This window comes from Lysinibacillus sp. NPDC097287 (genome assembly GCF_044761695.1).
GTDB lineage: Bacteria > Bacillota > Bacilli > Bacillales_A > Planococcaceae > Lysinibacillus.
Genome location: NZ_JBIWCX010000007.1, coordinates 115,344 through 230,686, shown reverse-complemented (window position 1 = coordinate 230,686; position 115,343 = coordinate 115,344). Strand labels below are relative to the sequence as shown.

General features: G+C 37.3%; 106 protein-coding genes, 2 pseudogenes and 1 riboswitch (1 of these 109 only partly in view). Of the genes and pseudogenes, 20 read left to right on the top strand and 88 right to left on the bottom strand.

Going from position 1 to position 115,343, the window contains the following annotated elements; translation table 11 throughout:
* The 8 genes from ACIQ2D_RS12410 to ACIQ2D_RS12375 form a co-directional block, all read right to left on the bottom strand.
* On the bottom strand, positions 1–377 hold the 5' portion of the coding sequence (locus tag ACIQ2D_RS12410) for a GNAT family N-acetyltransferase (protein WP_402864433.1). Its footprint begins 199 nt before the window's first position; 377 of the gene's 576 nt are visible here — the first part of the coding sequence; it begins with the start codon at positions 375–377; its stop codon lies beyond the left edge, outside the window.
* 108 nt (positions 378–485) lie between these two features.
* Positions 486–1,958 (bottom strand): PH domain-containing protein, encoded by a 1,473-nt coding sequence (locus ACIQ2D_RS12405; RefSeq protein ID WP_402864431.1) that lies wholly within the window; start codon positions 1,956–1,958, stop codon positions 486–488.
* Positions 1,951–2,430 (bottom strand): PH domain-containing protein, encoded by a 480-nt coding sequence (locus ACIQ2D_RS12400; RefSeq protein WP_402864429.1) that lies wholly within the window; start codon positions 2,428–2,430, stop codon positions 1,951–1,953. Before ACIQ2D_RS12400 ends, ACIQ2D_RS12405 begins: the two co-directional genes overlap by 8 nt.
* A 123-nt stretch (positions 2,431–2,553) precedes the next feature.
* Positions 2,554–4,128 (bottom strand): degradosome RNA helicase CshA, encoded by a 1,575-nt coding sequence (cshA, locus tag ACIQ2D_RS12395; protein ID WP_402864427.1) that lies wholly within the window; start codon positions 4,126–4,128, stop codon positions 2,554–2,556.
* A gap of 350 nt (positions 4,129–4,478) precedes the next feature.
* Complete coding sequence (locus ACIQ2D_RS12390; RefSeq protein ID WP_402864425.1) at positions 4,479–5,171, bottom strand: alpha/beta hydrolase; 693 nt, start codon at positions 5,169–5,171, stop codon at positions 4,479–4,481.
* A 59-nt stretch (positions 5,172–5,230) separates the two neighbouring features.
* The gene (locus ACIQ2D_RS12385) at positions 5,231–6,598 is read right to left on the bottom strand and encodes a UDP-N-acetylmuramoyl-tripeptide--D-alanyl-D-alanine ligase (protein WP_402864423.1); all 1,368 of its coding nucleotides are present in this window, start codon (positions 6,596–6,598) and stop codon (positions 5,231–5,233) included.
* Positions 6,599–6,609: 11 nt separating this feature from the next.
* A complete protein-coding gene (locus ACIQ2D_RS12380; RefSeq protein WP_402864421.1) occupies positions 6,610–7,689 on the bottom strand; it encodes a D-alanine--D-alanine ligase in 1,080 nt (359 codons plus the stop codon).
* Positions 7,690–7,858: 169 nt separating this feature from the next.
* Positions 7,859–8,611 carry a hypothetical protein gene (locus ACIQ2D_RS12375; protein ID WP_402864419.1) on the bottom strand — a complete coding sequence of 251 codons (753 nt, stop codon included), beginning with the start codon at positions 8,609–8,611 and terminating at the stop codon, positions 7,859–7,861.
* A 172-nt stretch (positions 8,612–8,783) separates the two neighbouring features.
* On the opposite strand from ACIQ2D_RS12375, the gene ACIQ2D_RS12370 reads away from it, so the two are divergent.
* Positions 8,784–9,971 (top strand): FtsW/RodA/SpoVE family cell cycle protein, encoded by a 1,188-nt coding sequence (locus tag ACIQ2D_RS12370; protein WP_402864417.1) that lies wholly within the window; start codon positions 8,784–8,786, stop codon positions 9,969–9,971.
* Positions 9,972–10,057: 86 nt separating this feature from the next.
* Here ACIQ2D_RS12370 and ACIQ2D_RS12365 read toward each other — a convergent pair whose 3' ends face one another.
* Entirely contained in the window at positions 10,058–10,195 is a 138-nt protein-coding gene (locus ACIQ2D_RS12365) for an Lmo0850 family protein (protein ID WP_402864415.1), read from the bottom strand.
* Between the two features lie 710 nt (positions 10,196–10,905).
* Here ACIQ2D_RS12365 and ACIQ2D_RS12360 point away from each other — a divergent pair.
* Positions 10,906–12,066 carry an MFS transporter gene (locus ACIQ2D_RS12360; protein ID WP_402864414.1) on the top strand — a complete coding sequence of 387 codons (1,161 nt, stop codon included), beginning with the start codon at positions 10,906–10,908 and terminating at the stop codon, positions 12,064–12,066.
* Between the two features lie 480 nt (positions 12,067–12,546).
* Positions 12,547–14,004 (top strand): cardiolipin synthase, encoded by a 1,458-nt coding sequence (gene cls / locus ACIQ2D_RS12355; RefSeq protein ID WP_402864412.1) that lies wholly within the window; start codon positions 12,547–12,549, stop codon positions 14,002–14,004.
* A 28-nt stretch (positions 14,005–14,032) separates the two neighbouring features.
* Here cls and ACIQ2D_RS12350 read toward each other — a convergent pair whose 3' ends face one another.
* The 4 genes from ACIQ2D_RS12350 to ACIQ2D_RS12335 all read right to left on the bottom strand — a co-directional run bounded on the left by ACIQ2D_RS12350 (position 14,033) and on the right by ACIQ2D_RS12335 (position 17,087).
* Positions 14,033–14,803, bottom strand: a complete 771-nt coding sequence (locus tag ACIQ2D_RS12350) for a M15 family metallopeptidase (protein ID WP_402864410.1) — start codon at positions 14,801–14,803, stop codon at positions 14,033–14,035.
* 215 nt (positions 14,804–15,018) lie between these two features.
* On the bottom strand, positions 15,019–15,267 hold the full coding sequence (locus ACIQ2D_RS12345) for a hypothetical protein (protein ID WP_402864408.1): 249 nt from the start codon (positions 15,265–15,267) through the stop codon (positions 15,019–15,021).
* A 53-nt stretch (positions 15,268–15,320) separates the two neighbouring features.
* Complete coding sequence (yidC, locus tag ACIQ2D_RS12340; RefSeq protein ID WP_402864406.1) at positions 15,321–16,082, bottom strand: membrane protein insertase YidC; 762 nt, start codon at positions 16,080–16,082, stop codon at positions 15,321–15,323.
* A gap of 210 nt (positions 16,083–16,292) precedes the next feature.
* On the bottom strand, positions 16,293–17,087 hold the full coding sequence (locus ACIQ2D_RS12335) for a helix-turn-helix transcriptional regulator (protein ID WP_402864404.1): 795 nt from the start codon (positions 17,085–17,087) through the stop codon (positions 16,293–16,295).
* Between the two features lie 486 nt (positions 17,088–17,573).
* On the opposite strand from ACIQ2D_RS12335, the gene ACIQ2D_RS12330 reads away from it, so the two are divergent.
* From ACIQ2D_RS12330 to ACIQ2D_RS12320, 3 genes are all read left to right on the top strand, one after another.
* Positions 17,574–18,224, top strand: a complete 651-nt coding sequence (locus ACIQ2D_RS12330) for a LytTR family DNA-binding domain-containing protein (protein WP_402864402.1) — start codon at positions 17,574–17,576, stop codon at positions 18,222–18,224.
* Positions 18,225–18,708: 484 nt separating this feature from the next.
* Positions 18,709–20,229 carry a succinyl-CoA:acetate CoA-transferase ScpC gene (scpC, locus tag ACIQ2D_RS12325; RefSeq protein ID WP_402864400.1) on the top strand — a complete coding sequence of 507 codons (1,521 nt, stop codon included), beginning with the start codon at positions 18,709–18,711 and terminating at the stop codon, positions 20,227–20,229.
* 108 nt (positions 20,230–20,337) lie between these two features.
* On the top strand, positions 20,338–21,486 hold the full coding sequence (locus ACIQ2D_RS12320; protein ID WP_402864398.1) for an MFS transporter: 1,149 nt from the start codon (positions 20,338–20,340) through the stop codon (positions 21,484–21,486).
* 68 nt (positions 21,487–21,554) lie between these two features.
* On the opposite strand, the gene ACIQ2D_RS12315 is transcribed toward ACIQ2D_RS12320, so the two are convergent.
* From ACIQ2D_RS12315 to ACIQ2D_RS12255, 13 genes are all read right to left on the bottom strand, one after another.
* Positions 21,555–21,860 (bottom strand): hypothetical protein, encoded by a 306-nt coding sequence (locus tag ACIQ2D_RS12315; protein WP_402864396.1) that lies wholly within the window; start codon positions 21,858–21,860, stop codon positions 21,555–21,557.
* Between the two features lie 73 nt (positions 21,861–21,933).
* Positions 21,934–22,383 (bottom strand): GNAT family N-acetyltransferase, encoded by a 450-nt coding sequence (locus ACIQ2D_RS12310; protein ID WP_402864394.1) that lies wholly within the window; start codon positions 22,381–22,383, stop codon positions 21,934–21,936.
* Between the two features lie 328 nt (positions 22,384–22,711).
* A complete protein-coding gene (locus ACIQ2D_RS12305; protein ID WP_402864392.1) occupies positions 22,712–22,993 on the bottom strand; it encodes a GNAT family N-acetyltransferase in 282 nt (93 codons plus the stop codon).
* A 175-nt stretch (positions 22,994–23,168) separates the two neighbouring features.
* On the bottom strand, positions 23,169–24,080 hold the full coding sequence (locus ACIQ2D_RS12300) for a DUF1002 domain-containing protein (RefSeq protein ID WP_402864390.1): 912 nt from the start codon (positions 24,078–24,080) through the stop codon (positions 23,169–23,171).
* A gap of 154 nt (positions 24,081–24,234) precedes the next feature.
* A complete protein-coding gene (locus tag ACIQ2D_RS12295) occupies positions 24,235–25,089 on the bottom strand; it encodes a CvfB family protein (RefSeq protein ID WP_402864388.1) in 855 nt (284 codons plus the stop codon).
* A 37-nt stretch (positions 25,090–25,126) separates the two neighbouring features.
* Positions 25,127–25,540: a transcriptional regulator MntR gene (gene mntR, locus ACIQ2D_RS12290; protein WP_402864386.1), complete on the bottom strand. Its 414-nt coding sequence runs from the start codon at positions 25,538–25,540 to the stop codon at positions 25,127–25,129.
* A 147-nt stretch (positions 25,541–25,687) separates the two neighbouring features.
* Positions 25,688–25,987, bottom strand: a complete 300-nt coding sequence (locus ACIQ2D_RS12285) for a late competence development ComFB family protein (RefSeq protein ID WP_402864384.1) — start codon at positions 25,985–25,987, stop codon at positions 25,688–25,690.
* Between the two features lie 624 nt (positions 25,988–26,611).
* Positions 26,612–28,735, bottom strand: coding sequence for a heavy metal translocating P-type ATPase (locus ACIQ2D_RS12280; protein WP_402864383.1), 2,124 nt, complete (start codon positions 28,733–28,735; stop codon positions 26,612–26,614).
* Positions 28,719–29,087, bottom strand: coding sequence for an ArsR/SmtB family transcription factor (locus tag ACIQ2D_RS12275; RefSeq protein WP_402864381.1), 369 nt, complete (start codon positions 29,085–29,087; stop codon positions 28,719–28,721). Before ACIQ2D_RS12275 ends, ACIQ2D_RS12280 begins: the two co-directional genes overlap by 17 nt.
* 190 nt (positions 29,088–29,277) lie before the next feature.
* The gene (locus ACIQ2D_RS12270) at positions 29,278–31,641 is read right to left on the bottom strand and encodes a penicillin acylase family protein (RefSeq protein ID WP_402864379.1); all 2,364 of its coding nucleotides are present in this window, start codon (positions 31,639–31,641) and stop codon (positions 29,278–29,280) included.
* 114 nt (positions 31,642–31,755) lie between these two features.
* Positions 31,756–32,508 (bottom strand): exodeoxyribonuclease III, encoded by a 753-nt coding sequence (locus tag ACIQ2D_RS12265; RefSeq protein WP_402864378.1) that lies wholly within the window; start codon positions 32,506–32,508, stop codon positions 31,756–31,758.
* Positions 32,509–32,576: 68 nt separating this feature from the next.
* Complete coding sequence (gene murB / locus ACIQ2D_RS12260) at positions 32,577–33,497, bottom strand: UDP-N-acetylmuramate dehydrogenase (RefSeq protein ID WP_402864376.1); 921 nt, start codon at positions 33,495–33,497, stop codon at positions 32,577–32,579.
* A gap of 85 nt (positions 33,498–33,582) precedes the next feature.
* Positions 33,583–33,888: a winged helix-turn-helix transcriptional regulator gene (locus tag ACIQ2D_RS12255; RefSeq protein ID WP_402864374.1), complete on the bottom strand. Its 306-nt coding sequence runs from the start codon at positions 33,886–33,888 to the stop codon at positions 33,583–33,585.
* 733 nt (positions 33,889–34,621) lie between these two features.
* On the opposite strand from ACIQ2D_RS12255, the gene ACIQ2D_RS12250 reads away from it, so the two are divergent.
* Positions 34,622–35,149: a YceI family protein gene (locus ACIQ2D_RS12250; RefSeq protein ID WP_402864373.1), complete on the top strand. Its 528-nt coding sequence runs from the start codon at positions 34,622–34,624 to the stop codon at positions 35,147–35,149.
* A gap of 82 nt (positions 35,150–35,231) precedes the next feature.
* Positions 35,232–35,615: a DUF2500 domain-containing protein gene (locus tag ACIQ2D_RS12245; RefSeq protein WP_402864472.1), complete on the top strand. Its 384-nt coding sequence runs from the start codon at positions 35,232–35,234 to the stop codon at positions 35,613–35,615.
* On the opposite strand, the gene ACIQ2D_RS12240 is transcribed toward ACIQ2D_RS12245, so the two are convergent.
* Positions 35,551–36,177: an FMN-dependent NADH-azoreductase gene (locus ACIQ2D_RS12240; protein WP_402864371.1), complete on the bottom strand. Its 627-nt coding sequence runs from the start codon at positions 36,175–36,177 to the stop codon at positions 35,551–35,553. The two genes, ACIQ2D_RS12245 and ACIQ2D_RS12240, sit on opposite strands and share 65 nt — an antisense overlap.
* Before the next feature lie 229 nt (positions 36,178–36,406).
* The gene (locus tag ACIQ2D_RS12235) at positions 36,407–37,111 is read right to left on the bottom strand and encodes a DsbA family oxidoreductase (RefSeq protein ID WP_402864369.1); all 705 of its coding nucleotides are present in this window, start codon (positions 37,109–37,111) and stop codon (positions 36,407–36,409) included.
* Positions 37,112–37,238: 127 nt separating this feature from the next.
* Between ACIQ2D_RS12235 and ACIQ2D_RS12230 the strand changes: the two genes are divergently transcribed.
* A complete protein-coding gene (locus ACIQ2D_RS12230) occupies positions 37,239–38,627 on the top strand; it encodes an FAD-dependent oxidoreductase (protein ID WP_402864367.1) in 1,389 nt (462 codons plus the stop codon).
* 68 nt (positions 38,628–38,695) lie between these two features.
* Here the strand turns inward: ACIQ2D_RS12230 and ACIQ2D_RS12225 are convergent, their stop codons facing one another.
* On the bottom strand, positions 38,696–39,622 hold the full coding sequence (locus ACIQ2D_RS12225; RefSeq protein ID WP_402864365.1) for a manganese-dependent inorganic pyrophosphatase: 927 nt from the start codon (positions 39,620–39,622) through the stop codon (positions 38,696–38,698).
* A gap of 295 nt (positions 39,623–39,917) precedes the next feature.
* On the opposite strand from ACIQ2D_RS12225, the gene ACIQ2D_RS12220 reads away from it, so the two are divergent.
* Entirely contained in the window at positions 39,918–40,721 is an 804-nt protein-coding gene (locus tag ACIQ2D_RS12220; RefSeq protein WP_402864363.1) for a GNAT family N-acetyltransferase, read from the top strand.
* A gap of 112 nt (positions 40,722–40,833) precedes the next feature.
* On the opposite strand, the gene ACIQ2D_RS12215 is transcribed toward ACIQ2D_RS12220, so the two are convergent.
* Entirely contained in the window at positions 40,834–41,703 is an 870-nt protein-coding gene (locus tag ACIQ2D_RS12215; protein WP_402864361.1) for a MurR/RpiR family transcriptional regulator, read from the bottom strand.
* A gap of 370 nt (positions 41,704–42,073) precedes the next feature.
* Positions 42,074–43,300 (bottom strand): MFS transporter, encoded by a 1,227-nt coding sequence (locus tag ACIQ2D_RS12210; protein ID WP_402864359.1) that lies wholly within the window; start codon positions 43,298–43,300, stop codon positions 42,074–42,076.
* Between the two features lie 205 nt (positions 43,301–43,505).
* Between ACIQ2D_RS12210 and thrC the strand changes: the two genes are divergently transcribed.
* From thrC to ACIQ2D_RS12195, 3 genes are all read left to right on the top strand, one after another.
* The gene (gene thrC / locus ACIQ2D_RS12205) at positions 43,506–44,558 is read left to right on the top strand and encodes a threonine synthase (protein ID WP_402864357.1); all 1,053 of its coding nucleotides are present in this window, start codon (positions 43,506–43,508) and stop codon (positions 44,556–44,558) included.
* Positions 44,555–45,454 (top strand): homoserine kinase, encoded by a 900-nt coding sequence (thrB, locus tag ACIQ2D_RS12200; protein WP_402864355.1) that lies wholly within the window; start codon positions 44,555–44,557, stop codon positions 45,452–45,454. Before thrC ends, thrB begins: the two co-directional genes overlap by 4 nt.
* 169 nt (positions 45,455–45,623) lie before the next feature.
* Positions 45,624–46,289: a 2-hydroxy-3-keto-5-methylthiopentenyl-1-phosphate phosphatase gene (locus ACIQ2D_RS12195; RefSeq protein ID WP_402864353.1), complete on the top strand. Its 666-nt coding sequence runs from the start codon at positions 45,624–45,626 to the stop codon at positions 46,287–46,289.
* A gap of 47 nt (positions 46,290–46,336) precedes the next feature.
* Here the strand turns inward: ACIQ2D_RS12195 and zupT are convergent, their stop codons facing one another.
* The 22 genes and pseudogenes from zupT to putP all read right to left on the bottom strand — a co-directional run bounded on the left by zupT (position 46,337) and on the right by putP (position 71,969).
* Positions 46,337–47,146 (bottom strand): zinc transporter ZupT, encoded by an 810-nt coding sequence (gene zupT, locus ACIQ2D_RS12190; protein ID WP_402864351.1) that lies wholly within the window; start codon positions 47,144–47,146, stop codon positions 46,337–46,339.
* Positions 47,147–47,308: 162 nt separating this feature from the next.
* On the bottom strand, positions 47,309–47,926 hold the full coding sequence (locus ACIQ2D_RS12185; protein WP_402864349.1) for a phosphatase PAP2 family protein: 618 nt from the start codon (positions 47,924–47,926) through the stop codon (positions 47,309–47,311).
* Between the two features lie 457 nt (positions 47,927–48,383).
* Positions 48,384–49,283, bottom strand: coding sequence for a hypothetical protein (locus ACIQ2D_RS12180; protein WP_402864347.1), 900 nt, complete (start codon positions 49,281–49,283; stop codon positions 48,384–48,386).
* A 541-nt stretch (positions 49,284–49,824) separates the two neighbouring features.
* Positions 49,825–50,448 (bottom strand): response regulator, encoded by a 624-nt coding sequence (locus ACIQ2D_RS12175; protein WP_483869748.1) that lies wholly within the window; start codon positions 50,446–50,448, stop codon positions 49,825–49,827.
* Positions 50,423–52,738 carry a sensor histidine kinase gene (locus ACIQ2D_RS12170; RefSeq protein ID WP_402864345.1) on the bottom strand — a complete coding sequence of 772 codons (2,316 nt, stop codon included), beginning with the start codon at positions 52,736–52,738 and terminating at the stop codon, positions 50,423–50,425. The genes ACIQ2D_RS12175 and ACIQ2D_RS12170 overlap by 26 nt, the downstream gene beginning before the upstream one ends.
* Positions 52,729–52,887, bottom strand: coding sequence for a competence pheromone ComX (comX, locus tag ACIQ2D_RS12165; RefSeq protein WP_402864344.1), 159 nt, complete (start codon positions 52,885–52,887; stop codon positions 52,729–52,731). Before comX ends, ACIQ2D_RS12170 begins: the two co-directional genes overlap by 10 nt.
* A gap of 9 nt (positions 52,888–52,896) precedes the next feature.
* Entirely contained in the window at positions 52,897–53,799 is a 903-nt protein-coding gene (locus ACIQ2D_RS12160) for a polyprenyl synthetase family protein (protein ID WP_402864342.1), read from the bottom strand.
* Between the two features lie 289 nt (positions 53,800–54,088).
* On the bottom strand, positions 54,089–56,074 hold the full coding sequence (locus tag ACIQ2D_RS12155; RefSeq protein ID WP_402864340.1) for a methyl-accepting chemotaxis protein: 1,986 nt from the start codon (positions 56,072–56,074) through the stop codon (positions 54,089–54,091).
* 363 nt (positions 56,075–56,437) lie between these two features.
* A pseudogene (locus ACIQ2D_RS12150) lies at positions 56,438–56,706 on the bottom strand (antibiotic biosynthesis monooxygenase family protein).
* Between the two features lie 22 nt (positions 56,707–56,728).
* Positions 56,729–57,736 (bottom strand): siderophore ABC transporter substrate-binding protein, encoded by a 1,008-nt coding sequence (locus ACIQ2D_RS12145; protein ID WP_402864338.1) that lies wholly within the window; start codon positions 57,734–57,736, stop codon positions 56,729–56,731.
* A gap of 18 nt (positions 57,737–57,754) precedes the next feature.
* Positions 57,755–58,242 (bottom strand): annotated as a pseudogene (locus ACIQ2D_RS12140) (ATP-binding cassette domain-containing protein); the annotation flags it as partial.
* 171 nt (positions 58,243–58,413) lie between these two features.
* Entirely contained in the window at positions 58,414–59,460 is a 1,047-nt protein-coding gene (locus ACIQ2D_RS12135; RefSeq protein WP_402864337.1) for a YkvI family membrane protein, read from the bottom strand.
* Between the two features lie 16 nt (positions 59,461–59,476).
* Complete coding sequence (menC, locus tag ACIQ2D_RS12130; protein WP_402864335.1) at positions 59,477–60,583, bottom strand: o-succinylbenzoate synthase; 1,107 nt, start codon at positions 60,581–60,583, stop codon at positions 59,477–59,479.
* Between the two features lie 21 nt (positions 60,584–60,604).
* Entirely contained in the window at positions 60,605–61,429 is an 825-nt protein-coding gene (locus ACIQ2D_RS12125; protein ID WP_402864333.1) for a GNAT family N-acetyltransferase, read from the bottom strand.
* 328 nt (positions 61,430–61,757) lie between these two features.
* Complete coding sequence (locus ACIQ2D_RS12120; protein WP_402864332.1) at positions 61,758–63,245, bottom strand: peptide MFS transporter; 1,488 nt, start codon at positions 63,243–63,245, stop codon at positions 61,758–61,760.
* 344 nt (positions 63,246–63,589) lie between these two features.
* Complete coding sequence (gene hflX / locus ACIQ2D_RS12115) at positions 63,590–64,876, bottom strand: GTPase HflX (protein ID WP_402864330.1); 1,287 nt, start codon at positions 64,874–64,876, stop codon at positions 63,590–63,592.
* Positions 64,877–65,313: 437 nt separating this feature from the next.
* Positions 65,314–65,640, bottom strand: coding sequence for an antibiotic biosynthesis monooxygenase family protein (locus ACIQ2D_RS12110; protein ID WP_402864329.1), 327 nt, complete (start codon positions 65,638–65,640; stop codon positions 65,314–65,316).
* A gap of 175 nt (positions 65,641–65,815) precedes the next feature.
* Positions 65,816–66,862, bottom strand: coding sequence for a siderophore ABC transporter substrate-binding protein (locus tag ACIQ2D_RS12105; protein WP_402864327.1), 1,047 nt, complete (start codon positions 66,860–66,862; stop codon positions 65,816–65,818).
* 117 nt (positions 66,863–66,979) lie between these two features.
* Positions 66,980–67,744 carry an iron ABC transporter ATP-binding protein gene (locus ACIQ2D_RS12100; RefSeq protein ID WP_402864325.1) on the bottom strand — a complete coding sequence of 255 codons (765 nt, stop codon included), beginning with the start codon at positions 67,742–67,744 and terminating at the stop codon, positions 66,980–66,982.
* Positions 67,741–68,712 carry an iron chelate uptake ABC transporter family permease subunit gene (locus ACIQ2D_RS12095; protein ID WP_402864323.1) on the bottom strand — a complete coding sequence of 324 codons (972 nt, stop codon included), beginning with the start codon at positions 68,710–68,712 and terminating at the stop codon, positions 67,741–67,743. The genes ACIQ2D_RS12100 and ACIQ2D_RS12095 overlap by 4 nt, the downstream gene beginning before the upstream one ends.
* Positions 68,702–69,655: an ABC transporter permease gene (locus ACIQ2D_RS12090; RefSeq protein WP_402864321.1), complete on the bottom strand. Its 954-nt coding sequence runs from the start codon at positions 69,653–69,655 to the stop codon at positions 68,702–68,704. The genes ACIQ2D_RS12095 and ACIQ2D_RS12090 overlap by 11 nt, the downstream gene beginning before the upstream one ends.
* Before the next feature lie 829 nt (positions 69,656–70,484).
* Entirely contained in the window at positions 70,485–71,969 is a 1,485-nt protein-coding gene (gene putP / locus ACIQ2D_RS12085; protein WP_402864319.1) for a sodium/proline symporter PutP, read from the bottom strand.
* Positions 71,970–72,156: 187 nt separating this feature from the next.
* On the opposite strand from putP, the gene ACIQ2D_RS12080 reads away from it, so the two are divergent.
* A complete protein-coding gene (locus tag ACIQ2D_RS12080) occupies positions 72,157–73,317 on the top strand; it encodes a class I SAM-dependent methyltransferase (protein ID WP_402864317.1) in 1,161 nt (386 codons plus the stop codon).
* Positions 73,318–73,626: 309 nt separating this feature from the next.
* On the opposite strand, the gene ACIQ2D_RS12075 is transcribed toward ACIQ2D_RS12080, so the two are convergent.
* Entirely contained in the window at positions 73,627–74,934 is a 1,308-nt protein-coding gene (locus ACIQ2D_RS12075) for an ABC transporter permease (RefSeq protein WP_402864315.1), read from the bottom strand.
* Between the two features lies 1 nt (position 74,935).
* Positions 74,936–75,622 (bottom strand): ABC transporter ATP-binding protein, encoded by a 687-nt coding sequence (locus ACIQ2D_RS12070; protein ID WP_402864313.1) that lies wholly within the window; start codon positions 75,620–75,622, stop codon positions 74,936–74,938.
* Between the two features lie 325 nt (positions 75,623–75,947).
* On the opposite strand from ACIQ2D_RS12070, the gene ACIQ2D_RS12065 reads away from it, so the two are divergent.
* The 3 genes from ACIQ2D_RS12065 (at position 75,948) to ACIQ2D_RS12055 (ending at position 79,825) form a co-directional block, all read left to right on the top strand.
* Entirely contained in the window at positions 75,948–76,568 is a 621-nt protein-coding gene (locus ACIQ2D_RS12065; RefSeq protein ID WP_402864311.1) for a DUF47 domain-containing protein, read from the top strand.
* Between the two features lie 20 nt (positions 76,569–76,588).
* On the top strand, positions 76,589–77,605 hold the full coding sequence (locus tag ACIQ2D_RS12060; protein WP_402864309.1) for an inorganic phosphate transporter: 1,017 nt from the start codon (positions 76,589–76,591) through the stop codon (positions 77,603–77,605).
* A gap of 111 nt (positions 77,606–77,716) precedes the next feature.
* The gene (locus ACIQ2D_RS12055) at positions 77,717–79,825 is read left to right on the top strand and encodes an MMPL family transporter (protein WP_402864307.1); all 2,109 of its coding nucleotides are present in this window, start codon (positions 77,717–77,719) and stop codon (positions 79,823–79,825) included.
* Between the two features lie 102 nt (positions 79,826–79,927).
* Here ACIQ2D_RS12055 and ACIQ2D_RS12050 read toward each other — a convergent pair whose 3' ends face one another.
* The 17 genes from ACIQ2D_RS12050 to ACIQ2D_RS11970 form a co-directional block, all read right to left on the bottom strand.
* The gene (locus tag ACIQ2D_RS12050) at positions 79,928–80,533 is read right to left on the bottom strand and encodes an alpha/beta hydrolase (RefSeq protein WP_402864305.1); all 606 of its coding nucleotides are present in this window, start codon (positions 80,531–80,533) and stop codon (positions 79,928–79,930) included.
* An 18-nt stretch (positions 80,534–80,551) separates the two neighbouring features.
* On the bottom strand, positions 80,552–80,743 hold the full coding sequence (locus ACIQ2D_RS12045; RefSeq protein ID WP_402864303.1) for a hypothetical protein: 192 nt from the start codon (positions 80,741–80,743) through the stop codon (positions 80,552–80,554).
* A 20-nt stretch (positions 80,744–80,763) separates the two neighbouring features.
* Entirely contained in the window at positions 80,764–81,228 is a 465-nt protein-coding gene (locus tag ACIQ2D_RS12040) for a hypothetical protein (RefSeq protein ID WP_402864301.1), read from the bottom strand.
* Between the two features lie 155 nt (positions 81,229–81,383).
* The gene (locus ACIQ2D_RS12035; protein WP_402864299.1) at positions 81,384–81,998 is read right to left on the bottom strand and encodes an NUDIX hydrolase; all 615 of its coding nucleotides are present in this window, start codon (positions 81,996–81,998) and stop codon (positions 81,384–81,386) included.
* Between the two features lie 12 nt (positions 81,999–82,010).
* Positions 82,011–83,090 (bottom strand): AI-2E family transporter, encoded by a 1,080-nt coding sequence (locus ACIQ2D_RS12030; protein ID WP_402864297.1) that lies wholly within the window; start codon positions 83,088–83,090, stop codon positions 82,011–82,013.
* A 120-nt stretch (positions 83,091–83,210) separates the two neighbouring features.
* Positions 83,211–84,908 carry a M3 family oligoendopeptidase gene (locus ACIQ2D_RS12025; RefSeq protein WP_402864295.1) on the bottom strand — a complete coding sequence of 566 codons (1,698 nt, stop codon included), beginning with the start codon at positions 84,906–84,908 and terminating at the stop codon, positions 83,211–83,213.
* Positions 84,909–84,981: 73 nt separating this feature from the next.
* Positions 84,982–85,557, bottom strand: a complete 576-nt coding sequence (locus tag ACIQ2D_RS12020; protein WP_402864293.1) for a YdcF family protein — start codon at positions 85,555–85,557, stop codon at positions 84,982–84,984.
* Positions 85,558–85,669: 112 nt separating this feature from the next.
* Complete coding sequence (locus ACIQ2D_RS12015; protein ID WP_402864291.1) at positions 85,670–87,412, bottom strand: methyl-accepting chemotaxis protein; 1,743 nt, start codon at positions 87,410–87,412, stop codon at positions 85,670–85,672.
* Positions 87,413–87,617: 205 nt separating this feature from the next.
* Positions 87,618–88,337, bottom strand: coding sequence for a YebC/PmpR family DNA-binding transcriptional regulator (locus ACIQ2D_RS12010; RefSeq protein WP_402864289.1), 720 nt, complete (start codon positions 88,335–88,337; stop codon positions 87,618–87,620).
* A gap of 327 nt (positions 88,338–88,664) precedes the next feature.
* Positions 88,665–89,129 carry a low molecular weight protein-tyrosine-phosphatase gene (locus ACIQ2D_RS12005; protein ID WP_402864287.1) on the bottom strand — a complete coding sequence of 155 codons (465 nt, stop codon included), beginning with the start codon at positions 89,127–89,129 and terminating at the stop codon, positions 88,665–88,667.
* Positions 89,130–89,246: 117 nt separating this feature from the next.
* Entirely contained in the window at positions 89,247–89,855 is a 609-nt protein-coding gene (locus ACIQ2D_RS12000; RefSeq protein ID WP_402864469.1) for a lysophospholipid acyltransferase family protein, read from the bottom strand.
* A 79-nt stretch (positions 89,856–89,934) separates the two neighbouring features.
* Positions 89,935–90,768, bottom strand: coding sequence for a putative RNA methyltransferase (locus ACIQ2D_RS11995; RefSeq protein ID WP_402864285.1), 834 nt, complete (start codon positions 90,766–90,768; stop codon positions 89,935–89,937).
* The gene (locus tag ACIQ2D_RS11990; protein ID WP_402864467.1) at positions 90,768–92,132 is read right to left on the bottom strand and encodes an MATE family efflux transporter; all 1,365 of its coding nucleotides are present in this window, start codon (positions 92,130–92,132) and stop codon (positions 90,768–90,770) included. Before ACIQ2D_RS11990 ends, ACIQ2D_RS11995 begins: the two co-directional genes overlap by 1 nt.
* A 349-nt stretch (positions 92,133–92,481) precedes the next feature.
* On the bottom strand, positions 92,482–93,261 hold the full coding sequence (locus ACIQ2D_RS11985; RefSeq protein ID WP_402864283.1) for a tyrosine-protein phosphatase: 780 nt from the start codon (positions 93,259–93,261) through the stop codon (positions 92,482–92,484).
* A gap of 176 nt (positions 93,262–93,437) precedes the next feature.
* On the bottom strand, positions 93,438–94,385 hold the full coding sequence (locus tag ACIQ2D_RS11980; RefSeq protein WP_402864281.1) for an ABC transporter substrate-binding protein: 948 nt from the start codon (positions 94,383–94,385) through the stop codon (positions 93,438–93,440).
* A gap of 1 nt (position 94,386) precedes the next feature.
* Complete coding sequence (locus ACIQ2D_RS11975) at positions 94,387–94,929, bottom strand: hypothetical protein (RefSeq protein WP_402864279.1); 543 nt, start codon at positions 94,927–94,929, stop codon at positions 94,387–94,389.
* 238 nt (positions 94,930–95,167) lie between these two features.
* Positions 95,168–95,387, bottom strand: a riboswitch (cobalamin riboswitch).
* Positions 95,388–95,653: 266 nt separating this feature from the next.
* Positions 95,654–96,202, bottom strand: coding sequence for a hypothetical protein (locus ACIQ2D_RS11970; protein ID WP_402864277.1), 549 nt, complete (start codon positions 96,200–96,202; stop codon positions 95,654–95,656).
* Positions 96,203–96,310: 108 nt separating this feature from the next.
* On the opposite strand from ACIQ2D_RS11970, the gene ytvI reads away from it, so the two are divergent.
* Positions 96,311–97,369, top strand: coding sequence for a sporulation integral membrane protein YtvI (gene ytvI / locus ACIQ2D_RS11965; protein ID WP_402864275.1), 1,059 nt, complete (start codon positions 96,311–96,313; stop codon positions 97,367–97,369).
* 72 nt (positions 97,370–97,441) lie between these two features.
* Here the strand turns inward: ytvI and deoD are convergent, their stop codons facing one another.
* From deoD to ACIQ2D_RS11945, 4 genes are all read right to left on the bottom strand, one after another.
* The gene (gene deoD, locus ACIQ2D_RS11960) at positions 97,442–98,152 is read right to left on the bottom strand and encodes a purine-nucleoside phosphorylase (RefSeq protein ID WP_402864273.1); all 711 of its coding nucleotides are present in this window, start codon (positions 98,150–98,152) and stop codon (positions 97,442–97,444) included.
* 36 nt (positions 98,153–98,188) lie between these two features.
* The gene (locus ACIQ2D_RS11955; RefSeq protein ID WP_402864271.1) at positions 98,189–99,565 is read right to left on the bottom strand and encodes a purine-cytosine permease family protein; all 1,377 of its coding nucleotides are present in this window, start codon (positions 99,563–99,565) and stop codon (positions 98,189–98,191) included.
* Positions 99,566–99,943: 378 nt separating this feature from the next.
* Positions 99,944–101,065 (bottom strand): C40 family peptidase, encoded by a 1,122-nt coding sequence (locus tag ACIQ2D_RS11950; RefSeq protein WP_402864269.1) that lies wholly within the window; start codon positions 101,063–101,065, stop codon positions 99,944–99,946.
* Positions 101,066–101,424: 359 nt separating this feature from the next.
* Complete coding sequence (locus ACIQ2D_RS11945; protein WP_402864267.1) at positions 101,425–103,410, bottom strand: ABC1 kinase family protein; 1,986 nt, start codon at positions 103,408–103,410, stop codon at positions 101,425–101,427.
* Between the two features lie 260 nt (positions 103,411–103,670).
* On the opposite strand from ACIQ2D_RS11945, the gene ACIQ2D_RS11940 reads away from it, so the two are divergent.
* Complete coding sequence (locus ACIQ2D_RS11940; protein WP_402864265.1) at positions 103,671–105,365, top strand: FAD-dependent oxidoreductase; 1,695 nt, start codon at positions 103,671–103,673, stop codon at positions 105,363–105,365.
* Between the two features lie 39 nt (positions 105,366–105,404).
* Here the strand turns inward: ACIQ2D_RS11940 and ACIQ2D_RS11935 are convergent, their stop codons facing one another.
* From ACIQ2D_RS11935 to hmpA, 11 genes are all read right to left on the bottom strand, one after another.
* Complete coding sequence (locus tag ACIQ2D_RS11935) at positions 105,405–106,355, bottom strand: c-type cytochrome (RefSeq protein ID WP_402864263.1); 951 nt, start codon at positions 106,353–106,355, stop codon at positions 105,405–105,407.
* 237 nt (positions 106,356–106,592) lie between these two features.
* Positions 106,593–107,297, bottom strand: coding sequence for a DsbA family oxidoreductase (locus ACIQ2D_RS11930; protein ID WP_402864261.1), 705 nt, complete (start codon positions 107,295–107,297; stop codon positions 106,593–106,595).
* Positions 107,298–107,308: 11 nt separating this feature from the next.
* Positions 107,309–108,085, bottom strand: a complete 777-nt coding sequence (locus ACIQ2D_RS11925) for a sulfite exporter TauE/SafE family protein (RefSeq protein ID WP_402864259.1) — start codon at positions 108,083–108,085, stop codon at positions 107,309–107,311.
* Between the two features lie 63 nt (positions 108,086–108,148).
* Entirely contained in the window at positions 108,149–108,376 is a 228-nt protein-coding gene (locus ACIQ2D_RS11920; protein ID WP_402864257.1) for a sulfurtransferase TusA family protein, read from the bottom strand.
* A gap of 145 nt (positions 108,377–108,521) precedes the next feature.
* Positions 108,522–109,649, bottom strand: coding sequence for an MBL fold metallo-hydrolase (locus ACIQ2D_RS11915; RefSeq protein WP_402864255.1), 1,128 nt, complete (start codon positions 109,647–109,649; stop codon positions 108,522–108,524).
* A gap of 84 nt (positions 109,650–109,733) precedes the next feature.
* The gene (locus tag ACIQ2D_RS11910) at positions 109,734–110,129 is read right to left on the bottom strand and encodes a DsrE/DsrF/DrsH-like family protein (protein ID WP_402864253.1); all 396 of its coding nucleotides are present in this window, start codon (positions 110,127–110,129) and stop codon (positions 109,734–109,736) included.
* 15 nt (positions 110,130–110,144) lie between these two features.
* Complete coding sequence (locus ACIQ2D_RS11905) at positions 110,145–110,699, bottom strand: sulfurtransferase TusA family protein (RefSeq protein WP_402864251.1); 555 nt, start codon at positions 110,697–110,699, stop codon at positions 110,145–110,147.
* Positions 110,700–110,771: 72 nt separating this feature from the next.
* The gene (locus tag ACIQ2D_RS11900; protein WP_402864249.1) at positions 110,772–111,068 is read right to left on the bottom strand and encodes a rhodanese-like domain-containing protein; all 297 of its coding nucleotides are present in this window, start codon (positions 111,066–111,068) and stop codon (positions 110,772–110,774) included.
* A gap of 12 nt (positions 111,069–111,080) precedes the next feature.
* Positions 111,081–111,422 (bottom strand): rhodanese-like domain-containing protein, encoded by a 342-nt coding sequence (locus ACIQ2D_RS11895; RefSeq protein WP_402864247.1) that lies wholly within the window; start codon positions 111,420–111,422, stop codon positions 111,081–111,083.
* A gap of 42 nt (positions 111,423–111,464) precedes the next feature.
* The gene (locus ACIQ2D_RS11890) at positions 111,465–111,725 is read right to left on the bottom strand and encodes a metal-sensitive transcriptional regulator (RefSeq protein WP_402864245.1); all 261 of its coding nucleotides are present in this window, start codon (positions 111,723–111,725) and stop codon (positions 111,465–111,467) included.
* 558 nt (positions 111,726–112,283) lie between these two features.
* Positions 112,284–113,450, bottom strand: a complete 1,167-nt coding sequence (hmpA, locus tag ACIQ2D_RS11885) for an NO-inducible flavohemoprotein (RefSeq protein WP_402864243.1) — start codon at positions 113,448–113,450, stop codon at positions 112,284–112,286.
* A 192-nt stretch (positions 113,451–113,642) separates the two neighbouring features.
* Between hmpA and ACIQ2D_RS11880 the strand changes: the two genes are divergently transcribed.
* Entirely contained in the window at positions 113,643–114,080 is a 438-nt protein-coding gene (locus ACIQ2D_RS11880; RefSeq protein ID WP_402864242.1) for an Rrf2 family transcriptional regulator, read from the top strand.
* A gap of 258 nt (positions 114,081–114,338) precedes the next feature.
* On the opposite strand, the gene ACIQ2D_RS11875 is transcribed toward ACIQ2D_RS11880, so the two are convergent.
* Entirely contained in the window at positions 114,339–115,319 is a 981-nt protein-coding gene (locus ACIQ2D_RS11875) for a GNAT family N-acetyltransferase (protein WP_402864241.1), read from the bottom strand.
* Positions 115,320–115,343: the final 24 nt, after the last annotated feature.

Here is a 115,343-nt window from a genome sequence, read left to right as displayed (position 1 = left end):
ACCTTTATATAATCAAAGGCGTAGTCAATAAAGGCCCTCATCGAATTCGTTACAAGCCCTTTCCCTACAAAGTCATTTCCAAGCCAATAACCAATACTTGTCCACTTATGCTCTTTATTAATTTGGTGGTAACCAATAACCCCCGCGAGCTTCCCCTCGTAATAAATGCCTGCCTGAAGACCATTGTTTTCTGCATACTGCTGCATTGCGCCCCGGATGAATCTTTCCGTATCCTCTACCGTCTTTACATTGTCTACAAACAAAAGCCACTCACGCAACATATCTCTCGAACGGTCTGTTAGTGCAAATAACTCTTCAACATCATTTAAATCCAACAATTTTAAATACGTGTTTTCACTAATATCATACTTAAACACATTTACCACCCCTTTTTGTTCGATTTATTCTATTATATACATCATTTTTGTAAATTTGTAGATAAAAAAACTAATTCCCATTACTTAACATGGAAATTAGCTTTGATTTTAATGCTCATACCAAGCAAAAATTTCTTCAACGTCCTTTTGCTCTAAACTAGGTACATTCCCTGTAGTTCCTGCCATCCCTGACATCACAGTAGCTTTTACTGACATAACACTTTTTCTTTTTTGGAAGTATGTCTGCCTACTTTGTATCGATTGAATACGCCTTTTCTCCATGAAAAATGTGACACGACTAAAAATACGGTACTGCATGATTAGTTGTTTATCATCTAACATATACCCCGCTGTTTTGTGTTGCCATATACCAAGCAAAATCAATAACGGCACTAACAATAAGGACAATAAACCATAAGGATAGAAGAAGTAACTACTTGCACCAATAATAGGTACAAGCCATACAAAATCAATACGATAGAAAAAAGATCTCGCTCGTTTTGGTGAGCGAATCAAATTAGGTTCCCAATTCAACTCTGGGAAAAGTTCTGTTAAAGATTGAACGCAATCTTCTTTTTTTATAAGAGGAAATAATGAAATTTTTTTATCTTTTCCACTTTCACCATTGCCTCCTGCACTTTCAACGACAACCGTCGCAAAGCCAGTTAATTGTCGAAGAGGATTTTCGACGATACGAATACCTTGAATTCGATTTAACGGTAATGTAATTCGCTTTTTCTCCAACAATCCCTTTGTGATGATAAGCTTTTCATCCTCAATACGAACCGTGTACTCGTAATAATTGATAAGCGTAATCACTACAGACATTAACCAAGCGACAATCAACACAAACATCACAGTTAACGCCACTAAAAAAACACCAATTTTCACGAAACCCTCTAATTCATGGAACAAAGTTTCGTATGGAATAATATCCGAAAACTGAGAGAGAATCGCCACAAGCCCTGATAACACAACCCCAATCCCTCCTGAAGTTGTCGCTAATACAATTAAATCACGTACCGACATACGATAAATAACAGGAGCTTTCGTTTCCTCAGATGGTGCAATCAAATTTTCTGAGTCAGGTAGGTTGATTTCCTGTACTTTTGCACGTTGCATTTCAAACTCGATAGCGTCCGCCGCCACTTTATGAATCGCAGTCAATTCAGCTTCCGGCTTACCATTTTTACTGCCAGCTGTTTCAACTTGCACTTTCACTAAACCAAATATACGGTGAAAAATCCCCTCGTTATAATTCAAGCTTTGAATACGCTCAAAAGGAATATAACGCTTCTTTTTTACAAACAAACCATATCTTACACGCAATTCCCCGTCCTCAAACCAGTACATAAACGTTCGCCATCTCACTACACCACCAATCAATGCTAAAACCGCAGCGCTCCCCCACACACCAACCAACATAATTGTTTCAAAAAAATACTCACTTTGAATATTAAACGAAAAGTTAAAACCGTTCGTAATGATAATAATAGCAATCGGTAAAATCATACTTTTTAACGCTTTGACACTTGTTATAATCGCCGATACTGGATGTAAACGATATATTTCTTTAGACATCGTCTTCCGCCACCCTTGCTAATTCCGAGATACGCGCTCTTAATGCATCAGCCTCATCCATCACAAGCGCTGGAATTGTATGTACTGTTGCTGCAGACGAAATCGAAATATTACCGAGATCGTATTTTTTCAAAATTGGCCCTTGTGTCGTATCCACATGTTGTACACGTACCATTGGAATCAATGTCCGCTTCACAACAAATAAACCATGCTGTAATTCAATTTCATGCTCACGCACTTCATAGCACCAATGTTCCCAACGAATTTTTGGAAATAAATAAATTAAAAAAATGGTGCTTAGTACAACGCTCACACCTGCAATGTAATAAATAAATAAGGGCCATTCGTAATAATAGGTTCCATAACAAACTACACTTGCAATGATTGCTAATATCAGCGTCTGAAATACACCATATAAGCGCCATACCGTTAGCCCTTTACGGGAAATTTGGTGGACTGGTTGTGTTCTCAAATTCGTTTCCCCCTTTTTCTCATATATGTATACGTAAGTAATTACTTTTTAGTTTCATATTCAAACTAGAAAAAAACCTTACAGCCTTGGTTGACTGTAAGGTTTGGAATAAATATTTTACTATTAGTCTTCACGACGACGAGGTGCACGTGAGCGACCTTGTCCTTGGCTTTGGCTTTGACCTTGTCCACCTTCACGGCGACCTCCGTCACGACGACCACCAGAGCCTCCATCACGACGGCCTCCACGATCTCCACCGCCACTACGACGATCTCCACCACGACCTCCATCACGACGACCACCGCTACCGAAGCTACGACCTCCACGGCCTCCGCGATCTCCACCGCGGCCACCGCCACCAGAGCGTTCACGACGCATTGGTAATGGACGTTCTTCAGTAATTGTTACTGGTGTATCACTTGGCTCTTTCGTCATTGAACGTAGTGCAGCAGCTACTACATCAACTGCATCACGGTTTTCAAGTAATTCTGCAGCAAGTGCACGATAATCATTTAATTCATTAGCTTCAATGATACCTTCAAGCTTTTCAACCGATAGACGTTGCTGACCAACTAATGCTTCGTCAGATGTCGGTGGCTGAAGTGGTGTCATACGTTTTTTAGTAGTTTCTTCTACAATACGTAGGTAACCCATTTCACGTGGTGTTACGAAAGTAATTGCTGTACCTGATTTACCAGCACGACCAGTACGGCCAATACGGTGAACGTAAGATTCTGGATCTTGTGGGATATCAAAGTTGTAAACATGTGTTACACCTGAAATATCAAGACCACGAGCAGCAACGTCAGTAGCAATTAGGATATCAATTTTACCCTCTTTGAATTGACGTAACACAGAAATACGTTTCGCTTGGCTTAAATCACCATGAATACCTTCTGCAAGGTAACCACGTACGCTTAGCGCTTGTGATAATTCATCAACGCGGCGTTTCGTACGACCAAAGATAATCGCAAGTTCTGGTTTTTGAACATCTAATAAACGAGATAATGCATCAAACTTCTCGCGTTCAGTCGCTTTCACGAAGAATTGCTCAATGTTTTCAACTGTCATTTCTTTTGCTTTAATTTTAACTACTTCTGGGTTGTTCATGAAAGTTTCAGCAATTTTACGAATAGCTGGTGGCATAGTAGCTGAGAACAGTAATGTTTGACGGCTAGATGGCACGCTTTCTAAAATTGTATTGATGTCATCGATGAAGCCCATGTTTAGCATTTCATCCGCTTCGTCTAGTACAAGTGTTTGAACTTCGTCTAATTTAAGCGTACGACGGTTAATATGGTCTAAAATACGACCCGGTGTACCAACAATAATTTGTGGTTTATTTTTAAGTGCACGGATTTGACGACCAATTTCTTGACCACCGTAAACTGATAATAATTTAACACGTTTGTCGTAACCTAATTTATATAGTTCTTCTGAAACTTGAATCGCTAACTCACGAGTTGGAGCGATGATTAATGCTTGAATAGCAGGGTTTTTAGGATCGATTTTCTCAATAAGTGGAATACCAAATGCTGCTGTTTTACCAGTACCAGTTTGCGCTTGACCTAAAACGTCGCGGCCTTCCATTGCAAACTTGATAGTTCCTTCTTGGATTGGTGTTGCTTCTTCAAATCCCATACGCTTTAATGAACGTAATGAAGATTCGCTAATATTTAATTCTGAAAAATTTGTCAAACTTCTCAATCTCCTTTTTCCTTTTAAGTTGACAAATGGTTACATTTTCAGATGAAGTTGTCGGCAAATTCGAGCCTGTGTTGTGGAACGTTTCCGTTACTTAAACATTCTCTCTACGTGGATGTAGCATGTAGAGCTCTCTTATATGAAAAGGAAAGCCCGGTCTTTACCGAGCGGTTTAATTCTGTCTTAATTATTCATTTAGAATAAAACCGTTATGTTCAAAAAAAAGTACTCTTCAATCAAATGCTGAAGAGTCTTCGCACAAAATGTATCCATTGCTTACACTAGTCTATCACGGGAATCGTGCGTATGCAACGATAACGCATGAGTTGTAATAATCTGACTACTTAATCCCTTCGTAAAAACTCCAAAACTTGTGAAAACCAATCATCACAGTCTTCACAAAAACAGATATGGTGTTTTCCGTTGTCAGAAAAATACAAATATTTATCTTTAGATGCCAACTGATCAAACAAAAACTGTGCTGTATGATACGGTACAATTCCATCTAGCTTTCCTTGTACAATAAATATCGGATTTCGGATATCTTTATAATACGGAGCTACTGTTTGTACAAGCTTCATAAATTCTACTGTAGCCGATAATGGTACATTATTAAACTTATGCTGATAACGTAAAAAGAGTTCATTACTGTAAAGATTACGACGATACGCCTCGCTCGCCAACATTTTTATATCCTTTGCCAATTGTGTGGGGCTCACATATTTTGCCGCTGCGCTCAGCAGGACAAGTTTTTTCACCTTATAGCGCTTCGCCAAATACAGTGCGATAATACCTCCCATTGAAAAACCAACAACAATGATCTCATCAACTCTCTTCGCCATCGCACGATAAGCTAATTCTGCATCCATCAGCCAGTGCTTCGCCGTAAAACCGCGCAACTTTAGATCTTCTCCATGCCCAGATAAAGTTGGCACTGAAACCTGCCAATCCGTTTGTTCATGTATAAAATCAACAAATGGTTCGACTTCATAAGGTCCACCTGAAAAGCCATGTATACATAACACACCTGTTGCCATATGCTACACCTCTAGAAAAAAAGCGCTAGTTTTTGCAACTAGCACTTTGTTATTTTCGATTATGCTTTAAATTGGTTTAAAATATTCTCTAATTTCATACCACGTGAGCCTTTTAGTAAAACAATGGACTCATTACTAGCTTGCTGCAATTTTTCAATAATCGGTGTGTAATCGTCTTGTGTGTGCAATAAATGCTCAGCATCAAAACGGTTTTTTAACACTTCATACAAATAACCCATTCGTGGACCATACAAACAAACATAGGAAATTTCGTTAGCATGAATTTCTTGCGCTAATACTTCATGAAAGCTCTGTTCATTTGGGCCAAGTTCAAGCATGTCACCAAGCACTAACCATTTTTCCGGGCGAATCGTTGACGAAGCGATAAACTGAATCGCCGCTTTGACCGATGTTGGTGCTGCATTGTAGGCGTCATTGATAAACAATGCACCATTCGTGCCATTCACTTGCTGCATACGCATATTCGTTAACGCCACATGTTTTAAGGATTCACGAATTTGCTCATCGTTCAGGCCAAGCTTTTGTCCAATAAGCATTGCAATTAGTGTGTTTTTCACTTGATGCTTACCAAGGACCGAAATAAAGAAATTCCCTTCAATCGCACCGTGTGTCGTAAAGCTACTACCTGCTGCTGTCGCCTTAATATTTTCAGCATATAGTAAATTGCCTGTATCTAAGCCAAATGAGTGTGCATATAAGTTTTCTTCTTGTGCAACAAGCTTTTGTAAAAGAGGTTCATCGCCATCATAGAAAAGAACACCATCTTCTTGCATGCCTTGAATTATTTCGAACTTCGCCTTTGCAATACCTTCACGTGAGCCTAAGTCTTGCATATGCGCTTCCCCAATATTCGTAATAACAGTAATATGCGGACGTGCTAACTTTGTTAAAAATTCAATTTCCCCAAAACCACTCATGCCCATCTCAAGTACCGCTACATCTGCATCTTCATCAAGTTGCAGTATCGTAATTGGCAAGCCTAGCTGATTGTTAAAATTACCAATTGTTTTTTGCACTTTGAAAAATGGTGCAAGTGTACCCGCTAAAATATCCTTTGTAGACGTTTTACCATTTGATCCTGTAATACCCACAAATTTCGCTTTATGCTCATTACGATAGGCTCTGGCCATTTGTTGTAACGCTATTTCTGGATCATCGACAAATAACAACGGTACCCCTGCTGGTGGATTCGGCTCATCTTTTTGCCAAAGAGAAGCACCCGCTCCCTTTTCAAAAGCCTGTTGTACAAATTTATGGCCGTTTGCTTGCTCGCCACGAAATGGTACGAATAAATCACCTTGCTGAATAGTACGTGTATCAATCGAAATCCCTGACACAACAGTGTCTCCAAAGGCTTGCACTTCATCATTCAACCATGTTGCTAATTGCTGTAATGTCTTTTTCACAATAATCCCACTCAGTCTTTTTTATAGTGAAGCTGTTGTTTTTCTTCATGACGCTCAATAGCTAATGCAATTAAACGATTAATAAGTTCTGGATAACTTACATCCGTGTGCTGCCAAAGTAATGGATACATGCTGACAGGAGTAAAACCTGGCATTGTATTCACTTCATTGATGTAAATGTCATTGTCCGCTGTTACAAAGAAATCTGCGCGTACTAAACCACTGCCATCTAAAATTTTAAATGCTCGTTTTGCTTGTTCTTTTAAACTTGCGACTACCTCTGTCGGTAGCTCAGCAGGAATAATAAGTGCAGTCGAACCGTCCTTATATTTTGAATCGTAGTCATAGAACTCTGTCATCGGTTTAATCTCACCAGGTACTGAAACTTCTGGGAAGTCATTACCTAACACACCTAGTTCGATTTCACGTGCCACAACGCCTTGTTCTACTATAATTTTACGATCAAATTGTAACGCCACTTCAATTGCTTTTTCAAGCTCTTCGCGATTGGTTGCTTTACTAATCCCAACACTTGAACCTAAGTTTGCTGGTTTAATAAACATTGGCCATGTTAATTTTTCCTCGCATTGAGTTAAAATTGTTGCTCGTTCTTTTATCCATTCACTACGAATGAAGTACGTATATGGCACTTGGGGCAAACCTGCAATTTCAAATAATTGCTTCATAATGACTTTATCCATCCCCGCAGACGATGCAAGAACACCATTGCCGACATACGGTAGATTTAATACTTCTAATAAGCCTTGCACAGTACCATCTTCGCCATTTGTCCCGTGTAATAACGGGAAAATCACATCAAATTGCACGGCTTCTCCACTTTCATTCACTAAAAAGTTTGTAATATTATTTTCTAAAATAGTGGCATCATCACCAAATTGTAATTCTTCAATTGTACTTGCGGGTTTTTCTAAACGTTCACCACAACGCCATTCACCATCAAGTGTAATGAAAATCGGATATACTTCATACTCCTCAAAATTCAAAGCTCCAGTGACTGCACACGCCGTCGACAATGACACCTCATGCTCCGCTGACTTTCCGCCGTATAATAAGCCGATTCTTTTTTTCATTTTTGTGCCCTCCACATACTTCTTGAGTACTATTAGTTTATCACGAAACACTTCGATAAATGACTTAAAAATCTCACCGCAAATTTGACGGTGAGATTTGAGTAATTTAGGCATTTGCCAAAAGCTCTAACAGAATTTAGTTAATGTTTACACCACTGACTAAATACAGTTAAACAATATGAATCAATTCATCGTGCTCGTTTTTCAAAATTGTATTTAAATCGTCCCAAACTTCGTCCGGGAAAGAATAATCTGACAAGTTTCGAATTTCAATGCCATAAGTCGATTTTGGTTTTTCCATTCTATATAAAGATAAAAGTGCACCCTCTTTAGCAAACGAGCGATAAGCACGTAAAAACTCAGGTGTCAGAGAAGGAATATTAGATTTCACTTTACGACGCCAAAAGCCAATGCTTCGTTCCTTTTCTTGAATTAAGGAATTAAAGACATTCGCAACTAACAAATCAGAGTCGTTTAAATGACGAAAATAAATCTTCGTCATCTTTTCAATATCTGAAGAATAGTAAACAAATCGATTTTGTAATTTGTTGAAAAATGGTGACGTAACCGGTTCTTTTTTATGGCTTATGTAAAGCAATTCTGCCTGTTCCATCGGTGTTAGTTGATTTAACTTTCGTTCATCCATAAAATCAACCCAACAAAGTTCTTTTGATTCTGCTGATTTTTTTACAAAATGTGCAACTTCTTCATCCGGCACATAATCTAAATGTGTGTGCATATTAAACGCACCATCTTCATAGGAATGTTTTAATAAAAGCAAGTGATGCAGCGGTTCCACTGAAGCCGCGAATTGTGTGAGCTTTAACCCACTAAAAATAACGAATTTATCGACATCATTCATATGAACATAAATATGGTACATAAAATCTTCTGCTGACTTCAATTTCTTAGCCACACCCATCACCCCATTCTTCAATTCATTATAAGACTAAAATGTGTTTTTTTGAAACATTTTATATACAATAGCGTCACAACATTATACACAAGCAGAAATACATTTTTTGCGTTATAATGTTAGTGGTTAAAACTCACACACTATGTCTATATACAATACTAATTATTAGGTGGCTTTTATGGAAAACAAACGAAATTTTTCGAACCGTTTCGACTGGACGCTCGCTATCATACTCTTTACGTTCCTAGTGATTAGCTTACTCGCTATCGCATCGGCACAAACATCTGGTCAATACGGCATTAACTATGTGCCCTTACAGCTAAGATGGTATATCATTGGCGCAGTTATTATTAGCATTGTCATGTTCTTCGAGCCTGATCAGTATAAAAAAATGGCTTGGTACATGTACGCAGCTGGGATAGTACTATTAGTTCTCCTCATTTTCATGCCCGAAGGACAGGGTCAAATTGGTCAACCTGTTAATGGTGCTAAAAGCTGGTATCATACACCGATAGGGAATATTCAGCCTTCTGAGTTTATGAAAACATTTTACATTTTAGCACTTGCACGACTTATTAGTAAGCATCATGAGGTCTATTCTATAAAATCTATTAAATCCGATTTTATTTTGCTTGGTAAAATTGCTGCGACACTTATTGTACCGCTAGCTTTAATTATGGAACAGCCTGATCTTGGCTCGTCTCTTGTATTCCTTGCCATTACAGTAGCACTCATTATTGTCGCAGGTGTCACTTGGAAAATCATTTTACCGATGTTTGTAGGCGGTATAGCCCTCGGGGGGACGCTTCTTTGGATGGCACTTTATATGCAAGATTTCTTAGAGGACAAATTCGGCTTTAAGTCTTATCAATTTGCTCGTATTTATTCTTGGCTAGACCCATATTCGTATTCATCCAGTGATGGCTATCATTTAATTACTTCTTTGAATGCTATAGGTTCTGGCGAAATCTTCGGAAAAGGGTTCCGTGAACGAGAAGTTTACGTTGCTGAAAACCATACGGACTTCATTTTTACTGTTATCGGCGAAGAATGGGGCTTTATTGGTGCCAGTTTCGTTATTTGTGTTTTCTTCTTATTAATTTATCATTTAACGAAAACAACACTTTTATTGAAAGATCCATTTTCAACGTATGTATGTGCCGGTATAATCGCGATGATTACATTCCACGTATTTGAAAATATCGGCATGACCATCCAATTACTACCGATTACAGGCATCCCATTACCGTTTATCAGCTACGGGGGGAGTTCTCTAATGGGGAACGCATTGGCAATTGGTTTAGTCTTTAGCATGCGCTTCCATTATCGTACGTATATGTTTACCACAAATGATGATGAAGATTAAGCAAACGCTAAAACATAATGGATTATTTCTAAAAAATGGGTAGTCTCAGTTTTTCGAGACTACCCATTTTTATATTTGTAAGCGAGTTAAGTTTGAACTTGCGGTGTTTGCGTTGGAGGTGTAAGTACTTTTAACAGTTCTAGACGAGACTTTGTTACAGTAGCCGTCACACCCAACTTCGATAAATTCGAAACAATTTTTTTCAAATCTACTTCCTTCGTCATACGTTCCACCTCAATCTTTCCTCGAATTTATATAACGTTTTAATTATCAAAAAGTTTCATTTATTTACGTGTAAGATGTCTGACATGTACTTATATCATATCACTTTACTCGTTTAATAAATTTTTCAATTTTGTTACAATATTATTTTTTCTTTACATAAACTAATACCATCATCTCTAAATTACTCAAACAAATAATTTTATATACCTTTGCAAAACCACTGCGTCAATTTTAGCTAACAAAACAGCCATACTCTTCTGATTTGTAGAAAAACACACTATATATAGCCGTTGTCACAGGTAAAATTGGTATAGCTAAATTATTCACAAAACATTCCATAACTATTCAATGACTGGCTAATTAATTCTTACATTATTATCCTACTTACCATAGGATGAGAGTCTCAATATTCCCCCATAACATAATACAACTACGAAGAGTGAGTTTATCGATTAAAAGAGTAGGCAGTCTTATGTACCAATTCCTACTTCCCCTTTTCTTGTCATCGAAATACCATCAGAGGTAGAATAAACATACCAAATATCATTTAGCGTTATTTCTACCAATGCTTTTCTATTCTGTCTTAGAAAAGGCGAATTAACGTTAAATCCACTAAGTAGTTAGCCCTTCTTACAAATCGTATTCGCATGATTTGTAAGCTCAATAAGCTAATACGCCAAGGCGAATTTGATAGAAAGCAGGAAACTGAATGAAAAAAGCAATTTTATTATTAATGTCTGTACAATTTCTCGTTTATTTAGGCTTCGGGATTATTATTCCCGTATTGCCCGAAGTAATTGTTCAAAGAGGTTGGGATGATATGCATGTCGGTGGCTTATTGACTGTATACTCACTCGCAAGCTTTTTTACTGCTCCTCTTTGGGGGATGCTTTCTGATAGAGTTGGTCGAAAGCAGCTCATTTTAACAGGACTAGTCGGCTTTAGTCTCAGCTTTGTTATTTTCTCAGTATTTATCGATAATTTAGCGATCCTTTATGCTTCACGTGTTGTAGGCGGATTATTTTCTGGTGCTTTGTATACTGCTGTTACAGGCTTTATCGGAGATATGTCTAGCGAGGAAGATCGAAATAAATATATGGGCTTTATGGGCATGTCCATTGGTCTTGGATTCATCTTTGGACCAGCAATTGGTGGCGTGCTCGGACATTATAGCTTACAATTACCGTTTATCGCCTCTGCATCTCTAATTGCTCTATTATTTATTTATGCAAGTCTAGTATTAAAAGAACCAGAAAAACGTAAAGAAGCTAATAAACGCACAATTGTTCCCAAGGGTGCCGGCAAAATGCTACAATACCGTGTACGTTATTTATTTATATTCTCTTTCCTAGTAACATTTATGCTAGCAGGTGTAGAAGCGACATTCCAACTATTCCAAATTGATCGTATTCATATTACACCTCTTCAAATTGGTTACTTATTTATGTTTAGCGGCTTTGTCGACGCAGCAATTCAGGGCGGTGTCGTGCGTCGTATTAAAAATGGTGCAGAAACAAACTGGTTAATCGGTGCACAAATTATTACCGCTATCGGGATGATTTTATTTACCCTGACATCTAACCTATTCTTGGCAGGTCTTGCACTTTGTGTGTTTACAGCAGGTAACGCCCTCGCAAGAACATGTGTCGTATCACTTGCATCTAAGGAATCTGGGGGGCAGTATGGTACTGCAGCTGGACTTTCCTACTCGATGGATAACTTAGGTCGTATTCTTGGTCCACTATTTTTCACGTTGTTATTTACAGTAGAATCAAATCTTGGCTATTATATTTCAGCAGCAATTGCAGTCTTTTCGATTATGTTAATCTATATCTATAAAGCTTCTAAAAAATCTTTACGTTTCGAATAATTTCTTTGATTAAAGACGTAACGAAAATAAGTTACGTCTTTTTTATTAGTTTTATTACCCCTTTAAACTGCTAAGCATGATAAATCCGACTCTACATTTCGGACTACCTCAGCACTACATTTGAATTAGCCCTTTCGTTTAAAGAAACTGTCAGCGTAACTCCTTTCATTCATCCTCGAAAGTAAGCTATACTAAACACATAATCGAATATAATCAATTATGTCTCGACATAATTGATTCCGAATTTTAGATTGTGCTTGCACAATTCACTTATCTATAATTCGTGACAACTGCCGGAGGCTTTGGGACAACAGGATGTTGGTTACTCATGCGTTGCCGCAGGACGCGGCGTTCTTAGCCAGAGTTCCGCAATACAGTCTGCGTTTAAACGCCCACTGTATAAAGTCAAAACCCATATTCATCTCACCACCTATAAAGGCGGGAGATTTCTACTGAATAAAGTTAAAGGCAGGTTAAAAAATGAGCATTTTCACAGAACTAAATTTTCTCGCACTTTTAACTTTAGTGGTCAATCTTTTATTAGCCATGATGGTTATATTTTTAGAGCGCAAAGACCCTTCCTCTACTTGGGCATGGATACTTGTATTATTTTTCATTCCAGTAGTTGGATTCATTCTATATTTAATGTTCGGAAGAAAGTTGCGCAGAAAGCACCTTTTTCGTTGGGAAGGACGTAAGGATATCGGGATTGATAATCTGATTAGTTACCAAAAAGCAGCAATTCAAGAGGATACTTTTGAATTTCGTATCAACAATGCTGAAAACTATAAAGATTTAATCTATATGCATTTAAAAACAAATAATGCTGTGTTAACACAAGATAATCACGTCAAGATTTTCGATGATGGTGCCAATAAATTTGAAGCTTTACTAAATGATATTGAAACGGCGAAAGACCACATTCATATTCAATATTATATTTTTCGCTTTGATGATTTAGGTACTCGTATCATCAACGCCCTTATCAAAAAGGCAAAGCAAGGCGTCAAAATACGCTTTCTGTATGATGAGATGGGTTCACGCAATGTAAAAAAGCGTCATTTTAAAGAATTACTCGCAGTGGGTGGTGAAGTCGAAGTATTTTTCCCATCTATATTCCCACTTATTAACCCACGATTAAACTTCCGAAATCACCGTAAAATTGTTGTCATCGATGGTCGTATAGGCTATATTGGTGGTTTTAATATAGGTGATGAATACCTTGGTCTCTATAAGAAATTCGGCTACTGGCGAGATACGCATTTACGTATTGAAGGTAGTGCTGTGCATCCACTACAAACACGCTTTTTACTCGATTGGAATCAGGCATGTGAACAGCAGAAAATGGGGTACTCGGATAGGTATTTCCCTGCTATCCCTGAAAAAGGGGATGCTGGTTTACAAATTGTATCGAGTGGGCCCGACTCTGACTGGGAGCAAATTAAAATTGGTTATTTAAAACTTATCAATATGGCACAGAAATATATTTATATTCAAACGCCTTATTTTATACCGGACGTTAGTTTTTTAGATGCCATTAAAATTGCCGCGTTATCAGGTATTGATGTACGGATTATGATTCCAAACAAACCTGATCATATGTTTGTTTACTGGGCTACATACTCATATGTTGGACAATTACTAAGTGCCGGAGCTAAAGTTTATATATACGAAAAGGGCTTTATCCATGCTAAAACCATCGTTATTGATGATGAAGCTTCAACTGTTGGTACTGCCAACATCGATGTACGAAGCTTTAGCTTAAACTTTGAAGTTAATGCCTTTATTTACGATTGTACGATTTCACATCAACTTGCTGAAATTTTCGAGAAGGATATTTTCGACTGCACTGAACTTACATTGGAAATATATCAAAATCGATCAAACTTGATTAAGTTTAAAGAATCAATTTCACGGTTACTAACACCAATATTATAAAAAGGAGTGGGCTTTTGCCCACTCCTTTTTAATTGACACCTAAATATTCTTCTAAAGTTATATCTCGTTTTTTTATCTCTTTGGCAATGTCAGTGCCTACGTAACGATAATGCCAAGATTCATACATATAGCCAGTAATATGCTCTTTATTTTGTGGGAATCGCAAAATAAACCCGTATTCATCAGCATGAGTCAAGAGCCATTGTCCTGCTGGGGTTTCTCCGAACTCTTCTGTAAGCCATATATTTTCTTTCCCTTTTTCACCAATATCAAATGCCAAACCTGTTTGATGTTCAGAATAGCCTGGACGTGCGCTATATCGATCAGCAGCATCCGCGCCATCACGTTTGACGTAATCATTGTATAAAGTTGTTTGACGTTCAAATGAACGATAGCCGCTAAATGCGACTAGATCAAAACCTTGCTGCTTTGCTGCTGTTAGCATCGTATCAAGTGCCGCCCGCGCTGTTATATCTTCTTTCGGCGCAAAAGTCGATGGTAATGGATATCTTTTATTGGCTATTAAAATTCCATCTATATAAGTAGGTTCTGTTGGCAATGTTTGATTTGGAATATAGCCGTTTTTATCTGGCTTTACTTCTGGTTCTTCCGGTAATTCAGGTGTCTTCGGTTCTTCAGCTGTTTGTTTATCATTTGATTTTTGCTCTGTTGAAGGCTCACCACTATCTAATTTCTCGCTCACTTGATTATTTTTATAATTGAACACTACAAAAATGGAGATAATGAGAGCGACCGAAATAATGGCGCCGATAATAATTTGACTACGTCTGTTTTTCACTTTTTGTAAGCCCCTTTTCACTTATACACTTGCCACCATTTTATCACTGTTCACATTTTTAAGTATGTATTTTCACAATAATATTTCAGAAACATTTCTCTCTATAAAATTATTCCAAATGATTCTGATAGCTTAACTTAAAATCGTACTCAGGCTAAAGCCGATGGAAGATAAAAACACCAATTGTCACCATGTACAATTGATGTCTTCACTAATTATGATGTTAGAATAATTGCCAATACAGCGACGGAAGCGACACCAAAAAAGATTGCCATATACTGCATCCATTTAGCCTCTTTGACATATCCCTGCTCTTTAAAACTTTTTGCTCTAAAACCGTTTGATAGCGCAAACATAACCGTCATAGCAAGTACGGCAAGATTAAAATTACCCTTTACGACCAATATGATGGCTACAATACTAAAAAAAGCAACAAGGATGGAAGAAACCCATTTTGTATTCATTCATTTACCTCCTAAAAAAATCGAGGCTACAAATCGCCTCGATATCTGTTCATTTATGAATTTGCTTTAACCGGATGATCCGAATAATATTTTCTCCCAATATATGTTTGGAAAATTAATAACGCGCCGCTGACAGACCAATATAGTGGTAATGCTGCCATAGATGACATTGAAATAAAAACAATCATAATTGGAGAAATATAAATGAACATCTTCATTTGTGCTTTTTGTTGCTCTGGAACAGTCCATAATGATACACGTGCTTGTACTAAGTAAACAAGACCTGCAATTATTGTCATGATGACATCCGGTGATCCTAAACTAAACCACAAAAACTGATGTGTTTTCACATCGGCAGAATATAAAATTGCAAAGTAAAGCCCCATAATGATTGGCATTTGAATTAACATTGGTAAACAACCCATATTCATTGGATTGATGCCGTGTTTCTTATATAGACCAACCATTTCTTGTTGGTATTGCATTTGTTCTTCTTTTGTTTTTGCTTCTTTCATTTTCTTTTGAACTTCTTCAAGTTCTGGCTTAAATGCGTCCATTTTTGTTTTCATTGTTTGTTGCTGACGATAGTTTTTCAACATAATCGGCATTAAAATTAATCGTATTAACACTGTAATCGCAATAATCGCAAGACCATAGCTACCTGAAAAAATGTCATTCCCTAAAAACTCCAGCATAAATTCCATAGGTTTAACAAAAATACTATAGAAAAAGCCCTCTTGGTTTTCAACAGCTTGACACCCACTAAGAACGAAGACAACTAATCCAAGCATTGATAATAGCTTCAAATTCTTCATTTTTCCACCTACTATTAATTTTCAACTAATGAGAAGTATACCCTATGAAGACTTACATAATCAAATAGCAGGCGCTGTTATATATGATATTCAAATGTAATCATGTAGCTAACTAACACGATCGCATTCTGTTATCCCTTCACAAGTACTTCTAGTTGTAGTTCAAGATACATTTATACCTTTGTATTTGCTAAGCGGTGCAGATTCCATCTATACGTTTTGAAGTTCCAATTCTGCCATCTCAAAACGATAGAATTCATGATGCAATTCATCACGGAAATGCTTAGGTGTTACATTCGTATATTTTTTGAAAATACGTGTGAAATAACTTTGGTTACAGAAATGGAACTGATCTGAAATAGATGTAATGCTCTTATTAGTATGTCGTAAATAATATTGCGATTCTTCTACACGACGAACATTTAAATATTCTACAAGTGTAATGCCCACATGCTCCCTAAAAATACGCGATAAGTGGCTTGTACTTATGTGGAAATTAGTTGCAATTGTTTCCACTGTTAAGTCATTTTCTAATTCATCGTTTATGTACATTATTACTTTATTGACCGTTTGATGACGGAATGTCGGTTGTTTACGATCTGCGATAAAGTATATGAAGAAATCAATTAAGTCATCTGCAAATTGTAGAAACTCTGCGTCTTTCATTTGATTTTCAATCATATCATTACAAGCAACATTAAAGGCAAATGCCTTTTTCGAAGGTACTTGATTGTCTAGCAATTTACGCGCAACAATCGATGACAAAACTGAAAAATAGCTTCGGACTATTTTTATGACTTGCTTACCAAAGCGAATTGAAAGAATATCAATTATTTCATGCAAAGATTTCTTTGCCTTTGCTGATTCTAGATGATAAATTTCAAATATTAATTTTGACTCAATATTAAAAAATTCTTCCACACCGATGTATTGATTAATATTATCGATTTCTTGAAAGTATCTTTTTGATATCGTTTCTGACATAGAATGTTGATGTAGTTGCATAATCTTCCCCATCTTTCCTCAGAGTACCCGAATAACCTTACATGAATCGACACCAACCTAAAACTTAAAATGTTTTTTCGCTATTTTAAGGATAAATTGAGTACTTATTCTTATAATTTTGTGACCTTAAATCTAAAGAAACCTACCATTAATACTATTAATCTAAGATAAATTAGACTGTACAGTGAATTTTACCATATTCTGCGATTTTCTTTCAACCATATTTTGCCGTATATTCTAGTGCTAATTTATCATACGAGCATAGTAGAAACTAATAAAACTAATTAAATACCAAACATATTTTACCACATACAATAAAAAATATATTAGTAATTAATTAAAATTAATTACATATTATGTAACTTCTCTTGCTCTATTCAACATTTCTCTAGTTTATTCCTAAATCTTCTCTATATAATTTGTATGATTTTGTAGTAAAATAGATGATAATGTTATTTTTACAAAGTACAAGATGAGGTGTTAATAGTGGATCCGAAGCAAATAGAAGAAATTATGGATATTATTAAGGAGTTCTTTCCTGAAAATACGTCCATCGCAATTTCCGACACAAATGAATACTTGTATTACCAACCAAGCAAAAAAGTTGATTTAAAGATTAAACCAGGTGACCCTATCAAAGAAGGCTCAGCTGCATACAAGGCATTGACTTATGGTCAAAAAATCAGCACATACATCGAACCAGATGTGTTTGGGGTTGCTTATTTCGGTATGAGTATTCCTCTTATGGAAGAAGGCGAAACGAAAGGTGCCATTACTGCCATTTTCCCACAAAAGCCATCAGCATTTTTAACAAACTACATCACGATTAAAATCGATGACTGCTGGTACCCAATTAAACATGATCAAGTGATTTACCTTGAAACGCAACTTCGCAAAACATTTGTTAAAACTATGGGACGTGAAGGTTATCACCGTCTTAACTTAAGTGACCTTGAGCTATTCCTAGCACCAGACTCATTTATTCGATGCCACCGTTCTTACATCGTCAACATCGATTATATTGACGAGATTCAACCGGATTCACATTCTACATTCTTATTAATCATGAAAGATGGTACTAGAATTCCTGTTAGTCAACGTTATGCTAGTTACTTCCGTCGTTCTTTAGGCTTCTAGTTTCCAAAAAGCACAATAACCATTCGTCCCTTTTGAATGTTTGCTGTGCTTTTTCATTTGTTTTATAATATTTTATTGTCTGCTGTTGGCTTCGTTTTCGTGGAGAAAAACAATGCGTCATGGATCTTAAAATGTACTTAGGTCTGCATAATTAACCAAACATTCTTCATGTTGATTGGAAACGTGTGACATCTTCCGAAAGCTTTAACTTTATATCAATCTTCGTACACTCGTACATTAGAATAAGGTTAAATAATTACATCTGCTTTAAACCGCTTTCTCTGTCAGTTAAACGCACATTTTCTCGTTTAATCTATTTTTAGGCAATTTAATGTTGTTTATACAGTTTTTGTGACAAATTGGTGCTAGTATTAATCAAATAGTTGGAGTCATACTACAACTAAATAAACAGAAAATTCTCACAAGATTTTTCTTGTTTTGTTAACGTTTTCCATCAATAATTTTTTAGGGGAGGATTTTTTTAATGGATGCAATTATTCAAAAACGTTTAGGTATTAAAGAACTTGAAAGTAAAATCGTTACGGCTGATGTGGCTGCAGCACTTATTTCTGATGGTGATGTAGTAGGCATGAGTGGATTCACTCGTGCTGGGGATGCTAAGGTAGTTCCAATGGCATTAGTAGAACGTGCTAAAAATGAAAAATTCAAAATTGATGTATATACAGGCGCTTCTTTAGGCCCAGAAGTAGATAAACATTTAGCAGAGGCTGGCGTTATCCGTAAACGCGGACCATTCCAAGGCGATGCTGGTATCCGTAACCTTATTAACTCTGGTGATATCCAGTATGTAGATGCACATCTTTCTCACAACGCTGAATTAGTTCGTCAAGGTATTATCGGACCAATTAAATATTTAATTCTTGAAGCTGTTGCTATTACAGAAGATGGATTAATTATCCCTACAAACTCTGTAGGTAACTCACCGATTTTTGCCGAATATGCTGAAAATATTATTATCGAATTAAATATCTCTCACCCTGAAGCTCTAGTCGGCATTCATGATATTTACGTACCTGGTAATCAAGGTGAGCGTGAAGCAATCCCAATGACTGATGCTACGCAACGTATTGGCGAAATTGGTATTAAAGTGGATCCAGCTAAAATTAAAGCAATCGTTATTTCTGAAGAGCCAGATGCGCCTTCTTTAATTGTTCCTCCAGATGAAGAAACACAAACAATGGCGAACATTTTAATGGACTTCTTCCGCGATGAGATTAAAGCTGGTCGCTTAACGAACAAATTAATGCCATTACAATCTGGTGTAGGTTCTGTAGCAAACGCTGTACTTGATGGCTTCGCTGATTCAGAATTTGAAGATTTAGTTGTTGCTTCTGAAGTACTTCAAGATGCTGTATTCAACTTAATCGATGCTGGTAAAGTTAAATTCGCAGCTGCGACTTCAATTACACTTACAGAAGAATTACAGAAAAAAGTTTACGGTAATTTAGAAAAGTACGCTGATAAAATTTGCTTACGTCCACAAGAAATTTCTAACCATCCAGAGCTTATCCGTCGTTTGGGCTTAATCTCTATCAACACAGCTCTTGAGTTAGATATCTATGGTAACGTAAACTCTACACACGTTTCAGGTACAAAAATGATGAACGGTATCGGCGGTTCTGGGGACTTCGCTCGTAACGCTCGTCTTGGTATCTTCGTAACGAAATCATACGCAAAAGGCGGCGCGATTTCTTCAATCGTACCAATGGTTTCTCACGTAGACCACACTGAACACGATGTAGATGTAATCGTAACTGAACAAGGTATTGCTGACTTACGTGGACTAGCTCCAAAAGAACGTGTACCTTTAATCATCGAAAACTGTGCTCACCCAGATTACAAAGAGCAATTATGGGATTACTACAACCGTGCTGTTGAAGCAACTGGTAATCAACAAACGCCTCATATCCTAGAGGAAGCTCTTTCTTGGCATGTAAGCCTTGCTAAAAACAAAACAATGAAAAAAGAAAGCGTAAAAGCTTAGTTTCTTTAAAGACCACTTGATGAGTCCTTTATGACTTATCAAGCGGTCTTTTTTTGTCGAAAATGATATAATAAAATCATTACGGCGTAATTTGTAGTTGGAGGAAATATGAAGTCATTTATTTATGTAATAATATTCTTTTCTTTTTTTGATCTATTTACACAACTTCCTGTTATGAGTACCTATGCAGAATCTTTAGGAGCATCTGCCTTTTTAACAGGGTTAGCAGTAGGTATGTATTCCCTCTCTAACACTTTCGGTAATATTATTTCCGGTTTTTTAACCGATCGCAAAGGTCCTTTCGTTATTTTAGTCATAGGTCTACTAACAACAGGTATTTCTTTAACATTTTATAATTTAGTAGAAGATCCTATCTTTCTTCTAGTTGTGCGTTTTATACATGGTTTAGTAGCTGGTTTTATCGTCCCAGCTGCATTTACTTTTTTGGCAAACGCTACAGAACAAGAGAAGCGCGGAAAAGGGAGTGCAATTTCCGGGGCATTCGTTGGGATTGCAGCTATAATCGGTCCCGCTTTTAGTGGCATTCTTGCAAGCCGTACAAGCGTACCATTTGTATTCAACATAACTGCTAGTTTCATGCTGGTTTTAGGAATCCTTGCTTTCTTCTTCTTAAAATCAACTAGAGCAAAAAAAGTAGAAACCACATCTAGTAAATCTGTACCAATCAGTGTCTTCTTCAATAACACTGGTACACTAAAAGCATTTTCAGGAGCATTCTTCTTAATGTTTTCACAAGGGGTAATTGCCTATTTACTGCCCTTAAAAGTACAGTCTTTAGGCTTTGATTCTCGCTTGAGCGGTACATTAATGAGTGTATTTGGCATTGTGGCCGTACTTGTTTTCATCTTGCCGACAAATCGAATTTTTGATAAAGTGGCTCCCATTAAAACATTAGCACTAGGAATTGGTTTAATGGGTATTAGTCAGTTACTCATTAGTCAGGCAGACTCTAGCACATTGTTATATCTAGCAATGATTTGCTATGGTTGTGGATTTGGATTTTTATTCCCTTCAGTCAATTCCCTATTAATTGACTCTACAACAGTTGAAATTCGCGGGAAAGCATATGGTTATTTCTATGCATTCTTTTCTTTAGGTGTTGTACTTGGTTCCTCGTTACTTGGTTGGCTTTCGCTCAGCATTACTAGTGGCTTTATCTTTACAGGAATTGTGCTACTTTGCTTTGCCGGCTTAACGATCATTCCAAACAAAAACAAGGCCGCTCAAAACTTTTAAAATATCTTACTGATGGCGTCTAAAGACAACCATAAAAACCTTCTCACGGTTAAATGAGAAGGTTTTTTTTACTTTTCTTTTGCTTGAATTTCCTCATTATAGAAATGAACAGCCGTATGACCGCCGCCCTCAGCAACCATTTCATTTGATGCAAGGTTAGTTGGCGTTGTCCCCGCTTCAGTAGCAACTTCAGCTGTTACACGTTCAGCAATGTTTGAATCCATATCCACTTTTGATGTATTCAAATAGGATTCCAATTTACACTTTGCATTATTAAACATTTCAAGTGTCTTTTCGCGATTTTCCTTTTTGCTCAAATAAGAAGCAGCAAATCCTGCTAATCCTGCAAGTACAATACCTTTGCCTTTTGCCATCCTTAACCCCTCCTAAAAATATAGAAATCCGCTTTATAAAATAGCTTTTCCCTACTCTTTAAAAAGTTAAACATTACTTCTTAGGTTTGTACAGCATATCCCGGTGTGGCAAACTATCGTAAATGTAAGGTTCTGATACTGGTTCAAAACCGAATGAGCCGTAAAAACCTTTTAAGTATTCTTGCGCTTGGATAAACACTTCAGATCCTGGCCATTCTTTTTCAATTGTATCTAGTGCTAGTTGAATCATTTCTTTACCTAGACCTGTTCCACGTGTCTCTTGACTCGTAATAACACGACCTAAAGAAGCCATTTCAAATTTTTCTCCTGGCGGTAATAAACGTGTATACGCGAATATTTTTCCATCTTTTGCATATGATAAATGTATGGAGTTTTGATCGTGATCATCTAAATCCTCATAGCATGTTTGTTGTTCTACGATAAACACATTTACTCGTAATTGAATAATTTTATATAGCTCTTCTTTCGTTAATTCATCATACGTTTGAATTTTCCAAGACATTATCTATCACTCTCCTAATCGATATTATCGCACAATTCTAATATTATTTTCATTAATTATTATAAAATTGTAATTATTTTTGATTATATCTAAAGTTCAAAGGGAAATAATGAATTATTATAATTGATAGGATGGTGGATATTATGAAAGAAGTAGATGTATCATATGATTGGGTAGATATGGTTTCATTAATTGGAGGGGCGACTTTTTTAACCTTACTTGTTTATGGTGTCATTCAACTATAAGGAGCACAATAGATTATGGGCTGTAAAAAAAGAAAAAGGCAATCCACACATCAGCACAGAGCTAATGAAGGATTGCCTTATTTTTATTGTTTTACATCATCATATGCATTAGACTTTTCAAAAGCAGCAACTACATACGTACAAACTGCCTGCATTTTATACTGATTTTCGCGGGCATAATCTGCAGCACGATCCAATAATTTCTTCGCTACCCCTTGCCCACGAAGCTTATCAGATACAACCGTATGGTCCATTACCATTACTTCACCTTGCTGTACCCAAGAAATTTCTGCTAAACGCTCACCATTTTGCTCGCCTACAAATGCAAACTTATTGTCCCCTAGCTCTTGTAATTGAAATTCCATTTTCCACCACTCCTTTTTTTCATAGTAACATAGCGATTTTCTATTTTACAAAGAAAGTGGTTTCATTTTAGCTTCGACTGCCTGATGTTCTCCCGCTACAAATGGTGACAACTTCTGCTCTTCCTTTAAATAAAAGAAAAGCTTACTGCCATTGTGACAGTAAGCTTTTACACCATTAGTTAAACCATGAAGAAATCGATTCTTTTAAATTGGCAAAGAAGTTTTTTACACCCGCCCAGAATCCTTCATCCTCCATTAGTGCACCGAATTTTTCTTGTAATGTAGTACTAATATCATTTAATTGCTCAGACCATTTACTAAAATCAATATCTAGATTACTAATTTTGTCCATAAGGTCGACTAATAATTGACGGTCTTGTTCACTTAAATTAATCTCTAATTTGCTTAATTGATCCTCTACAATTTGTTGTACTTCTTCACGCGTTGCAGGGTTCAACTCGGCTATTTCTTTTTTTATCTCTGTTAATAGTTCCGCTACTTTAGCATCATCTACACCTGATGATTCCGCAATAGACGTTGCGACAGACAATTCTTCATTTGCAACGTCTGTACGTTCCATATCCAGTGTTTCACCAGTTGTTACTTCATATGCTTTATAAATACCCACAAGCGCCGAATGACCAGTTACTGCTTTAGGTGCCGCAACTTGTACGGTCGCATCTTCAATACCCGCCGTTAGCATTGCATTGGCATACATCTCAGCTGTTACCTGTGTAATATTTTCCGGTGTAACAATTTCAATAACTAAGCCTTTTCCAGCATCTTTACGCGTGATTTTCGCAGAAGAATACATGCGTGAGCTTGAATTACTGTCCTTGATGTATTTTACTAAGTCTGCACCCGACACTGTAATTTCTTCAATTTCAGGTTCATCATTTACTTTTAATGATTTTTTCACAGATTCTTTTTCGTCAGCTGATAAGTTTGCCCCGTATACAACGATTGGAACGCCAAGCTTTTCATCAATTGCTTTTTTGCTATTATCTGCAGCAAATCCTGTAGCCGGTGCCATCACACCTAACGCTAAAACGACTACTGCTAGCATCTTCATCCATTTTGCTTTCATGTTGTTACCCCTTTCGCTTTTTATGATTCCCTATATTGCAAATCACCCAGCTCCTATAGCATACGTCGCTATACAACTATTAGTACGAAAAAAATGACGAGAAGGTTTCATGTTATACTTCATGCTTCGCTCCGCGTCATTTTATTTAGGAATATTAGATTTCTTCTGTCCATCCGTCTTGTTGTTTAATCTTCCCGGCTTTCATAAGTGTACCCAAAGCACGTTTAAACGCTGCCTTACTCATATGGAACATTTCTTGTATTTCATCTGGAGAAGATTTATCACCGAATGGCATTTTACCACCGACATCTTGTAAATACTTCAAGATTTGCTCTGCATCACCTGTAATACGCTCATGTTTACGTGGCAATAGTGAACCGTTCAACGATCCATCTTCTTTTACGTCAATAATACGTACCTCTACATCTTGTCCAAGACGTGGTTCTGCTTGTCGCTCTGATTCATGAACAAAGATTCTGTACGGTGTGTCTACACCTAATAGGAATGATCCTACTGGGAGTAATCGGTATGGACGAGCTATAATATTTTTATTGTGCATATCTTCCAAAGCACCTTCATATAGCTCAGAGATTTTTTCCTCCGTTGCTAAACGTCCAAATAAATCCCCATTTCGGTCTGTACGTAATGTCATAAATAAGTGGTCGCCTATTTCTGGCCATACCTCTTCTAATGCAGGCAAGTCCTCTGCCATTACTAACACTTCACGTGATGTGCCAATATCAACAAAAGCTCCTTCACGAGTCACACGTAATACACGTGCCCAGCCGTATTCGCCTTGTGCAAATGCTGGAATAGCAGTTGTAGCTGCTAAATCACCTCGTCGGTCTGCAAATAAAAATACTTTTAAGCGATCTCCTACTGCAAGTGGCTCTGTTACTTCAGATGCATTTAGCGGCAGTTCTACTTCTCCATTTGTTAATATCCATTTAGATGTTTGTTGCTCTAATACTGTTAATGTAACAACTTCACCTGATTTTAATTCGTTCATAGTGTCTTCCTCTCTCTCGTACATCTTATATTACGCATTATGCCTGAGATCTAGATGCCTCTAATTTTTTCGCAATATCAGGGTTTTCCTCCATCACTTGCACAAGATCTGCAATACGATCAATAGAATTCCAACTCAAATGATGTTCGATACCTTCTACGTCATTATATATACGTTCTTCATCTACACCAATGATTCGTAAAAATTGCTCTAGAAGTTCATGTCGTTGAACAAGTCGCTTCCCTAGTTTTTGACCTTTAGGGGTTAACGTTAAACCACGATACTTCTCATAAACTAAATAGCCATCTTTATCTAATTTTTGAACCATTTTAGTAACAGAAGAAGGAAGAACAGATAATGCTTCCGCAATATCAGACACACGCGCATACCCTTTATTAGAGATTAATAAATAAATTTGTTCGATGTGGTCTTCCATACTGGGTGTTGGCATACCGTATTCCCTCTCTTTCCTATCTTTACTCTTTACTCTTTACTCTTTACTCTTTACTCTTTAGTTTACTACAATGATGCATTAAAAGTTAACTGAAAATACGTTCGAATACCGAAAACCCTAATATTGACATAAAAAGAGCCGACTTCATAGTGAAGTGGGCTCTACTTTATGTCGAGGATGCTTACTCACCGCATGCAGTGCATGAATAATTCCCTTGTTAATCAGCTCTATATTTTCTGGTACATTCATCATTTTAAACGCTTCATCTCGTGATTCTAGCGATGTAACATACTTACTAGGTAAAGCATTTAAAGTAAGCGCAACAGTGTCATATTCACAAGTTTGGCATTTACAAAATGTTTGATATTCTGGACCCCTTAATAGGAAGCTTACTAAACCACGCACAATCTCTTCTGTAACGTTTACTAAAATAGGTTCTGACATATGCAAAATTCGCCTCGTTTATAATTTTCGTTACATTGTTCCTATATATATAATAGCGCTAAATACCGGTTTTATCAAGATTTGCTAGTAGAACCTGCACATGAAAAATTAACACTTAGTTATGAATAGAACTAGATATTTTGAATATTTCCCAATATTTTTACTATAATTATGCAGATACAGCTCTATTTTATGTAAAATTCACGTACTACATTTGAAGTTTTATTCCTCTACTATTCTAAATGAAAATAGAGTCTTTTTAATCAACATCACTCTATAGTGAAAGGACTGATTTCATAAAGTTCGTTTTATTAACCATGTTAAGTATTTATATCTTAAACTATTGGATTTTGCCCAATTTTTCTCCAATAATTATCCCTTTGGGGAGGAGTAAAACATTCACATCTCCATCCTACTATTCAGGATTAATACTTCTAAGCGGCTAATTGTAATGTGTACTCGAATTATTTTAGAAGAAATATAAATAACTAGAGAAAAATAAATTTAGAAATTGATTTATGTGAGTATCGTAAGTAAAAGAAATATGCCGCATCTGAACAAATCTAATTTCCAATTGAAAAGACGACAACACGCTTCAAATTTCAGCCTGTTGTCGTCTTTTTATCAGTCGTTACGATTTCGAATCAATCGTAATGAGTTAAATACCACTAGTAATGTAGCACCCATATCTGCAAAAATCGCAATCCATAATGTTAGCCAACCCGGAATAACGAGTAATAGGGCAATCAATTTTAATGCAAGGGCAAAAATAATATTTTCTTTAATGATACGTAATGTTTTTCGACTTAAGCCAATTGTATATGGTAACTTCGTTAAATCATCACCCATCAAAGCAATATCAGCAGTTTCTAACGCTGCATCTGTACCTGCACCGCCCATGGCGATCCCCACATTGGCAGATGCTAAGGCTGGTGCATCATTCACACCATCCCCGACCATTGCAACAGCACCGTATTTCGTACGTAATTCTTTTATTGCTGTTAGTTTTTCAGCTGGCAGTAACCCTGCTCTTACATCACTCATCCCTAAGGAAGTCGCAATGGCTTGTGCAGTTGGTTTAGCATCGCCTGTTAGCATAACAGTATGCTTCACTTTTAAAGCACTTAGCTTTTGCAGTACATTTTTGCTTTCCTCACGTAATTGGTCAGCAATTCCGATTATGCCGATTAATTGATCGTCACTAACTGCCGCTACAACGGTTTTACCCTGAGCTTGTAGTTGCTTCGTTCGTTCTTTTGTCATTTCATCCACAGTCGTTAAAGTGGCAATCCATTTTAAACTACCGACAGACACTTTCTGCCCGTCAACTGTTGCATAAGCCCCTTTACCTGTTACCGATTGGAAATTAGTCGGTTCAAGCTCCGTTAAGCCTTTTTCATGTACTGTTGTTAAAATTGCTTTTGCCAGCGGATGTTGCGATTGCTTTTCAACCGCTGCAACAAGCTGTAGTACAGTCTCTTCAGTCATATTATTATGCGTGATAATGTCCGTTACTTCTGGTTTCCCTTTTGTTAAAGTGCCTGTTTTATCGAAAGCAACCGCTTCAATATGACCTAACTGTTCTAAATGAATACCACCTTTAATAAGCACACCCTGTCTTGCAGCATTCCCAATAGCTGTCACAATGGCAACTGGCGTTGACACAACAAGGGCACAAGGACAACCGACAACTAGTACCGCTAAACCTTGGTAAATCCAATGCTGCCAGTCTCCCATAAATAACGGTGGAATCACAGCAACAAGTAATGCCACAAGCATTATCGCAGGTGTATAGTATTTTGCAAAACGATCTACAAATTGCTGAGACGGTGCTTTTTCAGCCTGCGCCTCTTCTACCAAGTGAATAATTTTTGCAATCGTTGTATCCTCAACACGCTTTGTCACTCGTACTTCAAGTGCACCTTCTTCATTCAAGGTGCCGGCAAATACTTCATCATCTATTGTTTTATTGACAGGGATCGATTCGCCTGTAATTGCTGCTTGATTGACCGCTGATAGTCCACTTAACACAATACCGTCCATTGCAATTTTCTGACCAGGTTTTACGATTAAAATATCGCCAATTTCGATTTGCTCCGTTGGTAGTTCCATCTCATGAAAATGCTCACCATGTGCACGCTTAATCAATGCTGTTGGTGGTGCAATATCCATCAGTTGACGAATTGATTGACGTGCTTTATCCATTGAATATGCTTCAAGTGCTTCACTCACTGCGAATAAAAATACGACAACTGCAGCTTCTTCCCATTCACCAATAATGGCGGCACCGATAATTGCAATGGTCATTAACGTTTTCATATCAAACTCAAAGTGTAGTAAGTTTTTGAAACCTGTTTTAAAAATCTCGATACCACCAACAACAATTGCTATGACAAACGTTGCAATGGCTAGCGTATCTCCCTCTCCTCGTATAGAGGCTAGCACATAGCCCAACACAACAAAGATTAGTGAAAAACCTGCTAAAATATTTTCTGTTTTTCTATAAAATGGCGTCGATTTTTCTATCGTTCTTTTCGGTGATTGCGAAACTTTAATGCCATCAAATGCACCCGCTTCTTCAATCTGACTGACACTAATATCACCAACAATTGTTATTTTAGATGCACCAAAATTCACTTGTGCTTCTTTCACTTCGGGAATAGCTTTTACATTTTTCTCAAATTTCGCTGCACAACTAGCACAGGATAAATTTTGCAATCGGTATTCTTGTTTAGATGGTGTCGTCATGTACAATCCCTTCTTTCGCATGTTCATAAGCAATAGTTACAATTTGATAGACATGTGCATCTGCTAAGGAGTAATACATTTGCTTTCCTTGGCGATGCGATTTCGCTAGATTGTTTTCTTTTAAATACCGTAAATGATGTGATGCCGTCGCTACAGACGAACCGATGATTGTCGCAACATCACATACACATAATTCATCTTCTACCGTTAAAGCATAGGCAATTTTCAATCTTGTTTCATCCGATAATGCCTTTAAAAACTTTGCTACACCTGATAAGTCCGGCATTTGCTGTTGCACCTTTGTGACCGCAGCATCGTTAACATGCGAAACTTCACACAATTCCTTCTTCATTTCCTCACCTCATTCAAATGTTTGTTTGATTGTTTTTAATATAGCATATTTTAACATATTCAAACAACCATTTGAATGATACGGCTATTTATAGTTTTTATAAAAACTTTTTCAAAAAAATACGGCACCTCCAATTGTTAGACTGAATCTAACAATTGAGGTGCCGTCTAACTTGTACGGGATTGTTATTTTACTGTGCTCTTAATAACAATGTATCGCCTTTAATAGCCTCTTTCTTCACAAATGTTTCATGAAAATCACCATTAGCCCAGTCCTCCACTTGGTCTTGATACCAATCAGATTTCACATGACCACTTTGACCTGGGCCTACAATATGGAAAGCCGAGCTTAAATCGCTAACATCTGCAACGAAGCGCCATGATGCCCCGTGATCCACATTGCCATCCTTATCATCATCAGCTGCCTGTACTGTCACCTTTGAACCACCAATCGGCACTTTTTTCGCATTGAAATACTTTGCTAAAATAGGTGATGCACTCCCTAGTGAATGATCGAATGTTAACTGATGGAAATCTCCCCACTGCCACTTCGACACCTTTTCACCAAAGCGCTCTTCAATAAGTGCAACAGATCGATCTAATGCCTCATAAACTGCTGCATCCACACCACCCTGTTCCTCAATCCAAGCACTCTTCTCGCCAGAATATGCTGTTCGTAGGAGCTGGTCTGTAATATTGTATTTACCTGACATGAACTTATACATATCTTCAGGCATTGCATCTTTAAACAGAACTTCTTGCAATTGTTCCATGACCATATGGAACACAAGCGGAGCGCCAGATTCTTTGGCGTCAACCATATCCCATTCTTCTAATAAAGTAATAACCTCTTTATACTTACCATCACTATCTTTCCTCTTCATCGACGATAGTAAATCCGGTAAAAATTCACGTGCATATAAATTGTGCTGATCCATTTGTAAATTCATCATATCTTCTACTGTAAGCGAATCATTGGCTTCTAACACTTCCTTAATGCGTTCATAGCGATAAGGCTGTGCCCAAGAATTTGTAATATGGTATGGGTATTCATCACCAATGATTTGATTATTCGCTGTTGCAATAAAGCCTTCCTCTGGATTCACTACTGTTGGAAGTTCATCCCATGGAATGAAACCTTCCCAACCGTATTCACTTGAATCACCCGGCACAGGCAATTGGCCGTCTCCTTGCTTACGAATCGGAATTTGACCGTTCGCTTTATAGGCAATCGTGCCATCTGTTGATGCAAAGACAAAATTTTGCGCAGGCGCTTTAAAGTCTTCTAGTGCTAGCTCAAAGTCATCCCATGATTTTGCTTTGTTAAAGCCTAATATTGCACGTAGCTCTGCTGTTGATTGGAGAGCTGTCCACTGCATCGAAAACTGTGCTGAAGGTTCTGTCTCCTTAAACGCTAAATCTGTTATAATCGGTCCGTGACGCGTCACAACCACTTCAAAATCTACTGTTTCTCCGTCCTTTACCTTGATGGACTCATCACGTACCTCTGCTTGCTCCCACTCTCCGTCATAACGGAATTGTGTTAGATTTTCTGGGTTCGGAATTTCAATATATAAATCCTGTACATCAGGACCAACATTCGTTACCCCCCAAGCAATTTCATCGTTATGCCCTAAGATAATACCTGGAATCCCTGCAAAAATTACGCCACTGACATTTTGTTCAGGTGATTGCAAATGCATTTGATACCAAATAGACGGTGTATCTAGACCTAAATGCGGATCATCGGCTAAAATTGGTGCACCTGATTTTGTTTTATCGCCTGATACAACCCAGTTGTTACTACCATTAAATTCATTTGGCAATAAATCTGCGTCAAATTGACCTGCCACCGCTACCGGATTTTCTATATTTGCCTCGATAATAGATGAGGCATTTTCGGGATACGTTATGAATAATTCCTTTGCTTTATCCTCACTAAAATTTTGCAAAGCCCAATGACGGAAAGCAAGCTTATCCCAGTTGCCACCTAAATCATAGGCCATGTATTTACCAATTGTTAATGAGTCAACAACTGTCCATTCTTCCGGCTCATATCCTAGTAACGCAAACTCATAACTTAACTTATTTTCGTCTTTTGCCTGTGCAATAAAGGCATTTACACCTTCTGCATACCATTCTAGAACTTGTAAACTTTCTGCATCATAGGCTCCCAGTGATTTCTCTGCTGCATCTCGCAAGCTAAATGTACGGAATTTCTTATCCGTATCTACCGCCGCCTTACCTATAACTTCCGATAGTCGACCACTCGCCTGTCTTCGAGCTAAATCCATTTGGAATAAACGATCCTGCGCTTGTACATAGCCTTGTGCACGGTACAAATCCGCATCCGTTTCAGCAAATATATGCGGTACACCCTTTTCATCTCTCGTCACCGTGACATCTTGTTCGAGCACATCCACTGCCAGCTCCCCCTCAATAACCGGCTTTGATTTATTCATAAACCATGTAAAACCGACAAAGACGACAAGTAATGCGACTGCTAAAAAGCCAACAACACCAATGAGCCACTTTTTCCATTTTCCTTTTTTCATCGTATACACCCCCATGTACTTATCAATTATATTCTTGATGTTAAAGGGGAAATCCTTTTTCTAATTAAAAAATCGCATTTTCTGTCGGAAAATGCGATTTCTTATACAAAAACACTATTTAATTTGTAACTCAATCGGACAATGATCACTACCCATTATATGTGGATGAATAGTTGCTGTTGTAATTTGTTCTTTTATACGCTCCGATACAATGAAATAATCAATTCGCCAGCCAATATTTCGCTCGCGCACCTTGTTCATATACGACCACCAAGTGAAATGATCTGTCTCATTTGGATGCTTGTAGCGGAAAGAATCTACAAAACCACTTGCTAAAAGTTCACTTATTTTCGCTCGTTCTTCAAATGTAAAGCCAGAATTACCGATATTGGATTTAGCATTTTTTATATCGATTTCTTCCCTTGCGACGTTCAAATCACCGCAGTACACAACAGGCTTTTTTGCATCAAGCTCCTTTAAATACAAGGCTAAACGATCTTCCCATACTAGTCTTAATGGCAATCTTGCTAAATCACGTTGCGCATTTGGCGTATACACATTTACTAAATAGAAATCCGCATATTCAAGCGTAATAATACGTCCTTCTTCCTGCGACTCATCTTCACCTACGCCGTAGTGCACAGAAAGCGGTGTATGCTTCGTGAAAATCGCCGTCCCTGAATAACCCTTCTTTTCTGCATAATTCCAATATTGCTCGTAACCCTCTAGATCTAGCTCAACTTGTCCCGCCTGACATTTTGACTCCTGAATACAGAAAAAATCTGCATCGATATCTTGAAAGAAATCTAAAAACCCTTTCTTTAAGCAAGCACGAATGCCATTCACATTCCATGAAATAAATTTCATTACGCTTTTTTTCCTCCCTAAACGTGCTAAAGCGCTCCTCGCAACTAGCGAAGAGCGCTCAACATTCTCTATTTGTTTACCTCGTCACCGACAATTTTCACTTCAGTTTCTAAATCAACACCGAATTTTTCTTTTACTACACGCTGCACCATACGAATTGTTTCGATATAGTCAGTCGCAGTGGCATTCCCTTTATTGATGATAAAGCCCGCATGCTTTGTTGATACCTCTGCACCACCAACACCTTGCCCTTGCAAGCCACAATCTTGAATGAGCTTACCAGCAAAATGACCAGGTGGGCGTTTAAACACACTACCTGCTGATGGATATTCAAGTGGTTGTTTCGATTCTCGTTGATAAGTTAAATCAGCAATTTTCGCATCAATTTCTTCCTGTACACCTTTTGCTAACTGGAATTCAGAAGATAAAACATAATAACCTTTTTTAGCGATAATACTTTGACGATAGCCAAGCTCAAGCTCTTCTTTTGTTAACGTCATAAGTTCGCCTTCTTTTGTTAGTACTTTAGAAGAAATTATAATATCTTTAATTTCCCCGCCATATGCTCCAGCATTCATCGCCATAGCACCACCGATTGAACCAGGAATACCACACGCAAATTCAAATCCTGTAAGAGACGCCGCTGCTGCCAATTTAGATACATCTTTAATGAGTGCGCCACTTTGAGCATAAACGTGATCTCCGGTTATACGGATTTCGTCTAAATGTGTGAATGTCACTACGATACCTCGTAAACCACCATCACGTACCACCATATTAGAACCATTACCTAACATTAATAATGGAATATTATTTGTATATGCGTAGCGAATAACCGCCGCTGCTTCTTGCTCAGTTTCAGGTAGGATAAATAAATCTGCCTTACCGCCTAATTTTGTCATTGTATATGCTTGTAACGATTCATCTAACTTGATGTTGGCTGGATTAATGCTTCTCGCTAAATCCGCAGCCCATTGTTCTTTTGTCATAGAGCTAATTCCTTTCTAAAGTCCTTTTTACTCTACACTAGTATGGATTTAGAACATCATTTTGACAAGTAAAATGAAGTGAGTATTATAACCAACCTTCCGCCCAAGATTCTATGTTGCGAATAGCACCTTCCAGCGCTTGCCCTTTGTCAGTCAAAGAATATTCTACACGTACTGGCACTTCAGTATATACTTTACGTTCCACGAGCCCTTCTTTTTCAAGCTCTTTTAAACGCTCCGATAATAAACGACCACTTACTGGTAGTGAAGATTCTATTTCATTAAAACGCTGGGGACCGTCTAATAATTGATATAATATTAACCCAGTCCAACGTTTACCGATTAAATCCATTGCTTTTGCTAGACGAGGACATAAACCTGTCTCATTCATATATTTCACCTCTTATGTATTCTATTGTAACTATTTCTACGACAAAAGTAAATTTTAAGTAACTTATTTACTTTTTTACACCTGATTATTAAAAGTAATTAGGTTTCGAGAGGTCTTTAAAGTGCTCCTGACAGATATCCCATAGCTAAAATTTGAACACTAACAAGCACTCACCAACTCATGTTGACTTGCTTTTCTGGGAGATTCAAACCCTATTATATCTAATATCGACAGAAAAAAGTGTCGCTATTCGTCCACCATCGAATGGATAGTAGACTAATTGCAGGTTACTGTGGTATTGTGACTTTCACTAGTCGTCATTGGACTATTTACTAAAAGATACAACATTAAACAGGATGCACTTCAACATAAAAATTTTTGAAGAAAAAACAACTCACTTTTATATAGATGCACTTAGCTTTGTTATTATGACAAACTTCCAAAGGTAGTATATAATTCAAAAGTTTTTACTACCTTATCACCATAAATGCATGGCAAAGTACTGGATCGCACAATTCCCATATACATACAATTGAAAACTGTCGCTTCATTATAACTGATTTCAACATTGATAAAATCACCTTCTAAGTACTTTTGTTTTAAAAATAATTATAAAAATTCACAAAATACACTATAATTTACCTCCTATTTCATTTCTTTCACTAAAAACTCATTGAATCAATGAATTATTTAATTTATGATTCGTGTAAGATAGTGTTTTAGGAGGGATTCGATGAAGAAATATGCGATTGATTTTAGTCACTCAACAATTGGTTTTTCCGTGAGACATATGATGGTATCACGAATACATGGAACATTTGAATCATATAGCGCTACATTAGCTGTTACAGATATAGAGGACATGTTAGATGCTCATATTTCGTTCTCAATAGCTGTGGCGAGTATCTCTACGAAAAACTTTGATCGTGATGTACATCTCGTATCACCAGATTTTTTTGATGCCGATCTTTATCCTAAAATTTCGTTCGTCTCAACCAAGGTTGAAAAAATTAAAGATAACTTATTCGTTTTACATGGTGATTTAACGATTAAAGATACAACGAAGCCTGTTGTTTTTAATACTACATACACTGGTTGCGCCATTAACCCATGGGGGCAAGAGGTGCATGGATTCCAAGCAAAAACACAAATTGATCGACGTGCCTTTAAATTAGTTTACAATACCCTACTCGAAACAGGTGGTGTATTGATAAGTGATGAAATTGATATAAACGTCGATCTTGAAATAAACCCCGTTTAAATATGAAGCTAACTATTTTTTATAGTTAGCTTTTTTCGATGCTACATATTATAAAATATCTTGAGGATTTTTTGGAAAATTTATATTCGTTATTATTAGTAATCTTAAAGAATGGTCAAAGAATAATGCCTCTCCTGTCTTAACCGTGCCAGCCAAAGTAGTTACAAAGCGAACACGTACGAGCGGAGGCGCTGGGGATTCTTCAGCAAGCACTACCTATTATATTACTTTTGAAGTTCAGAGTGGAGATCGTATGGAGCTACGAGTAAGTGGTCGAGAATACGGACAATTGGCTGAAGGCGATTTTGGTTTATTAACATTCCAAGGAACATGGTTTCAAACATTTGAACGACAAAAAAGGAGAGCTGCGATTAATTTCGCGCTCTCCTTTTTATATACTCTTATGCAGTTACAGCTTTTAAAGATTGTGCAGCCTTTTTCACGTTTTCTAAACCAGCAGCGATAATTTCTTGTGCTTTATCTGGAGCAGCGTTGTGACCTTCGATAACAACTTCATCAATTTTTTGCATACCGTAAACGCCACCAATTACAGTGTTGATGTAATTTACGCACATTTCCATTGGTGCCATTTCTGGAGTTGAGTAAATACCACCACGAGCAGAAAGTACAATGTATTTTTTGTCAGTCATTAAGCTTACTAAGTTGCCGTTTTCATCATATTTGAATGAATAGCCAGCAGCATAAGTGTAGTCAATGAAAGATTGTAATGCAGCAGGAATTGTTAAGTTCCAAAGCGGGAATGCAAATACTACTACGTCTGCAGCTGATAATGCGTCAGTTGCTTTTTGCTTTGCAGCTAAGATACGAGATTCGATCTCAGATAACTCTTCACCGTTTTGTAATTTACCGAAAGCATTGAAAAGATCTTGACCGAAGTAAGGCATATCTTCAGCAAATACGTCGAAAGTTGTTACGTTCGCGCCTTCTAAGTTTTCCATGAAAGTTTCATACATTTTTGTTGAGATACCGTCTGGGCGGTTGTTTGCTTTTACTACTAATACGTTCATTTATATAATCTCCCTTAAGTTAACTAACTTTTATTATCTCGAATTCAAGATATATTAGTATCTTAAGAAAAAAACAACAAAAAGTCAATCGAAGTGGACTCAGACTTTTGACTGAAATAAGATGTTTAATTACTTTTGTACAATAAAAAACCTCCGAATTTTTTTATAAATTCGGAGGTTTGAACATCATTCAGTCAGTGTTTGAATGCCTACTGAATAACGTTAGATTTCATTCACAGTGATCATCTGTACAATAACTAGTAGTAGCCGACCCTTGCATCTTTAAGCCTGGTCGTAAGCCTTCTTCTTCTGCCACTTGACGTAGCGTATCTTCAAACACTTCTTGAGGTTGTGCACCAGAAATACCATACTTTTGATTTATGACGAAGAATGGTACGCCACGTACACCAAGTTGTAAACCTTCTTGAATATCAGCCTCAACTTCATCTGCAAAAACATCACTCGCTAATACTTTCGCCGCTTCTTCTCGGTTAAAACCAAGCTGCTCAGCAATAGCTAGTAATACTTCATCTTGCCCAATACGATTCGCTTCGATGAAATAGCCATGTAATAATGCTTCTACAAGCGGAGATGCGTCCCCTTGCTGTTCTGCCCATTTTACAAGACGATGTGCTTTTAATGTGTTTTCCACCATTGAGTCATCTAAATTATAGTTGAGTCCCACTTCTTTAGCACGTGCTGCTACGCCTTGTGACATCTCCTTAGCCTTCTCTATAGACATACCATACTTTCCTGCTAATGCTTCATACATATACTTATTCGAATCCGTAGGCGTATTTGGATCTAGCTGATAACTTTTATAAACAAGCTCTACTTGGCCTGTAAAACCTGTATCTTGAATTGCTTTTTCTATTTGTTTTTTTCCAATGTAACAAAACGGACAGACGTAATCTGACCAAATTTCAATTTTCATGTATAAACACACTCCCTTTCACCCATTGTATAGACCCCCTCCATTATGAGGCAATTTATATGCTTACTTGCATAATTTTTCAAATTGTCTTCCATACTTAAAAGTAAAAACCTGTGGAGGCTTATGTATGACAAAATCTCTTTGGCTAGCGACTACCGACTCAATTTCTTTACCGACCCTTAGTGCATCAATGAAATGCGACGTTTGTATTATTGGAGGGGGGCTATCTGGATTATATACAGCCTATACACTAGCAACTGCCGGGGTGGATGTTGTACTTCTCGAGGCAAATTCACATGTTAGCCACGGTACTACTGGTCACTCTACAGGGAAATTGACTGCTCAACACGGTGTCATCTACTCTAAACTAATGGAAAAACTATCTCTTAGCGATGCCCAACTTTACTACCAACTCAACCAGCAAGCCATTGATAAAGCATTGCAGCTACTACCACCAACAGCTTTTCGAAAAGTAGATTCTGTGCTTTATAGCCAAACAGAATTAGGCAATTCAGATTTATTAGATGAATGGAGTGCCTATAATGCCCTGAAAATAGACGGAAAGCTAACCACCGATATTGAGCTGCCATTTTCTATAAAAAAAGCGCTACTCATGCCTCATCAAGCCCAAATTAACCCTGTTGAAGTTGCCAACATACTCGCAAAAAAAGCACAAGCAGCAGGTGCGAAGCTTTACACAAGCACACGCGTACAAAAACTCTTACTCAATCAAAATGAAGTGCACACGCAAAACGACATGACCGTTCAATACAAACAACTAATCTTATGTACACATTACCCAATAGAAGCTATTAAAGGATTGCAGCTGTTAAAGCTCTCAAATAGCAGATCCTATATTGTTGCCAGTAAAATTACTGATACGTTACGTGCTCAATATTTATCCGTCGACTTCCCCACTAGATCTGTTCGTACAACGACGATTAATGACGAAAATTATTTGCTAATAGCAGGTGCCAATCATATCGCTGGGCAATTAACGGACACATTGCCTTTTTATGATGCATTACAAAAAGATATGAAAGAGCATTACGACCAACACCCCCCACTCTATGAATGGTCCGCTCAAGATGTTGAAACTCCTGACATGCTACCGTACGTAGGAAATATTTCAAAATCTGTTCCAAATGTCTTTATGGCAACTGGCTATAGGAAATGGGGCATTTCCAATTCGTTTGTTGCAGGAGATTTACTCTGTTCACTTATTACAGGAGGAAAAGTAGATACTGGAGCAAAAGCACTTTATTCACCTTCACGCACAAAATTCGGTGCCACATTTATGCAAATGCTAAAGGTCGGGGGCTTTGTATCGAAGGAATTAGTGACCGGCTATATAAAGCATAAAAACGCACCAAAATGTACGCATTTGGGCTGCAAAACAAAATGGAATAAAGCTGACGAAACATGGGATTGCCCGTGTCATGGTTCTCGTTTCAACGCGAAAGGAGAAGTCATCGAAGGCCCTGCCGTGTATCCATTGAAGCTCGAGGAATCTTGATCTCAGATTCTATATTCCAAAAACCAATAAAAAAATCCGAAGTCACCTAGGAAACTTCGGATTTTTCATTATTTTAAAGCGTCAGTTAGTACTGGTACGATTTGTTTTTTACGAGATACAACACCCGGTAATACGATACGACCATTTACGATTTCAACGCCAAATGCTTTTGCAGATGCGTCTGCTACTTGTCCAATTGCTACTGCAGTTGAATCGTTGTTTAATATATCTGTGACAACAAAGAAGAATAAATCCAAGCCGTTTTCAGCAACATTTTTGTTTAAAAGATTTTCTAATTCCTCTTGGCGACCAAGTACATCGTTAACATCAACAGCATTTACTTGGGCAACTACTGATTTATACTCACCAAATTGGAACTCTTTTGCATCTAAAGATAAAAGATCTTCTAGTGATTTATCTGAAAGGTCAGCCCCCGCTTTAAGCATAGCTAAACCGTACTCAGCAACATCTACACCAGCGATCTTCGCTAGCTCTTCTCCCGCTTTTACATCTTGCTCTGTGCAAGTTGGTGATTTAAATAATAATGTATCAGACACGATCGCAGAAAGCATTAAACCTGCAATGTTAGCTGGCACCTCTACACCGTTTTCTTTAAAGATTTTATTTAAAATTGTTGCTGTACAGCCCACTGGCTCAGCACGATAGTATAAAGGATCTGAAGTTTGGAAGTTCGCTACACGGTGGTGGTCGATTACTTCTGTAATTTGTACTTCTTCGATACCGTCAGCTGATTGTTGGAATTCGTTATGGTCTACAAGAATCACTTGTGCTGCTTCTCCAGCTACTGAACCGATTAAACGAGGTGCTTCAAAACCGAATTTTTCTAATGCAAATTTTGTTTCGTTGTTTACCTCGCCAAGACGTACTGCTTCTGCTTCTACACCGAGTTGTTGTTTTAAATACGCATAAACAATTGCAGATGTAATTGTATCTGTATCTGGATTTTTATGTCCGAAAACTAAAACTTTATTCATTGATATTATTCCTCCTAAATGGCGATTACATTTTCGCTTTTATTTTACCACACCTTACGAAATAGCATGACAGAATATGTTGTTACACGACAAATCAATATAGCTAATTTCGATTCAAGAAATAAGTAACTCTAAAAGAATTGTATTTTGCATATTATCTTCAATACTCACTATTCGAATACATACTTCCTCTACCAATAGATACATAGTTGTGTTTAATTATTCAAGAATACATAATTTTATGATATTATCATTTAGTCTATATTTTTAGGAAATAAGAGAAATGAGGATTACAATGACAAAAAATATGGAAAAGAAGTATATTCCATTAGCAAATTTCTTTCAAGTCACAACGCAAAATGAAATAACGCTATCTTTCAGCGCACTAGAAAATATTATAGGGCAATCCTTACCAAACGCTGCCTATTTAAATACGAGTTGGTGGAAAAAAACTAAACCACCTCTATCTCACTACTTATCTTGGACAGATTCAGGTTTCTACGTAGTTGATGTCAAACTTGGTGCAAGTGTCACTTTCTGTCACAACTATGCAAGAACCGGTACAAACCAAGTTCCTGAAAATAATGAAAACTCTTCTGCTTACATAATTCGTACCATTGAGGCATCTGATGCAAAAGCGTTTATTAATTTGCAAGAAGAAATCTTTCACGAAACAGAATTTATGTACAACGCTCCTAACGAATTAGAGCTAACTGTACAACAACTTCGTAAAGATTTAATAAACTGGAAAAAGTTGAAAAACCGCACAATACTAGTATGTATTTTAAATGGAGCATTTGCTGGATATGCCGTTATTCATGGATACAAGCATTCTAGAGCAAAGCATGTTGCATCTGTCCACTTAGCAGTAAAAGAGGCGTATCACCGTCAAGGTATCGGTAAAACGCTTATGGAAGAAGTTGAAAGTTGGTCAAGAGAAAGAGCAATCAAAAAATTAGAATTATCTGTAATGGCACATAACGATAGTGCTTTACAACTTTTTGAAAAAATAGGATTTCAGTATGAAGGCAAACGTTTGCAGTCGATTTTCCTAAATAACTCGTTAATTGATGAATGTGTTATGGGTAAGATTATTTAGCCCCTACTATTCTAACTACTATTACAGACCATAACATTATGGTCTTTTTTATTCGCAATTAAAAAACACGCAAACAAGTACTGCAAGCTTATCTACGTGTTCAATTTTATGATTATCGCAACACTTGCTTTTCCCTAGCGACATCTAGGAAAAGTAGATTATTTTCTACTTGTTCAAACGATTGCAAGTACTTATCATATCCCACTTTATTGCGACTGATCATTTCTTCCACCAACGCATGCATAAATGAGAACAGGACAGGAATGACATCAAGTGTAGACTGGTTTTTCATACCTAGTGCAAATAGCGCACTTGTATACTCTCTTAACGGAGACAACGCTGAATCAGTAATTGCTATGATCTTTACTTTCTTCATCTTGGCAATTTCAACAATTGTCTTCATATCACTCGTATGCTTGTCGAATGAGAATACGATTAAAGTTGTACGTTCCCCCATACTATTAATTTGTTGTACAAAATCATCCGAATCCGTGCGTATTTGCTTCACATTTGGTCGTAATGTTTTCATTGTATAGGATAACCAACTTGCCACAGAAGCGGCTTGACGAGCACCTAATATGTAAATTGTATCTGCCTCATGCATCCACTTTGCACTTTTTTGGAATGTATTATCATTAATAAGGCGAATTGTATCTTGAATGTTTTGTATATCTCGCTGCATGATCTTACAATAAGCTAGCACACTTTGTTTTCCTGCTGAATTCGTTGAGTGCACCTTGACGTCTTCATTTTGGGTCATTAAATAACTTCGTATTTCCTCTTGAAGTTCTACATAACCCGATAAATCCATGGCATAACAAAAACGAATGACCGTAGATTCACTGACATTAGCCTGCCTCCCCACTTCTGCAGCGCCATTTGCAATAACAACTGTCGGGTTATCTGTTACAAATTGTGCAACCTTACGTTGGCCCTTCGAAAGTCTTACAAATTTTCTTTTTATATCTTCATTGATACTCATTCCTAACAACCTTTCTTCCAAAGAAATTATCACGAATGGAGATTGTTTACTACTGACTCTAAATTCGGTTAAAAATACAGTATCACGATTACAATTTGAATACAATGACTTTTCTGAAAAATCTTTAGCGCTTTAAATTGCTAGTGCAATAGTCCGTAATAAAATGACATAATTTCGCTATATTTTCATTCGAGAACTACTTCTTTATTATCATGGTCCACAACAACAACTTTCTTAGTCTTTAGTCATTTTAACAAACTTTAAATAAATATGTATATTAATTAATAATCACTTATTTTTATGTATTATAAACGCAAAAATATGGATTAAAAATGCCTTGGAACACAAGCGTGACCAAGGCATTTGCTCTTTATTCTAATTCGGTTTGCTTTGTTTCTTTTCCTAAGAAAATCACACCAATTACACCGATTACTATGGCTCCACAGAAAATCGCAAAGATAAAGCCAATATCATAGCCGGCCGTTAACAAAGAACCCACTAACAATGGACCGAATATACCACCTACTCGACCAACCGCTGCCGCCATCCCAGCCCCAGTTCCACGAATGTTCGCTGGATACTGCTCTGGTGTATAGGCATACAATGCACCCCATGCCCCTAAATTAAAGAATGACAAAAACATACCGGAAATCAATAATATTACCATTGTTTCTGCGTTCCCGAAAATGAAAGCACTTACAGCAGTTCCAATTAAATAGGAAATAAGTACAAATTTACGTCCGAACCTTTCAATGAACCATGCTGCTGTGAAATAGCCTGGAAGCTGTGCTAATGTCATAATAAGTACATATTTGAAACTTGTGATCATGTCAAAACCTTTATCGACCATTACACTCGGTAGCCATAAAAACATACCATAGTATGAAAATACTACTGTAAACCATAGTATCCATAGCATCAGTGTAGAACGCGCATACTTTTTCGACCATACGTCACGGATATTTTGGATAATGCTACGTTTTTTCGATTCTACCTTAACCGTAAACTGTGGTGAATCGGGTAAGTGCCAGCGTATATAAATAGCGTACACTGCTGGTAGAGCTGTTAGTAATAATGCAACTCTCCATCCCATTGATTGATCGAACGCAGGAATTACAAAATAAGAAATCAGTGCTGCTACTAACCAGCCTGCTGCCCAAAAGCTCTCCAGTAATACAACAACTCTCCCTCGCTCCTTCGCTTCTACGCTCTCAGAAACAAGCGTTGATGCTACTGGCAATTCTCCTCCTAGTCCCATCCCTACTAAAAAGCGTAACAGCAAAAACGCTACTAATGTTGTCGTAAATGCAGACAAACCACTCGCTACTGAGAACAAGACTAATGTCCACATAAAAATTTGTTTACGTCCTACTTTATCTGCTAAAACACCGAATACAAGGGCACCTACTGCCATCCCTATCGAGTTTACACTTCCAATCCAACCCATTTCAGTCTTCGTTAAATCCCAATCGATTGCTAATGCTGCTATGACAAATGATAAAATTCCTACGTCCATCGCATCGAAGAGCCAACCGACACCCGCTACACCTAAAAGCTTATTTCGTGATACTGGCTTTGTTGTTTTACTTGTTGTCACTTAAACCACCTGTCTTTACACTTGACTTTACATAACAATTACACTATACAGTTGTTTCAATTAGGTGACAAGTAAAATTTCAAAAAACCGAATTGTTCAGACAATTTGTGAATTACTATTGAAAACATAGGGCAATTTGCGTTAAAATGTCTCTTATATAAAAACAACTGTTCTTCCTGTAAGAACAAAAGGAGATTGTTACGTTATGTGGAAAGGTCTTATCGAAGAATATAAACAATTTTTACCCGTAACAGAAAATACACCTGCTCTAACTTTAAACGAAGGCAACACGCCTCTTATACATTTAGTAAACCTATCTAAAAAGCTTGGTATCGAGCTATACGGTAAAATCGAAGGTGCAAATCCAACTGGCTCGTTCAAAGACCGTGGAATGGTTTTTGCAGTTGCAAAAGCAATCGAGGACGGCAGTAAATGCGTAATTTGTGCATCTACTGGGAACACTTCAGCAGCTGCTGCAGCTTATGCAACACGCGCTGGTATCCAATCAATCGTCGTAATCCCAAAAGGTAAAGTAGCTCTTGGTAAATTAGCACAAGCAACAATGTACGGTGCAAAAATTATTGAAATTGATGGTAACTTCGACGATGCATTAAACATTGTCCGCCAAGTAAGTGAAACTACTCCAGTTGCACTTGTAAACTCAGTAAACCCTTATCGTATCGAAGGACAAAAAACGGCATCATTTGAAATCGTAGATGCTTTAGGCGCAGCTCCAGACTATCTATGTATCCCTGTAGGTAACGCGGGTAACATTACTGCTTACTGGAAAGGTTTCAAAGAATATAACGAAGCTAAAGGTTCTGGTCTTCCAAAAATGTACGGTTTCGAAGCTGAAGGTTCTGCCGCAATCGTAAAAGGCGAACCAATCGCAAACCCTGAAACAGTAGCAACAGCTATCCGTATCGGTAACCCTGCAAGTTGGAAATTAGCTGAGGCCGCTCGTGATGAGTCTGGCGGTATTATCGACTCTGTAACAGATGAAGAAATTTTAGCAGCTTACAAGTTAATTGCAGGTACTGAAGGTATTTTCGTAGAGCCTGGTTCTGCTGCATCTCTAGCAGGTGTTATCAAGTCAGTAGAAAGCGGCAAAATTGCTAAAGGTTCGAAAGTCGTAACAGTATTCACTGGTAATGGCTTAAAAGATCCAGATACTGCGATGAATGTTTCTACAGTTGACCTGGTATCTCTTAAAAATGACGAAGATGAAATTCGTAAATATATCGAGGGTGTGCTATGAGTAAAAAGTGGCAAATCTCAGTTCCTGGGAGTACAGCCAATTTAGGCCCTGGCTTTGACTCTATTGGACTTGGCTTGTCTCTTTATTTAAAGCTAGACATCACTCTACAGGATACTTGGGAAATTATTCACCTTGATGATAATGGTCCTAGTGAGTTTGAAATCGAAGACCATTTACTATATGTTATCGCTAAAAACATTGCAGATCAGTATGGTAAGGAACTTCCTTCTTGCCGTGTTGAGATGGCAAGTGAGCTCCCTCTAGCACGCGGTTTAGGTAGTAGCGCAGCAGCTATCGTAGCGGGCATCGAACTAGCAAACCAAGTTTGTGATTTAAAGCTTACGATTCAGGATAAACTGAACTTATCTTCACAAATTGAAGGACATCCTGATAATGCGACTGCCTCTGTTTTAGGCGGCTTAACGATTTCATCAATGGACGAACATGGAATTGTTGATACACTTCATATTAATGATATTGAAGCGTCATTTGTTGTTTACATACCTGATGTAGAGCTAAAAACGAGTGAAGCACGTTCTGTATTACCAGAGGCGTTTGACCGTGCCTACGCAGTACGTGCATCTGCTAACGCTAATATGCTTGCCGCTTCTCTCATGGCTAGAGATTTCGAACGTGCTGGTCGTTACATGGAGTCTGATTTATTCCATGAGCCCTTCCGCTCGAAGCTCATTCCGCTGTATGCAGAAATACATACAGCTGCTAAGCTTGCGGGCGCATATGGGACAGCTTTAAGCGGCGCAGGTCCAACACTTATTTCCATTATTCCACCTGTTATTGCCGATGATTTTGTCGTGACGATGAAGGCACAGTTCCCTGAACATCGCATCATCTTAACGAAAGCTGATGAAGTAGGGGTACAAGTAACATTTGCGTAATAGTTCAAAAACGCCTACCCTAAAGTAGGCGTTTTTATCTTCATTCAGTAGAAAACATCCACGTCTATAGGTGGTAAGTGGGATGCGATATAGTCGTTATTCAGTGGGCGTCCAAATGTTTTGTGCGCGAAAGCGAGGCGTAATTGTTGTTGTTGAAGGAGGAAACATGATGAAACCAATTATTTTCTGCGATTTTGATGGTACTATTACAGCTACGGACAATATTGTTTCACTAATGGAACATTTCGTACCGGAGGAATCTGAGAAAATTGCACAAGATATAATAGCTCAAACAATTACTTTCAAAGACGGTGTCACAGCAATGTTTGAACTGCTATCCACGCGTCAAAAAGATGAGGTTATTCAATACTTACTTAATACCGCAGTTATACGTGAAGGCTTTGGTGAATTCGTTCAATATGCACATTCACATGATATCCCTTTTTATATCGTCAGTGGTGGTGTCGACTTCTTTATCGAACCGATGATAGAAAAATTCGGACCGTTTGCAGGCATTTACTGCAATAGTGCAGACTTTTCTGATCAACAAATTAAGTTATTGTATCCACACTCCTGTGATGAAGAATGTGCAAAATATGAAGTACAAGGCTGCGGTTGCTGCAAGCCAACTGTTATGCGTACAGTCGCGCAAGACGACCACTTCAAGATTGTCATCGGTGACTCCATTTCCGATTTTGAGGCAGCCAAACAAGCTGATTTAGTACTTGCCCGTGATCATTTAATCGGACGCTGTGAGGAGCTTCAAATCCCTTTTAAACCATTTGAAACGTTCCATGACTGCTTAGATGTAGTTAAAGAGCTCCTAGAAGCATAATAAAAGGAATCTAGCTCACACTTTTGCTAGATTCCTTTTATTCCTTATTAAGCTAGTAGGACTAGGCTAATCGCCATGACTGCCATACCGGCCACTAAACCGTACATAGACAAATGTGCCTCATCGTATTTTTGCGCAGCTGGTAGTAATTCATCCAATGAGATAAATACCATAATTCCCGCGACCCCTGCAAACACAACTCCAAACATAACATCATTTAAAAACGGCATAAGTAGGAAAAACGCTACAATCGCACCAACTGGCTCAGCTAAACCTGATAAAAATGATAGCTTAAAGGCTTTTTTACGACTACCTGTTGCAAAGTATATCGGCACCGAAACCGCAATACCTTCTGGAATATTATGAATCGCTACGGCAATGGCAATAGCAATCCCGACACTTGGATCATTCATCGCAGACATAAATGTTGCGATACCTTCTGGAAAGTTGTGAATTGCAATTGCTAATGCTGTAAACACGCCCATTTTCATTAAATGCTCTTCATTAATCTGTGGCTTTACTGCATCAATATCCTCTACAAGCTTTACTTCATGAGGATTAGAAGCCTTTGGAATGAATTTATCAATTAATGCAATAAACAACACCCCACCAAAAAAGCCAGCAATAGTCATCCAATACCCATTCGTTGCTCCTAATGCACCTGTTAGTGCATCCTTCGCCTTCACAAATATTTCAACAAGCGACACATAAATCATAACCCCAGCTGAAAATCCAAGAGCTACGGATAAAAATTTCGTATTTGTTCTCGTAGTAAAGAAACCTATTAAACTCCCTACACCTGTTGCGAGTCCGGCAAATAGGGTTAGCCCTAATGCCAATAACACATTCCCTTCCATACGCATCTTCCTTCTCTTTTTTCTTATTGTACTCATCTTAACTCAAAAGTTTCCTATGAGCAACTTTTTTTGAGTAGGCTATATATTATGCGCTAAAGAAACCCCCTTTTGAAATACAAAAAAACAGCACCATATTCCTTCGAATAAAGTACTGCCGCCGACTTATTTACGTTTCTCTTTAATATTGTCAAATATTCTTTTACGTCGCTCATACCAGATAACGCAAATGACAAACCATGTAAAGCCTATACTCCAACCAGCCAATACATCTGATGCAAAGTGACGTTCCCCTGCTACACGAGACATACCGATTAGTGCTGTTAATATGACTGCACCAATCCATAACTGTGTTTTACGAGCTTTCGTACTCCCTTCAGACAACAGATAGGCAACTGTAAACAAATAAAGTAAGCCTGACATTGAATGCCCTGATGGAAAGCTGAAGGAGGTTAACTGATCTTCTATTTCAGGACGTGGACGCTGCACCCATGTTTTCAATAAATGATTTAACACGGTACCTGCTGCAAATGTTAGCAAAACCAACACCATACCACGATAATTTTTTACTTTCCACGATAAATATGCGATTAATACAATTGCAACGCCAACCACAAATTTAGGTTCTCCAATATAATGGAAAATATCTATAAATTTATTACCCAACAGCAAATTGGCCATTTTACTATCAAACTTCTGAACTGCTTCCGTTTGATACGTCACACGTAAAACTAAAAAAGCTATGAGTGTTAATATCGCCAATGGATATGCCCATTTTTTCATAATTCGCTTCACCTCTAAACAAATTCACGCTAAGTTTTTCACATCACATCATAACATAATTACGAATACATTGAAGTGAATCTGCATAGTAAAATTAAGAAGTCCTAGATTACATTGACAATCATTATCCAATTAACAAATCTATGTAATATACAATTATTCTATCAGACTTGCTATTATTTTGTTTTCAGGCTCAGGTTCATTGAAGAAGTTTGAGATCGTTAATGCGATTATAAATAAAATTAAAATTATAGGTAGTATCTTCTTAAACACAAAAAACACTTCCTTGTCCACTTTTGAATTTTATTGTTATAGGAAATCTCCCTATCTATACCAGAGTTTACTTTCTTATTTCATTTTCTATAAATAATAAAATGAAGGAAAATAGGGAATCTACAAGTAACCCTTGATTTTTCATTTTGAATAAACCATCAAGGGTTACAGCTAGAAATGATTATTACTTTAATAATACCGGATCGAATAACCAATCCTTTGGACCAAAATTTTTATCTTTTTCGCCTTTAACTTCTAGAGAAATATTATTTTCAATAATTAAGTCTCTAAATTTTCTACTGAATAATGTTTTCCTGTAAAGGTGACTTCCGTTATGGCTCCATTCTGCCGCTAAGAAAACATCTCCCCTTAAATCAGTTAAATCTTTTTTTTCATAGAGATAAGGACCGTTGATAATACCCTTTAATCCACATCGACATGGCGGATTTTCTGTCGCAAAATGTAACTTTATCCTATCTGCATTACACGCTGGAAGTACTTCTTTAGGAAAAATTTGGTAGGCCGGTTGCTTCCCTACATCATCTCCTTGATGGATAACCTCTAGTAGATCATATCCCTCAATATTCCCTTGTTCCATAATTGACACCATTTTCTCAGATGCTACCCAATAGCCACTCGTATGCAATAAATAGCGATCTTCTATTTTTGTCGTATCGACAACTAACGGTGAAAGTTGCTCTTTTTCAATAAGACCGCAATCGTTGCAGTATGTACTTCTTGAAAACAGTGTACCTCTATCATCTAAAAACATATCTGTTGAATTACCTGTCGAATTTAAAGTAAACAATGGTGCCTGTTCGTACTCACTATCAGAAAAAGCAAAGTAAAACCGCTCTCCAATTGACACAATACCTAATTCATTTTTCAAAGATTTATATAATGCTGCCATCTTCTCATATGTTACATCTTCATTTAATGTTACAACAGGATTAAAGGAAGCCTTTAAAGTTCTTTCTCTTATTACAGGCGCACACAGAAAAATTCCATAGCGCTTAAATACATTAATAACTTTATCTTGAATGGTTTCGTCCGCGGAGAATAAATTTTCAAGCTCTACTTTCAAAATACACGCCACCTTTATACAAAGTTCATTGCGAAGTAGTATATTAGCTAATGACAATTCTCCTTGAACAAATCTACCATTGTATTCTTTGCTCATTGATACTTGGTCGCCTTACTATATGTGCAGGTTGAAATATGTAAAGTGATTTTAGTTCTTCTTAATAGCGTTGAACCATCAAAATCTCTTTTCACTTTCCCTACTATTGCTAATTTAATTCCCCACAATTACTTTAAGCGTAACAGCTTCGACACCGACATTACAACGGGGTATTTCCGAATTTTTTTCTATCGGTGTCCGACATTTTTCCTGTCGGTGTCCGACATTTTCCCTGTCGGTGTATCTAGGATTTATTGATAGGTATTTGTTTGAGCAGTTTTGATAACATTTATTTTGAGGTAGTTTTAATTTAAGTATATTTTGAGGGGGTCAACGAAGTTAGTCATTTTGCATAATTGAGCATTTTACTCTTTGAAAAGTTAGGCGACAATCTACATATATAATCATTGCCGCCTAGAATGATATAAAGATAAAGTTTATGAAACTAAAGTAAATGCTTGGCTTTTGCTAGTTTAACAGCTTCGGTGCGAGAATCTACATTTAACAATGTAAACAACTGCGTTAAATAGCGTTCAACCGTACGTTGTGTCACATTAAGTTTTGCAGCTATTGTATTATTAGTATCACCGTCAGCGATTAAATTTAATATCTGTTTTTCTTTTGCATTTAGCTTAAGTTTTTTTTGCGACTCTTGAGAGTTGAATTTACTGTCAAGGAAATCAAGGAAATTGGATGGCAACACAATTTCTCCATGGATAATAGCACGAATAGTTCGGATAATTTGCTCCTTAGATGCCGTTTTCGCTAGAATCCCTTCAATTTTCCTCTCTAAAATGAGGGAGTAATAATCTGCAATATCATCCCCTGTATAAAGAATAATGGCAGCATTTGATTGCAATACTTTAATATTTCTTGCTAAGACTATCCCGTTTTGTAACGGCATATTGATATCAATCAAATAAATATCAAACGGATTTTTTTTAACTCTTTGCAACACACATGTAGCATCGCTTTCTGTTTCAACTACCATATCGTCAATTTCTTGAAACAAATTTTTTGTCCCTTCCAACACGATAGGATGGTCATCCACTATGAGCACTGTAATCAAGTGTGTCACTTCCTTCTTTAACAATAATATGAACAATCATACCCTCATGACTATGAGAATTAATGCTGAATTGTCCATTAAAGGCCTTAACTCGTTCCCGTATACCTTTTATTCCCATTGAATCAGATTGCATAATGTCATTCAAGTCACAACCTACCCCATTATCAGAATATGTAATTTCAAATCCATCCGTCATTTCCGTTAGATGAATTTCTACAGAGGTAGCATAGGAGTGCTTTAATGCATTGTTCAGTAACTCCTGAAACAATCGATAAATCATTAGATTCAATCGCTCATCTTCTAAATATAATCGATCAATTGTATAAATTAATACAAAGTCGGCTCTCTCTATTACTTTTTGTATAAGCTTTTCAAGGGCAGCGTTAAGGCCCAGCGTATCTAATAGAGGTGGCTTTAAATTTTCGCAATAAGCTCTTAAATCATGCACCGACGCAATCATTTGTTCATGTACCTTTGCAAGCCTCGATTGAATATCCGTTGAATCTTTTGCATGAATCAGTACATCAACTTCCCTTGCAATATGCAACTGTTCTTGTAAATTTGTATCATGTAGCTCTTGAGCCAACTGATACTTTTCCTCTTCAAATCTTAGCCATAATAACTTATTAAGCCAAGGTAGTTGACTGCCATCTGATTGCTTCATTTGCTTTAGTTCTTCTACAAGCCCTTCAATCATTTTCATGTTATCAATGAAGTTATTTAAATATAGAAGCAGCAATTCTAGCCATAATAGTTCTTCATCTTTTAAATTTATAGAATTATTATGATCTAACACTAATATCCTTTTATGATGAGCATCTTGATGGATGAAGGCAAGATAGAAAGTATCTATTTTCTTTAATTCACCTAGCTGTAACTTTTCGATAAATGCTGAGTCTAACTGTTTATGTAGTAAATCGATTGACTCATCTCTAGAAATGAGTCGTTGGCTTTGATAGTCATAAGTTAAAACGTAGACACAATTAAGCTCCAGGTGGAGAGCAACCTCTTGGGAGAACTTATCAAGTAAGTCCTCTATTTTATAAGCTTTTCCTATTTTATCTATCGTCGTATAGAGTTGATGGATATAATCTCCCTTTGTCGAAAAAAGGACTTTTCGTTGTCGGTAATCAATTTTTTCCTTTATGAAGAAAAGGATAGTTAACGATAAGAATGCATAAAAGAATATTTCTGCCATCTTTGCTATAGATAATCTGTGACCTGCAATCCAATACAGTCCTAAGACTAACCAAACAGTAAATATAAATGAAAAACTTAAGTAGTACCGAATACGAGTAATAAGGTATTCCATATCAAATATTCTTTCTGTTAGCTGAGTGAAAATAAAACTAAAAGGAATTAGCATTAAAAAAAGAGAACATACCTCAGCCGAAAGTATATATCGTTGGAATAGCATTTGTGGTAAAACGTAGAAAAATAGAAAAGGTACAAAGGGAATGACTATACTAATCAATAAAATCTTTATTTGTGGTGCTTTATACTTGAAGTAGCTAATTATTAAAGCACTAAGAATCATAATAAGCAGAAAGAAAAATAATCCCAGCATAACATTAGAATATAAGAAATAAGTAGATGGATACATATTGCTGAAAATGCTCAACAGGAATGCAAATATAGGCACTATATAAATTACTTTGATATTGTTGAAATACAACCAATTTATCTTTAGAAAAGAAAAATATTTTTTTAAAAAATGTAATAATAGTGCAAGGCAAAGTATCATACTACTGCTATTGACAACATTCCCTATATTATTTAATCTACTAGATGCTCCGATACTAACATATGCCAGCGAAACGTTTAACATAAAAAGGATAAGCAAATTTAAAAGAGCCGTATTTTTTTGTTTGTAGTACAAATATAAAACGATAAACAGTGTCAGAAAGTAGTAACAAAAGGGAATCACTAACATATAGTAAAATTGTTTGGGAATATCTAAATGATTTATTTTCATATCATAACTCTGCCCATTTGGCTTCATTATCGTTAAATCCTTAGCAGTCCTAATTATTTTATCGTATTCTATATTGGGAACGTAATCTATCTGGATACTATCCACACTTAAAACAATATCTCCAAGTGATACATTTTGATTAGAGGCCCAATTTTTATCATGTAGCTCTTTTACCAACCAATAACCATTTTCTTCCTCTAGTTTAATATTCAAAAAAGGCTCACTATAAGTAACATAGAGCAGATAAATTCCCAATGTTAAATAGACACTCATAGTGAGCCAAAACCATTTGTATTTTTTAAAATCTACTTCCAAATTGGATATTCTAAACATAACTCTTGATCAAACGCCTCTAATACAGCTTGTTGTTCAATAGCTGAAAAACCAACCAGTGAAGCTTTTTGTTCTTTTAATAAAACTACTAAATTCGGGTTTTGTTCTAAATACTGAATCGCTTTAATCATAAAATCTCCTCATTTCATAAGTTTTTTTATAAAATCTTTACTCTCATTACCCATAGTCACATCTTCAAGATTATTTAGTGCTTTATGTTTATACAAATTTTTAATAGCAATGGCATAACGTATAGCGCCGCCATTAGTTAACTCTTTTTCTATAGCATAATTATCCAAAAATGTAACTATATCTACATTGTAATATTCTTTTACAGATTTTGAAACATCATTTTCTGTCGAAAACAGAAAAATTATCGGTAATGTGTATTTTTTGTTCAATAAGTCATTTTTACTGTCCCATGTTTTTAAATCCTGAATATCATTTTTTATCTGTTGTATTATACCTATGTACTTCGAATACTCTTCAACTTGAGAAGACACTTCCCCTTTTGCAAGAACTTCCCCAATTAAACAACTCATCGCCGTTAATGAGCCCGATTTTTGTTCAGTCATTTGTAAATAAGATTGCTCATCACGACAACTATCTAATAGATCTAGTTGCTGACCATTAATACTAAACAAAGCGTATTTCTCTAATAGTTGTACCGCTAAATTTTTATGCTTAAAGTTACTCTCACGTATAATCTTGGATGTCATAACAAGCATGGCTATAGTAACATTTAACGATAGATCAGGTGTCTTACTCCAAATATAGTCAGTATCATTATCTTGTAAGTCGTCGATAATATCGAAGGATAAAATCAGCAGTTCAATTGCTGCAGCTACTTTGTATATCTCCTCACTCTGGATTTCCGCAAATGCTTCATAATGAATAACACATAGTTTCCCAAAAGAGTACCCAACATTCTTTTTCTCTTTAATAAAGCTTTGCAACATTCCACGTAACTCGCCACCTATAAGCACTTCTGACCTTATAAGTGTATCTAACGATTCATCAATCCGTTCATATAATTCTACCAATAGCCTTAACCCCCTTGTTATATATTAATTAACATAATACAAATATATGGAAAATGAAATTAGACAATTGGCACAATAACAACAAACTCTTCTCTGAAAATATAGCAAAATTCAATCTTATAGAAGAATTCTCTGTGAAATGTTGCTCACGATGTAGCTTTAAGTAGAGACATTAATAAGTGAGTTGCTAACCATGAAAGTGAAGAGAACTCGTTTGGAAATAATGATTCAAAACGAGTTCTTTATACTATTTATGATTCTACATTAGTAAGCGTATATACTACATACATTAAAAAGTAAACTTACCCACCGCTTTCTGTAACTCTATAATTAACTCATTTAAAGAATCCGTAGAACGCTTCATATCCTCTATCACAGCTAGTTGAGAACTAGATTGTTTAGTAACTGTATTTGCGTTATCTGCGGACTTTTGAGCAATGCCTAACATTTCTGCAGATGAAGCATTTATTTCTTCTGTTGAAGCTGATAGTTGTTCCGATGATGCAGAAACTTCTTGAATTTGATCGGAAACTTGTTTGATGGCTTCAAGAATGTTATTAAACATATTCCCCGCATGATTGGCGAGTTCCGTCCCTTCTTGAACATCCCTAGCGCTAGCTGACATCACTTGGACAGCCTCTTCTGTGTTTACTTGTATCTCATCAATTAAACTCGAAATTTTGTCAGCCGAGTTTTTGGATTGCTCTGCTAATTTTCGTACTTCTTCTGCAACCACTGCGAATCCTTTTCCATGTTCCCCAGCTCTTGCTGATTCAATAGCTGCGTTTAATGCTAACAAATTCGTTTGATCTGAAATACTTGTGATGATGCCTGAAATCTCACCTATTTCTTTAGAACGGTTTGCTAACAATCGAACGACATTACTTGATTTGTGAACAGACTGATAGATACTCTCCATTTGTTTAACAACTGTAGCAACACTTTGATTTCCTTGAACCGCCTCTTGCTCTGTTTTTGTTGTAGCTTCAGAAACGTCAGACGAAGATGATGCAACCCTTTGTATACCAATTGCCATTTGATCAATTGCTTCTGTGTTTTGTTGTATTGTTTGTAATTGAAGTGCTGTAGCAGAAGATACCTCCTGCGTTAAACTTGTTATTACTTCTGAAGCTTCCGAAGCATGCTCCACACCTTTGATAAAATGATTTGAGGCAACTATTACTTGTTCGGTTGATTTATTGACGTGCATTAGTAGATCCCTTAAATTGTTAGCCATTTGATTTACCGCATTGGCTAAGTGACTCACTTCATCGTTGTTAGAATCTTCAATCTTTTCGAAAGATAAGTGACCTTCTGCGATCTTTTCAGCTACTGTTGCTACTTTACGAATACGATTCGTTACTTTTCTTAAGAGCAAAAATAGAATGATTCCATTAAGAATAAGTGCTGCGATACCTGATACAACTGTAATGATTAATAATGGCGTTAACTGTGATGTAAATTCTTTTAAAGGCACATCTACTGCCATTATCCAAGATGTATTTGGTACTGTTGAATAGAAGAACATACGATCTTCGCCATTCATTTTAACTTTAGAAAAACCTTGACCATTCTTAAGCATTTCTGTAGTTAATTCTTTCATTTCAGGACTTGATGATTCAAGTAGGTTTTCCTGCAAAACCTTAGTTCCATCTGGATGATGAATGACTAAACCATCGTTTTGAAAAACATATACAGTATCTGTTTTCCCTATGTTAAAGTTCGTTGTTTCCGCAAATACTTTATTAATAGGAGAAGCTCCACTAACAAGCCCTTTCACTTTTTTATCTTCATTATGTACAGGTACTTCAAATGAAATAATTAAATTATTTGGATCAGCTTTATCCGGAAATGGATTGGAAATAATAGATTTTCCAGCCATAACATCAGGGAATGTTGTTTCATCGCCAATTTGTATGGTTATTCCAGAATCAAACGTCAGATTACCTTCCGTATCGCCAATACTGATAGAAGAATAGGTACCGTCCATTCTTGCTCTTTCATCGGCAAAATAGGGTAAAATATCTTGTTGCTGCCCGAAACGAACTAAATCGATATTCGCCATTACTTCAATTTCAGATTTTCTAGTTTGCAACCATGTTCCTAGTTGTGATGCATGAATGGTCACTTGACTCTCAGCATTATTTTGTAAAGAGTTAATAATGATATCTTTAGATGTTTTATAATTTAACCAGCCCATCGCAGTAGTGGTTAAAAGTGTTACAGATAATATAAAGAGCATAATTTTTACTAATAAAGATTTTGTAGTTTTCAAGTTAAATCCCTCATTTCTACAAATAGATTTTTTTAGTTACAATTCTCTTCCTTATATTTCAAGTGTAACATATCCAGATATTGTATATAACCCGTTTGAAGTGTCGATATAGAGACATCCCTTCACATTCGCTGTAATGAAAGACCATGAATATAACATACAGCTTATTTTTTGATAAATCCTATGTCTAAATTATCGAATTTTAAAAATGGCTCTTTTTCAAAACGTGTACTTGACCGCACATTCCACTACGAATAGTCGCTTCCCGCAGGCGTACGCTAATCTTTAAAAATAGAATATCTAACACCAATAAAATAAGGCTGCCCTATAAGTAGATTTCTCTACTTATAAGACAGCCTTTTCTTATGCTTTTACATAATATACATCTTGTCCGGATTCTACGATAAAGTCTGGATTTGGCTTACCGGCATTCGCCTTATGACCAACGATATGTTCAGGGCTCTTCTCCCAATTTTTCCATACCTCTTCTGATTCCCACCGTACCATAATAAGCACTTCCTCGTCACCAAGACGTTCTTTTGCCTGGTTGTTGCTCCAGTAGTGATGGACCCTCTTTTTTTAGCACCAAAGCGCTCAATGATTTTGTCCGGATTACCTTCTGTTACAACCATACGTTTAATTTGTACAATTAAATTAGTTAAAAGCTTTTAAAATATCATCAGCTTTTGCAGTTTCAGATTGGATACCACCGCCCGATAGGTACCAATATTGTGGATCAAGGTAGAAAATTTTATCATTCTTCGCGGCATTAGTAGCGCTTAAGAATTCATTTTCAATTGCAGCTTTTGTACCTGATTCGCCTTCAGGATTTACAGCAGCGTCACGGTCAACTACGAATAAGATGTCTGGGTTTGTGTCACGTACATACTCAAAGCTAATATTATCTCCATGCCCATCAACCTTAATATTCTCATCCGCAGCCTTCACACCAAATACATCATGAATGACACCGAAACGTGAGCCGGCACCGAATGCAGATAGTGAATCTTCATTACCTAAAACGATTAAAGCTTTTTCTTCAGACGCAGCCGTCTTAGCTTTGATCTCCTCTACTTTTGCCTCGTATGCAGCAATTGCATCCGTAGCCTCTTGTTCTTTACCAAAGATTTTACCAGCTAATTCTGTGTTTGCTTTGAAAGATTCCATAAAGTTTGCGTTATCTACCCCAACGAATACAGTTGGTGCAATTTTTGATAATTCTTCATAAGCAGACGCTTGACGGCCAGAGATGAAGATAATGTCTGGGGCCATAGAAGATAATGCTTCAAAGTCTGGTTCTTTTAAAGAACCAACGTCCATGTAAGTAGTGTTAGTGAATTTGCTTAAATACTCTGGAACTGATTTTTGTGCTACACCTGCAACTTCAACGCCTAAAGCGTCTAACGTATCAAGGAAGCCATAGTCAAATACAATAACGTCTTCTGGTTTTTTATCTAAAGTAACATCAGCAAATGTATGTTCACCAGATGTGCTACCTGGAATTGTGATTGGGTAAGCTGATGCGTCCCCTGTTGATTCTTTTGCTGGTTTGTTGTCAGCTGAATCACCTTTGTCAGTTTCTGCTTCGTCCTTAGAATTACAAGCAGCTAATACTAATAGCATCATCGTTATTAACACAGTAAGTAATTTCCAATTTTTCATTGTTTAATTTCTCCTTTTTTATGAGTTAATATATACCCAAATGCGACAACCATTTTGCTCTTGAACACGGATATCCATATCATAGATTTCCTTTAGCGCATTCGAGTTAATGATATCATTCGTTGGACCGTCTTAACAACACGTCCATTTTTATACAACGATGTTATCAGAGTATACAGGCACAAAATTAATGTCGTGTAATACTATAATTACCATTTACCTTAACTTGTCCATGAGTTTGAGCCAAATTTTTATGATTTGCCCACAGTGCTTCATGTCTAAGTTTTTGAGTGGCCCATCGCGATAAATGCGCGATGCCGATGACCGCCTGATAGCTCATCCAGATGATTACATTGAATATCATCTAAATTCATAAATTGAAATGCCTCATCTTCCTTTACTTCATCCTCTGGCTTTAAATTCCCTTTTGAATTGGAGGATACAAGCTCACGAATTGATAAGCGCACATTCATATAGTTCGACTGTTTTAAAATTAATATATGTTTTGTCGAGCAATACTACTCCAATGTCTGGGTTAAGCAAACGACTTCCAATTCCTCTTTTCTAGATGTTTGTAATTTCAGTTTTAAAAACAGTGGATTAGTATTTTGAACAATAAATTTAAAAGGCAATTGAGAATCAGGTATACCCCCTCTCAATCACCTTTTCAATTATGCTTATTTTCGAATCCCCCGGAACCAAGCAAAAACAATAGATGCCATCAATACAAAGCCTATATAACCCATTGCTGCATAGACTTTCGAAACAAGCGTTGTAAACCCTACAAGACTAGCAATAAAACCTAAGATTCCTATAAATATAACTGCGGCTTTAAAGCTCGGTTTCGATGGTTTAAAGAAGCGTACTGTAAACGCATAGAACATTCCTACCGCTGTATTATAAATCATACCGAGTAACGCAATAGACATTAAAATCCCAACAATCGGATGAATCTCATTCGCTAATTGCAGCATCGGAATATCAAGACCTGCAATTGTATCCATTTTTGCAAGCATTGATAGATTAATAAGTAGCATCAATACCCCTAGTAAAAGACCACCAACAATACCACCCATTCCCGCAACTTTTTCGTTACGAATTGAGCCACTCACAACTGTTAGCATGGAGAAACAAACCCCGATATTAAATGATACATATAATAACGCTGCAATCCACCAATTCGATGCTACTTGCGCCTGCTGCTCAGCAATGATCGCTTGTTCAGCAAATGATAAATCCATTGTCGCTATTGAATATACAGCGATGACCATAACAATTGCCAGTAAATACGGCGTAACCATAGCAATAATGTTAATGATACTTTTAACATTCATCATTACTGTTAATATTGTCAGGATAATCATAAACAGACTACCAACCCATACTGGCAAGCCAAACATTTGCTCGAACGTTGAACCCGCTCCGGCAAACATAATGACTGCAACACCAAATAAGAAGAACGATAGTAAATAATCCACAACAAAGCCAACATATTTCCCTGAGATTTGATAGATCAAATCTTTATGTGACGTTGTTCCTAATCTTGAGCTAATTTGCGCAATGCACATCCCCACAAAGGCAAACCCTAATGTAGCAATGAGTGCACCGAAAATGCCCTTATAGCCATAGCTCGTAAAATACTGTATGATTTCTTGTCCCGATGCAAATCCTGCACCGACAATAATGCCGACAAAGGCACCACCGATTTGTAAACTCTTCTTCACTATCTTCTCTCCCCGCTTATTTATAGACCTTCTTGGTGATTGTTAATTTATCGATTACGTCTATATTAGGCGTATAACCAATGCCAACACCTTGTGGGACTCGGATAAAACCATCTTCCACCACAACTTCTGGTTGAATGATGTCCTCATACCAATAATGGTTAGAACCTGCTGTGTCTCCTGGTAATACGAAATTAGCGAGTGAAGTTAACGCTACATTATGCGCTCGTCCAATCCCTGCCTCTAACATTCCTCCACACCAGACAGGAATTCCTTTTCCTCTACAATAATCATGAATGTTTCTAGCTTCGGTTAATCCCCCTACACGCCCTATTTTCACATTTATGACACCACAACTACCAAGTTCAATGGCTTTTCGTGCATCTTCTAGCGACGTGATGCTTTCGTCTAAGCATATCGGTGTTTTAAGTTGTTTCTGCAATTTCGCATGATCGACAATATCATCTGCTGCTAGAGGCTGTTCAATCATTAATAAGTTAAATGCATCCAGTTGCCGTAAAACATCTATATCGTCTAATGTATATGCTGAGTTCGCATCTGCCATTAACGGTAAATCCGGAAATTCACTACGAATCGCTCGAATTACTTCAATGTCATAACCTGGTTTTATTTTCACTTTTACACGTTTATAGCCCATTTGTATATAGTTTTTTATTAATTCTATTAATTTTTCGACTGAAGATTGAATGCCTACACTAATACCCACCTCAATTAGGTCCTTATTTCCACCTAATGCATGAGCAAGAGATTGTTTTGTTTGTTGCGCATAAATATCCCACACGGCTCCTTCAATTGATGCTTTGGCCATACAGTTTCGACGAATAGGGGCAAATAGCATACTGACCTCGTCAGGATGTGCTATTTCTTTATGTAACAAGGTTGGCATTAAAAAGTCCTCTAGCATATGCCAGGTCGTTTTTAAAGTCTCCTCAGTATACCACGGTGCCACAAAAGCAACCGCTTCACCCCATCCAATCGTACCAGCTACATCCTTTACTTCTAACAGTAATAACTCTTTCTCATGGATTGTACCAAAGCTTGTTTTAAACGGGGCTTTCATTGCCATTTTCAAATGTCTAATCGTAATTTCTTTTATCTTCACAATATTCACTCCTTACCCCTATTATAAGGCTAATAAAGAGCGTCTGACTAACAGATAAAAATGGACATATTCCTTATGTTTTTTCATACGTACTATTGCATAACCTTGATCAAACAACGACGTTAAAATTGTTCGAGTTTTGTAGCGCCAGTCTTCAGCCAGTTTAGGGCTCTCCACCTTAATTTTTTGTAAGTGTTGAGGAATTGCTAATAAGTAGGCATCTCTATAAAACGCTTCATCCGCTTGAAATGTTCCTTCAATATCAAGCACAGGCAGCCCTGCAACTGTTAAAGACCAAGGTACAACTTCATCCGCCTCTTCCTCTAATTCATCCAAGCAGTCATCTACGTGATTGCGTTCAATCCACCAATCTACAACAAGACGGTCAGAAGGTAACCCCTCGTTAAAATCATCGTCTAATGGTCCATAATAGTTATTTTCGTAGTGATGACTAATTGTATTCAACTTGGAAAAAGATAAATTAGCCATACGCGATTCTAAAGGATCGAATAACCATCGAATAAGTTTAAAATTGTTTTCTCTCGCATACTCCTTTTGTGCATGCTTCAGTAACTCACCAATACCTTGCTCTCGATACTGTTTTTCAACGCCAACCATATGGGAATGTAATTGTATTTGACCTTCATTAAAACCAACAATACAATAATTAAAGCCAATAAGACGTTCTTCTAAATACGCCCCTAGTATTAGACCACCGTTATGCACAGTAGCAAGTAATTGATGCGAAGGTATTGCCTGACTTCCCCAAATCTCTGCATTCAAACGCTGTACTTCACCAAGCTCACTTGATGTCGTCAATTTCTTTATATGCACTTGTTCCAACATAATACCAACGCCTCCTCTTAACTATCTTTAATTAATGCCGTTCACTTTATTTTATAAACAAAACAGTTACTCATAGATATGGGAATCACATAGCTTGTATGAGTTATTACGATATCCTATATTTCAATTCTTAAATAAATATTGGTATCAAACTTTTTAACGATTTTTCATTACGCCCTCCATTTACATAATATTAAGAATATTATAACGAAAAATTTTCCTTTTCTATACAAAAACTTACGCTACTTTATAGAAAATAAATTCCATAGAATAGAAAAAATCTGAATAGATGTATAATCTATTCAGATTTTCATTATGAAATCTCTATTTAATTGATACCACGCATCGCTTTTGAAATAATTGGAGAAATGACTAAGATGATAATCCCCATGACAATTGATAGTGTACCTATGAACCCAAAATATGTGAACTCACTTACCATTTCATATACTTTTACAAGCTGTGCGTTGATGGCTTGGGCAGCTGCGCTTGTTAAGAACCAAAGCGACATTGTTTGCGCTGCGAAAGCTTGAGGTGCTAGTTTCGTTGTAGCTGAAAGACCAACTGGTGATAGCAATAATTCCCCGATTACTACTAAAAAGAAGGAAAGTACTAACCACAATGGACTTACTAGAGCTTCTCCACCAGAAAGATGCGCAGGGATCATCATGACTAAGAATGAAAGGCCTGCAAAGAATAATGAATAAGAAAATTTACGTGGAGTTGAAGGTTGCTTATCACCCAATTTCAACCACATCATCGCAAATAATGGCGCAAGTGTAATGACGAATAATGGGTTTAACGATTGGAACCAAGACGACTTGAGCTCGAAGCCACCTACACTTAAATTTGTACGTTCATCTGCATATGTTGCTAAAATTGTAGCCCCTTGTTCTTGAATTGCCCAGAACATAACTGCCGATAAAAACAATGGAATGTACGCAAGCAAGCGAGATTTTTCATCTTTCGTCGTTTTTTCACTACGATACATATATATAAAGAATATTGTAGGAATTAAAACCCCTAAAATAGTAATAATTAGACTAAATACGTTCATTGTCAGCGTACCTGTTAGAATGCCGACTACAGTTGCAATGATAAGAATTACAGCTGTTATCCCAAAACGAGTAAATATTTTTTTGCGCTCTTCCGGTTTAAGTGGGTTGTTGACTTGTAATCCCGCTAAACCTAAATACTTTTTCTCCGTTAACTTGAATACAATTAAACCGATTAACATACCTACTGCAGCTAGACCAAATCCTAGGTGGAAGCTATACGTTTGTCCAATAGTTCCCACAATAAACGGTGCGATAAAAGCACCCATGTTGATGCCCATGTAGAAAATAGAGAAACCAGCATCACGGCGGTTATCTGCATCTGCATAAATATCACCAACAAGACTAGATACGTTAGATTTTAATAAACCCGTACCAATAACAATAAATGCCATCGAAGTAAACAACATCGTCACGCCACCCGGAAGTGCCAGTAGCACGTGACCAATCATAATTAAAATACCACCGTAGAAAATGGTTCTACGCGTTCCTAAAAGTCGGTCAGCGATCCAACCACCAATAATACCGGACATATACACAAGTGAACCATACATGGCCATAATGGAGTTCGCAGTACCACGATCTAAACCTAAACCACCTTCGTGCAATTCATAATACATGAAGAAAATAAGAATCGCTCGCATCCCATAATATGAGAAACGTTCCCAAAATTCAGTGAAGAATAATGTGAAAAGTCCCTTTGGTTGCCCAACAAATCCTGTTTGAGGGACGGACTTTACAATTTCATCTTTGCTTAACATATCAATACCCTCTTCCACTTTTGCTATCGTAACAAAAACATTATTCCCCATAACGGAGGATAAAAAACTAAAGTTCACCATACGAAAGTGTTTTGAATATTTCATTTGCCCGCTTCGAAAATATTAGAAATTAAGTATTTTTATCAAAAATCCAATTCATTATAGTGATTTTTCACAAAAACACTTGATGTATCTAAGTATTCAAACTCTTCTGCAGATGAACAATCATATTGCTTAGGTAAATTATTTTAGCATATCTTTTTAATTTTTCAAAAATATTTATACACTTTTTTTATAAATAAAAAAAATCAACAGCTATTTTCGCCATTGATTTTTCATATTTTCTATTTGATTACATATTGTTGGTACTTTGCATAATCTGCTTCCTTAACTTCCAGAGCAAGCAGTGTACCACCTTCTTCGTATTCTGTTGTATGAATCGACGCATTTTCATTCAAATAAGAAACAACGTTGCCTTGCTCGTATGGAATGAGCATTTTACATGTTACATAGTCTGAAAAAATGTGTTGACGAATCATTTGTATTAACTCCGTTAACCCAACACCTTGCTTGGCTGCAATCCAAATATTATCGCCGCTATTTACCGGATAAGGTACGTTTGCTAAATCAGCTTTGTTATACACGTAAATTGTTGGAATATCTTCTACTTCAACTGCTTTTAATGTTTCGTTAGTAACATCCATCATAAAACGATATTCCGGATTTGATACATCTACTACGTGTAGCAGGAGGTCAGCATCACGCGCTTCCTCTAGTGTTGAGCGGAATGCCTTTACTAAATGATGCGGTAACTTACTAACAAAGCCGACTGTATCTGTTAATAGGAATGATTTCTTATCTGGCAATTCAATCTGTCGTACAGATGTTTCTAGTGTAGCGAACAGCATATCTTTTTCAAAGACTTGCTTATGTTCTTCTTGGCCAATCTTCGCCAACAACTGATTCATAATCGTCGATTTTCCAGCATTCGTATAACCTACAATCGACACGACTGGAATGGCGTTTTTACGACGTTGTTTACGCTGTGTCTCACGTTGCTCCTTCACTTGCTCAAGATCTTTTTTGATTTTCGCAATTTGATCCTCAATTTTCCGACGATCAAGCTCTAGCTTCGTTTCCCCTGCACCACGGTTTTTAAAACCACCGCCTGTACCTCCACCTTGTCGACTAAGGGAAGCGTGTAAGCCTACTAAACGTGGCATCATATATTGAAGTTGCGCTAATTCTACTTGCATTTGTGCCTCTCGTGTTTTAGCACGACGACCAAATATATCTAAAATGAGCATTGTACGATCTATTACCTTTGCTTCAAGGTCTCGCTCTAAATTACGAATTTGTGAAGGGGATAACTCATCATTGAAAATTACTAGATTCGCCTCTGCTTCATCGTAAAAGTTTTTAATCTCAATAATCTTCCCTGTACCAACATAATGTGAAGATGTAACACGTTCTAAGTTTTGCGTCACTGTACCCACTACCTCAACGTTCAAAGCCTCTGCCAAATTCTCCAATTCTTCCATTGAATAGTCAAAGTGAGCATCATTACGTAAATTCACACCTACAAGAATTGCTTTTTCCAGCAAAACATCTACTTCTTTAATTTTATCCATCCTCAAACCTCCCACCAACATACTTGGTGTTACTGTGCCGAATTTTCTTCATCTTAACATATATTTTCTCAATACAGTAATTACTATGCTATGAAGAAAGCCATAGTACAACATGCTTTATCCTATATTATACTCGATGATTTCTGTAGTAAGTCATAATTCATCGGCATTGAAGTAAACATCGGTTGATTTCATTAATTTCTTAGCTTTAATTTTGATAATGTATCATTTACCCTTTTTATATTTCGATTATGTGTGCACATTACTCTTCGTTTTTCATCTTCGCTACAAACTCTTCAAAGAATTCTATATGTATCCAAGAATCAAACATACGCTCTCGACTTTATTTTTCTTTAATAATCAATTCGTGTGAAGCTACCGATTCTTAAGCATAAAAAGAGGCATCCCAAAAATCATTTTGAGTGCCTCTTTCTTTATTATTGTACGTAATATACACTACCTTCAGATGAAACTACATAGTCTGGTTTTGGTGGTTTACCGCCATGCTCTTCGATTTGCTTTTTATGCCCTGCAATATGCTCTGGACTCTTTTCCCAAGCTTTCCATGCTTCTTCAGATTCCCAGCGAATTAAAACGATAACTTCTTCATCGCCTCGACGCGTTTTTTTCACTAATACTTCACGACTGATGAAACCCTCACGCTGCTCTAAAATCGATGGTTTATTTGGATTTGGCTTAAAGCGTTCTACTACTTTATGGGCATTACCTTCGGTTACAACAGTACGTCTCATTTGAACAAACATGTATTATCCCCTTTATTATCAGATAATCGCATTCGCGCCATTTATGCTACACCAAGCGTTGGAGAAAGGTGCCCTAGCAGCTGGCGCAAATACCTATAAATTACTAAAACTTATTCTTTATCTTTTAAAAAAAGCATGCCTCAAATTGAGACATGCTCCTTGTTATACTTGTGAATTATTTTAATTCATCTAAGATTTCTTGCATTTTTTCCATTTCAGTAGTTATACCGTTACTTGAGAAGTACCAGTTAGTACCATCTAAGTATACGATTTTGCCGTTTTGGTAAGCTTTTGTTTTCTTGATGATGTCATTTTCGATGTCTTTTTTGATTGCATCTACCTCAGAATCAGTACGATCGATAATTAATAATACTTCTGGATCTACTTTAAGAATTGATTCGTATGAGAAATCTGAACCATGTGCAGAAGCCTCGATATCAGTAGTTGCTGGTTTGAAACCAAAGTCGTTGTATACGTATGCGAAACGAGAATCTTCACCGTTATCGAAACCAGATACTTTTTTGTCGTTATACATAGCAACTAATGCGTTTTCGTATTGACCAGCTTTTTCTTTTACTTCGTTCACTTTAGCTTCTAAATCTTCTTTAAGTTTTTTAGCTTCTTCCTGTTTACCGAAAATATTTGCAGCTAAATCAACTGATTCTTCAACACCTTTGATATAGTCTGTGTTATCAGAACCAATGAAGATTACGTTTGGCGTGATTTCCTTTAATTCTTCGTAGAATGCAGCTTGACGACCAGAGATGAAGATTACATCTGGTTCAGCAGCTGCAACTGCTTCTAAGTTAATTTCTTTTAATGAACCAACGTCTTTGATATCGTCACTTGGCGCATATTTTTCTTTCAAGTGGTCAGCTATGTTACCTTGGCCACCGTTAGCAGCAACACCTACGATTCCTTCAACGCCTAGTGCATCAAGTGTATCTAAGAAACCATAGTCAAATGAAATAATGCGTTTAGGTTCTTCTTCTAATTTAACATCTTCAAATACTAGTTTAGATCCGTCTTCAGTTTCACTTTCAGCTGTTAAAGATGATACAGTCATTGGGAATGCAGCTTTATCACCATTTGATTCAGCCTGAGAGCCTGTTTCAGCTGAATCTGTATCTTGAGAAGATTTGTCCTCTACTTCGTCATTACCACAAGCACCTAACATTAAAGTTAATGCTGCTGTAGCCGTTAATAAACGCCATTTTTTCATTATAAATTCTCCTCCTAGAAATTCGCACCCTTTAATTGAGAGTGATTATCATTTTCGATTAACTAAGGTAATTATAGTTGAAGTATTTTGACATTGTCAACATACTTTTAAAATAAGTTATTGTGATTGGAAATAGACGCAAATCCGACATCCATCTTGTATTTGAACAGGAATGTCCATATCATACACATCTCGTAGTGCTTCAGAGTTAATAATTTCGCTTGTTAAACCATCTTTTACAAGGCGACCATTTTTCAACGCAACAATACGATCTGAATAGACAGATGCGAAGTTAATATCGTGCAATACAATAATAACCGTCTTACCTAATTCATCTACGAGCTTTCGTAAAATTTTCATAATTTGAACCGAGTGTTTCATGTCTAAGTTGTTTAAAGGTTCATCAAGCAAAATGTATTCGGTATCCTGCGCAATAACCATTGAAATAAAGGCTCGTTGCTTTTGTCCACCCGAAAGTTCATCTAAAAATTTATCTTGAATATCTACTAAATTCATATACTCAAGCGATTCATCAATTTTAAGTTCATCTTCCGCAGTCAAACGACCTTTTGAGTACGGATAGCGTCCGAATGCTACTAGCTCACGGATTGTTAGACGAACGTTCAAATGGTTTGACTGTTTTAAGAAGGCGACTCGTTTTGCAAATTCTTGTGATTTCATTTTTTTCACGTCATGTTTATCTAATAAAACTTCCCCAGTATCTGAGTCTAATAAGCGGCTAACCATAGATAACAACGTAGATTTACCGGCACCATTTGGGCCGATAAATGACGTAATTGTTCTAGGCTGAATTGTCACTGACACATCTTCTACAACAGGTTTTTTACCAAAAAACTTTGTTAATCCATTGATTTCAATCATCCTGCTGCCCTACTTTCTTTAAGTAATAAATAAATGAAGTATATACCACCGATAAAGTTGATGATGACACTAACTGTTGTCTTCAATTCGAATACGTGTTGTACAAGGAATTGACCACCTACAAGAGCAATAATACTAATCAAACTTGCCCCTAGAATCAGTGTTGAGTGCTTGTACGTTACTAAATATTGATACGCTAAGTTCGATACTATTAACCCTAAAAACGTAATTGGTCCAACTAATGCTGTTGATGTTGCAATTAATACAGATGATAAAATCAATACGTGTAAAACCAGTTTGTCATAGTTAATCCCTAGATTGATTGCTGTCTCGCGCCCTAAATTCATAACATCTAAATCACGCATCATACGCCCACCAAAAATAAAACCGATTCCTAAAATAATCGCTGCGATCAATAACAACTCAGATTTTACATTCGTAAAACTTGCGAATAGACGTGTTTGTAAACTTAAATATTCGACAGGGTCGATAATTACTTGTAAAAATGTCACCAAGCTACCTAATAATGTCCCAATAACCATACCAGCTAATAGCAAAAGGAAAATTGGGTATTTATCGGCTCGGAATAAGAAACGGTATAGTAATAATGCGAATAGTACCATCGCAATAATGGCTGTACCAAAGTTTAAATAACGATCGACAACAAAAATTGAAGCAGATCCTAAGAAGAAGTAAATAACGGTTTGAACTACTTCATACATCGAATCGACACCGATTACTGAAGGCGTTAAGATACGGTTTCGAGTAACCGTTTGGAACATAACCGTGGCATAAGCGATTGCAACCCCTGTAATAATCATTGCACCAACTCGTACTAAACGTTTCGGAAAGGCATAGCTAAAGCCACCTTGAATATTGTATAGCGAATAACAAAGTATCGACACAATAGCAATAATTCCTAAAATGACTAACTTTTTAATATTGCTCTTTTTTACATTACTTTGCATATGCTCTCCCCCTAAATAACATAACTAAGAAGATTGCACTACCGATAACAGCAACCGTCGTATTTACTGGAATCTCATATGGCCATACAATTATACGGCTTATAATATCGCACGCAAGTAGGAATACTACTCCAAGTGCTACTGTATGAGGAATTGTTTTACGTAAATTATCGCCTAAATATAGTGACACGATATTTGGAACAATTAATCCTAAGAAAGGAATAACCCCTACAGTTAATACTACTGTTGTAGCAATAACGGCGATGAGTATTAATCCAATATTTAATACGGTTTTGTAGCTTAAACCTAAGTTTTTAGCAAAATCTTCACCCATCCCCGCAACCGTAAATTTGTTAGCAAAGATGTAAGCAATGATGATTGCCGGTACCGCTACATAAAGTAATTCATAGCGTCCTGAAACGACTAGTGTAAAGCTCCCCATAAAGAAGGCACTTACATTTTGTAAAATATCAGCTTCATAGCCTAAAAATGTTGTAACAGAAGAAATGATATTTCCGTACATAATACCGATTAATGGTACAAAAATAACATCTTTAAATTTGATGCGGTCTAAGAGACGCATAAAAATAAATGTTCCAACCAACGCAAATGTGAAACCGAACATGATTTGTTGCATGTATGTAACATTTGAGAAGAAAATCATTGAAATAATAATACCTAGCTTTGCTGCGTCTAACGTACCTGCTGTAGTAGGCGATACAAATTTATTGCGACTTAACGATTGCATGATTAAACCTGCAATACTCATTCCAGCACCTGCTAAGATAATCGCCATCAATCGCGGTAGTCGGCTCGCTAAGAATATTTGCGCTTCCTCTGACTGCCAATCTAGCAAATCAGTCGGCTTAATATCTATTGCTCCTATAAACAGCGAGATGAACGATAAGATAACAGCAGCTACAACTAACATCCATAATCTCATTTCGTAATCCTCGTTTTATTGTATTTTACATTTTGTAATCGAAATAATTTTTATCTAACTGATAATGAAAATGATTATCATTACGTTCAAAACCAATTATATACCCACCGTCTTTATTATTTCAACCTCAATTCCTAATTGAAGATTAATTGAAAAAGTAATAAAAACTAATTTCCTTCCTAAGAAACAAAAAATTCAACATATTGAAGATTTTAATTTTCTAGTAATTCCAAATAAAATTTTTGATTACCAAAGTAAGGCTCTACACCAAAGTCTGTACTTTACAGCACATTCCACTACAGGCGGACGCTTTCCAGGGGGCGACCCTTGAGCCGCTTCGTCGCTACGCTCCTGCAGGGTCTCAAGTTGCTCGCTGATCCCCTAGGAGTCGCCGCCCTCCGTTCCATTCGCTTACATAATGTGCGATTTATTTTAAGTCAAGTACATGGTTTAGCAATGATCCCAAAGTAATTTAAAATGATTTTAGTTTTCTTTTTTTGCAATGAAAATATAAACGATCTCAATGCAGGTATTAATTTCATAGAGAGAATACTTATTTTCACTTTCAAAGTACTCATTCCATTTGAAAAAACCATATTTTTCTAATTACTACTTAACAAAACATTACCTTTTATAATGGAAGAAACAATAAATTTCCCTTATAAATCTCCAGGGGAAGTAACCTTGAATACGTTTTTTATAGGTACTATAACAACCATTCATACTTACACAATTTTATTATTCCCTAGAAATAAAAGTACCCTACAAGGTAGACTTTTTAATTGTCTACTTTATAAGGTACTTTTTAAAGAATCATGGACTTTTAGTGTTATTTTTCTTTTTCTAATAATGCTAACGTACGATTAAATTCCTCTTCGATCTCTTTATTCGGCTTATATGTCGCCGTACTTATAATAACTGCGACAATTAAACACACAAAGAAGCCTGGCACAATTTCATATAATGCATCTGCTAGGAATGGGACTTTCCCCCAAACAAACGCAGTTGCAGCACCTGTTACCATCCCAAATAGAGCTCCGTAATTCGTTAGTTTCTTCCAATATAATGATAATAGAATAATTGGACCAAATGCCGAGCCAAAACCTGCCCATGCAAAGCCCACTAGACTTAAAATTGAACTTTCTGGATTCCAAGCTAAAATTGCTGCAATAATTGACACCAATAATACCGCCATTCGACCAACAAATACGTAATGCTTATCATCTGCAGTTTTATTGAATAACGCCTTGTAAATGTCCTCTACAAGTGCTGAAGACGTTACAATTAACTGTGACGCAATCGTACTCATAATTGCCGCTAAAATCGCAGCTAACATAATACCCGCTATAAATGGATGGAATAAAATTTGCCCTAACACAATGAATACTGTTTCTGCATCCTTTAGTTCACCGCCATTTTGCTGGTAATACGCAACACCTATTAACGCCGTCGCCATTGCACCGATCAGACTTAACATCATCCAACCAATACCGATGCGGCGTGCTTGCTTCGTTTCTTTGACAGAACTAATTGCCATAAAGCGCACGATAATATGTGGCTGTCCGAAATAACCAAGCCCCCATGCAACAGATGAAATAACTACAGCAGCAGTTGCTGAAGCCGGTAATAAGCTAAAATGCTCCGGATTAACAGCCTTGATGGATTCCATCGTTTCACCAAGTCCACCTGTTAAAAATAGACCGAATAATGGGACTGTCACAAGTGCTAAAAACATAATCAAACCTTGTATAAAGTCTGTATAACTTACCGCTAAAAAGCCACCAAACAACGTGTAAGCTACGACCACACCTGATACAAGAAGCAACCCTGTATGATAGTCATAGCCGAATGAACTATCAAAAAATTTACCACCTGCTACCATACCTGAAGATACATAAAACGTGAAGAATACTAAAATAATAATGCCAGAAGCAATTCTTATTAATTTCGTGTTGTCACGTAAACGATTATCTAAATAACTCGGTATTGTTATAGAGTCATTTGAAACTTGCGTATACACGCGTAATCTCGGCGCCACTAATAACCAGTTTAAATACGCACCAATTGTTAACCCAATTGCAATCCACATCTCAACAAGTCCCGACGCATAGATAGCGCCCGGTAAGCCCATTAACAGCCAGCCAGACATATCAGCAGCCCCTGCACTAAGTGCCGTTACTGCCGGACCTAATGAACGACCTCCAAGCATATAATCTGTTAAATTCGAGGTTTTTACAAATGAGTACCAACCTATTCCTAGCATCACGACCATATAAATAATAATCGCGATTAACTGATACATGTTTTCCGACATATATCTTCCCCCTATTCCTTTCGAAAATTTAGTTTACAAAATCTTTCTCACCTTTAATCATACAGTAAATAACTATTCATTTTACCAAGAATTTTAACAACTTAATATGAAATTCTAAAAAAGTATACCGCCTAAAGAATTGTGTTACACTAATGCCATCTATTACACGATAAAGAAGGCGAAATTCATGACATTTGAAGAAATGAAAGCTCGTTTACAAGAGCAAATTCTAAACCAACAACTCGTAGCCGCTACAATTAGCCAGCCTCGTATGAAATCAAACGAAGTAAAACGCATCAAACTAAAGCCAATTATGCTAAAAGATGCTTATCATATCCAAATTGAGTACCAATTTGAACGCATATTGAAACACGAAAACGTACTTTTAATGGAATTCCCCGAGAAGCTCGAAGCATTTTTCGAGGACTTCCGTCAAGTACATATCGACTTTGTAGAAGAAAAAGTACAAGTCCAATTATCAAAGAAAAACAAAGTACTATGGAAATCAGACAAAACAGCAACGCCAAAACAAATTAACTTATCACACAATCGCAAGAAAAACTATTTACTCGACGATGCAACACCATATCCTTTTTTAATTCGTCTTGGTGTACAAACTGAGGATGGCAAAGTAAAAAAACAAAAATATGATAAGTTTAAACAAATTAACCGCTTCATCGAATTTATTGACGATGCACTTGCCTATTTACCAAAAGACCGCCAAGTGCGTATTTTAGACTTTGGATCAGGTAAGTCGTATTTAACATTTGCCCTCTATCATTATTTAAAAGTAGAAAAGGGTCTAGATATTCGTGTCACTGGTTTAGATTTAAAAAAGGAAGTAATCGAAGAATGCTCGCGTATCGCAGAGGATTTAGGCTACGATCAGTTAGAGTTTTTAGTTGGGGATATTAACGACTACAACGATGAGTCTGCTGTGGATATGGTCGTCACTTTACATGCATGTGACGTAGCAACAGATATGGCGTTAGCACGTGCTGTTAAATGGGGAGCTCGTGTTATTTTAAGCGTACCTTGCTGCCAGCATGAGCTAAATCGACAGCTTCATACACCAGCACTAGATGTTATGCTTCAGCATGGTCTCGTCCGCGAACGTTTTGCGGCCCTAGCAACAGATTCAATTCGTGCAGAAATATTATCTCTTGTAGGTTATGAAGCACAGCTACTTGAATTTATCGATATGGAAAACACACCAAAGAACATTTTAATTCGTGCGTATCATACAGGTAAAAAGCCAAGTACAGAACAACGCGCCAAATACGATGCGTTCGTAAAATTATTGAATGCAAAACCATTTTTAGCTAACGAGTTGAAAGCTTATCTATAACATATGAAAGCTAAGGCATTGTATGAGTCTCGTTTTTCGTTCTATCGATAAAGTATCTTGTCCAAAGAAATTGTTGTATTTCACTAAAAAAGATAGTGCTTCTAAAATTTCTGAATAAAGTACTACCTACTAGCAAATTACTTTATTCTAAATAATACTCTAGTTGATTGGAGTGGAACGCGTCCGCCTGGAACGGAAATCAACGGGTCCCTTGAACAAACCCCCATAAACGTTCACTAATAATTTATTGACGTAATTATTTTTCAACAATATGAAAAGCCGAGGCATTGTATGTGCCTCGGCTTTTTCTTATAGTTCTTGTCGTAACGCTTGAATGACATCAATTTTCGTAGCTTTACGCGCTGGTCGATAACCAGAAATCATCGCTACACCAATACTAATCGCTGAAGCAATGACAACTAGTTGCCACGGAATAAGCGAGAAAGTAATATCAGTTGATACAAAAGCATCCTCACCCGTTGCTGCTTTTAAAACGACCGGAAGTAAAGCATTTGTTGTAAAACTAATTGCATATGAAATCGCTACAGCAATAACCGTACCTAAAATGCCGATAAATGTACTTTCCATTAAAAATAATCGCTGAATAAGTTTTGGGCTAGCACCTATAGCTTTCAATACACCAATTTCACGTGTACGCTCTGTAACAGCCATCGTCATCGTATTGAAAATCCCAATCGATGCAATTAAAACTGCAATTGTTCCAACAAAAATCAACCCTATTTTCATCACTAAGAACACTACATCTATTTGCTCTAGTTGTTCAGTAACCGAATAAACACTATAACCTTTTTCTTTTAGCTTCTCTAAAATCGGTTTTACATTTTCCATAGTATCTGCAAAGATATTAACTTCCGAATGGAAAAGATCTCCTTCTGCTATATCACTATTGGATACTAGTGCATTCTGCTGCTCCGTGCTCATATACATCGCGTTATCAATCATCCAATCATAGGATGGTTTCTTCATGACACCAACTATGGTATACGTCATTTTTGGGGATTCTTTCGCACCCTCTTCATATGGCATTAAAGATACTTCAATCTCTTTCCCTATTAAAGATTCCTTATAGCCTTCTTCTTTTCCATCATAATATGAGCCTTCTGCTTCAGCCTTTTTACTTTTCTCTTCAATTACTTCACGATCAGCATCATTTAACAATGTTTGCCCAAAGTTATAACCAACAATGATTTCTGTAGGATTTTTCGGATACGTTCCTTCCGCAAGCTTGCCTGTAACTTGTTCAAAGTCTTTCATATTAGTGACATACAAACTAGATGATGTATCTCTATCTTCAAAATAAGATTGTGCTGATGCATTCACAGAAATCTTTTCAAGCACGGTTTCTACGTGCTCCATCTTTTTTATTTCTTTGATTTGTTCGTCGGTAAACTCAGCCTCACCGTATACTTGAATTTTTGTTACGTTCTCATTTGAAAGAATTTCGTTACGCATAGAATCTTGTAAACCAAATCCTACTGAAGCCAGTACGATTAAAAATGCGCAGCCCATTGTTGCAGCTAACACCGTCATAAATACACGTAGTTTATTTTTCTTAATGTGTTGTGTGACAAAGTCTAGTTGATCTTTAAATAACATGTTACATGCTCTCCTTTACAAGCTCACCGTCATACATACGGAAGCGTCGATGCGCAATCGTTGCAACCTCATCGTCGTGCGTAATAATGACAAAAGTTAAGCCTAGTTCACGGTTTAAACTTTGAATCAGTAATAAAATATCTTGCTCTGTTTCTGAATCAAGACTACCCGTTGGCTCATCTGCCAACAAAATAGGAGGGTTAGTAATTAAGGCTCTCGCGATACTAACTCGTTGTTGCTGCCCACCAGATAGTTCGTTTGGATAGTGGTCTGCTACTGCTGTTAAACCTACTTTATCCATGAGTTTCTTCACTTTTTCTTTACGTATAGCTTTACTGATACCTTGTAGTTTTAGCGGTAATTCGATATTTTCAAAAGCCGTTAAGCCCGGCATGAGCTGGAAGTTTTGAAAGATAAAGCCGAACTGTTTTAAGCGAAACGCTGCACTTTCTGTTTCATTAAGCGCCGCTGTTTCTTGTCCATTCACTTTAATAGAACACCGCTCAGGTTTCATAAAACCAGCTAAAGTTTGGAGGAGTGTCGATTTTCCCGAACCACTTTTTCCAACAATCGCGACAATCTCTCCTTGTCTCACTTCAAAATTCACACCCTTTAACACAGGCACTTGCTTCTCTTTACCTTTTTTACCGATTAAAAATGTATGTTGTAAGTTCTCGACTTGAATCATTCTTTTAATGACGCCCCTTTCTTGTACTTACCCTATTGTATAGAACATTTCTTAATAAAATTGGAGGATAAAAATGAAGATATTCTTAAGAAACAAGGGGATTAGTTTAAGAAACACATTTACAAAAACGGCATTAATTTATTGATATTTCTCATGATCCATTAACAAGAATAATTAGGAACACAAATTTTTTATGTTACAGGAATGTAAAGATTTAAGTATGAAAGATAAATTTTGTATAGATGTTCCAAAGTTTTTGTTATGATAGTAAAGTTTAAAAGATAAATAAATTCAATTTATATATATCCAGGAGGATTCTATTTCTATGCTTAACTCAAAAAAACAAGACCCTTTCTTCGTAGCACTGCATAAGATTGCTGAAAATATGAGAGAGGCTGTACATTACGCAAATGATTTTCGTATCCAAAGTGTCGCTGACTTGAAAGAGATTAGCATTACGATGAAAAACTATGAAACTGAGGGTGACAAGCTGATTCACGAACTGATCGTGATGCTTAACAAATCGTTCATGACGCCAATTGAACGTGAGGATATTTTAGAACTAGCTATTCGTATGGATGATGTATTAGATGGCACAGAACATTGTATCGCCCATTTTGAAATGTTCTCATTAACTGAAGTTGACGAGTCAATGCGTATTTTCTTAGGCTATATTTCAAAAAGTGCTGATGAAATTGTAAAGGCAACAGAAGAGTTAAAGAAAAAGAATCTTATTGGAATGCGTCCTCACGCTATTTTAATTAAAGATTATGAGCGTGAATGTGACGAAGTACAACGTACGTCTATCAAGCAATTATTCTTAAACGAAAAGGATCCTATCCGCATTATTAAGTTTAAAGATATTTATGAACAGCTAGAAGATATTGCAGATTACTGTCAAAACGTTGCAAACACTATGGAAACAATTATCATGCGCAACGCGTAATTAGGAGATGGACAATTACAATGGATACACTCATTATACTAACCGTATTGGTCGTCATTTTTGCTCTTGCATTTGACTTTATTAACGGTTTCCACGATACCGCAAATGCTATTGCAACTTCGGTTTCAACAAGAGCATTGCCTCCGCGCGTTGCTGTATTAATGGCAGCTATCATGAACTTTATCGGAGCTATTACATTTGTAGGTGTAGCAAAAGCGTTAACGAAAGACATTGTAGATCCATTTTCATTAAATGCATTTGAAGGAGATACAACAGGTTCTGTCGTAATTTTAGCCGCCTTACTATCAGCAATCATTTGGAATCTGATAACTTGGTATTTTGGTATCCCATCAAGTTCTTCTCATACTTTGATTGGTTCCATTGCCGGAGCAGCGATAGCTTCATCAGGCTTTGCAGTTCTAAACTACGGTGGCTTCACAAAAATTATTATGGCATTAGTCATTTCACCAATTCTTGCAATTTGTATCGGATTCCTCATGATGTCTATGTTTAAAATTTGGTTCAAAGATTTAAACCTTTACCGTACGAACAAAGGCTTCCGAAAGGTACAAATTATCACAGCTGCCATACAATCATTTACGCACGGTACGAACGATGCACAAAAAGCTATGGGTATTATGACAATGGCATTAATCGCAGCAGGCTTACATACAGGTGATGAAATTCCATTCTGGGTACGAGCATCTGCCGCACTAGCTATGGGTCTAGGTACGTCTATCGGGGGTTATAAAATCATCAAAACTGTTGGCGGTAAAATCATGAAAATCCGTCCTGTTAACGGGGTTGCCGCTGACTTGTCTTCTGCTTCGATTATTTTTGGGGCAACGTTAATTCACTTACCAGTATCAACAACGCATGTTATTTCTTCATCTATCATGGGTGTAGGTTCAGCACAACGTGTGCGTGGAGTTAACTGGGGCATGGCACGTAAAATCGTAACAACATGGATTATTACAATGCCTATTTCAGCCGCTATGGCTTCGGGTATTTATTTCATATTATCACTATTCTTTTAGTTTTTAAGACTCTTGCTCATCATAGGGCAAGAGTCTTTATATTTTCACACGACAAAATCAGGCACTTCATTTACACTAAGATTACTTAGTTTAAAAGGAGTGCTTATACATATGAAAGCTTTCTCAGCATTTGTCACAGCTCACGCAAAAGCGATTGTCGCTATATGGACGATCGTTTTTATCGCCATGGCTGTCTTTGCAATACAACTTCCAAGTAAGCTACAAGGCGACGGCTTTTTCGTGGAAGGAGATCATACTTACGTCACGAATGAGCTATCAGAAACATTCGAATTACCGGCAGAAACGATTTTTGTCGTATTTGATCCTGCTGACCCTATGATAATCCAGGATACATTACAAACCTTAAAAAAAGTAGATGTCATCCAGTCTATTCAGTCGCCACTAGACGACTCATCCTTACAAAAGGATGACATCGCGTACGCAATGCTCCATTTTGGTAATGACGTCGATAATCTTCCTGAAGTTGTCTCTGAAATTCGTTCACTGATTGAGGGGGACGGTGTTCATCTTACTGGTGGACCAGTTATTTCCGAAGATATTAACATGGCTAGCCAAAAGGATTTAGCCTCTGCTGAAGCAATTGGACTTCCAATTGCGCTTATTGTGTTATTACTTGCATTCGGTACTGTTGTGGCATCGCTATTGCCGATTTTAATTGGTGTAGTCACTGTTGTAACAGCGTTTGGCATGATGACTTTGCTAAGCGGTACGTTTAATTTATCAATTTTTGTTTTAAATATTGTACCAATGCTCGGACTTGCGCTCAGTATTGATTTTGCACTACTGCTTATTAATCGTTACCGCGAGGAACGTGGGAGCACTACGATTGCACAGGCAATCCAGACATCTATTCAAACAGCAGGTCGGTCAATTATTTTTTCTGCTGTATGTGTCATGATTGGGCTTGGAGCGATGATTGTCATTGATGTGGAAATTTTCCATAATATTGCACTTGGCGGTACAATCGTCGTACTGTTGGCCGTTCTAGCTGGTTTAACGCTACTTCCAGCTACAATGATGCTGCTTGGTGACCGTTTAAATAAGTGGCGTTTACTACGTGTGAAGCCAGGTGGTGCTAATCGTTGGCGCGGCTTTGCAGGCTTTGTGATGAAACACCCAGTAATGATTGTGATCGTGGCATTATTACTACTTGGCGTTGGAATGATTCCACTTAAGGATATTAAGCTGACAATTCCAGAGGTCGATGCGCTCCCGACCAATTACGATGCACGTGCTGCATATGATAAACTGGATGAAACCTTCGATCTTGCTAAATCATCTACCTTATATCTACTCGCTGAGCGTCAAGATGGCTGGGAGGATGATGATGCGCTTAAGCTCATTTATGATATCCAACAGAAACTACTGGATGAACCGCTTGTAGAAGAAGTATCCACTATATATACAGCTGCCCAGGTCAAATCACCTGACGATTTAATAGCTTTCCTTGCCACTCCGCAAGTAGCAGAGGAGTTACAGCCTATTCTAGCGGCTTTTTCAAAGGATGAGCAGTTATTTATGCCAATTACGTTAAATACATCTGGCTCTTCAACGGAAGCACAAGAATTTGCTAGAACGTGGATGGATAAGGATTTAGGCGTTGATTTCGCTCTCGGTGGACAAGCGAAATTCAACCAAGAAATTTTCGATGAAATTTCTAGCAAAATCTTTTTAGCAGTGTCAATTATTATTGTTTCAACGTTCTTTATCTTAATGATTGCTTTCCGTTCGATTTTAATTCCAATCAAAGCGATTATTATGAACATTATTGGCCTATCTTCCGCTTTCGGAATTCTCGTGTATATTTTCCAATACGGACATTTCGGGCTCGAAGCTGGAACACTTGTCCTCATTATCCCTGTGATTGTGTTCTGTCTCGTATTCGGCTTAAGTATGGATTATGAAGTATTTTTAATCTCACGTATTCAAGAGGAATATCTGAAAGGTGCGGATAACACACGTGCTACAATTGACGGCTTAACATCAACAAGTCGTATTATTACATCTGCTGCGCTAATTATGATTGTCATCACAGGGGCCTTTGCGTTCACAGACGTGATGCCCGTCAAGCAAATTGGTGTCGGCATCGCCATTGCAGTAGCGATTGATGCGACAATCATTCGCCTAATGCTCGTACCAAGCTTAATGAAGCTATTCGGTGATTGGAACTGGTGGTTACCCTTTACGAAGAAAAAATAAAAAATCCGAGATCGTCATTTTGTGACGTTCTCGGATTTTTTATTAATCAATTTTGCCTGGGCTTAATTGCATACAGTGATGTTTAAGCACCATTGAATCATATTAAAATTTAGATTGATACCATTCTCTTGCCGCTTCTACTTCTGGCATCGTCAGCTGATGACCATAGTTAAACCACGCTGTTGTCACATCCGCATCTGCTGCTGATAAAAGTGCCTCCAAATCCTCAGATTCCTGTGCAGAACACATCGGATCATTCGTTCCCGCTGAGATAAATACAGGGGTATTTGTGAGCGTCGGCAGTGCAATCCCGCGTCTCGGTACCATCGGATGATGTAAAATCGCACCTGCTAATGCATCCTCGTAATGGAATAACAGACTTGCTGCAATATTTGCTCCGTTCGAATAGCCAATGGCAACGACATTCGTACGATCAAAACAGTGCTCTTTAGCTGCCTGCGTGACAAAATCATTTAACTCTTGCGTACGGAAAATTAAATCTTCCATATCAAAAACACCTTCTGCTAAACGACGGAAAAATCGAGGCATTCCGTTTTCTAACACGTTTCCACGGACACTTAAAATATTTGCTGTGTCATCTATTTTCTTCGCTAGACCGATTAAATCGTGTTCATTTCCACCTGTACCATGTAATAGTAAAAGTGTTGGTTTTGTTTCATCTGTTCCTTTGTGAAAAACGTGTTGCATAAACATATCACCTCTTAATTATCTTGAATTCGAGATAATTGTAGCTTGCGGAAAAATGAAATACAAACTATTCGACTTATTTTCTTCCCAATTTTCACTGTTCGGCTGTTTTTCATTATTTTTATAGAAGTTAGAAATTGTTAGAATTCCAAATAAACATGCAATGACCACAGCAGCAATAACGATTCCTACTAATTTTTTCCCACTCATCCCATTTTCCCCCGTCTTACTTAGTTCTTTTTACGAAAGCCTTCTTCCAGTAAATATGCCTTAGCCGCATCATACGTGCCAAAAGCCTCTTCTAAATTCTCTCCATGATAAACATTCCAAGAACGTTGCTCACATACAAGCTCTAATTTACCACCCTCACGGTCACGCCAAATTTCAATAGTTGGCTCTTCAACTTCTATTTCTTCTGCTAAATACGCAATAGCATCCTCTAAAATTTCACGAAGCTGTTTTTCATCGTAGTCACGAATATTCACTAATCCTTTATCATTTGCTTCTTTTTCGTAACGCAATAAATCCCCTACAAATACAAAGCCATTACCATTAGGATGTAGCTTTTCAACCACGATTGTTTTTTCATATAGGCTATTCTCAAAATGATAGTTTACTCGATTTAATGAAATCTCCTTCTTTTTCAACCCTGGAAATGTTTCAATAATCGCTTGTTTTTGTTCAAATGTTAGCATGTTAAATGCTCCTTTTCTTTCAATCTACCTTACAGTATAGCGTATTTTCCACCCTAAATCGTACTATAAAATAACTTTCATCATAATTAAAAAATAGTAGAACAAACCATCACCATGGTTTGTCCTACTATTTTGTAGTTTGTTTTTTCAAGTTATTATTTATACATTTTATTTTTCACAAAGTGAATGACATCTGCAACATATTGCTCACGGTAAGGGACAAAATGTTTAGCACTTACTGGACGCGAAAGATGAACCCTTTGACCATCTGGAAAAAATTCATAACCTTCAATATTAAGCGTGACTGTTTTCCCTAAAAAGAATGCCTCCGCCTCATCGAGCTGTGCTCTTACAATACCCGACACCTCTTCATATTGCACTGTAAATGCATCCCAATCATGCTCGAATGGATTAACATACACATGACAAAATTCGTTATCAATCATCTTCTCTGATACGATACTGCATGAAGTCATGCCCATTCTAACAACTTCTTCTATATTTAAATCTAACCCTAACTCCTCTTTCACTTCACGAATACCCGCTTCAACCGTTTCGGTCGCAAGCAAATGACCAGCTGCGGTGATATCTAGTAGCCCGGGGTAGTCTTTTTTTTGTGAGCTCCTGATTTGAAAATAAATAAACTCTTCATTTGCAAGCCAACAATGGAACGTTTCATGCCATAATCCCTTTTCGTGTGCTTCTGTGCGTGTGGTTGTCCCCACATATTCGTGCTTCTCGTTAAATACTTTTATGATTTCTTGTTCCATTTTACATAACCCCTATATGGACTTCGTCGCAGTTTTTTGAATTGTCTTTCGTTCATCATAAATATTCGACACGATGACTTTTAGCACCGCATAAAATGGTACGGCAATAACGATACCGATAAAACCAGCAATATTCCCAGCCGCTAAAATAATTGTAATAACGGTTAGCGGGTGTATATCGAGTGATCTCCCCATCACGTTTGGCGTAATGAAGTTACTTTCGATTTGCTGTGCAAGGAGCGTGATAACAGATACCCATACGACAAGTATTGGATCTTGAATGATTGCTATAACAACCGCAGGAGCAAAAGCAATCCACGGTCCAATAAAGGGAATCATATTCATAAAGAATGCTAAAATCACTAGTAATAATGCGTACTCTAAACCAATAATCAAATAACCGACAGCAATAAATACGGCGAGAATAAAGCTAATTAATAATTGTCCTTGAATGTAGGTGCGTAGTACGCCGTCAATTTCACTTAACGTCTTCTTTACCCATTCACGTCGCTCACCATGAAAATAATTATAAATCGAAGGAGCAAACTTCTCATGATCTTTTAACATAAAGATAAAGAAGAATGGAATTAAAATCATTAACATTGATACAGATACGATTGATTGTAAAAATGTCACGAGCCAACCACTTGCCACAATCGCAATATCTTGAACCGAATTTGTGATATCCTCAATCAATTCGTTTAATTGTGGTGGGAAGTTTTCCTTATTGCTTGTCACGTAATCCAGTGCCTTTTGAATTTCTTCACCAATCATTGGTGCAGCTTTTACCAAATTATTCACCTGCGTTGCGATTGGTGAACCAATGATGAATAAAAGGCCCCCTACAAGCGCTACAAGTCCTATAACAATTGTGAGGATACTTGCCCACCTCGGCCACTTTCGCTTCTCTAAAAAGCGTTGAATCGGCTCTGTAATGTAATACAAAACACCACCTAATAATAGTGGAACAAAAATGGCTTTAAAAATAATGACAAGCGGAGAAAAAATCCAATGAATCTCAATAAAATATTTAATAACTAATAATGTCAGTAGTACGCCAACGCCTACTTGAAACCATAACTTTCTTGTCAATTCATTCACTTCCTTCTACTACAGATACTAAAAATACTACTTATATATTGTCCAAATCGCAAGTTTCCTAGTATAACTAAAAATAAAAAGGTTACGACTGAGCCGTAACCTTTTTGACATTTACAGTTTCGAGTCATCCACTGAATCTAAATAATTTTCGATGTGACCAATTACAGATTCAACACAGCCATCTTCGAATGGAGAGATTAACCCTGCCTCTTTTACCAGCTTTGTAAATGACAGCGAGCCACCCAGACCACATAAATGCACGTAATCTTTCCATGCTGCTTCAAACTCTTCACGTGAACGTTTCCAAAACTGGAACGCACAAATTTGCGCCAATGTATAGTCGATGTAATAGAATGGGCTCGCATAAATATGTGCCTGACGTTGCCAGATAGCGCCTGCCTCTAAATAGCTATTACCGTCATAATCACGATGTGGCAAATATTTTTCTTCGATTTTTTTCCATGCAGCTTTACGCTCTGCAGGTGTCATTTCAGGGTTCTCATACACCACATGTTGGAACTCATCAACCGCTACCCCATAAGGCAAGAATAATAGACCACTGCTTAAATGGGAGAACTTATATTTCTCAGTATCCTCTTTGAAAAATAGCTCCATCCATGGCCAAGTGAAAAATTCCATACTCATAGAATGAATTTCACAAGACTCATATGTCGGCCATAAATATTCAGGAATGCCAATATCACGGCTTGAATACACTTGGAAAGCGTGTCCAGCCTCATGTGTTAAGACATCGATATCTCCGGAAGTACCGTTGAAGTTTGAGAAAATAAACGGTGCGTGGTAGTTTTCGATAAATGTGCAATAACCTCCACTTTCTTTCCCCTTCTTTGCCACTAAATCCATCAAATCATTATCAATCATGAAGTTAAAGAACTCTCCTGTTTCAGCTGATAAATCTTCGTACATTTTTTTACCGTTTGCAACAATCCACTCAGGATCACCCTTTGGTGTTGCGTTCCCTGATAAGAAGTTTAAGCTTTCATCATAAAACTTAAAGTCTGAGATCCCGATACGTTTTGCTTGGCGTTCATATAATTTTGTAGCTACCGGTACGATTAAATCACGTACTTGATCACGGAATTTCCCTACCATTTCCGCATCATAATCAATACGATTCATCAATATATAGCCTAACTCTACATAGTTTTTATAGCCAAGCTTTACAGCCATCTCATGGCGCACTTTTACTAGCTCATCATATAAACGATCGAATGTTGCTTCATGCTCTGAGAAGAAGCCAAATCGTGCTTCCGTTGCCGCCTTACGCATCTCGCGATCAGTAGACTCCGCATAAGGGCCAAGTTGCGCTAGGGTTAACGTTTCACCATTAAAGTCAATTTGTGCAGAGGCAACTAGCTTACTATATTCAGAAACAAGTTTATTTTCCTTTTGCATTAGACCAATTACTTCTGGTGAGAATGCCTTGATTTGATACGCAGCTAGATCAAATAATTGCTGTCCCCATTTTTCCTCAAGCTGTTTACGATAAGGTGAAGCCACTAGCGCTTTATAGTATTCCGTCGATACATCCTCAAGCTCAGGACCTACTTCATCGAAATAGTCTCGCTCCGCTTGATAAAACTCATCTGTCGTATCAATTGACGCACGAATAAACACTAAATTAGCCATTGTTGCATAGTCATTACTTAGCGCATTAAATTTTTCAATGAGGTCACTTTGTCCTTCTACAGACTTTGCATTTTTGAATTGCTCAATTAACGTAAGTTGTTGTTCTTTCAACGCCTCCACATTTGGACGTTGATATTCATAATCCTTAAAAGTTGTCATGACAATACCCCCAATAATGTTGTATTTCTAATTATATGCCGAATCTCCAATATTAAGAAATGAAATATAGTTTTTAATATCCCATTACATAAGTTTTTAGTAGTGCTGCTCTCTCACGTAACCTCATTTTTTCTTCTACCGATTTCGGTGTTTGAGCAGGTACAACATCTACTTCAAGATCTAGCTTCTCTGCTATATACTGCGCACGTGCTAGATGAAAATCACTCGAAATAATTGTCAAACCTTTCTCACCTTCCGGGAGTAGTCCCTTCGAAAATAATAAATTCTCATAAGTCGACGTCGATGCACCCTCTTGTATAATTCGCTCCTCCACAATTCCCGCTTCTAGCAAATATGTATACATCCGCTCTGCTTCGCTCATGGGCTCTTCATTCCCTTGACCACCCGAAACAATCACTTTCACATGTGGATACTTTTTCAAATATTCTATAGCCGTCTCTAAACGGTATTGCAAAGATAAGCTCGGCTCTCCGTTTTCCTTCACCTTTGCTCCTAGTACAATGGCATAAGCATTCGTTCCATCTGCTTGTGGATCTACCCCTTTGTCTAGTAGCTTACCCGACCAAAAATATAAAATAAATCCCCCTACTAGCATGACACCTGCAATACCTATAACCCCCTTCCTCATACACTCACCCCCAGTTATTTACTATAAGAAACGAAAAAACTTACATGAAGTTTCCTGTGTATCACAGCGAAAAGGAACTATCTTATAGACAAAGATAGCTCCTTTCTGCTGATTACCGTATAATGAAGCGTTTGATTGATTCTTGTAATGCAGAAATCTCATCCGTTAAATCATTTGATGATTCGCTGACCATTTGAATTGCACGTTGTTGCTCGTCGACAGAAGCTGTTACTTCTTCTGATGACGATGCATTTTTCTCGCTAATCGTAGCAATACTCTCAATCGATTGCATCATTGTATCTTTCGAGTTATTTAAATACTCTACCCCAGCAGTCATTTCTTCAATAGCTGAATTGATTTTAATAACTGCATTTTCGATTTCCTTAAACGACATTTCTGTGATGGCTACTGAATTATTTTGTTCTTGAACGATTGTATGAGTTTTATGCATCTCGCCAGTCACTAGATTTGTCTCACTTTCAATACCACGTAATGTTGTACGTACTAAATCTGTCGCTACAGATGTTTGGTCAGCAAGCTTGCGCACTTCCTCAGCCACCACGGCAAACCCTTTGCCATGTTCACCTGCACGGGCTGCCTCAATAGATGCATTTAACGCTAATAAATTCGTTTGATCTGAAATTTCATTTATCGTCCCGACGATTCCTTCAATTTCTCGCACTTTTACAATCAAACTATCAAATACAGTTTGTACATTATTGATAAGCGCTGATGATTGCTCTGATTTTTCTTTTAAACGATCTAAATTCACAAGTCCTTCTTCATTTGATCGTTTCATCACACGAGATGAATCTAACATCAATTCATTTTTATCGTGTAAAACAACAATTTGTTGCGCAAAATCCACGGCCGTACGATTTGTATCTTCAGCGTCTGATGCCTGTTGCATCGCACCTCTAGATACTTCCGTAATCGCTTTCACAATTTCATCACCATAGGCATTTGTTTCCTCTGCTACAGCTGTTAAGTTAGAAGATGTCGATTGAATTTCGACAATGGCTTCCTCTACATCAGTAATGAGTGTTTTTAATTGATCGACCATATCGTTAAAGCCTTCATTTAATTGTCCAATTTCATCAGATCGTTGTAGAGTTTCAATTTCTACAGTTAGATTACCTTTTGCGACTTCACGTACTCGTTTTGACAAACTGAGAATCGGTAATGCTAAATGTCTTGAGACTAAAATAACAATAATCGTACCGATAACAATTGCCCCTAGTAATGTAAGACTAATCACAACTAACAGTGAGTTCGCCCCTGCATTGAAGTCTTGCATATACGTACCAGATGCGACAATCCAACCCCAATTTGGATCTAATTTCGAATAAATAATTTTATCTGCTAAAACTGTTTGACCGGGTAATTCAAAATCATATTCTGTGTAGCCCCCGCCCTCTAATGCTCTATCAGTTACTTCACGAATAAAATACTTACCACTACTGTCTTGATCTTCCCATAAACTATCGCCTTCACGTGTTGGATGTGTCGTTAACGTTCCCTTATGATCTAATATATATAAATAGCCATACTCTCCTAAATCTCCAGGATAGTTGATTGGTCGCTTTCCTTCACTATCTTTTGGTCCCAATAAGGCTTCACGTACTCTTTCTTGTGCAACTTCTAAAGGGATGTCGCCTCTTTCTACACTTTCATTGGTAATTTCAATTAATTGCATAGCCGATTCCACGCTATTTAGAAGAACTTGCTCACCTATTTCTTCCATACCTCTTTTTGCTTTTTCATAACTAACTATCCCTATTATTAAGCTAGGCACGATTAATAATGCCATAGAAATGATTATAAGTTTCCCTTGTATAGAACGTAAAAATTTCATATCCTAACCCCCTTTTTTTATATAAGTTAACAAAATATACTAATGTATATATTATGGTATGGTTTGAATATTTACACAATGGGTAATTCACAATTCCCCCATAAATTCTTAATTTTACATCAAAAATATGATGTTAAACCTATTTTTTCTCAACAAAAAAAACCAGTAGCTTAGAAAGCTACTGGTCTTTTATTGAGTATAAAGATTATTCACCTAAATCCGCATTGTGGTAGATGTTTTGTACATCATCTAAATCTTCTAAAGCATCAATTAATTTTTCAAACTTTGTAATATCATCACCTGTTAAAGTAACTTCAGTTTGCGGAAGCATTGAAAGCTCTGCTACTGTGAATTCTTCTACACCTGCAGCTTTAAGTGCTTCTTGTGCAGCAAATAATTGATCCGGTTCTGCATAAACGATTACTGCCTCTTCTTCTTCAAGAATGTCACGAGCATCTATATCCGCTTCCATTAAAATTTCAAGAACTTCATCAGCCGTTTTACCTTCTAAACCAATGACAGCTGTTGAATCAAACATGTAAGCAACTGATCCACTTACTCCCATGTTACCATTGTTTTTACCGAAAGCCGCACGTACGTCAGATGCAGTACGGTTTACGTTGTTTGTTAATGCATCCACGATAAGCATTGTGCCTGCTGGTCCGAAACCTTCATAACGTAATTCGTCGAAGTTTTCGTCACCGCCGCCTTTTGCTTTTTCGATTGCTTTTTCAATAATATGCTTTGGTACGCTATATGTTTTAGCACGTTCAAGAACTACTTTAAGAGCACGGTTTGATTCTGGATCTGGTTCACCTGATTTAGCTGCTACATAAATTTCTCGACCAAATTTAGCATTTATACGACTCGTACTTTGGTCTTTAGACGCCTTTTTTTCTTTAATATTGTTCCACTTACGACCCATGATTTTCACTCTCTTTCAAGTTAATTTATAAAAATATTAGATATACAACAATAAATGGTATTTAAATACTGTAGTATTATACACTACTTCACCACGAAAAAAAAAGAGGCATGATACGTATTACGCGCACTCTCCCTCTATATTCACCTATAAATCTGGATCTACACTAAAATCATCACTTGACAGCACATTCCACTACAGGCGGACGCGTTCCAGGGGGCGAGCCTTTCGTTCCATGTGTTTACTTAAAGCAATGTTTACTCTAAATCAAGCACATATTTTGGTGATGATCCATAAATCTTTGACGTTATTCATCGCCACATTCAATTATAACAGGTGCTCTTGCTTAATCTTTTGCAATAAAGCCCGACAACCTTCCTCAACCAAGTCATAAGTTTCTTGGAAATCACCTGTATAGTATGGGTCAGGCACATCTTTTTTATGGTCAGTTAAATCTAAGAAGCGGAAAATCTTTGGTGAGTCTGGATTTCCAAGCATCATATTGATGTTTCGAATATTACTTTCATCCATCCCCACTATATAATCGAATTGTTCGAAATCGTCCTTCTTCAATTGACGCGCCTTCATCCCCGTTGTTGAAATACCGTATTCTCGTAATTTCCCTTGCGTGCCACGATGTGGTGGTTCCCCAATATGGTTGGTACTTGTCGCAGCTGAATCTACTTCAATTTTGTCCCCTAAATTTTGCTGTATGACTAAATCACGCATGATTGCTTCTGCCATTGGTGAACGACAAATATTTCCTAAACAAACAAAAAGTACACGAATCATTACTATTCCTCCTACGATTAATTACGTCTTCACGTAATTCAGTTTGTACTGAGACACCTACTGAAAAAAGAATGAAGCTAAAACACTCAAAATCATAATGATTTTGAGTGTTATTATTTACTTCTTTTGATCAGCAATACGCTGATGTAATTCTTCCGTTAACCTTAAAAGTTCAGCTTCCAAATGTTGCGTAAATTCTTCACGACCATCTTTTCCTTTACCTGTAACGTAAAATGGCTCGCCGTAAATTAAATACCCTTTATGCCCTTTGAAAACGTCGCCTACTGTGCGCGCACCGACATAAGCAGCTGGTACGATTTGAGATTTAGAAAGTTGAGCAATAGTTATTGCTCCTTGTTTCAAATCCGTTCCTTCAGCGTTACGCGTACCCGATGGAAAAATCCCAACAATTTTTCCTTCCTTCAGTAATTGTGAAGGAATTTTAATAACACTTGGTCCAGGATTATCTCGGTCTACAGGAAATGCATTCAGACGATTAATTAACCAGCCAAGGCCCTTAATATCAAACAACTGTTTTTTTGCCATAAAGTGAATCTCACGTGGATACACGGAAATACCTAAATTCAGAATATCAACATAGCCTGTATGTGTACATGCGATGATAAACCCACCATCTTTCGGTAAGTTTTGCTCTTCATATATACAAGCCTTAGAACCCGTCAACTTAAAAATTGCTTTCACAATGTTTGCTGCTAATTTATACACTGTCACATTCCTACCTTATACTTTGATTAAGACTATTGTAATCGAAAATACCAGTACACTGCAATTGCATGAAAATTCATCAAATTTTGCCCACCAAAATATCCAAATCTATCGTAATTTCTGTGAGTGCTACTTCCGTATCCTCTGTCTTATGCCAGCCCATTGGTGTCATTTCAAGCAACGCTGGTATCAGTTCTATTGCTAATGGCATTGTATACGTCAAACGATCTATACTCACTTCTGCAAAACTTTCTTTAAAACGCTCCACTGTTTGAGCATTAGAATACGTTTCTTTCTCAGAATCTGCATAAAGCTGCGCACGAAGTTCCTGTAAATAACCACTTTGTGGAACGACTTTCACGATGCAGCCACCAGGTGTTAAGAGTCGTTTGAACTCACCGTAGTTTGCTGGCGATAAAATATTTAAAATTGCATCAAAGCTTGTTTCCGCATATGGGCTTTTCGCTAAGTCACCGACACACCAAATTTGCTCACTATAATGACGTGCTGCAGTTAAAATACCCTCTTTGGCAATATCTATTCCCACACCAATAGCACCATCGAGTTGCGTCATAATACGCGCTAAATGTGATCCTTCTCCGCAACCTGTATCTAATACGGTTTTTGCACCTGCTATTTTATCTGCAATTTTTTCTTCTAGTAAATCATATATTCCACTTTCAATGATTGCCTTTCTCGATTCAAATAATTCCTTACTATATTTTGACGTAGCTGCATGTGTCATCATATTTACATAGCCTTGCTTGGCAACATCAAAAGAATGATTTGCCGTGCAAACAAGGCTACCTTGTTCACGTACTTGCATTTGTGTTGCACAAATTGGGCAGGCAAATAACATAATATTTTCGTTCATCAAAGCCGCCCCTGCAGCTCTTTTTGATAATGCTCCCACTATTTTGCCTCCTTTATTTCTGTTGGTGAAACGAGTGCATATCGCTCCCATTTCCTACTTTTCCATCTAAAGTATACGATAATTGCCCGCAACCATTCATCTGCTGAAATGGCTAGCCAAATCCCAATTAAGCCCCAATCTAACACGAAGACAAGGAAATAACCGAGTGGCAAACTCATACACACCATCGACAAGAATCCGATTTTCACTGGGAATCTTGCATCCCCTGACGCTCGTAACGAGTTTATAATGACAATATTCATCGTACGCCCTGTTTCAAGTAAAATACTAAGTGCCAATACAGAAGCCCCTATTTTGATAACCTCTGGATTGTCAGTAAACATACTGATTAATGGCTTTCTGAAAATCGTCACGATAATAACCATTGTAATCGTAAAGGCAAATGCTGCACGCACACTTAACCAAAGTTGCTGATAAGCCTCATCCTTATTACCAGCACCTACATAACGTCCAATAATTATTGCTGTCCCCATGCCAATCGCCATAGCGAATAAGTATGTAAACATTGAAATATTCATCGCATACTGTCTTGCTGCTAACGTCTCTGCCCCTAAATATGTTGCATAATATAAGAACACAATTTGGCAAAACTGATACAACACTTGCTCAAATGCTGACGGTAAGCCGATATTTAAAATTTTCCGCACGTATTCCTTTGAATACGCAAAGTAATATTCGAGCTTCACACGAACTTCCATGACTTGATAGAGCAACCAGAAGAACACGAGTACCGCAATGGCTCTACTAATAACTGAAGAAACAGCCGCCCCTTGTACACCTAGCTCCGGCATACCTAAGTTACCGAAAATCAAACCGTAGTTCAATACAACGTGCAAAATGTTCATACCAAGTGACACGTACATCGTTTGTTTCGTCCAGCCGTGTACACGAATGACCGCCGCTAGCGCATTAATGATCGCCTGTAAAAATATGAAACTACCAATAATCACTAAATAACTCTGCGCATGCACAAGCACTTCGCCTTTTAAATTCATCATCTTCATTAAATGACTAGAACCAAAGAAGAACACCATACTCATGATCAACCCGACTGCTACATTCATTGTGACCGCTAGTGCAGAAATCCTCGCCGCTTCAAAATAACGCCGCGAGCCTAAATATTGCGACACAACTATCGCAGCCCCATTCCCGACCACTTCAAGGATTAAAATTGCAATATGAATATATTGATTGGCTGCGCCAACACCAGAAACGGCATCATCCGATAAGGCACTAAGCATAAATGTATCAGCTAGCCCCATTAACATAAATAAAAATACTTCTAAGAAAATAGGCCATGTTAAATGAAATAGACTTAACTGTCCATCTCCTTTTTTCTTCATGACTGTATCAGTCAACTTACGTCACTTCTTCCTTTTTGGAGTGAAAATATACTGTATCTTAACATACTTTCTTTTAAAATAGGCTCATCACCAGAAGTCGGGGATGACTTTGGTTAAAAGAGTCCAACAATATTGAATGCTTGTTGATTGGAGTGAGCGTAGCAGAGGAACAAAGGCTAAATACGTCACATCCTGTGACAACGCCTTTGTGACCAACATCCTGTTGCCCCTAAGCGGCTCATCGGACGCCCCCCCGGAAAGCGCCCAGCTGGAACGGAAATCAACCCCTCGTTATAGTGAAGAGCCTCAAAAAAATATCCCTCCCCCATTTTTGGGGGAAGGAATATATTTAACGTAAGCAATATGCCTGTAACTGCACACGTTTCTCTTTTGTCAGATTAAATTCTTGTTCTAAAAATGTCTCCTTTGAACCATATCGTACATCCATTTCATTAAATGCTGCTTGTAAATAATCTTCTCTAGCAGACATTAGAGCGTGAAATTGTTGTAATTCTTTATCATTAAAATCGTGCTGAATAGCTTGTGCCATACGGTCCACCATTGGACGGAGATAAATATTCGTATCTAAATAATCCTGTATGATTGTCTCTTCAGGTACATCAAGCGCCAATAAAATCAGTGCCCCGCCAATGCCTGTACGGTCCTTTCCCACTGCACAATGATGAACAAGACCTAAGTTTTCTGGTTGTTGAATCGTTGCCATCAGTTCTTTAAAGGAAGCGTTATTAAATGGCATTTGTGCATAAAAATCTCGGAACATATCTGGATTGACGACTTTGTAGAAATTTTGGCGACCCATTTTCTTTTCAGCGTTTGTCGGCATTTCAAAAGCATGGATGCCCTTTGCGGGAATTTGAATATACTTCGTATTCGGAAATGCTGGATTCGGGTTACTCTGAGCTTCATGGTCGTCCCGGTAATCGAAAATCGTTTTAATCCCTAACGTTTCAAAGCGCTCTTTATCTGCCTCTGTCATCTTACCAAGTGCTGCTGAGCGGTAAAACAAGCGATCCTTTACAATACGTCCATCCTTTGTCTTATAGCCACCCATATCACGGAAATTATAGACTGCCTCAAACGGAATAACTTGCATGTCAAATTGTCTCATCCATTACGCCTCCTTTGATTTAGCCATCCTCTATATCTCCATTTTATAGAATTAAAGAATAGAATACCAATTTCTACACTAAGCAAGCTCTTCTTGAGGATTGGGCTTTTCACAATGGATTCAACAGTAAAAAAATCGCCTCAATAATTGAGACGACTTCCTATAACATTTACTTATTAAAATAATTCAGGATAAACAGCCTTTGCTACTAGCTCAACTGCTTCACCAATACGTGGTCCTGGACGAGATAATGTATCTGCATCTAGTAGGAACACTTCTTTATTCTGAACAGCCGGGATAGTATTCCAGCCATTACGACCTAAAATTTCACCAACTGCATCTTCAATATAGTTATTAGTTGTTAAAATAACTTCAGGATTTTTAGCAATGATATCTTCTTCAGAAACTTGTATCCACCCTTGTTGATCGCCAAAAATATTGTTTACTTTAGCCGCATCTAAAATTTCCTGTTGGAATGTACCTCCTGCAGTCGTATAAATGCTAGGTAATGGACTAACTTCGTAATATGCATTTTTTTGTGTTGTTACGTCAGCTAATTTTGCTTGTACGTCAGCGATTTTAGCTTTAATTTCTTTGTTTAACTGCTCACCTTTGTCTTTAACACCCATTACAGTAGCAAGTTGCTCGATGTCACCGTAAACGTCTTCAAAAGATGTTGCTGATTGAATAACAAATACTTTTACGCCAGCATCTTCAAGTACCTTTAGTGCATCTTTTTCACCAATTGTATAGGCAATAACTACATCCGGATTTAATGCTAAAATACGCTCACTGTTAAATACCATTGAATCCGAAACACGTTCGATTTCTAATGCTTCTGGTGGGTACGTATCATACTCAGTTGCGCCAACGATTTTATCGCCAACACCTAATGCAAATAAAATCTCTGTGTTACTAGGTTGTAAAGAAACAACTGTTTCTGGTACTGCATCAAAAGCTACTTCTACCCCACGGTCATCCTTCACTTTATAGCCTGATTCTTCACTTTGTGCGCCTTGTTTTGATGTATCCTCATTTGCGTTTTCTTCTGCTGTGCCACAGCCTACAAGTAAAAATGCAAGCATTAATACTGAAAGCCATTGGAAATTAAATATCTTTTTCAATTTAGACATTCTCCTTTTTCTTTTTCATTGGGTAAGACTTACTTACAAACGGAATTTCTGCAATGCCTGCTTGTTGATTCATGTAGACAGCCATGACAAAAAATACGTTTGCTAATAGACCTAGATAATTAAATAGAATTTCTGGTACTTCTCTCTCCTCGGAAACTTTATGGAGCGCACGATAAGATTTTTTTGCCTCACTACGACATAAGTGTAACGCCGCTGCTGCTTCCGTACCCTGTGGTAAAACAAAGCTTTGGATTGCTTCTTTTACATGACTCACATAGAAATCATAACGACTACTTAGCCAAGCTAAATCCTCGTCAGTAACCGCTAATTTTCCACGTACTGATCCGTTGACATGATAAGCCATAGGTAAAATTTCAAGTAGATCTTCTTTTACTACCTCAACAATCTCTTTTTTGACTGCTGCAAGTGCCACACCTACATGAGTTGTTAGGCAATCTGTTCGAATTTCAAAATCGACAGTCGCTACTTTTTCACGCATGAAAGGGTAACAGGAATAGCGTGCATCTTTCTTCAAACAAGGTCCCCTCTTTCTACTATGAAGATATTCTCGCTGCTATAAGGCCCTATATCTTTTGATAAGTCCATTCACGCATCAAACGTTTTGAGTCTGGCGTGAATGCCATATACCAATAAAAAAGCCATAAAAAAAGCCGCTCCTCTTCGAAAAGGAACGACGAAAATAGCATAATTGGTCACGTCATATAACGTTCAATATGTATTTGCCGTATATCCTCCTATCTTCCGAAGAGTGCTTATACGCTCAAATAAAGGTCGGTCTCCTGGCTTGTGCAGCTCACTACAATGATTTTGTAGCGAAATCATAAGAGCCTTCCCATCTACTAGAAGCATTTTTCTTCATTCGACAGTGGCATTCTCTTATTTCTTCTGCACTTACAGTTGCGGAAACAGCTTCGGTCTTACACCGAATTCCCGATTATGCTAATAGTTAGCACCTTTATTCTGCAAGAATTATTCACTTGTTAAGCAGTTTATCATAAATTAACACCCTTTAGTAGTCGAAAAGTTGCAAATACTCACAAAAACCAGCACTATTTTTCTTTAACGACTGGATTTCTGTTTTTACGCACGGAAAACAGTGCACTATGTACCTAAAAAACACATTGATTTATATTGGAAATTATAGATTTATTATTCCATAAAAATAACCTTAATTACGCATATGTTGTATCTCATACCTCAAATCTACCATATACTATATCAATAAAAGTCCCTGACATTTAACGTAAGGCTGTCTTGTATTTCTTTTTATATTTGGCATCTTGCTCTTTCTCGATTAAATTCTGTGCAATATTTAATAGTTTTGTATCGCCTGTTGCATCAAATAAATTTTTCAAGGATACTATAATATCATAACGAATAAGTGACGGATGTTTTTCATCGACACATGTATGGAATCGCTTCGCTAAATGCGAAACAACTAAATCCCTTTGCACTTGTCCACCTAATCCGATACGCCAAATCGATTGTAAACTATGTCTTGCTGTAACGGTTTTTTCATCATAAGTTACAGCCCAAATTTTCATAAAATCTTCTAATACACGTTCTTCTGGATCACTTTTTGCTGCAAGTGCACATAAAAACTGTGCTGATTGTGCACGTATATGCTCATCTTTAAATGTAAGTGCCTTGATAAGTTGCTCCCAGACTGAATATGTCCAATCTACGGGTTCCTTTACAATTTTCATTAACTCTTCAAAAGATTCATATTGGATATCACGATCATGCTCAGTCAAATTGCTAAAAAGTTGTAATATGTCTTTTTCCATTATCCATCCCTACCTTTAATTCTTTCAGAACGCCATAATTTTATAAAAAATCTATGTTACACTAAATAAATCCTCTATTTTCAAATATTTTTATAAGCAGGTGAGCTTTTGAATAGAACAATTACAAGAAAAACGATTTTCCGAACTCTTGTCATTATCGGTCTAATTATTGCAGGATACTTCATCATTCCTGTTTCGGTACCCATTATTTTAGCTGGGATTACTGCTTTTTTGCTAGAACCTATTGTCATGTTTTTTAAACGTAAATGGAAAATGTCACGTAAAATAGCTGTCGCTGTCATTTATATAGTAAGTGCCACATTTATTGCTGTTATGTGTTACTTTACTATTACACAATTGATGTCGCAAATTATTTCCATTTCTAAACAAGCACCTTACTATATTTCAAAGTTATCTGATATGTGGCTACAAATGCAGGGTCACATTTCCCAATACACCGAAAACTTCCCAGCTGAAGTTAGAACTTCACTCCAAAATACAACATGGGATTTCATCAAAAAGGTTGAAGAGTCCTTTTTAAGCTTCTTCAATTATAGCAAAGTTACGAACTTACTTTCAGAAATCCCTAGTCTTTTTATTAGCCTTCTTGTTTATATGATTGCCCTATTTTTATTTATGCTAGATATACCTAAAATAAAACGTATTGTATATAAATATTTAAAACCCGAAACTGCAAACAAGATGAAAATCATTACTACCCGTTTAAAAGATGCTTTCTTCGGCTTTATGAAGGCTCAAATACTCGTTAGTTTTATAATTGGCGGGGTTGCACTTATCGGGTTATATATCATTCAGCCAAAATATGCAGTAACAATGGCATTGATAGTTTGGATTATTGATGTTATCCCATTTCTGGGTTCTATTATCATTTTAGCACCATGGGGCACTTATCATTTATTAATGGGCAATACATCATTAGCAATTAAATTATTCATCTTAGCTACTATTCTACTCATTATTCGTCGTACAGTCGAACCTAAGGTCATGGGGGCCCATATTGGTTTATCTCCTTTACCTACTTTAATTGCAATGTTTGTTGGCTTGCAGTTGTTTGGTATTGTCGGTTTACTAGTCGGACCATTTGTCATCATCTTGTTCTTTGCCTTAAAAGAAACAGGCATTATTAAATTAAACTTCAAGATTTAGAAATAAAAGTTTCTAAATCAAACAAAAAAACCTTACCCAAAATATGAGTAAGGTTTTTTCTATTGCTAAAAATTAATCATTAATAAGAGTCTCTAACGCTACAGTGATCATGTCATTAAATGTTGTTTGACGTTCTTCTGCTGTTGTTTCTTCACCAGTAATAACATGGTCACTCACTGTCATGATACTTAAAACGTCGATACCATATTTAGCTCCAAGTGTATAAAGCGCTGATGTCTCCATATCTACACCTAGCACACCGTAATCAGCCAGCTTATGAATCATCGTATCATCATCCTCATAGAATGCATCGCCAGTGTATACATTACCTACATGCACATTCAAATCAGCATTTTGTTTAGATAAACGATATGCTCTCTCAAGAAGAGTAAAGCTTGCGTTTGGTGCATAATTAATTTGCGGGAAAATAATGTTTTGCATTTTTGAATCATTCGTAGCTGCCATTGCCATAACAATGTCGCGGATTTTTACTTCACGCTTCATAGCTCCAATTGTACCAATGCGAATAATATTTTTCACACCATAATCTTTAATGAGCTCAGTAGCATAAATACTCATGGAAGGAGCACCCATTCCTGAAGATTGGATAGAAATCTTATGCCCTTTATATGTCCCCGTATAACCATACATTCCGCGAACTGTATTGTGACACTCAACATCCTCTAAAAAAGTATCTGCAATATATTTAGCACGAAGTGGATCTCCTGGCATCAATACTTTTTCAGATAGTTGACCTTCTTTTGCATTTAAATGGATACTCATAATACTTCTTACCTCCAGAAAATTGATATGTTAAATTTATTTCGCTACTTCTGTTTGCTTTTTCAATTGTGCTGATGAATAAATCCAGCTTAAAACTAAACCTACTGCAAATGTTAGTAATACGCCAAGGCTGTTACCTTCGAAAATTCCTTTTGCAAATATAGCAGGGAAAATCGGATTTGAAGTGAACAGAAGTCCAACAATAACACTCACAAACCATATAATTACATTCCCTTTATTCACAGCAATATTTTTATCACCTGAAATGATATCAGGATCATAGCCTTGCTTTTTACGAAGAATAATGTAATCCGCTACGAATACAGCTGTCCAAGCAGCCAAGCCGATACCGACAACCCCTAAGAACATTTGGAATGAACCTAAGAAGTCTCCATTGATGAATAACACATAAGTCGGAAGCAATACCATGATTGCACCGTGGAAAATAATCGATGTTCGATCTGAAAGCTTAATATTTGTAGCTTCTAAAGCATTACGTCCTGAACGAAGTGAAATAACTGCCGGTGGGATAATACCACCTAATGCTGTAATAAAGTATGGAATAACCATCCATTTAGGCATTTGTAAAGCTAATGCCGCAATTGGATCCGCAGAATTCACAAGTTCAGGGTTCGTTGCATTCATTAAAATACCCAAGAACATAATGACAAACAGTGGTGAAGCTGATGCGAACGTTGTTGTCCAGAAAATCGCTTTATTCGAAGACTCGGGACTTTGATAACAAGAGTAATCACTCGCACACATTGCCCAACTTAGTGCAGAACCTGCAATTATAATGGAAATCGCAGGAAGTACCCCGCCAATCCAGTCTCCATTTGGCATATTCACAAGTGCTGACCAATCAGTTTGCGGTACTAAAATAACCAATACAACTACTGTTAGTGCACCGAAAATGTAAGTAAATATTGTTTGAGCTTTAACAAGTGTTTCTTGATTCACAAGAGATAATGCCATAATCGCAATCGCAAGACCGATTAACCCGATTATTTGTGTTGTTGTTGTTACTTCTAATCCAAGTGCAGTAACAATGGCATTAATGGAGAAAATACCAGTAGGAACGTTACCGACACTCAGCCAACCAATCAAACAGATCCATGCCAGTACAGCTGGAATCAAGTTCCCTTTTGTTCCAAAGGGTGCGCGTGATAAAACAAATGTCGGTGCTTGTCCTAGCTTACCTGGTAAACTAAGATAGCCGATAAGCGCAAACGATGCTGCCCCTAAGAATGCAGCTACGACGGATTGAATGAAGTTAAGACCATAACTAACAATAATTCCTCCATAAACCAATCCCATGATACCGATATTCAATGAAAACCATATCCAAAATAACTGCTTAGGTTGCCCAACTCTTTCATTTTCCGGAATTAAATCAGGATATTTTTGACTCATTTCCTAAGACCTCTTTCTATTTTATAGTTAACTTCCCCTAAAACATTGTAATTTATGAGTGATTCATGATTTTTTATTAAAGTTTTTTATGACCTCACTTTCCTCATCTTATAATTAACGTCTGATGTCAGACCTCTAAAATTTAAAAAAGAAAAACATAAGTTTTCTCATTTTGTGAGCACTTACATTACGTTTATATAATAACACCACATGAATAATTTTTTAAATAATATTTGAAGAAAAAAGTTTGAGATATGACTTTTTTTTAACAATTTACGCACCCTCAAGTCCCTTTCAATTCCTAAATAAAAAAAGTCATCTTTGTAGGAATAAACTACAAAGATGACCTTTTTATACATTATAAAAATTTACGATTTATTAAATACGACCGAAGCCTACTAAATATTTGTTCCACCAATCTAATGATTCAATAACGACACCTTTGTTTTGTGCGTTAATCATTGTGTTGTTACCCATGTAAATACCTACATGGGCAACACCTGATCCGTAACTGAAGAATACTAAGTCCCCAACACGTGCTTCACTAGCAGAAATACGCTTTGTTGATAAGTATTGTTGTGATGCTGTACGTGGTAATGATACGCCAGCTTGTTTATAAGACCATTGTACAAGACCTGAACAGTCAAAGCCTGTTGATGGATTGCTACCGCCCCAAACATAAGGGCGACCTAAAAATTGCTTTGCTACTGAAATAGCATCACCTGAAGATGCAGTGCCTGCACCTGAACCAACTACGATTGTTTGCGGTTTACCGTTTTTCGTTGTTTGCATTACTGGTGTAGCTGCTTGAAGTGCACGAAGTCGAGCCGCTTCTTCTTCAGCAGCTTTACGCGCTGCCTCTAAGCGTTCTTCCTCTTGCTTCGTTGCAATTTGAGCTTGTAATGCTAGTGATTTTGCTTCATTTTCAGCTTTTTTAACTTCCATTTCGCTTTCTGTTTGTTGAAGCTCTTGGAATTGCTTTTGTAACTCTTGTTGTTTTTCATCTAATGTAGCTTTTTGTACTTTTAAGCTTGCTTTATCAGCTTCTTGTTGGTCAACTAATTCTTGGTCAGCATCCATTAATGTTTTAACCGCTACGACACGGTCCATTAAATCTGCAAAACTTTTTGATTCAAGTACAACGCTTAAATAAACACCCACAGTGTTATCTTGTGCTTGGTATGCTGCCATACGATCACTTAAAATAGCTGTACGTTGCTCAATACGCTTTTCTGTTTCAACAATACTTGCATCTACTTCTTTAATATCAGCTTGTACTTGATTGAACACTTTTATTTTTGCATCCATATCTTCTTGAAGCTGTGTTAACTCCGCTTCTAATTTTTTTACTTCTGCATCAATTTGTGCCTTCTTCTCAATCATTTGTTGAGAAGTTTCTTCTGCTTGTACTTCTATTGGTTGAACTGTATTAAATAATATGCCGCCAGCTAAAGCTAGTGCTAGCACCATCGATTTACGCCATTTGTTACGTTTACCCACGAATACTCATTTCCCTTCGAACATTTATTTCGCTCTTAGTTCCTATGTATACAATCACTTGAACGATGTTTTATATTTTTATTTCCCTATATTTATATTAGCCGTTTCCTAGTTTAGCATTTACACACAAACTTTTATACTATTTTTCAGCTTTTTAATAGTTTAGTAAAACTCGCAATACATTTGTAATATTATCGAAATCGACGTTTTTTTCTACATTAAGTGCTTGATCGACTACAAAAAGTTATGTATATCTACAACTAAAGCAAATCCCCAGCGAAATTTGTAATGTTCCTGTAATATACGGAGACTAACCACCAAGAAACAAAAAGAAGGCAAGGGAAATAATCCCCTGCCTATTACTTCATTGAGCGTATAGCTTGAATCGATAATCGCACTAAAAGGATTGCACATAAGAACAACCCTAAATAGGCCGCTGTATTCAAGTACACCGCATATGCATCACGAATGAATTGTGAAATCGCTAAAAGGGCAACTGAAATAATACCAAATGTAATACCAACGAGTAATAAGACAAACCGAGCAAACAATTGTGTAACAAAGCGTGCATTATGCTCATCTGAGAAAATATCATGATGTAAGATAATTTTTCCGCTTTCAACTCGCTGAATGAGTTGATCTACTCGTCTTGGCATCTTCCTCAAAGTAGGGATAAGCATTGATAGCTCTTCTTGCAAACGCTCCTTTGTCGCTCTTGGTTCTTTAAATGGCTTTAAAAAAGAGGCTCTCATGTACGTAGAAGAAAAATCCTTTGCTTCAGTAAAAATATCAAACTGCCCATCGATTACTCGCAATGTTCCATCTAATGTAACGAGGGAACGTAACGCTAATCCTACTGACGGATAGAATGCCAATCCAAAATCACGCACAACCGTAAACAATGAATGTATCAATTCCTCAGTCGGAATGCGCTCTACATACGAAATTTTCAGCAATATTTGGTCTATCGCCTGTTCTATTTTGGCACGTTCTGCACGATCAGCATTTTCAACTAATAGCATTAAGCCATCGTACAATATACCTGAATCATTTTGCTGAATGCCCATTAAAAACAACTTCAATCCTTCTTGCTGTGTTGAGCCTAAACGACCTACCGCGCCAAAATCAAGAAGAATTGGCGTACCGTCTCGCCCATCAATGTAAATGTTTCCCGGATGAGGATCCGCGTGGAAAATCCCCGAAAACAGCATTTGCTCGAAAAATGAATACAGGACTGTTCTCGCAAACTCTCTCGGGTCTATCTGCAATCGTCTAAATTCTGACATCCCTACTGCAACACTTTTTCCGTGTACATACTCCATCACGATGATATCCCCATCACAATACTGTGTGTATATTTTCGGAATACGCACCTTATAATCACTTTTTGCTAGTGCATTTGTCACCTGCAATGTATTACGAACTTCAATATCTAAATGAATCTCTTCACGAAGTCCGTCCGCAAATCCTCCTGCAAGTTCTCGAAACCCTAAAGACTCTGCCCATGTCGATTTACTCGTAAACCAGTTTGCAAATTCCTCTAATATATCTAAATCATCACGCATAATACCCTTCACTTCAGGACGCAGTAATTTCACCACAACTTCATCGTGATTTTTCAGTCGCGCTTTATGTACTTGCCCTATTGAAGCCGCAGCAAGAGGTTCCATCTGGAATGTAGTAAATACCTGATTGAAATCCTTTGGCAATGAATGTTCCAAAATATTTGTTACCTGCTCACTTGGCAACGGTTTAACACTTTGTTGAAGCCGTTCTAATTCTTCGATAAACACTGGTGAGAATAGCTCTTTACGTGTCGATAGTACCTGCCCGAATTTGATAAATATTCCACCGCATTGCTCTAACGTCTTACGTAAGGCAATAGCTAGCTCTTTCTCATTTTCACGTTGCCTTGCGTATTTAATCGTTTGTACAACACCATTGGTAACGGCAATTCTCAATACCTGTCTTAGACGCTTTTGCTGACGCCAATAACTACGTATTCGAAATAATAATGATTTTTGACTATTACGGCGTTCTCCACCTGATATACCGATAGGATCAAATAATTCAAATACTAAATACAACAGCATGGAAATGAGCAGCATACTCCCTACCCATATAAGTGTACTGACCTCCATTACCATTTCCATCATGCTTTCTGACATAAAATCCGTATGGCGTAAATATGAATACCAATACACGAAAGATGTGAGAATCACACTAAGGAAAACCGATAGCACACGGCGCACAAAGTTAATACTCGAGCCAATTAACCGACCACTGACAAAATAAATAAAACCCGAAACGATAAGTAGTTGAATAAGAAATTTTATATACATCAACAGTGTCACTCCCTGTGTCTCTACCTAATATTTCTAGTATACCAAATTCATGTCCGTTCTTTCTTTTAAGAGCCGGTTGTATGATTCTTTAAAATTCTAATCTCTCTGAACTTTTTTGTTGATAATATACCTACCAGGGTATATTATCTTATTAAGACAAAATCTTTAATAGTTGTTTTCAAGTAAAATCCCAATTAAAACAACAGTTTACACTCTTTATACCCGAGCAAGTATACTAAGTAAGAAGGACGTGTATGTACATGAGTAAAAAGTTTTTAGTAGTAGGTGGCGTCGCTGGTGGTGCCTCAACAGCTGCACGGATTCGACGTTTAGATGAGCAAGCTGAGGTGATTATGTTCGAGAAGGGACCAAATGTTTCTTTTTCAAACTGTTCTTTACCCTTCCATTTAAGTGGAATCGTTGAGAACAGTAATAAACTTGTTTTAATGACTCCCCAGGCTTTCCAAAAAAAATATAATATTGAAGCACGTGTAAATCAAGAAGTTATGCGTATTAATCGTGATAAAAAAACTGTTACTGTCAACAATATAGCTACAGGTGACTCCTATGAAGAAAGCTACGATGTATTAGTTCTATCACCTGGTGCAAGCCCAATCGTACCAAATTTAGAAGGCATAGAGAGCCCACATGTCTTTACTGTACGCAATGTCGTCGATATCGAACGCTTAAATAATTATGTGAAAAGTGATGATATAGAGGATATTGCCGTTATCGGCGGTGGATTTATCGGAGTAGAAGTAGCTGAAAACCTACGTCTTGCGGGCCTTAACGTTTCACTCGTTGAATTTAGCAATCAAATTATGATGCCGTTTGATTATGATATGGCACAAATCTTACACAAAGAAATGTTGGATAAGGGCGTAAATGTAATTGTAAATGACGGTCTTGCGAAAGTAACAAAAGACTATGTAGAACTAAATTCAGGCAAACAGGTGAAGGCGCAAGCAATCGTACTAGCAATCGGCGTACGTCCTGAAATTAAGTTAGCTAAAGAAGCCGGACTTGCTATCGGAGAACTTGGCGGCATTCAAGTAGACGGCAACTATGTCACTTCAGATCCATCCATCTATGCTGTGGGCGATGCGATAGAAGTATTTCATCAGCTAACGCGTAAACCAACTCGCCTAGCATTAGCAGGTCCTGCACAACGCCAAGCACGTGCAGCAGCAAACCATATGTATAATATGCCTCAACACAACAAAGGGGTTATCGGTTCATCTAGCGTGCAAATTTTCGATCTTGTATGTGCTTCAACAGGCTTAAATGAAAAAATGGCGCTCTCAAATGGATACCAAGCAAAAAGTGTTTATGTAATTGCTCCTGATAAAGTTGGTTTAATGCCAAATAGTAATCCACTTCATTTCAAACTCATTTACGAAATACCAACAGGGAAAATACTTGGTGCACAAGCAATTGGAAAAGGCAATGCTGATAAACGCATTGACGTCATTGCAACACTGATTACAATGGGTGGCACACTCGAAGACTTAAAAGAGCTTGAATTATCGTACTCACCAATGTTCAGCACAGCACGTGATGTTGTTAATTTAGCAGCGCTTGTAGCACAAAATCAATTATTCGGTCGCTACAAACAAGTCAATGTCGAAGAGGTCCGTAGTCTTGTAGAAAATGGAGCTTATATTTTGGACGTCCGTGAAACAAACGAATATGAAGCTGGTCATTTGATTAATGCCGTAAACATTCCACTAAGTGAACTTCGTGAACGGATGAACGAAATTCCACAAGATGTGCCTGTATACGTGCACTGTCGCTCAGGTCAGCGTAGCTACAATGCGGTTATGGCTCTACAAAATAACGGTTTTTCTAATGTCTATAATGTATCAGGTTCATTCCTCGGTATTTGTTTATATGAATATTTCAATGACCTTACAACTGGTCGTAAAAAAATTGTTACAGAATATAACTTTAAGTAACACAAAAGGGATGCGGCATATTGCTGCATCCCTTTTTATTTAATTCGTAGATAGTACTTGCTCCCAATCAATCGTTCCATTTTTCACTTGTTCACGCTTTTCTTTATCCATGATATCGTTTGGACGACCACCTTTTGGCCAGTCTTTATCATGATTTGCCCATTCAGGTCGATCTTGCGATAAAATATATGCTGCTAAATCTGAGGCATCTTGGTCTGTTAATGTACCAGCAGCACCGATTGGCATATTGTTTTGAATATAACCAGCCATCTTCGATAATCGTGCCATACCAGCACCATCGTTGAATGAATTTTCTCCCCATAATGCAGGGCCTGTATTGGCACCGATACCCGAGCCATCTACTGCATGACAACTAATACAAGATTGTGCATACACTTCTTCGCCGTTAGCTACATCTGGCACAGGAATATTTTCCATATTACTCGTACCTGCCCATTCACGTTTTGCTCCAATAGGTACACCTTCTGAAATATATGCGAAGTACGCGACCATTGCCTCTAGCTCATCACTATTTGCTTCGAATTTTTTACCGTTCATACTACGTACCATACAGCCATTAATGCGTTCCTCAATCGTCACAATATCTCCTGAACGTCCAATGTATTGTGGATAATTTGCCATAACCCCTACTAAAGATGATGCTTGCTCATCATAACCTGCTCCTGCGTGACAACTTGTACATGATAATTGATTGCCAACGTATTCTTCTGCTGCTACATGTGTGTTATTCACAAGCTCATAGCCATATAAGATATCTTCTTTCATAGGGCCATCTGGCACTTCTTCAATACTCGGTGGCGCATATGCTACTGTTTGAGCCGCTCCAGTTGAAGGTGTTTGTGTTTGTACAGCTGCTTCCTGTATTTCTCCATTCGCATCACCTAAAATTTTGTCACTGATTACCGCTCCAACAAAAAGTGTACCTGCTAATAAAATTGTTCCGCCTATTCCAGCTACTGCTATTTTCATTATGAATACCCCCTCTTGTATCGTTACTCTTATGTTACCAATATAATGAATTTCTAGATGTGATTTTCCTCACACTTCATCATTTTAGAACCAAATAGAAGATATAAATGGATATAATTTGAAATTATTTTTGTTATACAACACAATAAATCAAACTTAATACCCCTTGTTGTTTTTATTTTTTTGTGAAAATAAAAATGTCGAGCACAGTTACATACTCGACATGTTTATATGCTCCTATAATTTACACTCACCGTCCGCACACACAGATTCTCCATCACCGACCATCTTCAATGCTGGTTTAATGCCTGCGATTTCAGCCGCTTGATGCAATGTACGGATAAATACTTCATTCGGCTCTGCACCTTTAATGCCGTAGCGATTTTCAAACACAAAGAAAGGTACGCTTTGTACACCAATCTGTTGCGCATCATAGCGATCTTTGTCTAAGGCTTCTATAAAGTCATTTGAAGTAAGAACAGACTTTGCAGATTCCACACTTAAATTTAAATCTGCTGTCACTTCAAGTAAGAATGCATCATCATTTAAATCTTTACCTGCTGTAAAATAACCACTCATTAGGGCTTCAGTAAAGGCAGCTTCCTTGCCAAACTGCTTTGTCCATTTCGCAAGACGGTGTGCTTTTTCAGTATGCGCCGTTTTCATATCTTCAAAGTTGTAGTGAAGACCCACTTTAGCTGCACGCATTGCAATGCCTTTTGTCATTTCTTTTACATCATCTATAGAAGCATCAAATTTTGCAGCCATCCCTTCATACAAAGAAGGAGTATTTCCCTTTGGTGTCTCAGGTCCAATTTGATATGTTTTATATTCAATTTCCACCTGACCTGCATAGCCTGCTGTTTCAATTGCAAGTTCTAATTCACGTTTCCCAATATAACAAAACGGACATGTGAAATCCGAGAAAATTTCAATTTTCATTCTTAAACCTCCTACAAGATATCCAACCAAATTTTGATTGCAGTCGCTAAAATCAGCACCGCTAAAAATCCTTGTAATGCTTTCGTATTCATTTTTTTACCGGCTTTTGCGCCAAGCGGAGCCGCAATTAAACTTGCTACAATCATTATTGCAGCTGGGTAATAATCGACTTGCCCTGTCATAAGTTTACCAATTGTACCACCAATGGATGAAATAAAGGTTATCGCGAGACTCGTCGCAATTGTCATACGTGTAGGAATTCCTAAAACCACGAGCATAATTGGTACCAGCAAGAAGCCACCCGCAGCCCCGACAATACCTGAACCAACGCCCACAATTAATGCTAACCCCGCAGCTAATGGCTTATTGAATATGATGTCATCCATTGGCTTATCATCAATTTGCTTCTTCGGAATAAACATCATAATTGCTGCAATTAATGCTAAAACACCGTAGACAACATTAACGCCTTCCTCCGATAAAAACTGCGAACCATAGCTGCCCACAAAGCTACCCGCTAAAATGGCACCACCCATATAAATGATGAGCGATTTATTTAAATAACCACCTTTTCGATAAGCCCACACGCCCGCAATTGAGGCAAAAAACACTTGAACAGCGCTAATTCCTGAAACCTCATGTGCTGTAAACGCTGTAAATCCAAGTAGCGGTGGAATATATAATAACATCGGATATTTAATAATCGACCCACCAATGCCAAGCATCCCGGATATATACGAGCCCACAAAACCGATTAAAAATATCGTAATAATCCATGTTATATCCATTATTCTTTCCTTCTTTCTATATTGAAAGGGTGAGTGTCCAAACTTGAACACTCACCAACTGAATTACGCTTTTTGAATAAAGAATATAAGTACGCCAGCGTCTTCAGATTGATCTAAAATCGTGTGGCCTCCTGCTTTTGCCCAAGCTGGGATGTCTGCTAGGGAACCTTTATCTGTTACATGTACTTCTAAAATTTCACCTGAGGCTAATGTATCCATTGCCTTTTTTGTTTTGACGATTGGCATCGGACAAGATAAGCCTTTTGCGTCTAATTGTAAGTTTGAATTCATATTGCTCTCCTTCTGAACGGTAAGCGATTTTACCAGTTCTTTTTGATTTTTTCCGAGTTTGCGAAAGATAAGCGCCTTCGCATCTCGATATTTGCATGCGACTAACATGCATGCGTATTCATTACACTTCAGCATTCCTATCCTTTTATCTTACGGCACAACGATTTGGACCGATTTCCATTTCTGTTTGCTCTTCTTGGGCTGGTGTAATTATCCCCATGTTTACTTGGCGAATTTCCTGATACGCATTCGGTTGTGGTGGTAAATTATCCGTCACAATGCTACGGAATTTTGCTTCATCCTCAATATTCAAACCGTGGTTTTCTGCAAATAATTCACCTAGACTTTTTGCAACCGTACCATCTTCATTTAACTCATCAATAATCATAAAGTGAGCTGGTAATACAATTAATTCATCCGATAATTCACGGTAACGTTTGTAAAGTGTTTCACGTAAATCACCCACCCAATCTTCAGCAAGTCCCGCTAAATCAGGACGTCCAATTGAATCGATAAATAAAATGTCCCCTGTCAATAAGTATTTACTGTCTACAACGAATGAAGTTGAACCAATCGTGTGACCTGGTGAATAAATCGCGCCTACGTCAATCTTCGATGCACCAATTTGCACTGCTGTACCATCTACTAAGGGTGTGTAATTAAATACAACTTCTTCTGCATCCTTTGGTGGTAAGTAATACGTTGCACCCGTTCCAGCTGCGATATGACGTCCACCCGAAATGTGATCGGCATGTAAATGGGTATCAAATACATGTTTGATTTTCACATTTTTTTCTTCTGCAAACTTCGTAAATACTTCTGTAAAGCGCACTGCATCAATAATTGCCGCCTCACCCTCAGAAATCACCATATACGAAAGACAACCTTTTCCTAAGCGAACGAATTGGTACAACTCACCGCCATCTGTTAAATTGCCTACTTTAATCGGCTCTAAGTATTCACTCCATGTTTTCATACCACCTACTAAATAACCAACAGGGCGCCCAGCATCAGCAAGCATTTCTGCAACCATCAGAGATGACCCTTCTTTTGCACAAACTACTAATACATCTTTATCTGTTGGGATTTTCGGTAAGATTTCTTCTACACCATCAAGTAACTCGAAATACGGAATATTGAGGTATTCAAACTTATGCCCCTCGATTTTCCAATCTTCAAATGCATCATTATTACGTACATCTAGAATAAATAGATCATCATTATTAATTACTTTTTTCGCTACATCTGCAGCGCTCCATTGTTGAACCGACATTCACTTACCCCCACAGGTATTATTTTGTTGATTTTTTTAGCGGAAAGGACATGCCTCTCCGCTCATCTATTAATTGTTTAATAATTAGAATGTTAATGTTGGTGCTGCATCTTTAGCAAACTCTAAGAATGTTACTGCGCCACCCACTTCAATACCATCAACGAAATCTTCTGTTGTTAAGCCCATTACATCCATAGTCATTTGGCAACCGATAAATTTCACACCTAACTCTTGCGCCATCTCTACTAATTGCGGAATCGCAGGTACATTAGCTTTAGCAAAACCTTCAGCAAAATGCTCTTTTCCAACAGGCATTGGTAATGCATGCATACCTTGCTTGTGAATTAAATTTAACCCTTCAAATGTAAAGAAAATTGCTACTTCCTTCTCAGAAGCCGCCGCTGCTGTTGCGATATTGAACACTTTATACGCATCGAAAAGACCACCGTTACTTGCAATAATTGCTACTTTGTTTGACATAATAAATTCCTCCAATTAAATTGATTTTTTTAGTTCGTCCGTCCAAGCTGTCATACCCGGTAGGACGTTGAATACCTTAGTAAACCCATTTACCGTAAGCTTTTGCGCTGCTAAATCACTGCGCTTTCCTGTACGACAAATCACATAAATCTCCTGAGCCTTGTTGAGTTCAGCCATTCGAGTAGGTAGCTCACCCATTGGTATTGATTTCGCACCCTCAATATGACCAAAAGCAAACTCCGCTTCCTCTCGCACATCAAGAATAAGTCCACCTCTACCAACGATTTCACCTAGATCGATTGTCTGCTCAAATGTTTTTTCGACTACTGTGTCATCTGTACATTTACGAATATAGTGCTTTAACACAGCATCCTCCTCAGTTGTCCCAATATATTGATGACCTACTGTTTCAGCCCAAGCTGCAATATCCGCCTTCGAGCCTTTATCTGTTGCTGCCACTTCTAAAATTTGACCTTCTACTAATTCAGCCATTGCCTTCTTCGTCTTCACGATGGGCATAGGACAGGCAAGCCCCTTTGCATCTAGCTGAAAATCTGATTTAATACTCATAACTTCCTCCTTATACCTACAAGGGTATTATTTTTGCTAAAAAAATATAGCGAGGTCTCTTGAGTCCATTTTTTACTTTACTTCGCCTTCCCAAGCGAGCATACCACCAACCATATTGGTCACATCAAAGCCTTGGCTTTCTAAAAAGTGAGTAGCACGACCACTTCGCGCACCTGAACGACAAACTATAATATATGTTTCATTTTTATTTAATTCATTCATTCGAAATTCAAGTAAACCAAGTGGGATGTGGAGAATACCTGGAATATGACCAGCTTCTACTTCATCTACTTCACGGACATCAATTAAATTTAAAGATCGCCCTTGCTCCAAAACCGTCTGCACTTCTTTTGCTGAAATTTCTTTCATGTTATTCTCCCCCTAATAAGCGCTCATACCACCGCGGACATTTGTCACACGTTCAAACCCTTGTTTTTTTAACTTTTTACACGCTTGACTGCTTCGCATACCACTTTGGCAAATCACCACAATTTCTTTATCTTTCGGTAATTTATCAAAACTAGAACCGAGTGGGATATTTTTAAATTGCGGAATGTTACGACCCTTGTATTCACCTGGCGTACGTACATCTATGAACACTTTATCCTTATCATTTAAAACATTTTTTAGTTGTGCTGTTGAAATTGACTGCACACCTTTTGTCGGTTTCATTCGCCATACTAAAAATGCTACAAGAACAGCTATAATAATCCATGTTTCCAAACAATCTTCCTCCTCATTTATACTGTTAAGGGTATAATGCGTTTATCTACTTTTCACGACTAAATCCATCGCTTCCTGAATGGCTGAATTCATTTTTTCTGAATTTCCTTCAGCAGTCGTTACACAATTCAGTAGGTTTTCACTAACAATAACACCAATAGTTCGATCCACTGCTGAACGCACGGCAGATAGCTGTGTAATCACATCTTTACAGTCCTGCCCTTCTTCCATCATGCGTAAAACTCCACGCAATTGACCTTCCATTCGCTTCACTCGATTTGCTGTTTTCGCGTTATATGCCATACTGTGCACGCCTCCCTCCGAAACGATTGGATAAACTTGTTTACACGATTCATAATATACCCCATTAGGTATAATGTCAACGTGAAAGCTCATTGTTTTTTATAATTTACTCACAATGAGTAAATCAACAAACATTTATTACTATCTGATAAAGTGGTAGTTGCTTTCCGCTCCAGCACTCACTTTCCACTGGCGAGCGTCAAGCAACTACTAGCTATTAAGGAAATCAAGCTCCTGTTAATAAATATGAGTAATACTGTTAAAGTTTTAGTAATTTTAGAAAGCTATTTGATTGGAGTGTAGGCTGGGCGACTCCTGGGGGATTAGCGTACAAGATGAGACCCTGGAGCGAGCTTGCGAGTGAAGCGGCTCATCGGACGCCCCCCGGAAAGCGCCCAGCCGGAACGGAAATCAACTTCTCGTTATGGTGATTAATCCTTATAAAAAGAATTGGATATTTCCGGATGTATCTTTACTCATAAAGAGCAATTTAATTACACCATATAAAAAAACACTGCCACGAGAATATCTACTCGTAACAGTGCTGAATTGAAATATTTATTTTGCTAATTGCATTGCTGGACCGAAGAATTCATAGTGAATTTTTTCATCTGCAACGCCGATTTCATGTAAATTTTTAATAACTGCTTCCATAAATCCTACTGGACCACATACATAAACATCTGCATTGTCTGCTACCTTTTCAGCTAACAATTCCTTTGTAATAAGCTTGTCTTCATCAGAATATAACGCTGTATAAGATGCATTAGGAAGGGCATTTACTTTTGCTTGGATGTCATCACTAAATGCTACTACTTGTGCATTACGTGCACATTGAATGAACTTCACTTCATTTGTTGCATCATCAGATAAAGATTGTAACATACTGTTTAAAGGTGTTACACCGATACCACCACTAATAAATGTAATAGGTGCTGATGATTCTTCTAACACAAATACGCCTGCTGGTACACTTACGTCTACCATATCGCCAACTTGTAATGTGTCATGAATATAGTTCGATACTTTACCATTCGGTGTATGATCACTTTCACGCTTCACAGAAATACGATAGCCTTCTTCTGCATTTGCTTGTGAAAGTGTGTATTGACGATTCATTAAATATTCTTCGTTCGGCATTTTTACACGAACACTAATATATTGACCTGGTTGATAAGCTGGTAGTGGTGAACCATCTTCCGTTACAAAATATACTGATGTAACAAGTTCACTTTCAACTACTTTTTTCGCTACTTTTAATGGTTTGAATAAACGCCATCCACCATTTACTTCAGCTTTTTGATATAACTCTTCTTCTACTTGGATGAATATATCAGCAATCACGCCATATGCTTCAGCCCATGCATTAATAATGTCCTCTGTTGCTGCATCGCCAAGAACTTCTTTAATTGCTTGCAATAGATTCTCCCCAACGATTGGGTAGTGCTCCGGTAAAATCCCTAAACTACGGTGTTTATGTGCAATTTGCATTACAGCTGGTAAAATTGCCTCTAAATTCTCGATGTGAACTGCTGCTGCATACACTGTATTTGCTAATGCTGTTTGTTGACGACCTTTTTCTTGGTTCGTATGATTAAAAATGTTCAATAACTCTGGATGTTTTAGAAACATATTTTTATAAAACGTCTTCGTAATCTCCACACCATGAACTTCTAATACTGGTACAGTCGCTTTAATAATTTGAACTGTTTCTTGTTTTAACATATCGCATAACCATCCTCTCGTGCTTCCAATGTAAACCTTTTAAATTACTAAAGCAATATGTAAAATACACCTTTAACAAAATGGACATAATTAATGTATTTTAAATACATCTTTTAAAAAAATCATTCGTTACACATTGAAATCGGGGAAAATGCTATAATCATATTGAACTTCGGAAAGTAGGGTGTTCCAATGCGATTAACTTTATACACTGATTACTCCCTTCGGACACTCATTTATCTAGGTGCCAAGGAAGATGGTCAACTATCAACCATTCAAGAAATTTCTGACGCCTATAATATATCGAAAAACCATTTAATGAAGGTGACCCATCAACTTGGTCAACTCGGTTACATCGAAACAATTCGTGGACGTGGTGGCGGTATTCGTCTTGCTATTGATCCAAAAGCTGTTACAATCGGTGAAATTGTGAGACATACTGAAGAAGATTTTCATCTTGTTGAATGCTTCGACAAAGAGAACAACTTATGTAAAATTGCACCGGAATGTCAGCTAAAGGGTGTGCTCTATGAAGCATTACAAGCATATCTTACTGTGTTAGATGGCTATTCATTAGACGACTTTTTACATTCTAAGGAAAAATTAATGGCACTCTTACGTGGCAATTAAAAATACCCGCCCAACAAAGGTTGAACGGGTATTTTTGTTATTTAGAAAAATTGTTGTTTTGTTATTGAATAATTTATCAAATACGGCTTAAATATAATATTTCCTGCACCAACTATCCACAGGTTATACAAAAGTTCTGAATTAAGAGCTAATACTTCTCCACAATGTGGACAATTACCATATCCATTCATGTATTATCCACAATAAAATCCACAATGCTTTTAGACGCAAAAAATCGAGTCTTTTTTCACCTCGATTTTACAAAGTCTTTGAAAAGACGATCATATCAATAGCACGTATACCATTTTCATAAATAGGCTCTGAGTAGTTACTGAAAAAGTCTTTTTTAATCTTGTCCATTCGAAAACCTGCTTTTTGATAGAAGGCGATATTATCTATACTAGAATTCGCTGTACCCACAATGACTTGTGTATAACCTTTTGCTTGGTATCTATCACTAATCAGTTGAAGTGCTACCTTGCCAATTCCCCGACCCTGGAATTCTGAAACAACGGCAATATTTTTCAATTCAATCGTCGTTTCGGATTGCTCAATCAGTAAGGCAACACCCGATAAATGCTCCCCACAACGGATAACATATAACTTACCATCATTCATATAGCTACGAACGACTTCTTCATCTTCATCTGCTAATAACAAGTAAGGTAAATAGCTCTCACGTTCACCTGTAATTTCCTCTAACGTTGTGTGGTAACGAATAAAATCCTCACGCTCAAAAACATTCAAAACACACGGCTGCTTTTCTTTAACCTCTAACCATGTATGCTCCTGTGGATAATCCTGCTCCACATTTAAACGGATAAATGGTAGCTTTTCTTGTGCCATTTTCGAGCGAATATTCACTTCTCTAGCACCCGCAAAAACACGATCTAAACCTAACTCAAAAAAGGCTATTTCAAGAATGGCAATTTTCGCATCTAAATTATAGCCTTTACCCCAAAATTCATAACCAAGCCATGAACCTATATGACAACTCTTTTTTTCATGATCAATGAACATGAGTGACGTTACACCAATGACTTGCCCCTCCTCATTCAAAACGACACGAGGAACCGATTTGCCCGCTTCTTCATCCACACTTTCACGCTTAATGAAGTTAATTGTATCTTCTACTTTACCCATAGGTAATCCTAGTGCATCTCGCACTTGTGGCATCGATGATAATGCATGTATTGCCTCTGCATATTTCAAATTGTGCTTTACTAAAGTTACTGCCATACTTTTTTCCCCTTTACTACGGCG

Coding starts and splice junctions, on each gene's coding strand:
- ACIQ2D_RS12405 (WP_402864431.1), bottom strand. CDS start 1,958: ATGTCTAAAGAAATATATCGTTTACATCCAGTATCGGCGATTATAACA.
- ACIQ2D_RS12390 (WP_402864425.1), bottom strand. CDS start 5,171: ATGGCAACAGGTGTGTTATGTATACATGGCTTTTCAGGTGGACCTTAT.
- ACIQ2D_RS12380 (WP_402864421.1), bottom strand. CDS start 7,689: ATGAAAAAAAGAATCGGCTTATTATACGGCGGAAAGTCAGCGGAGCAT.
- ACIQ2D_RS12375 (WP_402864419.1), bottom strand. CDS start 8,611: ATGGGTGTGGCTAAGAAATTGAAGTCAGCAGAAGATTTTATGTACCAT.
- ACIQ2D_RS12370 (WP_402864417.1), top strand. CDS start 8,784: ATGGAAAACAAACGAAATTTTTCGAACCGTTTCGACTGGACGCTCGCT.
- ACIQ2D_RS12365 (WP_402864415.1), bottom strand. CDS start 10,195: ATGACGAAGGAAGTAGATTTGAAAAAAATTGTTTCGAATTTATCGAAG.
- ACIQ2D_RS12360 (WP_402864414.1), top strand. CDS start 10,906: ATGAAAAAAGCAATTTTATTATTAATGTCTGTACAATTTCTCGTTTAT.
- cls (WP_402864412.1), top strand. CDS start 12,547: ATGAGCATTTTCACAGAACTAAATTTTCTCGCACTTTTAACTTTAGTG.
- ACIQ2D_RS12345 (WP_402864408.1), bottom strand. CDS start 15,267: ATGAATACAAAATGGGTTTCTTCCATCCTTGTTGCTTTTTTTAGTATT.
- yidC (WP_402864406.1), bottom strand. CDS start 16,082: ATGAAGAATTTGAAGCTATTATCAATGCTTGGATTAGTTGTCTTCGTT.
- ACIQ2D_RS12335 (WP_402864404.1), bottom strand. CDS start 17,087: ATGCAACTACATCAACATTCTATGTCAGAAACGATATCAAAAAGATAC.
- scpC (WP_402864400.1), top strand. CDS start 18,709: ATGGATGCAATTATTCAAAAACGTTTAGGTATTAAAGAACTTGAAAGT.
- ACIQ2D_RS12320 (WP_402864398.1), top strand. CDS start 20,338: ATGAAGTCATTTATTTATGTAATAATATTCTTTTCTTTTTTTGATCTA.
- ACIQ2D_RS12315 (WP_402864396.1), bottom strand. CDS start 21,860: ATGGCAAAAGGCAAAGGTATTGTACTTGCAGGATTAGCAGGATTTGCT.
- ACIQ2D_RS12310 (WP_402864394.1), bottom strand. CDS start 22,383: ATGTCTTGGAAAATTCAAACGTATGATGAATTAACGAAAGAAGAGCTA.
- ACIQ2D_RS12305 (WP_402864392.1), bottom strand. CDS start 22,993: ATGGAATTTCAATTACAAGAGCTAGGGGACAATAAGTTTGCATTTGTA.
- ACIQ2D_RS12300 (WP_402864390.1), bottom strand. CDS start 24,080: ATGAAAGCAAAATGGATGAAGATGCTAGCAGTAGTCGTTTTAGCGTTA.
- ACIQ2D_RS12295 (WP_402864388.1), bottom strand. CDS start 25,089: ATGAACGAATTAAAATCAGGTGAAGTTGTTACATTAACAGTATTAGAG.
- mntR (WP_402864386.1), bottom strand. CDS start 25,540: ATGCCAACACCCAGTATGGAAGACCACATCGAACAAATTTATTTATTA.
- ACIQ2D_RS12285 (WP_402864384.1), bottom strand. CDS start 25,987: ATGTCAGAACCTATTTTAGTAAACGTTACAGAAGAGATTGTGCGTGGT.
- ACIQ2D_RS12280 (WP_402864383.1), bottom strand. CDS start 28,735: ATGACGACACCATCTAAACAAGAATACCGATTGCAAAATTTATCCTGT.
- ACIQ2D_RS12275 (WP_402864381.1), bottom strand. CDS start 29,087: ATGAAGAAGGAATTGTGTGAAGTTTCGCATGTTAACGATGCTGCGGTC.
- ACIQ2D_RS12270 (WP_402864379.1), bottom strand. CDS start 31,641: ATGAAAAAAGGAAAATGGAAAAAGTGGCTCATTGGTGTTGTTGGCTTT.
- ACIQ2D_RS12265 (WP_402864378.1), bottom strand. CDS start 32,508: ATGAAATTTATTTCATGGAATGTGAATGGCATTCGTGCTTGCTTAAAG.
- murB (WP_402864376.1), bottom strand. CDS start 33,497: ATGACAAAAGAACAATGGGCTGCGGATTTAGCGAGAAGCATTAATCCA.
- ACIQ2D_RS12255 (WP_402864374.1), bottom strand. CDS start 33,888: ATGAATGAGACAGGTTTATGTCCTCGTCTAGCAAAAGCAATGGATTTA.
- ACIQ2D_RS12250 (WP_402864373.1), top strand. CDS start 34,622: ATGAAGAAATATGCGATTGATTTTAGTCACTCAACAATTGGTTTTTCC.
- ACIQ2D_RS12240 (WP_402864371.1), bottom strand. CDS start 36,177: ATGAACGTATTAGTAGTAAAAGCAAACAACCGCCCAGACGGTATCTCA.
- ACIQ2D_RS12235 (WP_402864369.1), bottom strand. CDS start 37,111: ATGAAAATTGAAATTTGGTCAGATTACGTCTGTCCGTTTTGTTACATT.
- ACIQ2D_RS12230 (WP_402864367.1), top strand. CDS start 37,239: ATGACAAAATCTCTTTGGCTAGCGACTACCGACTCAATTTCTTTACCG.
- ACIQ2D_RS12225 (WP_402864365.1), bottom strand. CDS start 39,622: ATGAATAAAGTTTTAGTTTTCGGACATAAAAATCCAGATACAGATACA.
- ACIQ2D_RS12220 (WP_402864363.1), top strand. CDS start 39,918: ATGACAAAAAATATGGAAAAGAAGTATATTCCATTAGCAAATTTCTTT.
- ACIQ2D_RS12215 (WP_402864361.1), bottom strand. CDS start 41,703: ATGAGTATCAATGAAGATATAAAAAGAAAATTTGTAAGACTTTCGAAG.
- thrC (WP_402864357.1), top strand. CDS start 43,506: ATGTGGAAAGGTCTTATCGAAGAATATAAACAATTTTTACCCGTAACA.
- thrB (WP_402864355.1), top strand. CDS start 44,555: ATGAGTAAAAAGTGGCAAATCTCAGTTCCTGGGAGTACAGCCAATTTA.
- ACIQ2D_RS12195 (WP_402864353.1), top strand. CDS start 45,624: ATGAAACCAATTATTTTCTGCGATTTTGATGGTACTATTACAGCTACG.
- zupT (WP_402864351.1), bottom strand. CDS start 47,146: ATGGAAGGGAATGTGTTATTGGCATTAGGGCTAACCCTATTTGCCGGA.
- ACIQ2D_RS12185 (WP_402864349.1), bottom strand. CDS start 47,926: ATGAAAAAATGGGCATATCCATTGGCGATATTAACACTCATAGCTTTT.
- comX (WP_402864344.1), bottom strand. CDS start 52,887: ATGATTAAAGCGATTCAGTATTTAGAACAAAACCCGAATTTAGTAGTT.
- ACIQ2D_RS12145 (WP_402864338.1), bottom strand. CDS start 57,736: ATGAAAAATTGGAAATTACTTACTGTGTTAATAACGATGATGCTATTA.
- ACIQ2D_RS12125 (WP_402864333.1), bottom strand. CDS start 61,429: ATGTTGGAACAAGTGCATATAAAGAAATTGACGACATCAAGTGAGCTT.
- ACIQ2D_RS12120 (WP_402864332.1), bottom strand. CDS start 63,245: ATGTTAAGCAAAGATGAAATTGTAAAGTCCGTCCCTCAAACAGGATTT.
- hflX (WP_402864330.1), bottom strand. CDS start 64,876: ATGGATAAAATTAAAGAAGTAGATGTTTTGCTGGAAAAAGCAATTCTT.
- ACIQ2D_RS12110 (WP_402864329.1), bottom strand. CDS start 65,640: ATGTTTGTTCAAATGAGACGTACTGTTGTAACCGAAGGTAATGCCCAT.
- ACIQ2D_RS12105 (WP_402864327.1), bottom strand. CDS start 66,862: ATGAAAAAATGGCGTTTATTAACGGCTACAGCAGCATTAACTTTAATG.
- ACIQ2D_RS12100 (WP_402864325.1), bottom strand. CDS start 67,744: ATGATTGAAATCAATGGATTAACAAAGTTTTTTGGTAAAAAACCTGTT.
- ACIQ2D_RS12095 (WP_402864323.1), bottom strand. CDS start 68,712: ATGCAAAGTAATGTAAAAAAGAGCAATATTAAAAAGTTAGTCATTTTA.
- ACIQ2D_RS12090 (WP_402864321.1), bottom strand. CDS start 69,655: ATGAGATTATGGATGTTAGTTGTAGCTGCTGTTATCTTATCGTTCATC.
- putP (WP_402864319.1), bottom strand. CDS start 71,969: ATGTCGGAAAACATGTATCAGTTAATCGCGATTATTATTTATATGGTC.
- ACIQ2D_RS12080 (WP_402864317.1), top strand. CDS start 72,157: ATGACATTTGAAGAAATGAAAGCTCGTTTACAAGAGCAAATTCTAAAC.
- ACIQ2D_RS12075 (WP_402864315.1), bottom strand. CDS start 74,934: ATGTTATTTAAAGATCAACTAGACTTTGTCACACAACACATTAAGAAA.
- ACIQ2D_RS12070 (WP_402864313.1), bottom strand. CDS start 75,622: ATGATTCAAGTCGAGAACTTACAACATACATTTTTAATCGGTAAAAAA.
- ACIQ2D_RS12065 (WP_402864311.1), top strand. CDS start 75,948: ATGCTTAACTCAAAAAAACAAGACCCTTTCTTCGTAGCACTGCATAAG.
- ACIQ2D_RS12060 (WP_402864309.1), top strand. CDS start 76,589: ATGGATACACTCATTATACTAACCGTATTGGTCGTCATTTTTGCTCTT.
- ACIQ2D_RS12055 (WP_402864307.1), top strand. CDS start 77,717: ATGAAAGCTTTCTCAGCATTTGTCACAGCTCACGCAAAAGCGATTGTC.
- ACIQ2D_RS12050 (WP_402864305.1), bottom strand. CDS start 80,533: ATGCAACACGTTTTTCACAAAGGAACAGATGAAACAAAACCAACACTT.
- ACIQ2D_RS12045 (WP_402864303.1), bottom strand. CDS start 80,743: ATGAGTGGGAAAAAATTAGTAGGAATCGTTATTGCTGCTGTGGTCATT.
- ACIQ2D_RS12040 (WP_402864301.1), bottom strand. CDS start 81,228: ATGCTAACATTTGAACAAAAACAAGCGATTATTGAAACATTTCCAGGG.
- ACIQ2D_RS12035 (WP_402864299.1), bottom strand. CDS start 81,998: ATGGAACAAGAAATCATAAAAGTATTTAACGAGAAGCACGAATATGTG.
- ACIQ2D_RS12025 (WP_402864295.1), bottom strand. CDS start 84,908: ATGACAACTTTTAAGGATTATGAATATCAACGTCCAAATGTGGAGGCG.
- ACIQ2D_RS12020 (WP_402864293.1), bottom strand. CDS start 85,557: ATGAGGAAGGGGGTTATAGGTATTGCAGGTGTCATGCTAGTAGGGGGA.
- ACIQ2D_RS12015 (WP_402864291.1), bottom strand. CDS start 87,412: ATGAAATTTTTACGTTCTATACAAGGGAAACTTATAATCATTTCTATG.
- ACIQ2D_RS12010 (WP_402864289.1), bottom strand. CDS start 88,337: ATGGGTCGTAAGTGGAACAATATTAAAGAAAAAAAGGCGTCTAAAGAC.
- ACIQ2D_RS12005 (WP_402864287.1), bottom strand. CDS start 89,129: ATGATTCGTGTACTTTTTGTTTGTTTAGGAAATATTTGTCGTTCACCA.
- ACIQ2D_RS11990 (WP_402864467.1), bottom strand. CDS start 92,132: ATGAAGAAAAAAGGAGATGGACAGTTAAGTCTATTTCATTTAACATGG.
- ACIQ2D_RS11985 (WP_402864283.1), bottom strand. CDS start 93,261: ATGAGACAATTTGACATGCAAGTTATTCCGTTTGAGGCAGTCTATAAT.
- ACIQ2D_RS11970 (WP_402864277.1), bottom strand. CDS start 96,202: ATGGAAAAAGACATATTACAACTTTTTAGCAATTTGACTGAGCATGAT.
- deoD (WP_402864273.1), bottom strand. CDS start 98,152: ATGAGTATCCATTTAAATGCAAAAGAAGGTCAACTATCTGAAAAAGTA.
- ACIQ2D_RS11955 (WP_402864271.1), bottom strand. CDS start 99,565: ATGAGTCAAAAATATCCTGATTTAATTCCGGAAAATGAAAGAGTTGGG.
- ACIQ2D_RS11940 (WP_402864265.1), top strand. CDS start 103,671: ATGAGTAAAAAGTTTTTAGTAGTAGGTGGCGTCGCTGGTGGTGCCTCA.
- ACIQ2D_RS11935 (WP_402864263.1), bottom strand. CDS start 106,355: ATGAAAATAGCAGTAGCTGGAATAGGCGGAACAATTTTATTAGCAGGT.
- ACIQ2D_RS11930 (WP_402864261.1), bottom strand. CDS start 107,297: ATGAAAATTGAAATTTTCTCGGATTTCACATGTCCGTTTTGTTATATT.
- ACIQ2D_RS11925 (WP_402864259.1), bottom strand. CDS start 108,085: ATGGATATAACATGGATTATTACGATATTTTTAATCGGTTTTGTGGGC.
- ACIQ2D_RS11920 (WP_402864257.1), bottom strand. CDS start 108,376: ATGAATTCAAACTTACAATTAGACGCAAAAGGCTTATCTTGTCCGATG.
- ACIQ2D_RS11915 (WP_402864255.1), bottom strand. CDS start 109,649: ATGTCGGTTCAACAATGGAGCGCTGCAGATGTAGCGAAAAAAGTAATT.
- ACIQ2D_RS11910 (WP_402864253.1), bottom strand. CDS start 110,129: ATGTCAAACAAAGTAGCAATTATTGCAAGTAACGGTGGTCTTTTCGAT.
- ACIQ2D_RS11905 (WP_402864251.1), bottom strand. CDS start 110,699: ATGAGTATTAAATCAGATTTTCAGCTAGATGCAAAGGGGCTTGCCTGT.
- ACIQ2D_RS11900 (WP_402864249.1), bottom strand. CDS start 111,068: ATGAAAGAAATTTCAGCAAAAGAAGTGCAGACGGTTTTGGAGCAAGGG.
- ACIQ2D_RS11890 (WP_402864245.1), bottom strand. CDS start 111,725: ATGGCATATAACGCGAAAACAGCAAATCGAGTGAAGCGAATGGAAGGT.
- hmpA (WP_402864243.1), bottom strand. CDS start 113,450: ATGTTAAAACAAGAAACAGTTCAAATTATTAAAGCGACTGTACCAGTA.
- ACIQ2D_RS11880 (WP_402864242.1), top strand. CDS start 113,643: ATGCGATTAACTTTATACACTGATTACTCCCTTCGGACACTCATTTAT.
- ACIQ2D_RS11875 (WP_402864241.1), bottom strand. CDS start 115,319: ATGGCAGTAACTTTAGTAAAGCACAATTTGAAATATGCAGAGGCAATA.